This window comes from Pseudomonas putida, assembly GCF_025905425.1.
GTDB classification, from domain to species: Bacteria; Pseudomonadota; Gammaproteobacteria; order Pseudomonadales; family Pseudomonadaceae; genus Aquipseudomonas; species Aquipseudomonas putida_AF.
This window is the reverse complement of sequence record NZ_CP109603.1, coordinates 2,759,799-2,871,395: the sequence shown is the minus strand read 5'-3', so window position 1 is coordinate 2,871,395 and position 111,597 is coordinate 2,759,799. Positions and strand designations below refer to the sequence as shown.

Below are 111,597 nucleotides of genomic sequence, written 5' to 3'. Positions count from 1 at the left end.
GTCTTCGAACACGCTGATCAAGTGCTCCGGCTCACCGTTGTCACGGCGCTGCAGCGACGTACGTGCCCGCACCCAGATGTACTCGCCGTCCTTGCGCCGTACCCGTTTTTCCACCTCGTAACGCTCGGTCTCACCCTCCAGCATGCGCGCCAGCAGCTCCAGGTTCAGCGCCAGGTCATCGGCATGGGTAATCTGCTGGAAGGTCATGCCGTAGAGCTCTTCGGCACAATAGCCAAGCATCTCGCAGAGGCTGTTGTTGACCCGCTGCCAGGTGCCGTCCGGGTCGATGTAGGCGAGGGCGCCCCAGGCCAGCTCGAAGATCGCGCGAAAACGTTCTTCGCTGTTGCGCAGCGCCTGCTGGGCAACCTGGCGTTCGGTGTTGTCCATGCTGATGCCGACCATCTTCACCGAGCGCCCGGCGCTGTCACGTACCACGGTGGCGCGCGAAGAAATCCAGCGCACTTCGCCATCGGGGCGGGTGATACGGAAATCACACTCGCAGCCGCTGCCGTCAGCAACGGCCTGGGCGTACATCGCCTGCATGTGCGCCACGTCCTCATCCGGCAAGTGGCGCCAGAAGTCTTCGTTGCGATGCACCGGCCAGCCGTAGACCTGCTCGACGTTGGGCGAGTAGGTGACCTCGTCGCTGATCAGGTTCCATTCCCAGGTCACGATGCGCGCGCCTTCCTGGGCCAGTTTCATGCGCGTCTCGCTTTCCATGATCTCGGCGGTGTAGCGCCTGCGCAGGTCGGTCATCGGCAACTCGACCACCTGCGGCTGTTGGATGTTCTGCAGGGCTTCGTCGCCGTAGCGCAGCCAGATCCAGTTGACCTTGAGAAAGTCGGCCAGCTTGCGCAGGTTTTCGTAGTCGATCTCACCGCCGCGGGTCCATTTGTGCACCGCTGTCCGTGAAATACCCAGGGCCGTGCCCACAGCTTGCAGGGTCAGCTTGTGATGCTCGAGCAGTTCCTTGAGGCGGAAGGCAAAGCTGTTTTCCAACATCGGCAGGGTGTCCTGATCTGGGCCAAGAGCCTGCCAGTATACTCAAGCTGTCAACTTTTGGTTGACGGTGAAACCCTTGGGGCCGCGCCGCAGCCCCGGTCGGTGTTACAAGTCCAGCACCAACCGCGCCGAGCGTGCCCGCGAGACGCACAGCATGATGCTCTGCTGAGCGGCTTTTTCGTCATCGCTCAGGTATTGGTCGAAGTGTTCGGCTTCGCCTTCAAGAATGGCGGTTTCGCAGGTGCCGCAAACGCCTTCGCGGCACAGGCACTCGACCTTGGCAGCTTTGGACTTTTCGATGGCCTGAAGGATGGTCATGCCTTCTTCTACCTGCAGTTCGATACCCGACTGCGCCAGCACCACGGTGAACGCCGAGCCGGTCACCGGTGCTGCGGCAAACTGCTCCCAATGCACGCGGTGTTCGGCAATGCCTGCCTTGGCCGCACAGGCGATGACCGCGTCGATCAGCGGCTTGGGGCCGCACACGTACAGGTGCGCGGATGCGTCCAGGCCCGCGCACAGGGCGGCCAGGTCGAGCTTGCGATCGAGGCTGTCGATATAGAAGTGGCTGTTGCCGGCATGCGGGCCGCTGGCCAGTTGATCTTGGAACGCGCCATGTTCCGGGGCGCGGAAGGCGTAATGCAGTTCGTAGTCGGTGGCGCCGCCTTCGAGTTCATGCAGTTGCGCCAGGAAGGGAGTAATGCCGATACCGCCGGCGATCAGCACATGGCGGCCAGCGGCAGGGTCCAAGGCGAACAGGTTGTTGGGCGAAGAGATGGTCAGGCGGGTGCCGACCTGCACCTGCTGGTGCATGAAGGCCGAGCCGCCTTTGGACTGCTCTTCAAGGCGCACGCCAATCTGGTAGCTGCGGGTATCGCGCGGGTCGCTCATCAACGAGTAGGCATTGCTGAACTGGCTGCCATCGGCACCCTGCATCTGCACGATGACATGGCTGCCACCGGTGAAATCAGGCATTGGCGCGCCGTCTTCGCGGGCCAGGGTAAAGCGCTTGATCAGCGGCGTGGCGTGTTCCACTTCGGTCACGCACACGCTGAACATTTCGTATTTGTTGGCCATGGTTCACCTCGACTGCCAGGGCGCGCGGCAGGCCTTGCCGCGCACCGGAACGTGCAAAAAACTAAAAGCGCTAGCGATCAATCGTCGAGGTGGGCCACGGCGATCAGGTTATGGAAGTGGGCAATGCCATGCTCGCTCATGCCGCTGCGCTCGCGGTCGGCCATGATCCGGCCCTGGCCACGGTAGCCGCGGGATTTCAGGCCTTTTTGCACGCTTTCCACCAGGCGCAGGTCTTCTGGGCGGAACACTTCGCGGTACCAGTCGATGAGCTTCTGCTGCTCCTCGGTGATTTCCTTGTTGAGGAAGTAGATGTCGTAGTGCTGCAGGGTGGTTTCTGCATCGACCGGGAACTCGTAGATCACGGTCATGAAGTTAGCCCCTGGCGGTACGTTGAACATGGTGCACGGCCATGCCCAGAAGCCAGCAAAGGAGGGGTCTTTGACGCTTTCATCGAACGTGAACGACTGCTCCGACGGTTTTGCCAGGCCGTATTGCAGGGTCCAGTTGCCATGCAGGGTGTGGCTGTACTGGCCGACGTCCACCGAGTCGGAGAAGCCGGGGTGGGCCGGGGCGCAGTGGTAGCACTCCAGGTAGTTGTCGACGATCGACTTCCAGTTGGCTGGGGTGTCACTGACAAAGCGTGCGGCCAGGTGCAGGTCGTCGATCACGGCGCAGGCTTGGCGCATGCGCGCTTGCATGCCGGGCAGTTGGTCTTCGACGGAGCCGGCGTCCATGTCCATGTTGATGAAGATGAAGCCTGCGTATTCTTCGACGCGCAGTTGCACCAGCGTGGAGTTTTCTTTGTCGAAGTTCACCACGTTGTCACAGTTACGGGCGTGGGCAAGCTCGCCGTCGAGCTTGAAGGTCCAGGCGTGGTACGGGCAGGTGATGACGTTCTTGGCCTTGCCGCTGCCGCTGAGCAACTGGTGGCCACGGTGCGGGCAGACGTTGTAGAACGCGCGCAGCACGCTGTCGCGGCCGCGGACCACGATGATGCTCTCGCCAATCACTTCGCGGGTGATGTAGGCGTTGTTGTCTGCCACTTCGCTGCGGTGGCCGACACAGATCCAGCTGCGTGCGAAAATGCTTTCTTTCTCGTGTTCGAACACCGCAGCCTGGGTGTAGAAACTGGCGGGGATAGTGAACGCCTCTTCGGCGTTCGCGCAGAAATCGGCGGGCAGGCGTTTGAAGTCATTCATGACAGGGTCTCACAAGCTCGGTTTATAGTTGTTGGTTAACGCTTATCTATTGGTTAACAAGCCAGGCAAAAAAATTTGCCGTGGTGGGGCGGGCCGCCCCACGCTGGCGTCGCTCGGTTTACGTCATCTCAATGCACGGCGGCTGCGCTGCGTGGCGCTTGCTCGCCCGGTTCTTCACCGGCCATGCGCGCCGCTTCTTCCTCGATGCGGTAGGCCGAGACCTGGCCATAGTCTTCGAACATCCACTTGAAGAAGCCGTAGATCTTCACCAGCAGAATCACCATGAACGGGATCGCGGTCAGCACCACGGCGGTTTTCATGGTCGACAGCGAGGCCTTGGCGAACAGCATGGCCAGCGGCACCAGGGTCAGTACCACGCACCAGAACAGGCGATGGGTCGGTGTCGGGTCGTCGCCTTCGCGCAGGTTGCGGGTACTGGTGGCTGCTACCGCATAGGCGGCGGCGTCCATGTGCGAGGCACAGAAGATCGCCATGATGAACAGGTATACGCCAAGGAACACCTGGCCCCACGGCAACGCCAGCAACAGGTGCGTCACGGCCGATTCGCCGCCTTGCTCAGCAAGCATTTTCGGCACGTCCACGGCACCGGTGATGAACTGGTGCATGCTGTAGCTTTCCAGCGCGCCGAAGAAGAACCAGCACCCGAAGCTGCCACCCAGCAGCAGGGCCATGACCACTTCCTTGATTTGCCGGCCGCGCGATACGCGGGTCACGAACATGGCCACGCCCGGTGCGTAGGACACCCACCAGAGCCAGTAGAACACCGTCCAGTTGCGGGTGAAGGCGCCGTCGCCGGCCGGGTCGGTGAACAGGCTCATGTGCACGTAGTTCTGGATCATCAGGCCAATCGAGTTGGCGGTGTTGTTGATGGTGAACTGGGTGGGGCCGACCAGCAGGATCACGGCGGCAAATACCAGCGCGCCGATACATACCATCTTGCTCAGGCGCTGCAGGCCGCCATCGATGCCGATGTAGGAACTGAGCGAGAACATCACGGCGACGGCGCCGATCACCATCAATTGCACGGTGAAGGTGTCCGGGGTGCCGGTGAGGTCATGCAGGCCGCGGGTCAGGGTCGAGGCGGTGAGTGCCAGCGACACCGTCAGGGCGCCCATCATGGTCAGCAGGAAGATCAGGTCGACGCTGCGGCCAACGGGCCCGGTGGCCTTGAAGCCGGTCACTGCTTCGACGATCGAGGCCAGGTTCAGGCCGCTTTTCTTGCGCACGTGGAAGTGGTAGGCCATGGCCAGGGAGGCCAAGGCGTAGATCGACCAGGCGCTGACGCCCCAATGGAAGAACGAATACCCAATGCTGTATTCGAGCGCCTTGGGGGTGGCTGCAGCGATGTTCAGGCCAGGGGTCTGGTAGTAGTAGGCCCATTCCATCACACCCCAGTAAAGGGTCGAAGACCCCATGCCAGCGCAGATGAACATGAACACCCAGGTCGCGGTGGCGTACTCGGGTTTACCACTGCCCAGGCGGATATTGCCGTACTTGCTGAAGGCCAGGTACAGCACGGCCAGGGTGCTGCCGAACACCAGCACCTGGACACTGGTGCCAAAGGTACGGGTGGACAGTTCGAACAACTGGTTGGCAGCGTGCTCGGCTTCGGCGGGGAACATGGCCAGGCCAATCACCGTAAGCAGCACGGCGATCAGGCTCATGGTTATCAGGAACACATCAATCTTTTTATTCTTGTGCGACATCATCGTCTCCTGGACGTTGGCGTACTTTTTATACCCGGCAGGCATCCGGGGTGTTGCGTACCACTCCTTCCTTGGCTGTTAACTAAAAGTTAACGTACATCTAATGGTTAACAGATTTTGCATCTAATCCACGCCGCTCGCAAGAGGGAGAGGGCCGGTTGTCAGACACTTCTGATAATCGGCCCTGCGTCGTCAGGCTTCGATCAGCGCTGTGATAGCCCGGCCTACGTCCTGGGTGGACTTTTGCCCGCCCATGTCGCGGGTGGTGTCGCCCGCGGCAATCACCTGCTCGATGGCCTTGAGGATGTCATCGTGGGCGGCGCGGTAGCGCGGGTCGGCACCGTCGTTGCCGAGGAACTCAAGCATCAGCGCACCGGACCAGATCATCGCGATCGGGTTGGCGATGTTCTTGCCAAAGATGTCCGGCGCCGAGCCGTGTACCGGTTCGAACAAGGACGGGAACTTGCGCTCGGGGTTGAGGTTGGCCGAAGGGGCGATGCCGATGGTGCCCGCGCAGGCCGGGCCAAGGTCGGAGAGGATGTCGCCGAACAGGTTCGAGGCCACAACCACGTCGAAGCGGTCCGGTTGCAGCACGAAGCGGGCGCAGAGGATATCAATGTGCTGCTTGTCCCAGCTGATTTCCGGATAATTGGCAGCCATGGCCGCCGTGCGTTCGTCCCAGTACGGCATGCTCACGGCCATGCCGTTGGACTTGGTGGCCGAGGTAACGTGCTTGCGCTCGCGGGTTTGCGCCACGTCGAAGGCGTATTTGAGAATGCGGTCAACGCCACGACGGGTGAACACCGACTCCTGCAGCACGAACTCGTTCTCGGTGCCTTCGAACATGCGCCCGCCTAGGGACGAGTATTCGCCTTCGGTATTCTCGCGGATCACCACAAAGTCGATGTCGCCTGGCTCGCGGCCGGCCAGCGGGCAGGGCACGCCTGGGAACAGGCGCACCGGGCGAATGTTCACGTACTGGTCGAAATCGCGGCGGAACTTGAGCAGCGAACCCCACAGCGAGATGTGGTCCGGGACCTTGTCGGGCCAGCCGACCGCGCCGAAGTACAGGGCGTCGAAGTCTTTGAGCTGCTCGAACCAGTCGTCCGGCATCATCTTGCCGTGGGCCAGGTAGTAATCGCAGCTGGCCCACTCGAAGAATTCGAAGCTGATGTCCAGGCCGTGCTTGCGAGCGGCAGCCTCGACTACGCGGATACCTTCGGGGAGTACTTCGATGCCGATGCCGTCACCGGGGATGGCTGCGATTCTGAATGTTTTGGTCATGGGGCGCACTCGTTGTCTAGGGAACAGGTGCGAGCCATGCTATAAGGCCTTCAATCGGAGATAATCCAGCCTTTCATGGATTCTTGGAACACGAAGCGTGAATAATCTGCCCAACCTCGACGACCTCAATATCTTTCTTCAGGTGGCCAAGCGCGCCAGCTTTGCCGCCGTGGCCGACGAGCTGGGCATGTCGGCGGCGTACATCAGCAAACGCATTCGTATGCTTGAGCAAACCCTTGAAGTGCGCTTGTTGCACCGCACCACTCGGCGGGTGACGGTCAGCGAGGAGGGCGAGCGGGTGTACCAATGGGCGCTGCAAATCTTCGACGCGGTGCAGCGCATGGGCGATGACATCAGTGCCCAGCACCGCGAGCCGGCAGGCCAGCTGCGCATCGCCAGCAGCCTGGGCCTGGGGCGGCGGTTCGTAGCCCCGGCCTTGTCGGAGCTGGCTGAGCGTTACCCGCGCCTGGATATCCGGCTGGATGTGCACGACCGCCTGGTGGACCTGATCGAGGAGGGGGTCGATTTGGACATTCGCGTGGGCAATACCATCGCGCCCAACCTGATCGCCAAGCTTCTAGCCAAAAACCGCCGGGTGCTCTGTGCCGCGCCCAGCTATGTGGCGCGGCATGGCATGCCGAAAGTGCTAGCCGACCTGGGCAGCCATGACTGTTTGGTAATCAAGGAGCGCGACCACCCGTTTGGGGTCTGGCAGCTCGAAGGCCCTGATGGCGAAGAGAGCGTGCGGGTGACCGGGGGTTTATCGAGCAACCACGGCGAGGTGGCCCACCAGTGGTGCCTGGACGGGCGTGGGATATTGCTGCGCTCCTGGTGGGATGTGCACGACAGCCTGCAGGATGGGCGCCTGGTTCAGGTACTGAGTGACTATCACCAGCCTGCGGATATCTGGGCCGTTTACACCTCGCCGCTGGCAAGCTCGGCCAAGGTGCGGGTGGCGGTGGATTTCTTTCGGCAGTATTTTGCCGAGCGGTACAGCTTGCCGGATTGAGTTTGGCTTTAAAGGTAGCGACATTTCTGTGGGAGCGGGCTTGCCCGCGAAGATGGCGACTCGGTGTATGGCACAGGCTTCGCCGGTGTTCGCGGGCAAGCCCGCTCCCACAGGGTGGGGTGGTTGTTTCTATGCGGCTACCTCACCGGTATCCGGCTAACCGCCTTGATTTCGCGCAAGGCCAGGCTCGACTGGATCGAAGCAATACCAGGTTGCCGACGCAACACGTCTTCGACGAAACGGCCATAGCTCTCCAGGTCTGTCGCCAGCACCGTCAGCACATAATCCGCCTCACCCGTGACCTTGTGGCAGGACAAGACCTGCGGCAGCTTCAGAATGACTTGCTCGAAGTCATCAGGCGCTTCGGCCGAATGGTTGCCGAAGCGCACCTGGGCAAAGGCCATGACGTCGTAACCCAGTTTCTTGCGGTCCAGGTTGGCCTGGTAGTCCTTGATCAGGCCCAGCTCCTCCAGGCGTTTGCGCCTGCGCCAGCAGGGCGTCACGGTCATCGACAGGCGCTCGCCCAGGGCGGCGCTGGACAAGGTGCCGTCCTCCTGCAGCAGGCGCAGCAGTTCGCGGTCTACTTCGTCGAGTTCTTCGTAAGCAAAAGCTTTGCTCATTAGGGCGCTACCGGGTGGATGTTTTGCTGAAGCATCCGGTTTGGCTGAGCATAAAGCAAAGCATTTTCACCGGTCTGTCGCGAAAATTGGTTATCCGATAACACCTTGAAAAAGGACATTCGCGTGCTGACAGTCTTTAGCAACAAACACCGCTTGCACCATGGCTCCGAGCTCAAGGACGGGGCCATCACGCCGTCCTTCGAGAACCCCCAGCGTGCCGACACCGTGCTGGCGCGGGTGCAATCCACGGGCCTGGGCGATGTCATCGCCGAGCAGGCGTTCGAGCGTGCCTGCTATGTCGCGGCGCACAGCGAGCGCTATGTAAGCTTTCTGGAAAAGGCCTGGGCAGAATGGACCGCCACCGGCAAGACCCATGATGCGCTGCCGCTGGTATGGCCGGTGCGCGACCTGGCCATTGACCGTGAGCCGGGCTTCATCGATGGCAAGCTGGGCTTCTACGCCATGGACGCCGGCGCGCCGATCACCGGCGGCACCTGGGAAGCCGTGCGCAGCAGCGCCAACGTGGCCTTGACCGGCATGCAGCGCGTCATCGACGGTGCATCCAGCGCCTTCGCCTTGTGCCGCCCACCTGGGCACCATGCGGCCCGCGAGTACATGGGCGGTTACTGCTACCTCAACAATGCCGCGATTGCCGCCGAACGCTGCCTGAGCCAGGGCGCACGGCGCGTGGCCGTGCTGGACGTAGATTTTCACCACGGCAACGGCACGCAGAACATCTTCTACGACCGCCCCGACGTGTTTTTCGCCTCGATCCACGGTGACCCGCATGTGTCCTACCCGTACTTCTCCGGCTATGCCCACGAGCAGGGGGCGGGGGCGGGCGAGGGCTTCACGGCCAACTACCCGCTGGGCAAGGGCACCGTCTGGGCGCAGTACCAACAGGCCTTGCAGGACGCGCTCAAGCGCGTTGTCGCGCACACGCCGGACTTTCTCATCGTGTCGCTCGGCGTCGATACCTTCGAGGACGACCCGATCAGTCACTTCAAGCTCACCAGCGAAGACTTCCTGCGCTTGGGCGCCGAGATTGCCCGCGCAGGCATCCCGACGCTGTTCGTGATGGAGGGCGGCTACATGGTCGACGAAATCGGCATCAATGCCGTCAACACCTTGCAAGGCTTCGAAGGCGCGGCTTGATCGCACGCCTTGAACGCACCGTGACAAGGCCCTGTGCGGGCCTTGTTCGATGGCCATGATTCCAACAATAAAAAGAGGTCGCTCATGCAAGACATGCCCGCAAGCCTTGATCAAAGCAATCCCACAGATTTAGCCCAAGACGGGCACCTGAAACGCACGCTGGAAAACCGGCATATACAGCTGATCTCAATCGGTGGCGCCATCGGCACCGGCCTGTTCATGGGCTCGGGCAAGGTCATTGCGTTGTCCGGCACCTCCATTTTGCTGGTCTACGCGATCCTCGGTTTCTTCGTGTTTTTCGTCATGCGTGCCATGGGGGAGTTGCTGCTGTCTGACCTGCGCTTCAAATCCTTCGCCGACATCGTCGCCCATTACCTGGGCCCGCGCGCCGGCTTCGTGCTGAGCTGGTCCTATTGGCTGAGCTGGAGCGTGGCGGTGGTCGGTGACGTGGTGGTCGTGGCGGGGTTCTTCCAGTACTGGTATGCCGATGTGCCCGCCTGGATACCGGCGTTCTTCACGTTGTTCGTGCTGCTCGGGCTGAACATGCTGGCGGTGCGGATTTTCGGCGAAGTGGAGTTCTGGTTCGGGATCATCAAGATCGTGGCCATCGTCATGCTGATCATCACTGCGGCAGTGATGATCGCCACGTCCTATGTGTCGCCCAATGGTGTGGTCGCCTCGCTCTCCAACGTGGTGGCGCCAGGCGCGGTGCTGCCCCATGGCATCAGCGGCTTTTTTGCCGGGTTCCAGATCGCCGTGTTTTCCTTCGCTGGTACCGAGCTGATCGGTACCACGGCAGCCGAGGCGAAAAACCCGCACCGCTCGCTGCCCAAGGCCATCAACACCATTCCTTTGCGCATCCTGCTGTTCTACATCCTGGCGCTGGTGTGCATCATCAGCGTGGTTTCGTGGGCACAAGTGCCGGCCAACCGCAGCCCATTCGTCGAACTGTTCCTGCTTGCCGGCTTTCCCGCCGCTGCCGGCATGCTCAATTTCGTGGTGCTGACATCGGCGGCGTCCTCTGCCAACAGTGGTGTTTACTCGGGGTGCCGGATGCTCTTCGGCCTCGCCGAGCGGCGTAACGCACCCGCCATCTTTGCCAAGCTCTCGGTACTCAGCGTGCCGGTGCACAGCCTGCTGTTCTCCGGGGTGTGCATGCTGACCGGGTTGGCCCTGCTGTTCATCATCCCTGAGGTGATGACGGTGTTCACGCTGATCTCGACCATCTCGGCGATCCTGGTGATCTTTACCTGGTCGATGATCCTTGCCGCGTACCTTGCCTACCGCAAGCACAACCCCGCCGCGCACCAGGCGTCGGTGTTCAAGGTGCCGGGCGGGGTGCCCATGGCCATCACGACGCTGGGGTTCCTCGGCTTCGTGCTGGTGCTGCTGGCCCTTGAGCCGGACACGCGGATGGCGTTGTGCGTGATGCCGTTGTGGTTTGTCTTTCTGCTTGTGGCCTATCGCCGTCGTCAGGCCTAGTGCGAAGCTCAGGGCTCTCTTTGTGGGTGTCGCAATAATGCTCAATCGAATAATCGATCCTCTTCTGCAAAGAAAAGCGTGCAGTTCTGTAGTGTTAAGGCGATTAATGGCTTTGTTATTACTGCTGTATAAATAGGAGTTTTCCTACGTATCTTTCCTTGAATTTTGTAGGCAGTTTTGCATGTTGGTGGTGGCAAAGTTACGGGTGATTGTCTTGAGTAACATGCAGAAACAAGATGGGCGCGCAGAGTCTGGAGATTCACTCTAGTTTTTTTGTGTGTGCACTCTCATCCGGTGAGCGAAAGGACTTTGATCACTGGCCTATTAACTGTTCGAGGAGAATCATTATGACTTTCGAAAAAGCCTCTTCTGCTGGCGACTCTCAGATCGGCTGAGTTGACCAACGAAAGCCAGGGCCTTCGGGTCCTGGCGCCCACAATGTTTATTTGATGAGTGTGAGGCAGGAACATGAAACTTTGCCTGAAGCCGACAATTATTCCGTTCAAGCTCGAAGGTCAGGTTGTTCTGAGGTTCAATGGGCAATACGCGAAAATTCCCGACCCCCATGGTGCTATCTGGGAATTGGCCACTGCATTGAATGGCAGTGTATCCGTTGAGGCCTTGATTACCCAAGTGGCTGATCGTTTTCCCGCAGTCAGTCAGGGCGATATTCGAGCGGTGGTGCAAGACTTGATCAAGTATCGACTGGTCGAGAGCCCGGATGCGTTTGAAATTACTTCACTCTCAGATCATGATCGAATGCGGTTCTCCCGCAATATCGACTTTTTCGGGTCGATGTCGGCTGTGACTGAGAACAAGTTTATGCCTCAGGAGAAATTGCGCGCGGCCAAGGTTTGCGTACTCGGCTGTGGTGGTCTTGGCACCCATATCCTGTTCGACCTGGTGGCGCTGGGCGTGCATCAACTGACCATCCTTGATTTTGACACGATTGAGTTGAGCAATCTCAATCGGCAAATTCTCTATAAGGAGACTGACATAGGGATGTCAAAGGTCGTCACTGCCAAGCGTCGGCTGCTCGAATTCAATAGCCATCTCGATATCACCACCCACGAACGTCGACTCGAATCTACACGTGATGTGGCCAACGTCGTGAGGGGCCACGATATTGTTATTTGCGTCGCCGATAAACCCGCGAACTACATGGCCGACTGGCTGAATGAAGCGTGCGTTGAACAAGGCGTGCCCTTTATCTCAGGCGGGCTGGATGTCCGGCGTTCGGTTTTCTACTCTGTGGTGCCCGGCATTTCTGGCTGCGGTGCTTGTTGGCTTACTTCGGCACGCAATAAAAGCAGTCTGGTGAACAGCATCTCGAACATGGCCAAGCAGCACGACATAACCTACCAGCATCCCGGCCCGGCCTTGGTCACCCTCGTGGCTGTCACCGCGGGCATGATGGTGAGCGAAACGGTCAAAATCCTCACCGGTTGCCAGCCACCCCAGTTAACCAACAAGCTCAAGGAATTCACGTTCGATGATCTGGATGTGGGCATTGCCGAAGTCTGGCAGTTGAACCCGACCTGTACGGTGTGTGGCCATCTTGCCAGGTCGCAGCAGTCGACCGTGCAGGCGGAGACAGTCTAGATGTTCAAGCTGCTGGCGTCCTATGCCATCACGTCCGTCTGCTCATGGGCTATTGCATTTCTCATTCCGCTTTACATCTATGAGCAGACAGGCTCCCCAGTCTGGACCTCGCTAGCATTTTTCGCAGCAATGGCACCCTACATACTGGTTACGCCGTTTGCCGGTGTATGGAGCGATCGCTATAGCAAGCGAAGACTCTTGATTGGCGGTGATCTGACCAATATCGTCATCGGCTGCCTGATTTATGCCGTCGTAGGCACAGGGGGCGGCGCCACGTTGAGCCCCCTGTTGTTATTGCTGAGTTTTATGTTGGCGAGCGTCGGCGCAACCCATCATCCGGTATTTCAGAGCATCGCACCTGCGCTGATCGAGAAAGAGAAACTCTATCGCTTTAATGCGATCGTCAATGCCAGTGACAACACAATTCGCATCGTTGCGCCGATGGGTGTTTCAGCCCTGTTGGTCTTCAGCTCTAAAGAGCAGATTCTACTAGGCGGTATCGTGGGGTTTACGCTTTCCTTGCCGCTTTGTTATTGGCTGAAAGAGCAGGATAAACCTCATCCCGCTACGACGCATGTCTTCACTGAAATCAAAGCAGGTCTGCTTTATGTCATTCGCCATCGAGAGCTGTGTTCGTTCGTTTTGCTGTTCTTTTTCTGTAACTTCGGTTTTGCCCTGGTCGGTGCCAGCCTTATCTACGTTTACACCTCGCTCCTCGCGGTACCGTTGAGTGACGTGGGCTATTACTACGGGCTTGTTGGCGCAGGTGCGGTCGCCGGATCAGTGGCAGGCGCAAGTTTGGTAAAACGCTATGCGACTGGCGTTCTCATCCGACGCAGTTGCTTGCTGGCAGGGCTTTTCACGTTGAGCGCAGCGCTGGCCAGCGAACCTTGGACACTGTCGGCGCTCTGGGCGCTGTCTACCTGCTGTCAATCGGTTGTGGTCATTGCGTTTTTCACGTATCGCCAGCAGTTGGTGCCGCAGGCGATTCTGGGGCGAACGGTCGGTGTTACACGGCTTATTGCCTATCTCGCAATTCCACCCGCGAGCGTGCTCAGTGGATGGTTACTACTCCATTTTTCCAGCAGTGGTCTGATTCTCACATCAGGGGGGATGTGCATTGTCTTCGCCTCTTTGTGCGCTTACTGGCTAACCCAATCGGATCGTTATGTTCTTCGTCGTGGTAAACGCTAAATAGTGAGCGGCTTGCAGCGCATCCTTTGGGATGGATGGTTTTGCTCGTTTAATTCTTAAGCAAGATGAAGGGAACTCAAAATTGAAGAATGGCATTGAACCGCAGAGCGGAAATAGAGTCGAGATCATTCAGGCGATCACCGGCGGCTCGGTATGGGACAAATGGCTGAGCGCCGAAGCATTGAACAGATTGGTGAGCCATGAGCTATTGATCGCAATGGCCGATGGCCGTGTTTCCTTGAGTGCCATGCGTTTCTTTTTGGTGCAGCACCACTACTACGCTCGAAATTTTACCCGCTTCATCTGCTCGATCATCAGCCACCTTGAATCCCTCGGCGACATCCAGCTGTTAATGGAGAATATGCAGGAGGAAATGGGTGTTGATGATGACGACAAGGTGACGCATGCAGACTTGTTTCAACGCTCGCTCCAGCGACTGGGCACTTATGCCATGGCGGCACCACCTTTGCCCCAGACGCTGGATTTTACCCAATCCATCATGACGTTTTGCCGCAACGAAAATCCGGTTGTGGGCATCGCGGCGCTTTGTCTTGGCGCTGAAGCTATCGTGCCGCTGATTTATAAACCGATCCTCACGGCGCTGAAAAAATTAGAGGTGCATGAAGACGGTCTGGAGTTTTTTCGCTTGCACATCGAAGAGGACGAGGGACATGCCATTACCCTGCTGGGGATTCTAGAGCGTTTGACGCGACAAAGTCCTGAAGCAAAGGCCTTGCAGTTCAAACGGGGTATGAGGCAATTACCAAGCGATGTGTCATGTTCGATGCCATCTGGGAGGACATCAGTCAACAACAACATGCCTAGATTTTGTACGAAAAGTATGGTCATCCATCGCCGTGGGAGCGGGCTTGCCCCGCGATCTGCCGCAACGCGGCAGCAAAGCCTGAATTCGCGGCGTCTTTGACACTATTTGATATCAGGTACAGGAGCGCTTCGCACGCCATCGCGGGGCAAGCCCGCTCCCACAAAACTTTTCGTACAGAGCCTAGTGTGGTGCTTCAGATGTACCCCTGAAAAATTGGCGTACGCGTCATCGCATCCCAGCTATCGAAAGCAGATTTCGCCTCAGGCGCTCGTGCAGCACGAGCGATGGGCAAATGATTGTCAGTGGTACTTCTTAACCGCTGTCCAAGGTGATCGCAGCATCCGGGTCTGAGCACTGCCTATACCTCCCGGTATATGGACAGCCCGCTGCCTGCCGAATAGCTTAACCCTCGACGGGGCGCACCTTGCATGCGCGATAAAAACAACTACGCCCCCCGTGACATTCAGTCCTGCCAATCCAACAACTCTTACAAGAATGAGGCGGCAAATGGAAAGCATCGGCACCTATGTCATCTACGTCATCATGGTGTGCGCGGTACTGGGTGCTGTGGCATCCATCTACAACCCGGAAGGTGAGCTGGGCCAGGAGTTCATCGCCGGCCTGCACAGCATCGGCCCCATCTTCATCCCTGTGGCCGGCATCATGGCGGCGATCCCGTACATTTCCGCGGGCATCGGCCAGTTCATCGCACCGCTGTTCCAGGCTATCGGCGCCGACCCCGGGATTGCCGGGCCGATCTTCATCGCCTCGGACATGGGCGGCTATCAGTTGGCCAAGGCCCTGGCGCAAAGCCCCGAGGGCTGGATCCTGGGGCTGATTACCGGCTTTCAGTGCGGCGCAACGATCATTTTCGTGATCCCGGTGGGGCTGGCCATGCTGCGCAAGGTCGACCACAAGTACATGGCCTTAGGGATCATGGCCGGCCTGTTGACCATTCCCGTCAGCATCATGGTGATCGCCATGACCATGCAACTGCTCGGCCTGGAGGTTCGCCCGGACATCGCAACCACCGGCGCGGCCACCCAGGCGCTGCACTTCACCTGGCCAATGCTGGTGCGCAACCTGATGCCGTTGATTCTGTTCTGCATCGCGCTGGCGGCGGCGCTGCGCTACTTCCCGACGCTGATGGTGTACCTGTTCCTCAAGCTCGGCCAGTTCATGTACATCGCGGTGGTGCTGGTGCTGGTGGCCTCCATCGTGCAGTACTTCACCGGCTTCTTCAGCGCTGTGTTCGGTAGCTGGGGCTTCGCCCCCATCATTGCCGATGCCGACGACCAGTTCCGTGCCCTGGAAATTGCCGGGTACATAGGCCTGATGCTGTGTGGGGCGTTCCCGATGGTGCACCTGCTCAAACGCTTTCTGGCCAAGCCCATCGAACGGGTCGCCTCGCGCTTTGGCATGTCCGGTGTCGGTGCGGCCGGGGTGCTGGCCGCCTCGGCCAACATACTGGCCATGTTCAGGCTGGTCAGCGAGATGCCGCCCAAAGACAAAGTGTTGGTGATCGCCTTCTCGGTGTGCGCCGCCTTCACGTTCGGCGACCACATGGCGTTCTCCGCCAACTTCCAGCCTTCGCTGATCTTGCCGCTGATCATCGGCAAGCTCAGCGGTGGCCTGATGGCCATGTTGCTGGCCAGTTGGCTGGCCGTGCCCAAGGCCGTGGAGATGGGGCGCCAGGACGAGGCCGCCAGCGCCTTCAAGGTGGCAGCCGAGCCGTCCTGAGCAAAAAACGTCATCGACATGATCCGGAGCGCCCAACGCGCCCCGGATTTTGTGCTTTTTGCGGTTCAGGGCGGTAAGTTGCCCGGGGGCTTCTGTGCACAAGAGCGGGGTGAACAATGACATTGGAAGAAGCGAACAGGCTGGCGGCGGTTATCGATGCAATCGGCACGGACCATTTGGGCACTGCTATCGATGCGCTGTTGCGAGAGAAACTGGCGTTCGAGATGAGCTGTGGTTACCTGTTCCAGTTCAACCACAAAGCGATCCTGGTGCATAACGGCTACAACGAATCGGTGTCCGAGCGCACCCTGAACGCCTACGTGCGGGGCGGTTATCTGCTCGACCCGTTCTATGTCGCCTGCGTCAACGAGCACCCGGCCGGGCTCTGGCGCATGAGCGAACTGGCACCCGACAGCTTCTTCTCATCGGGCTTCTCCATCTCCAAGGACATCCACCCTTGTGTATCGTCCGACTACGGCACCTCGGTGGAGGAGGTGGGGTTCATTATTGCACTGCGCCCCCAGGTGGCCATTGTCTACTCGCTGATGCGCAACCTCAGCAGTGGCAGCTTCAGCGAAGAAGACATGCAGATGCTGGCGGCCATGGCGCCTGTGCTGGCCTCGGTACTCGGCCAGCATTGTCGGCGCAGGTATGCCGATTACCTGCGCGATGCGCCTGCCGAGCGCGTGGTGCTGGAGGATGCGTTCGTCGAGATCTTGCAGGGCCAGTTGACCGAAACCCAGCGCTATATCGCCAAGTTGCTGTTGCAGGGCCACAGCAATGCGTCGATTGCTAGGCAACTGAACATCTCCGATGGCACCGTGAAGGTGCACAAGCACAACATCTACCAGCGGCTTGAAATTTCTACCAACGCCGAACTGTTTCGCCTGTTCATCGACTACCTGGCCAAAGCCTGAACGCCTGGAAAGCACAACGCCCGAGGTGCAGCCCCGGGCGTTGTGCCAAGCCATTGCGGCCTACTTGAACAGCGGGCTCAGGTGCTCGCTCAGGTACACGCCCTGGGGGTCGAGCTGGCGGCGCAGGTTGCGAAAGTCCTGGGCACGGGGGTAGATCGCGCTGACGTCGTCGCCGGTCAGGAAGTGCAGCTTGCCCCAGTGTGGGCGGGCGCCGTATGAACGCAGGATCCGGTCGACCGCACGCAAGTAGTCCCAGTAGTCGGTGCCTGGCTGGCCGGACACCGAAATGGTCACACTGTCCTGCTCGAAGAACGGGCTCATCCAGGCACCGTCGCCTGCAGTGAAACGGTACTCGATGGGGTAGATCGCCTCGGGGAAGTCCTTGAGCATCAGCGTGCGTACCGCCCGCAAGGCTTCCTTGCTGTGCCTGAGGGGCACGGCATATTCCAGTTCATGGAAGTTGGGCAGGTACTCGATCGGGTAGACGTCCGAACTGTAGGCCACTTTCTCGAATTCACTTTCCCAGGCCGGGCGGTCGGTGATGTCCATGACTTTCACCTCACAGACGTCGGTGGTACGCCCGCTGGTGGAGGTCGCCGCCGTGTCGGGCAGGCAGTAGCAGTGCCGGCTCTGCTCGTAGGGGCACCAGAAGAAGCTGAAATGGCGGTGCGTGCGCGCCAATTCGTCGTGCTTGTCCATCACGCTTTCGAAATCTTCTCGCCAGATACGCTCGTGCAGGTTGAAGCTGTCGGTCACCTGCAAGGTCAGCTCTGAAACGATACCCAACACCCCCAGCGAAACCCGGCCAGCCTGGAGCAGGTCGGGGGTGCTTTCGTCCACCACGATGATCTCGCCGTTGGGTTGAACCAGCTTCAAGCCGACGATGGAGGATGCCAGGTTGCCCAGGGTCAGGCCGGTGCCGTGGGTGCCTGTGGTCAGGGCGCCGGCGATCGACTGGCTGTCGATGTCGCCTTGGTTGACCATGGACAGCCCCGCAGCCCGCAGCGCCTTGCCGAAGGCGTTGATGGTTGTCCCGGCCGCCGCGGTGACGCGTTTTTTCTCGTGGTCAATGTGGCGCACACCGCTCATGTTGCCCAGCGACAGGTGCAGGCCGTTGGTTAGCGCCACCGGGGTGAACGAATGCCCGGAACCCGCCACGCGCACGTTCATGCCATTGGCGCTTGCCTGGCTGACCATCGAGCACAGTTCGTCTTCGCTGGCGGGGGCGCCACGTGCCGCGCGGATACACGACTGGTTGCCCGCCCAGTTGCGCCAGTGCGCCTGATCAAGCCCGAACTCGTTGATGTGCATGTTGTTCGATGAGGTGGTCACGTTGGTCTCCTGCCAATTATTGTTGTGATCAGATGGCGGTGTAGCCGTTGTCGGCAAACAAGTGGGCGCCGTTGACGAAACTGGCGTCGTCGCTGGCCAGGAACAAGGCCGCAGTGGCCACTTCCGAAGGTTGGCACAAGCGACCCTGGGCGGCGGCGATGGCGTGTTCGCTGACATCCACGCCGTGCTTGCGCAGCATGTCGATTTCGCGCAGGCCATGGGCGGTGGCGATAAAGCCCGGGCAGATCGCGTTGGCGCGGATGCCGCGGTCGCGGAATTCCACGGCGATGGCCCTGGCGAACATGTGCGTGGCGCCTTTGCTGGTGCAATACAACACCTCCATCGGCGTGCCCACCACCGCCGAGATCGACGAGGTGCAGACGATGCTGCCGCCGCCCGCCGAGAGCATGCCCGGCAACACCGCCTTGGTGACCAGGAACATGCTTTTCACGTTCACGGCCATGATCCGGTCCCACTCTTCTTCGCTGGTTTCCAGGAAGGGCACAGCGGCCAGAATGCCGGCGTGGTTCATCAATACGGTGATGGGCCCGAACGCCTGTTCCACGGCCGCGACGGCAGACTTGACCTGTTGCGCGTCGGACACATCGGCGGGGGCGAACACCACATCATGGCCGGCTTCGCGCAACTGCCGTGCCACCTCGGCGCCTTTGCTGCCCGGCAAGTCGACGATACCGACCCGCGCCCCCTCTGCCGCGAACAGTTGCGATGCGGCCAAGCCGCACCCACCCGCGCCGCCTGTAATCAGCGCGACCTTGCCCTTGAGACGTCCCGTCATGTTCGACTCCGCGCCGCGCCGGTTGCCGGCGCAGCATTGGTTTTTATTGAATGTGTGTGATGCCTCGGCGTTTTGCGATCGCGTGTCGGAGCATGAAACAGTTCAACGGGAACATCCATATACCGATGGGTATACGGGGGAGGGCAGGTCAGGTCGCTTGTTGAGCGATCAACGCCAGGCACCGCTGCACGATGGGGCTCACATCGCCCTTGCGGCGGCTGAGAATTATCGGGCTGACGGCACTGGTGTCCAGCAAGCCGACATACGCGATATCGGTGCGGTGCTGCTGTTGCACCGAAGCCGGTACCAGCGTTACGCCGAGCCCGACCGCCACCAGGCCGATGGCCGTTTGCAGCTCGTTGGCCCACTGGCTGATCTTCAGGGTCATGCCGTGGTGGGCAAACAGGGCCAGCACATGGTCGGCATAGCTGGGCCTGGGGTTGGCCGGGTAGAGGATGAACGGCTCCTTTGCCAACTGGGCGAGGGTCAGCGGGGTGCCCGCCAGCGGATGGCCTTTGGGTAATACTGCGACCAGCGGGTCTTCGCACAGTACCTGCTGGAGGATGGCCGGGTCATCGATACGAATACGGCCGAAGGCGATGTCGATGCGGCCGCTCTTGAGTGCCTCGACCTGCTGCAGCGTGGTCATCTCGCTCAACCCCAGTTCCAGCTCGCTGTCCTGGCGCAGCTCGCGGATCAGCTCTGGCAGCACGGTGTACAAGGTCGAGGGGGCAAAGCCGATGCCCAGCCACTGGCGTTGCCCCTGGCCGATGCGGCGAGTGTTGTCGCTGATGTTCTCCAGTTGCTGGAGCAGGGTGCAGGTCTGTTCATAAAAGAACCGCCCGGCTTCGGTCAGGCGCAGCGGGCGCTCACGCAGCACCAGCAGCGTGCCGAGCTGCTCTTCAAGCTGGCTGATCTGCCGGCTCAGCGGCGGCTGGGCGATATGCAGCAGCTCGGCGGCACGGGTGAAGTTCAGCGTTTCGGCCAGCACCTTGAAGTAACGAAGGTGGCGCAGTTCCATCAGACCTCCAGGGTATGGTGGGAGATTCATTTGATATTGGACGGGTATCAGGGTCTCGCGCAATGCTTGAACAATCAAGTAAGTGCAACTATCGGGTCTGCCATCTGCGGTCCGATCTGACGGGACCTGGCAACAATGACAAACACCCTGATTGAACGTATAGACGCCATTATCGTCGACCTGCCGACCATTCGCCCGCACAAGCTGGCCATGCACACCATGCAGCAGCAAACCCTGGTGGTATTGCGCGTGCGCTGCAGCGACGGCGTCGAAGGTATCGGCGAGGCCACCACCATCGGTGGCCTGGCCTACGGTTACGAAAGCCCCGAGGGCATCAAGGCCAACATCGACGCGCACCTGGCGCCGGCGCTGATCGGCCTGCCGGCAGACAACATCAACGCCGCCATGCTCAAGCTGGACAAGCTGGCCAAGGGCAACACGTTTGCCAAGTCGGGTCTCGAAAGCGCCTTGCTCGATGCCCAGGGCAAGCGCCTGGGCCTGCCGGTCAGCGAGCTGCTGGGCGGCCGAGTGCGCGACAGCCTGGAAGTGGCCTGGACCCTGGCCAGCGGCGATACCGCCCGCGATATCGCCGAAGCTCAGCACATGCTTGAGATCCGTCGCCACCGCGTGTTCAAACTGAAGATCGGCGCCAACCCGGTGGACCAGGACCTCAAGCACGTGGTGGCGATCAAGCGCGAACTGGGCGACAGCGCCAGCGTGCGGGTCGACGTCAACCAGTACTGGGACGAGTCCCAGGCGCTGCGCGCCTGCCAGGTGCTCGGCGACAACGGTATCGACCTGATCGAACAGCCGATTTCGCGGATCAACCGTGGCGGCCAGGTGCGCCTCAACCAGCGCAGCCCGGCGCCGATCATGGCTGACGAATCGATCGAAAGCGTCGAGGACGCCTTCAGCCTGGCCGCCGACGGCGCGGCCAGCATCTTCGCCCTGAAAATCGCCAAGAACGGCGGCCCGCGTGCGGTACTGCGCACGGCGCAGATCGCCGAAGCGGCCGGTATCGCCCTGTACGGCGGGACCATGCTCGAAGGCTCGATCGGTACGCTGGCCTCGGCCCACGCGTTCCTGACCTTGCGCCAGCTGACCTGGGGCACCGAGCTGTTCGGGCCGCTGCTGCTGACCGAAGAGATCGTCAACGAGCCGCCGCAGTACCACGACTTCCAACTGCACATTCCACGCACACCAGGCCTTGGCCTGACTTTGGACGAGCAGCGCCTGGCGCGCTTCGCCCGCCGCTGAACTGTACATTCAACGTCTTAAGGAGAATCCGCATGCTGTTCCACGTGAAGATGACCGTGAAACTGCCGGTCGACATGGACCCGGCCAAGGCCACCAAGCTCAAGGCCGATGAAAAGGAACTGGCCCAGCGGCTGCAGCGCGAAGGCACCTGGCGCCACCTGTGGCGCATTGCCGGGCACTACGCCAACTACAGCGTGTTCGATGTGGAAAGCGTCGAGGCCCTGCACGACACCCTGATGCAACTGCCGCTGTTCCCGTACATGGAGATCGAAGTGGACGGCCTGTGCCGCCACCCTTCGTCGATCCACAGCGACGACCGCTGAGTCGCCCCTGACTACCTGACAAGAACAATACGAGGTAAGCAACATGACCGTGAAAATTTCCCACACTGCCGAAGTCCAGTCGTTCTTCGAGAGAGCTGCAGGCCTCGGGCACGCCGAGGGCAACCCGCGCTTCAAGCAGATCATCCTGCGCGTGCTGCAGGACACTGCCCGTCTGATCGAAGACCTGGACGTCAACGAGGATGAGTTCTGGCATGCCGTCGACTACCTCAACCGCCTTGGCGGGCGTAATGAGGCAGGCCTGCTGGCGGCGGGCCTGGGTATCGAGCACTTCATCGACCTGCTGCAAGATGCCAAAGATGCCGAGGCAGGTCTGACCGGTGGCACCCCGCGTACCATTGAAGGCCCGCTGTATGTCGCCGGTGCACCGCTTAGCCAAGGCGAAGCACGCATGGACGATGGCACCGACCCTGGCGTGGTGATGTTCCTCCAGGGCCAAGTTTTCGACACCGAGGGCAAGCCGTTGGCTGGCGCTACCGTTGACCTGTGGCACGCCAACACCCAGGGTACCTATTCGTACTTCGACTCGAGCCAGTCCGAGTACAACCTGCGCCGGCGCATCATCACCGACGCCGAAGGCCGCTACCGCGCCCGTTCCATCGTGCCGTCCGGCTATGGCTGCGACCCGCAGGGGCCGACCCAGGAGTGCCTGAACCTGCTCGGCCGCCACGGCCAGCGCCCAGCGCACGTGCACTTCTTCATCTCGGCGCCGGGGCATCGTCACCTGACCACGCAGATCAACTTCGCAGGCGACCAGTACCTGTGGGATGACTTTGCCTATGCCACCCGTGACGGGCTGATCGGTGATCTGCGCTTTGTCGAGGATGCAGCGGCGGCGCGGGATCGCGGTGTGCAAGGGGACCGCTTTGCCGAACTGGCCTTTGACTTCCAGCTGCAGACTGCCAAGGCGCCTGAGGCTGAAACCCGCAGCCATCGCCCGCGTGCGTTGCAAGACGGCTGAGCTTAGGGCGATGCGTGCGCTTGCGTGATCACAGCAAGCGCGTTTTCACAGGATTTACCGTTTGTGCCTGGGCCTTTCCGTGCGGGGAGGGCCCGGGCTTTTTTTGGTTCTTCGGAATGTTGGGGAAGAAGGGCTGCGATTAGCTTGTCGGCAGATGGGGTGAAGGCGGCTAGGTGCTTGTCTTGGGCTTGGAGGTGGGGCGGATATCGAGCGCCGCCCGCGCGGCGCTTCGCGGGGCAAGTCGGACCGCCGCACCGCCGCTCCCACATTTGTTTCGGGCCAGTCTCGCCTGTAATAGAGGCGCGCGACCCCCTTGTTGGTACGACGCGATATTGAGGCGGGCGCGAAAAGGGGCGCGCGCCAATGCTTCAGATGGGGTGAAGGCGGCTAGGTGCTTGTCTTGGGCTTGGAGGTGGGGCGGATATCGAGCGCCGCCCGCGCGGCGCTTCGCGGGGCAAGTCGGACCGCCGCACCGCCGCTCCCACATTTGTTTCGGGCCAGTCTCGCCTGTAATAGAGGCGCGCGACCCCTTGTTGGTACGACGCGATATTGAGGCTGGCGCGAAAAGGGGCGCGCGCCAATGCTTCAGGAATAACTGGCCCGGAACAAATGTGGGAGCGGCGGTGCGGCGGTCCGACTTGCCCCGCGAAGCGCCGCGCGGGCGGCGCTCGATCTTCGCCCCCCTGAAAAACTCAAGCCAGGCGCCTGGCAGTATTCAACGCTTCAAGGCTTGAGGCCCAAGCCTCAGGCCCCGACGGGGTGCTCACGTTGCATGCTGTGCCGGAAGCACTTGCAGCCTTTGGCCAGCAACACGATGGCCAGCAACGATGCGACGAAGCTGACGATCGACATCGAAGAACCAACCGCTGCCGGTACGCCAAAGTAGCGGTCGGTGATCAGCGCCACCAGCGTAGTCCCCAACCCCAGCCCTAGCAGGTTGCTGATCAGCAGGAACACCGCCGATACCTGCGCACGCACCTGGTTCGGCGAGAGGATCTGCATGGCCGCAGTGGACGCTGGCATGGGGAACGAGGCGAAGAACATGGCCGGCACCAGCAAGGTCACCGACAGCCACAACTGATCCACCTGCGAATACAGCACGGCGGGCACGATCATGCCCAGCGCGCCGATCACCCCGGTGCGCATGGCCGCATCGCTGCGCCCACGCTTGGCCAGGTGGTCGGTCAGCCAGCCGCCGAATACCACGCCGGTGGTGTTGGCCAGCAGCAGGATGGTGCCGAGCATGAAGCCGGCCTGTTCCGGGCTCATGCCGAACTTGCGGATGTACAGCGCCGGTGTCCAGCTCATCATGCAGAACAGCGCCATGGCGTAGAACGAAAAGCCCAGGTAGTGGCAGCTGAAGGTCGCCCGGTGACGGCCGATGAAGCGCAGGCCATCGGTGAGCTTCACCTTGCGCACGTTACCGTCGGCATCCAGCTGCGCGCCCTTGCGCTGCGGGTTGCGCACGGTCAGCCAGATCAGCAGGCCAACGATCACACCAGGCAGGCCGACGATGAAGAATGCCAGCTGCCAGGCCTTCATGGCGCCAAGGAAGGCCACCTCGATGGTTTGCGCGTCCTTGAGCAAGGTGATCACGTAGCCACCAACCAGAAAGGCGATGCCGCCACCGACGAACGAGCCGATGGAGTAGATGCCCACTGCGCGGCCGAGCTTCTCCTTGGGGAACAGGTCGCTGAACATCGAGTAGGCTGAAGGTGACAAGGCCGCTTCGCCGACTCCCACGCCGATACGGGCGAGGAACATCTGCGTGAAGTTCTTGCTCAGGCCGCAGGCGGCGGTGGCAAAGCTCCAGAAAATCACCCCGACTGCGATGATGCGTGGCCGCGAGAAGCGGTCGGCCAGGTAGGCGATGGGCATGCCCATGAAGGCGTAGAACAGCGAGAACGCCAGGCCGTGCAGCAGGCTGAACTGGGTGTCGCTCAGTTGCAGGTCGGCTTTGATCGGCTCGATCATCAGCGCCAGGATCTGCCGGTCAACGAACGAGAAGATATAGGCCACCATGCACAAGATGACCACATACCATTCGTAGACGTAACGTTTTTGGGTGTGCTTGAGGTGTTGCGCTTCGGTCAGGGTATTCATGTTCGTGACTTCCTGATTGGACAGCCCTGATGTGGACAGCCTGATGGCCCCTTCGCAGCCCAAGGCCGCTCCTGCGAAGGGGCTACCCACTGGGTCAGTTATTTTCTGCAGCGGCCTGTGGCTTGATGGAAATCACCGCCAGGGTGGTGATCGCGCCCATCACCATGAGCATCACCGACACTGGCCAGGCATCCTTGTAAATACTGAACAGTGCCGTTGCCGCCAGTGGCGCCAGGCCGCCCGAGAAGATCGAGGCAATCTCGTGCCCCATGGCTAGCCCCGAATAGCGCACCTTGGCCGGGAACAGCTCACCCATCAGCGCTGGCTGGGTGCCGATCATTGCCCCGTGACAGAAGGCCATGCCCAGCAACGCCGCCAGGTACACCCACACCGGTGAATGGGTATCGAGCATCCAGAAGAACGGGAACGCCAGCACCATCAAACCGACCGAGCCGATGGCATACACCACCCGCCGGCCAATGATGTCCGACAGCCAACCCCAGAACACGATGGTGCCGGCCTCGACGATCATCGCTACCATCACGCTGGCCAGCACCAGCTGCGTATCCAGCCCGGTAAACTTGGCGTAGGCGATGGTGAAGGCCAGGAACAGGTAGGCACTGCCGTTTTCGGCGATGCGGATACCCATGGCCTGCAGCACCGCCTTGGGGTGGTTGCGCAGCACTTCCATGGCCGGCATGTGCTCGGGCTTGTCCGGCTGGGCCTGCTCCTCGACGAAGGCTTTGCTCTCTGGCAGGCGACGGCGGATGTACACCCCCACGCCAAAGATCAGGATGCTGGCCAGAAACGGCACTCGCCAACCCCAGCTCATCATGTCTTCGACGGGCAGCATCTGCACCAGGTAGAACGCTGCAGCAGACAACACGAACCCGCCGGAAACCCCCAGCTGGCTCCAGGCCGCATAGAACCCGACGCGGTCCTTGGGCGCGTTCTCGCTCAGCAGCAGCACGCCGCCACCCCATTCGCCGCCTGAGGCAACGCCTTGCAGCACGCGCAGGATCACCAGGCAGGCGGGGGCGAGGTAGCCGACCTGTTCGAAAGTTGGCAGCAGGCCCATGGCAAAGGTTGCCGCGCCCATGATCGCCAGGGTCATCACCAGGGCCTTCTTGCGCCCGGCCTTGTCGCCGATGTGGCCGAAGATCAGGCCACCCAGCGGGCGTGCTAAAAAGCCCACGGCAAAGCCTGCGAACGAGGCCATGGTGCCGAGCACCGGGTCGGTGCCGGCGGGGAAGAACAGCGGGGCGAAAATCAGCGCCGCCGCCGTGCCATAAAGGAAGAAGTCATACCATTCCAGGGCATTGCCCAGGACCGAAGCGATGACGATGCGGCGCATGGTGCGCGGGTCGGTATCGCGGGTGATGCTGGTGTTCAGGTTACTCATGAGCCATCTCCATGCGGGCCGGTCACCAGAACTTCCAGGTGTAGGAAGTGATCAGGCGATACTCGTTGTAGTCGTTGCCGTAGGTTTGCTGGGTACGCATGTTTTTCAGGTCGAAGGCCAGGTCCTTGAGCGGGCCGCTCTGGACCACGTAGCTGAGCATGATGTCGCGCTCGCTCTCCTGATCCCGTGCAAGGCCCGGGCCGCGGTCGATGTCGGTGCCTTTGATGTAGCGGGTGAACAGCTTGAGCCCGGGCAGGCCCATGGCGGCGAAGTTGTAGCCATAGCGCACCGACCAGCTGCGTTCGTCCGGGCGAATGAAGGGCAGGCCCGCCCAGTTCGGCAGCCACAGCTGTGGCACGTAGCCGTTCAATGTCGGGAACACGGTGTCGCCGGTCATGCGCTGGTAGCTCACCCCCAGCATGTGCCCGCTTTTTTCCAGGGTGATCAGGCCGAAGTAGGCGCGGTTGTCCACGGCGCCACTGCGTGCGGCACCGTCTTCACGGTTGTTGAAGTAACCCACGTCGGTTTTCAACTGGTAGCCGTCGGCGAACTTCAGGGCATGCTTGATGCCGCCGTAGTCCTGCTTGTAGATGTCGTTGAGCACGCCATGGAAGTAGCTGGCTTGCAGGTCTGGGGTCAGGGCGTAGGTGGCGCCGGCGAAGTCCAGGCCATCGCTGTCCAGGTCGTCGCGCGTGCCAAAGCGGTACAGGCGCTCGTGGTTGGATGACTCGCGGGTGACGATGGACCAGAAGCGCCCGCCGACCAGGGTCAGGTTGTCGATGTCGCGTGATTCGATCACAGCACCTTGGTAGATGGTGTCGAGCTGGCGGCTGGGGTCGTTGGAGGCGACCGGGTAGAAGGGCTTCTGGTCGCCGATCAACACCTTGGTCTTGGCGTACTTGAGCTTCAGGGTCGCGCCGCCGCGGCTATAGTCGTCGGCGGCCTGTTGGCGGTGTTTGCTGAAGGGCAACGAGCCATCGTTGCCGGTAGAGTCCAGGCGCACGGCGTACTGGCCATTGAGGTCGAGGCCCACTGCCAGCGGGGTGTCGGTGTAGCCGGACTCGAATTGCAGGTCGAAGCCCTGCGACCAGTTGCCGACCTTGGACACCGGGGCACTGGGGTTGGTGAAATTACGGTTCAGGTAAAGGTTTCTGAAATTGAGCGAGAGGTGGCTGTCATCCACCACATCGGCCAGGCACGTCAGGGGTAATACGGCGCCCACACACAAGCAAAACGGTTTCGCACGCAACGGCCATTTGAGTTCCATGGGGTAATCCTGGAAGTGTGATCAGTACAAGTCCTGGGCAGTCGTGCAACTGGGCAGAAGGGCTGCAGGTCTTGCGCCCGCTTGTCTGTCACGTATTGTTTTTGTTTTTGTTTTTCAGATATCCAGCACCAGGCGCTTGCCGCGCGCCCGGGAACAGCACAGTACGATCTGTTCGTTGGTGAGTTTTTCCTCTTCGGTCAGGTAGTGGTCACGGTGGTCGGGTTCGCCTTCGAGCACGTCGCACAGGCAGGTGCCGCACACGCCTTGCTCGCACGACACCTCGACCTTGATCCCGACGCTGCGCAGGGCAGCGGTCAGCGGCTGGCCTTCCTGCACCTGCACGGTCTTGCCGCTGCGTGCGGCGACCACCTCGAAGCTGCCGCCCGAGGTGTCGACCTCGGCCTGGAAGTACTCGTGGTGGATGTGCGTGTCGTCGTAGCCTTGCTGGCGTGCGCCTTCGATCACCCAGTCCATGAAGCCCGTCGGACCGCAGGTATACAGGTGCACGCCAGGCGTGGCGGGGCCCAGCACCTGGGTCAGGTCCAGCTGCTGCTCAGGGCTTTCATCGCTGAAATGGGTGAAGACGCTGGCTGCAAACGGCGCGGCTAGCAATTCGTCGACGAAGGCGCAGCGGCTGCGCGAGCGGCCACGGTAATGCAGTTCGAACGGCTGGCCTTGGGCATGCAGGGCGTGGGCCATGGCGATCATCGGGGTGATCCCGATGCCACCGCCCAGCAGGATCGATCGTGTGGCATCGCCAGCCAGCGGGAACAGGTTGCGCGGCGCGCTGATGCGCATCGGTGTGCCGGGCTGCAACTGCTGGTGCACGGCCACCGAGCCGCCGCGGGACTGCGTGTCCTTGAGCACGCCAAGGCGGTAGACATTGGCCTGCGCGGGGTCGCCGCACAGCGAATACTGCCGCACCAGGTCGGGCGCCAGGTGCAGGTCCACGTGGGCACCTGCCGCAAAACGCGGCAGGACCTGGCCATCGACTGCGGCGAGCTCCAGCACCACCACGTCGCCGCCTTGCACCTCGCGGGCTTGCACGATCACATCGAGCAGTTGTTCGCTCATGGTCGAGGCCCTAGAGGATGTAGCCGATACCGGCGAGGGTATCGTCACTGTTGATCAGGCTGATCACCTTGCGGTGGATCTTGAAACCGCCCGCCGCCCGCACCAGGGTGTAGGTCAGGTCGGCGCTGTAGTGCTTGAGGCTTTCCTTGCGGAACTCGCGCACGTTCTGCGCGCAGCGCACGGTGACGTTGACGCCGTCGTCGCCCAGCACCCTGAAGCGCGAAATCGTGCGCACGGTGCGCGGTTGCGGGCTGGTGGAAATCGACTCGCCGCCGATCAGCCGCTGTACCCGCAGGCCACGCATGTGGTGGTCGTCGTAGGCGTAGTTGAGGGTGTTCTCGTGGTCGCTCTCCTTCGGGTCGATGGGGATGATGTACGTGCCTTTTTCGGTCCACTGGCCCAGCCAGGTGTCGTACTCGCCGTGGTCGAGCATGTCGCCTTCCTGCCAGATGAAGGCGGTAACTTCGTTCAGTAGGTTCAGATCCATCACTTGCGCTCCGCCGTCATCATCTTCTTCCACTGCTGGTACGCCGCGCGCATGCCGGTTTCGGCGCTCACGTCAGAGACCAGGCCGTCTGCGCTGGGCTTCTCACCGGGCAGGCCGCGGTTGAGCATGATCCACAGGTCTTCACCGGCACGGGCGCCTTTCTGCACCCGCTCCCAGGCTTCGGAATCGTCCGGGGTGCCGAAGCCCATCGGGCCCTGGAAGTGCTCGTGCAGGCGCAGGCGGTAGCGGTTGGCCGCAGCCGGGCCGCCGTCCATGGTGATCACCGAGTGGTGGATTTCGGTCTCGGTCACCGAGATCGGCTGCAGCACGCGGAAGAACGCCATCGAGCAAGCGACGTTGGGGAACAGGTTGAGGTTGAAGCCCGAGCCACCGACGGCGCGGACGATACGGCGCACTTGCTGCTCGTCGATGCCTTCGTCGCGCAGCTCGGCGGCGAGGGATTCGAAGCGCTCGGGGATCGGTTTGTCGAGGTTGGCTTCCAGGTCCACCAGCTCCGGGATCATCACCATCACGCTGTGGCCGTTGCCCAGATCCTCGACGTAGCCGGGGCCTTTGACGAAGTCGAACAGCTCCAGGGTCTGCTCATCGACCGAGGACAGGAAGCTTTTGTGCACCAACGGGAAGTGGTAGGCGTCGGTGGTGTTTTCCAGCTGGATCTTCCAGTTGCCGGGGAAGCGGAAGCGGTGCTCGCCGGGGACCTTGATGCCGTAGCCGGCGCCTTGCTTCATGAACAGGTCAATCCACTTCTTGGCCGCACCGAGGAAGTCTTCGAGCGGTTCGATGTCGTCCTTGAAGGTGGCGAAGACCATGCCGGCGTAGCTTTCGGTGCGCAGGCTTACCAATGGCAGCTCGGCTTTGTCCAGGCAGTCGCCGTAGCTTTCCGGGTGGGGGATGCCGCGCAGCGAGCCGTCCAGGGCGTAGCCCCAGCCGTGGTAGGGGCAGACGAAGCTGTTGGTCTTGCCCTTCTTGTGCTCGCAGACGGTGGCGCCGCGATGGCGGCAGCGGTTGAGCAGCACGTTGATGGCCTTTTTGCGGTCACGCACGACGATCACCGGCTGCTTGCCGATGAAGGTGGTCTTGTAGCTGCCGGGCTCGGGCACTTCGCTCTCGTGGGCGACCCAGACCCAGGTGCTGTGAAAGATCTTCTGCAGTTCGGCGTCGAACAGGGCCGGGTCGGTGTAGAGGGAGGTGTGGACGCGGTCGGGCTGGACCAGCTCGGCCGGGTCGACCGTCAGGTTGACGGCGGGGATCAGGTTGCTCACGGGGGTCACCTATGGGGCGTTTTCTTATGGGAGCAACGCTAAAGGGCAGGGGGGTGGGGCTCAATGACAGGGGGGGGCAATGTTGTTGCGTTTTTTGCAACGGGGGGCGATGCGTTCGGCGTTGTTTTTTTGTGGGGGCGGAAATCGAGCGCCGCCCGCGCGGCGCTTCGCGGGGCAAGCCCGCTCCCACATTTGTTTCGGGCCAATCATTCCTGGGGCATTGGCGCGCGGCCCCTTGGCGCCTACCTCAATATCGAGTCGGGCCAACAAGGCGGTCGCGCGCCGCCTTCACAGGCATGACTGGCCCGAAACAAATGTGGGAGCAACTGTCTTCTTGTGGAAGCTGGCCTTGCCGGCGATGGGGCGCGTAGCGCCCCAGGCCCGGCTGTGCCGGGCATCGCCAGCAAGGCTTGCTCCTACGAATGAGCTATTTGCTCCTTCCAGGGCGTTCCGGTCTTGAGCATCGCATTTAGCCTCACTATCAATACTCGCATACACGCCACCACCGATACTTTCGCGCACTTCCCCTGGGCTCGCAGTGCTTTGTAGCGCTCGCAGAAGTCCTTGTTGTGCCGTATCACCACCCAGCAGGCCATATAGAGCGCCCGCCTGACTTGTGAGCGTCCCCCCCAGATTGAACGCTTGCCCGACTGCTTGCCGCTGTCCTGGTTGAACGGCGCAACACCGACCAAGGCGGCAATTTCCTTCTTATCCACCTGGCCCAGCTCTGGCAGCAAGGCCATCAGCTTTCCGGCAGTAATCAGACCAATTCCTTTGACTTGAGTGAGCTGTTTAACCCGATCATCAGGCAAAGCTGCTGCCTGCTGTGCGATCTCTTGTTCCAGCGCTCGAATTTCACCCTTCAGATAGGCGATGTGTTGTTCCAACCGCAAACAAACACTGGGAGCCCGCGCCTGCTTCAGGCGCCGCTTGTCATCGTCGCGCTGTTGGACGAAGCGATCCCGCTGCATAAGCAGTTCGCGCAGCAAAGCCCGCTCGGGTGTCATCACCTGGCAAGGCCGTGGGGGCATAACTTCAGCCAGGTGAGCCAAAACAGCTGCGTCAATGGGATCGGTCTTGGCGCGTTTACCCATCGACTTGGCAAAGTCCCGGGCACGACTGGGATTGATCCGGCAAACCGGAAAATCGGCATCCTGCAGCGCTTTGAGGACATTGCACTCGTAGCCACCGGTAGCTTCGAGCAAGACCATTGAAATTGCATACTCGCCAAGCTTTTCGACGAGCAGTTGGAATCCCTTCAAGTCATTGGAAACACTGAAGTTCACCCCCTCAGGACGGATGTGAACAGCAAGTGTGGCACTGGAAACATCGATGCCGACAGAGGAAGACATGGCCAAACCCTCTTAAACTCAAGGAGTGAGAGCGCTTTGGCTTGGCCCACGCTTGTGATTCGAGATTACGCCCCTCATCCAACTGTTCGGGCTCTCGCCAAAGTGGAACGGTGAATGGCAGCTTTTGCTCCCACACGTGCTCTGGGCACCTCGGGCTATCAGCTTGCCATTCACCGCTCTCACTTCAGATTCTATTCCCTCTCCAAGACACAAGCGGGCTTGCCCCGCGAAGCGCCGCGCGGGCGGCGCTCGATATCCGCCGCACCACAAAAACCAAGGCAACCCCCAAGGCAACCCTCACAACGCCATCCGCACCGCCTTGGCCATCTCGGTCGCCAACTCCCGGCTCATCCCATCCAGGGTTCGCCCACGGCGCGTGACGATCTGGATATCGGTCGCATTCATTGCCTCGCAATCAATGGCCAGGGCCTTGAAAGTACCGCTCTTGAGCTCGTCGATGATCGGCAGTTCGGCCAGCAAGGTCGCGCCCAAACCCGAGCGGACGAAGTCGAGAATCACCGCCAGGGAGTTGGAGGTGAGGGTAGGCACGATGTCGAACGGCTGGTCCTTGCAGGCGGCATCTGCCAGCTCCCGCACGCGGAAGTTGGCGCCGGGCAGCACCAGTGATTCGCGGGCCACCTCGGCCAAGCTGACCGTGGAGCGCTCGGCCATTCGGCTGTCACGGTGAACAATCATCCGCAATGGCTGCGCCAGGCTGAACAGGCGCGTCAAGCGGGCTGAAGCGTTAGGCGCAAAGACCACGCCGAGGTGCGCCTCGTCGTTCATCACCATGCGCTGCACCTCCAATGACGGGGCGCTGATGATTTCGGCCTTGTGCGCATTGTGTGCGTGCAAAAAGCCCTGCAGCGAATTGATCGCCCTGGCACCCAGCAGGCCTTCGCCGATGGCGATTACCGTCGAGGCTTGCTGGCGGGCGCGCAATGCGTCCAGGCGGTCGACCAGCAGCGCGTGCTGGCGAATGCGCTCGATGTAGTAGTCCACGGCGGCCTCGCCAGCGGTGGTCAGGCTGATGCGGTGGGTGCCGGGGCGTACCAGTTCGATGCCCAGTTCTTCTTCCAGCCGGGCAATTTGCCGGCTGACCGATGAGGTGGCGACGCCGAGCACTTCGGCAGCGGCGCGCATGGAGCCCTTGTCATGGCTCAGGTGCAGGTAACGCAGGCGATGGTCCTGCAGATCGATATGGCGGGTAGGCATAACCTCGACCTCGGGGGTAATCACGGCAGGCATTGGCGTGTCCCCATCGATCCTGGTGGGGCGCTGGCTTGGTGTTTTTTTTGTGTGTTCGGCGCGGGTGGCCGGCGTTGTCGCGCTCCATGCCAGGCCATCCTACACGCGTTTTTTTCTGTCCGAAATCATGTGAAAAAGGCGCTATAAATTTTTCGTGATATTAGCGCGAGTCTTTAGTTTTTTTAGCGGCGTCGAAACCTGCTTTTGAAGGCCTTTAAATTCATTTAAATCATGAAGATAGGCAATTAATTTGCGACTTATCTGTTCGCTTCGTGCAATTTTTTCTCCTGTTTTAGCGTGAAAATTCAATTGACAATTCACGTAAATCGCCGCAAATATTTGTCACCGGCACCTAAAACAAGAGAGACAGACCATGCCGCCCGAACCTGCCTTCGCCCCTCTGTATGGCCAGTGCTTGCCTTCCCCAAGCCCAGCCAACGCCTCCTACAAGCATCAGTACAAAAACCGCGCCTGAGACGGAGAATGTCCATGGATTCGCTTTGCCTGCGTGCCGCGCCTGTGTCGGCGCTCGCCTCTGGCCCTGCCTTCGAGGCCTTGCTTGACGGTGTTCGTGATCGTGCTCGCCTCGGTGAGTTCGATCGCCAGCGCTACATATCCCGCGATGTGATCGACGCGTTCAAGGCCCATGGCGTGTACCGCGCCCTGGTGCCAAAGCGCTTCGGTGGGCTTGAGTGCTCGCCGGGCGCCTTCTGTGAAATGATCGAACGTATCTCCCATGCAGACGGCTCTGCCGGCTGGGTGGCCAGCTTCGGCATGAGCCCCGTGTACCTGGCGGCGCTGCCGCTGGAGACCATCGCCGAGATCTACGGCAACAGCCCCGACACGGTGTTCGCCGGTGGGATCTTCCCGCCGCAACCGGCCGAGATCGTGCCTGGCGGCTTCAAGGTCAACGGCCGCTGGAAGTACTCCAGCGGGTCCATGGGCGCGGACATCGTGGGTGTCGGTATTGCCCCGCGCAATGGCGACAAGCTCGACCTGCCGCGCCTGGCCGTGATGCCGCGCCAGCAGGCGCGCATCGAAGAAACCTGGGACACCGTTGGCCTGCTCGGCACCGGCAGCCACGACCTGGTGGTCGAGGACGTGGTGGTGGGCGAGCAGTGGACCTTCGTGCGGGGCGGCAAGCCCAACCTGGACGAGCCGTTCTTCCGCTATCCGTCGCTGTCGTTCGCCACCCAGGTGCTCTCGGTGGTCGGCTTAGGCATCGCCCGCGCCGCGCTCGACGAACTGTCGGGCATGGCCAGTGGGCGCATCTCGGTCACCGGCGCCCCAGCCCTGGCCGACCGGCCGCTGGCCCAGGTCGATGTGGCCAAGGCCGAAGCGGCACTGCGCTCGGCGCGCGCGTTCTTCTACGAATCCATCGAACGTGCCTGGGAGCACGTGCTGGCGGGCGACCCGGTACCGGTCGAGGTCACCAACCTGTTGCGCCTGTCCTCCACCCATGCCGCCCGTGTGGCGGCCGAAGTGGCGCGCAGCGCGCAGATGCTCTCGGGCATGACCGGCATCTACAACGAAAGCCCGCTGGCCCGCTGCGTCAACGATGCGCAGGTGGTGACCCAGCACGCCTTCATGGGCGACGTCACCTACCAGAACGCCGGTGCGATGTTCTTCGGTAAACAGCCCCTTCCGGGCTACCTGTAACTTTCGGGAAATTTGTCATGAACGATAAGAAAGCGTTGCGTGTGCTGTTCTGCATGGGCATCAACCAGAACTTCTTCGATGCCCCCCGCGAGGAGCAGCTCCAGGTATGGGCCGCCTTCAGCGCGATGTGGAATGGCATCCACGACCTGGCCGGGGTGAACGTGCTGGGCAACATGGACGATGACCAAGGCATGGTCGGCCCGTCCGACGGCTTCCCCTGGACCACCTACCTGCTGGCCGACGTACCGGACATCGAGACCGTGCACGCCGCCTGCAACCTGTTCCGCACCACGGCCGTGGGCGAGGGGCCGTACAAGCTGTGGCGCTACGCCAAGGTCGAGGCCCGTGTCGGCCGTGAACTGATCATCCAGCGCGCCTGAGTAGAGGAGCCTACCGTGAGCAACCTGATCCCCGCCGTCAACCTGACGGTCGACCCGGCCGAGCTGGTCCAGCCCGACCGCGTCCACACCTCCCTCTACACCGACCCGGCCCTGTTCGACGCAGAACTGCAGAAGATCTTCCACAGCACCTGGGTCTGGGTCGCCCACGAGAGCGAAGTGCCCGAGCCCGGCAGCTACAAGACCACCTTCATCGGCAAGCAGCCGGTGATCGTCGTGCGTGACCGCAAAAAGGCCATCAACGTGCTGCTCAACCGCTGCCGCCATCGCGGCGCCACCGTCTGCGAGCACAAGAAGGGCAAGACCAACAGCTTCGTCTGCCCCTACCACGGCTGGGGCTACGCCCTGGACGGCTCGCTGCGCGGCATCCCCCACCCGGAAAGCTACGGCGACTGCCTGGACAAAGCCGAGCTGCCATTGGTAAGCCTGCGCACCGAAAGCTACGCCGGCATGGTCTTCGCCACCTTCAAGGACGACATCGAACCGCTCGAAGACTTCCTCGGTGCGGCCAAGAAGTGGATTGACCTGTTCATGAAGCAAGGCGCCGGCTACGGCATCAAGGTCCCCGGCGAGCACCGCTTCCGCTTCCCCGGCAACTGGAAGATCCAGCTGGAAAACACCACCGACGCCTACCACTTCCCGTTGGTGCACAAAAGCTTCCTGTCCTCGGTCGATGAGCAGACCCTGGAGCTGTTCGACTTCGTCAAAGGCCCCGGCTACGTCGAGGATCTGGGCAACGGCCACAGCGTGATGGTGATGATCCCGGAGCTGGTGGACCTGGAAGCCAACCTCGACAAACCGATCCCCGAGCGCTTCGAATCCCTCGCCGCCGAGCTGCGCGACGAAGGCATCGACGAGCAGCAAGTGCGCCGTATCGTCCGCGCCGTCGGCGGCTCGGGCTTCAACCTCAACCTGTTTCCCAACGTCGCTTGCTCGATGGCGTTTTTCCGCGTGCTGCAGCCGATCTCGGTGACCGAGACCGAAATCCACCACTCGGTGATCACCATGGACGGCGGCCCCGCTGCGGCCAACCGCTACCGCCTGCGCCTGCACGAGCACTTCCAGGGCCCGATGGGCTTCGGCACCCCGGACGATTCCGAAGCCTGGGAGCGGGTGCAGAAAGGCGCCCGTGCCGGTGAAGACCTGTGGATCATGCTCAACCGTGGCCTGCCCGGTGAGAAGCACAGCGCAGACGGCCTGGTCTCTGACGTGAGCGCCGAAACCGGCATGCGCGCGGCGTACCAGCAGTGGAAGAAGATGATGACGGCGGAGCGCAAGTGATGGATCTGAACCTACTGAACGAAGTTACAGCCTACATCTGGCAGGAAGGCGACATGCTCGACCACGGCGAGTACGACACCTGGCTGGGCCAGTGGACCGAAAAAGGCACGTACATCATCCCCATCGACCCGAAGGAGAGCGACCACGAGAACACCCTCAACTACGCCTACGACGACCACCACATGCGTGGCCTGCGGGTACAGCGGTTGATCGGCGGCGAGTCGATTTCCACCAGCCCGCAACCACGCACCGTGCGCACGCTCTCGCGCTTCAGGGTACTGGGCGACGACGGCGTCAACGTCACCGTGCGCTGTGCGCAAAACGTGCGCGAGTTCCGCAAGGAAAGCCTCAAGCACTACAGCGCCGACCTGACCTACACCCTGGTGCGGGCCGATGGCGGTTTCAAGATCCACCGCAAGGTGATCAGCCTGATCAACAGTGACGATACCCTCGCCGGTATCGGCTACATCCTGTGAGGAACCGGCCATGAACCAAGTTGCATTGGTAACCGGCGCCGGCCAGGGCCTGGGCCAGCGCTTCTGCGCGCAACTGCTTGCCGCAGGCTTTGACGTGGTGGTCTCGGACCGAGACCTGGCACTTGCCCAGGCCAGCGCCGAACACCTGCTGCACGGGCAACCAGGGCAGGGCGGCCGCACCCTGGCGGTCAAGCTCGATGTCGCCAGCAAGGCCGATTTCGAGCAGGCCCTGGCCCAGGTGCTGGAGCATTTCGGTGCCCTGCACGTGGTGGTCAACAACGCCGCCGTGACCAAGACCACGCCGCTGATGCAGATCAGCCCGGAAGAGTTCGACGCGGTAGTCGGGCTGAACCTGCGCAGTGTGTTCCTCGGTTGCCAGGTGTTCGGCGCGCACCTGGCCGAGGCCGGCTACGGGCGGATCATCAACATGGCTTCGCTGGCCGGGCAGAACGGTGGCACCGCGACCGGCGCCCACTACGCGGCGAGCAAGGGCGCGATCGTCACCCTGACCAAGATCTTCGCCAAGGAATTCGCGGCCCGTGGCGTCACGGTCAACGCCATCGCCCCCGGCCCGATCGATTCGCCGGCGGTGCATGCCGCGGTGCCTGCCGAACGCCTGCCAGGGTTGCTGGCGAACATCCCGGTCCAGCGCCTGGGGGACGCCGGTTTCCTGGGCGACCTGATCGTGCAGTTGGCGCGGCCCGAGGCCTACTTCACCACCGGGGCGACCTGGGATGTGAACGGCGGCCTGTTCATGCGTTGAATTTTTCGGGGGCGCAGCGCGCCTCCTGTCGTCACACGGGACACCGGCCATGAATGAACAATTGTTGAACGTAGTCGTGCGCAAGCGCGAGATCCAAGGGGCCGACGTGGTCGTCCTCGACCTGGGGCGTGCCGACGGCGCAGCGTTGCCGGCCTTCGAGGCGGGCGCGCATGTCGATATCCATGTCGCGCCCGGCGTGGTGCGCCAGTACTCGCTGTGCAGTGACCCGGCCGATGCCACGGTGTATCGCCTGGGCGTGCTGAAAGACCCTGCGTCACGCGGCGGCTCGGTGGGCGTGCACGAGACGTTGCTGGAAGGGCGCGAGCTGCAGATCAGCGCGCCACGCAACCTGTTCCCGCTGGCGCCGCAGGCCAGCCGCTCGATCCTGCTGGGGGGCGGTATCGGCATTACGCCGATGATCGCCATGGCCCACGCCCTGTACCAAAAGGGCGCGAATTTCGAACTGCATTATTGCGGGCGCTCGCGTAGTCGCAGTGCGTTTCTCGATGCGTTGGCGGCGGCGCCGTTCGCCGCGCGGGTGGTGACCCACTTCGATGATGAAGCGCCGGCACAGCGCCTGAACCTGGAGGGCGTGCTGGGCGCTCCCAGCCAAGGCACCCACCTGTATACCTGTGGCCCGTCCGGTTTCATGGACTGGGTGATCGAAGGGGCGCGTCGGCAGGGTTATGCCGAAGAGCAGATCCACAAGGAGTACTTCCAGGTCGAGGTCGATGGCAGCGGCCAAGGTTTCGAAGTGGTGGCGGCGCGCAGTAACAAGACCGTGCAGGTGGCCGAGGGGCAGACCATCCTCGAAGCCCTCGCCCAGGTCGGCATCAAGATCGATATTTCCTGCGAGCAGGGTGTTTGCGGGACGTGCATGTGCGAGGTGCTCGAAGGCGAACCCGACCACCGCGATGTGTACCTGACCGATGAAGAGAAAGCCGCGAACGACCAGATTCTGGTGTGCTGCTCGCGGGCCAAGTCCAACAAGCTGGTGCTGGATATCTGAGGAGCATGACCATGGTAGACGTAAACCAGTTTCGCAATGCAATGGCACTGCTCGGTGGCGCCGTATCGGTCATCACTACCGACGGCCCCGCAGGGCGTTTCGGCTTTACCGCCTCGGCGGTGTGCAGCGTGACCGACGCGCCGCCCACCTTGCTGGTGTGCATGAACCGCGCTTCGTATTCCAACGAGCAATTCAAGGCCAACGGCGCGCTGTGCGTGAACGTGCTGGCCGGCACTCACCAGGAGCTGTCGGGGGCGTTTGCCAACCGCAACTTGAGCACCGAAGAGCGCTTTGCGACCACCCACTGGACCGTGCTGGAAAGCGGTGCGCCGGTGATGCAGGAGGCGTTGGTGAACTTCGACTGCCGCATTGCCCAGGTGCATGAGGTGGGCTCGCACAGCATTTTCTACTGCGAGATCCAGGATATCCGCCATGGCGGCGCGGACGATGGGCTGGTGTATTTCAACCGGGCCTATCACCGGGTGTGCGAGGCTTCGAAGGCTTGCTGAACACGGGGCCGTAAAGCGGCCCCAGGTTTCACGGCGTTTCGAGGTTATGAAACACCACTTCCAGCATCCGGTTCAGCCGCTGCACCTGCGCCTCGGTCAGCCCTTTGAAACTGCGCTGGAACAAATCCCGTGTCACGTCCTGCATGCGCTCGATGTTCTGCAGGCCGACCTCGGTGATCCGCACCTGGGTCACGCGCCCGTCCTCCGGGCTTGGCGCGGTATCGACCAGCCCGTCGTCCTTCATGCGGTAGACGATCTTGGTGATGGTCGACAGCTTGGCGATGGCATGGGTGGAAATCTCGGAAATGCTCGACTCACCGTTCTCATTGAGGATCCACAGCACGCGCCAGCGCGGCACGTCGAGGTCGATCTTCTTGAGTAGACGTTCCATGTTCTGGGTGTAGCGGCCATGCACGCGCGCCAGCCAGTAGAAGGGGAAATCTTCCTTGCGAAATTCATCGCTGGCCGGGTCGTGATGGCTGTGGCCTTTGTTTTTCGAGTTGCTCATCGATTCACTACTTGTGCGGAAATAGTCGCGACATCATAGACGTTTCCGCGCATTTGGCTACCGTAAAGCGGGCGCATAATGCTGGAATATTCAGTTGACATTTCAAGTAATTGGCCCGCATTTTGTCGGCTGGGCCAAGGCCCGGCATCCATTCTTAAAGAGGGCTGCACAACAATGACAATCATAGTAGAACCCCTTGATCTGGGCGGCACCGGCCCCCGGGTCGTGGTCAAGGACACCATCGATGTCGCCGGTACCGCGACCCGCGCCAGCAGCCAGGCGTTGGAGGACGCGCCGCTGGCCGAGCGCCATGCCGACGTCGTCAGCCAGTTGCTGGCCGCCGGGGCCCGGCTGACCGGCAAGGTCAGCCTGCACGAACTGGCTTTCGGCACCACCGGGATCAACCGCTATACCGGCACCGCAGCCAACCCGCGCTTTCCGGGGCGCATACCCGGTGGCTCGTCGAGCGGCTCGGCGGCTGCGGTGGCCGCAGGCCTGGCGGATTTCAGCCTGGGCACGGACACCGGCGGCTCGGTGCGTGTCCCGGCCTGTTGCTGTGGTGTGTTCGGGCTTAAGCCAACGTTTGGCCGGGTAAGCCGTAACGGCGTGATGCCGGCCCGCACCAGCCTCGATTGCGTCGGCCCGTTCGCGGCGAGCTTACCGATGCTGGTACGCGCCATGAGCATGATCGACCCCAGCTTCGTCCCCGCCCAGGTACCGGCCAAAGCGCGCATTGGGGTGTTGCGGGTAACCGCCGAGGCCGCCATCCACAAGGTGGTGCACGGGGCGCTGAGCGCCAGCGGCCTGCCTTTGGGCAATGTCGAACTCAAGCACTTTGGCGCCGCCTACGACGCCGGCATGGTGGTGATCAACCGCGAGACATTCGAAGGCTGTGGCCATCTGCTGCAAACCGGCAGGGTCGGCAGCGATATCGCCGGGCGCCTGGCGGCAGCCGGGGAGACCACGGATACGGCGTTGGCTGAGGCTGAGCAGGTGCGTCAGCGGTTTACCGAGGAAGTCGACCAGGCCCTGGCCAACTTCGATGTTTTGGCCCTGCCGACCATGCCGGACTTTCCGCTGCGCCTGGAAGATGCCGCTGATACCCGCGCCGTGCTGGGCATGACCTCGCTGGTGCGGCCGTTCAACCTGTCGGGGCACCCGGCGTTGAGCATTCCGCTGGGCAGCGAGGCGGGTTTGCCGGTTGGCCTGCAACTGGTGGCGGCCAAAGGCGCCGACGAAAAACTGTTGGCGGTGGCCGAACGCCTGCTGCTGAACCTGTATGCCGGCAACGATCACTGAGGCCACGATTGCGATGACCGATATCCTCGAGCTCCAGGCCCGCCTGCTCAGCTTTGAACACCAGCAGGCCATCCGCGTCTGCATCAACCGCTACATGGAGCTGTGCGACCAACTCGATGCCAGTTCCCCGCTCAATGAACTGGCGCAGCTGTTTTGCCGTGACGCGGTATGGGAAGGCAAGGGCGCCAAGTACGCCGAGAGCTTTGGCGGCTACCGCGGGCGCGAAGCGATCCGGGCGATGTTCGCCACCTACATGAAAACCCCGGCGCACTTTGCCTTGAATGTGCACTTTTTGACCAGTGAGGTCATCGAGGTGGTGGGTGAGGAAGGGCTCGGGCGCTGGGTGATGTTGCAGACCAGCACCTTTGCCGACGGCGCTTCGCACCTCAATGCAGCCCGGCTGACCGTGCGCTTTGCGTTGGAAGAGGGCCAGTGGCGCATGGCGCATTTCCAGACCGAGAACCTGTTCAGCCGGCCGGTATCGGCGTGGAACAGTGAGGCGCCGTTGCCGGTGCCTGAGCGGTAGTCACTGTTGCTGGGGCTGCAAAGCAGCCCCAGTGCCTGCAGCTCAAAAGGTACTGACGAACACCACCTGGCCATACAGGTTGTCGTGGTTATTGCCCAACTGCGTCCCCCCTTGCGCCACGCTGCGATCCGGCTGGTACAACCCCACCAACGGCACGATCATCAGATGCTCATTGATCGTCCACTCGGCATAGAGATCCACCTCACGCCCATCCACATTGCCCAGGCTGCGGTCGATAGTGTCGAAATGAAACCCCATCACCCCAAGGTTCAGCGTCGGCGTCGGGCTGACCACCAGGCCGACCTTCTGCACCCGCGCATTGCTGTTGAACGGCCCGGCGTAGTTGCCTGCCACTTCACCCTGGAACCACGTACCCAAGCCACGGCCGAGGCCATAGAACAGCGTGTCGTACTGCTCTGAAAAGCGGCTGTAGCGGTAGCTCAGGTTCGGCTGCCAAGGCAGGTCGACGAAGGTCCAGCCGGCTTCCAGGTACCAGGCATCCTCGGTGGCGGTATGGGGCTTGTCCTGCTTGGCGTATTCCCCGGACAGGAACAGGTTGTCTACCCCGGCATTGCCCTGGCCACGAAGGCTGTAGGTCTTCATGCCATCGCGTTCCAGTTGCAGCGGTGAGGCGTACTGCTCGTCGACATGGGTGGTGCCGATATAGGTCAGGCCGACGGTGCCGGCGTCCGCCACGTGCTCAAGGGTGGCCACGTGCAGTTCGGTGTTGGCCTGGGCGCGGTTGTCCGACTGCAGCCACATCAGGTCGCCGCGCCAGCCGCTGCTGCCGCCCAGGCGCAGTACGGCGGTCTTGTCGAAGCTCTTGCGCGCCGCCAGGTAGTAGGCGCCGCCCCGGTTGAACTGCCCATCGGCAAGGCCATGGCCAACGTTCAGCGAGTCACCCTGAAGCAAAAAACCATCGCCCACGGCGATCATCTGTTTGCCGAACGACAGGTCGATACCGTCCTCGCCCAGCATCGGAACCAGGTTGCCGGACTTCCAGCCCAGGTAGGCATCCTCGATCTTGCTGGTGCGCTCACTGCCATCGCTGAAGCCGGCAGCGTCACCGTCGCCCCAGGTCGCCGAGCTGAGCATGGCAAAGGCGCCATACAACGAACCGACGCTGCCCAGGGCCTGGTCGGCGCTCAGACCGTATTTGATGTAGCCCTCCCGCCACGAGGTGGAGCCGGGTTGGTCGCGGGCGATGGCGTAGCTGCGCTCGCTGTGGAATGCACCGAACACGGCTTCCACATTGGCGTTCAGATGGCGTTCGGCATCGCTGTACAGTTCGTGCGCGGACGCACCCATCGAAGCCCCGGCCAGGAGTGCGGCCAAGGTTAGACGGAATGGGCGGTGGTGCATGGTCTGGCTTCCTTTGTCATGGTTTTGGCAGAAGTTCCGAAGACGTGCCAGTGATCATGAAGCAAGCCCAGACCCGGGCTTTTGCCCTGGCTGCCAGTTGACTTTGGCGTTGTGCCAAGCTGATTGGGCGGGTGATAGAAACGCAGAAGGCCCCATTGCGGGGCCTTCTTGGGGGAGGGTCGTTACTTGAGACCGGCGAGGAAACACGTCACCGACTGGCGCTCACCAGCGTCCGGCAACCCTGCATAAGGCATGTAGGTGCCGGGTACCTCGGCTTGTGGCTGCGCGATGAAGGCGCCGATGGTTTGCGCCGTCCAGGCCGCCTGGCGGGTTTTCATGGCCTGAGAGTAATTGGCCCCTGGTACGGTGCCGGGGGTACGGCCCAGCACATCGTGCAGGTTGGGGCCCATCATCACCGGGCCATCCTTTTGCGCCGAGTGGCACGCCGCGCAGTCGCGCGCGAAGACCTGTTCGCCCTGCTGGCGTTGCGGGGCTGCACAATCTTCGGCCTGGGCCAGCGGGCTGGCCAGCACGGCGAGCAGAAAGGGCATTACGAACTTGCTGGATACGACGGTCGACATCACGCACGGTTCCTGGGTAGGGCAGCGCCGGGCTGCTTCTTGTTGGTGTTCGCCTCGATTGTGTGCGAGTGCGGGCGGGCAGGTTTTGTTGTGCCTGCCAGGCTGTTTGCTGGGCTTGTCAGTTGGCGTGACGCTTGCGGTACTCGCCTGGGGTCATGCCGAAGCGGCCTTTGAACGCGGTGCTGAAGTAACTGGAGTCGGAAAACCCCCAGGCATACCCGAGCGACGACACCTTTTGATCCATCGACGGATTGCGCAGGCTTTCGGCGCAGAAGTCCAGGCGGCGGTTGCGGATGTACTGGGCGATGACCAGGTCGTGTTTGGCGAAGATGCGGTACAGGCTGCGCATAGAGATGCCTACTTCGCGGGCAATGAACTCAGGCGTCAGGCGCTCGCAGGTGATGCGCTGATCGATCACCGCCAGGGCCTTGCGGAACATCCGTTCGTGGCTGCCGGGCACCGAATCGTGGGTGATGGCTGGGCGCAGCAGGGCGATCAGCGCCTCCAGCACGGCCTGGCTTTCGTTGTTGGCCATGTGCCGGGTGCGGCCGGCTTCGAGCATCATTTGCCGGGCCATGCTGGCCAAGGGGGTCTGCGCTTCGATGCGTTTGGCACACGCCACGCTGACGCCACGGGTGCCGCTCTCGACCTGAGTGCGCGGCAAAATCAGCGACAACTGGCGCGAACGCTGGTGGAAGTGCATGTCCAGCGGGGCACTGGCGTCGATCAGGGTCAGGTCGCCGGGCCGCAGTTCGATGCGGGCGTCCTGGTGTTCGATATGCGAGGTGCCGGCCATCTGCAATACGGCGTAGTAGTTGTCGGCGCCACTGGCGCGAATCTCCCGCGCGCTGCGGAACAGGTTGACGTGGGTCATGTCGACGATGCTCATGGAAATCTGGCCTACCTGGCACTTTTCGAGCTGGCCGACGAAGGCTGCGTCGAGCTTGCGGGCGTTGAAGTGGCCGCAGGCATCGTTGACCTGGCTCAGCCAGGCCTGGAAGTGATCGTCGCTAACACGGGTCGCGGGTGTCATGGGGGGCCTCGCACGGTAAGACGTGGAACGGTTCGCTTGGGCGAACTCTTGGATGGGTGCTTTAAAGCATTAAAATTCACTTGAATATTCAAGCAAAAAGCGAGCCTGAGAGGTGGGGGTGTGGCAGGGGGTGTTTGCTAGTTCGTTGTTTTAAATAGAATTAATTTTTGTAGTCGATGAGTGTATTGGCAGTGGCAGTGGTGGAATGAGCGCGCGGAAATGCGCCACGATGTAGCCAATTGACACAGGGTTGTTTCCAGATGTTGCACTTAGGTAGGTCGGGTTAGGGCGACGAAGTACCTGTCTTGGGCTTTGAGGTGGGGCGTAGATCGAGCGCCGCCCGCGCGACGCAAGGCCGCTCCCACATTTGTTTCGGGCCAGTGAGACCTGTGAAATCTGCGCGCGACCGCCTTGTTTGTCTGACTCGATATCAAGGTGGGCACCAAAGGGCCGCGCGCCCATGTCACAGGAATAATTGGCCCGAAACAAATGTGGGAGCGGCCTTGCGTCGCGATGCGCCGCGCGGGCGGCGCTCGATCTCACAGGCGCTGAAAATGCTACGGCGAACACCCAGAACCCTAACACGATGAACAAAAAAAGCCCGCTGACAGAGCGGGCTGAAGGCACAACGCTTGCGTGATTCAGTGGCCAAGCCCATCGCTGATGGCAATGCCTTCGGCCTGCATCGCTTCGATCAACCCGGCCCGCACATGCGGCAGGTTGAGCATGCTGCTCTGGCGCACCCGGTGCACCTCCTCGCCGCTGTACGGCGGCCATTGCTCGGGTGCGCTGTTACCGGCCATCCCATCCCGCGCCAGCAGCCAGTTCAGCAAATCGGCAATCTGCTGATCGTTGAGCGCCGACTGGGAAATCCCCGGCACCCGCACCAGAAACTCGCGCCCGCCCGGCACCCGCAGAAAGTTACCGACAAACCCCTGCATGCGCGGTGTGTCGTTGGCCGCCGAGCCTTCGCCGTGGTCCCGGTGGCAGCCGGCGCACTGCAGCTGGTAATTCACCGGTACCGAGTACCCGGCCTGGGCAATCGGCACCGGTGGCACCTCGTTGCCAGGCGCCGGGCGCTGGTTGGGGTTGGGCAGGGTCCTGGCCTGGGCGACAGGCACCAGCAAGCACAGGATCAACAGCGCCGTCAGACCCTTCACGGCGCTATACCGCCACGCCGCGGATGATGGTGACGGTGCAGTTGTAGATTTTCGACTCCGCCCCCAGGCACCAGTTGATGTCGTTGTTGTTGAACGGACGATACAACGGCTGTTCATCGTCGTTGCGCGAGCAGGCGCACTGCCCGCAGGCGTGCTTACCGCAGCAGTCGTTGTACGAGATGATGTAGTTCTTGCCGTCGGCCGGGTTGCGGCAGGTGCCGATCCAGGTCACCAGCGAGGCATCGGTGCCGGGCGGGCAGGAGGTGATCGACCCGCCGCAGCAGGAGCATAAAAAACCGTCGATCGAGCAGTTGCGCCAGTAGTCGCAGCTGGTCGGGTCGCCAGGGTCTCCCATCTTCGGTTGCTCGGCGGCCAGCGCCTTGGCGGTGCGGTCGATCGGCAGCAGCACCGGCAGGGCAGCGCCCGCGACGATCAGCGAGCCCAGGCGCGCCAGCACTTTGCGCCGCGAGGTGGTGTCGGCGACATGACGGCTGGAGCGTTCAAACAGTTTGTCGAGAAAACTCATGGTGTGCTCCGCGATCAGTGCTGCGCGCTGTGTGGGTGGGCGTGGTCATGGCTATGGGCATGGCCCTGCGCGGGGTTGCCGTGCAGGTACTGCTGCAGGCTGGCGCTGCCCAGGTGCACCGTCTCGAACAGGCTGTCCAGGTGCTCGCGGGAGTTGACCAGGCCCTTGGCGCGCAGGGTGCCGGCCTGGTCGATCAATACGGCGTAGGGCAGCTTGCCGATCTGGTAGGTCATGCCGATCTCGGGGCCGACCACGTAGGTGGCCTGCTGCAGGTCGTTGGCTTCGATCAGGGCCTGCTGTTCGGCAAAATCACCGTCGCTGACATAGATCACGTCCAGCGCGCCGCGGTTGTCCTTGGCGATCGACTTGACTGCCGGCAGCAGCGATTTGCACACCGGGCAGCCGGGGGCAAGGAAGAACAGCAACTGCGAGCGTTCGCCCTGGTAGCCGATGTTCACCGGGCGGCCGTGGCGGTCGGCGGCGGTGACTTGCGGGGCGGGGTCGTTGACCGTCACGCCTTTGTCCACCATCAGCGCCCCGGCAGGGGCGATACGGCCATGCAGCACGCCGATCTGGCGTACCAGAGCCATGACCGTGAACGCCACCGCAATCAGCAGCAGCCAGAGCAGAATGTTCGATGCGATAAGCAGTTGCATGGGTTATCTCCCAGTCAATTTGGCAAGACGCGGCTGGTTGGCCAGCAGGCCATCCACCGCCACATGAATCAACAGCGCCACGGCACTGGCCGCGATCACCACAAAAATATCCAGGGCACCGAGTGCACGCTCGGCCATCGGCAGCGCCGCCAGGCCGGCCAGCAGGGCGATCACCAGGTTGCGCAACAGCAGCACCGGGCGCAGTGGCTGGGCAGCGCCAGGGCCTGAACAGCCGCAATCGATGTCGCGGCGGCCGCGCCAGAGGTTGATGCCGATGGCGCTGGCATACAGCGCCATCAACAGGGCCACCCCCAACGCTGCGCTGGCGCGCCCGCCGGGCAGCAGCAGGGCCAGCGCGAGGGCCAGTTCGGCCAGCGCAAGGCTTGCCGTGGCGGCGGGGGCCAGGGGCGCCGGCAGCAGCTGGTAGGCGCGCACGATGCTGCTGAAGGCGCGCAGGTCGCGCAGCTTGTGGCTGGCGGCACTGGCCAGCAGTGTCGCCAGGGCGGTGCTGCTGGCAATCACAAGGACAGGATCGAGCATGATGAGGTCTCCCACTTACCAAGGGGCCAAGGTGAGCACGGGCGTGTCGGCGATCTGGTCCATGGCACCGCTGTGCTTGCCAGTGGCCAGGTCGAAGAACTGCACGCCGCCTTCCAGGTCGGTGGCCACCAGGATGGGCGCCTTGTCATGGCTGGCCTGCAGGCTCCAGACCGGCTTGGGCGAGTCGAGGGTGCCGAGCTTCTTGCCGGTCTTCAGGTCGAACGCCCAGATGGTGGTGCTTGGGTCTTCCCATTTGCCATCGGTGTGCTGGTCATGCATCAGCGCATACAGCCGGTTCAGGCCGGGCGCCAGGGCCAGGGCCTGCCAGCCACCCGGCGCCCAGCCTTGCTTACGCTCTTCGTCGCTGACCAGTGACCAGGTAGGCTGCGGCTTGGCCTTGCCACCCTCGAAACTCACCGGGTACACCTCGCCGTGGGTGGTAGTGAAATAGTAGGTGTCGCCGTTGGCGATGGCGCGCTCGTTGAGGCGGACCTTGTTCGGGTCGAAGAAGGGCGTCTGGGTGCGCGAGACCTCCTTGCCTTCATCATCCAGGGTCACTACCAGCAACTGACCGTCACCGCACAGTGATGCGAAGCTGCGCTTGCCGACCGGGTAGTTGAGCACGCAGCCGCTGATGGCGACTTCGCTGGCGACCTTGTGTGTCTGGGTATTGACCACGGTCACCGACGTCGACGGCGTGAGGTTGAAGACATACGCCAGCTTGCTGTCGGCGCTGACACCCATGGCGTACTTTTCGGTAAGCGTGGATGCGCGTTTGGCAGGCAATACCACTTCCCATTGCGGGCGCAGGGTCTGGGTGTCCCAGGCCACCAGCACGTCGCTGCGTTCGCCATAGGTGCCACGCGAGTAGAACAGGTTGGCCGAATACAAGGTGCGGTTGTCCGGGCTCAGCGCCGTTGGGGCGACGAAGGCGTTGGTGGTCATGCCGAGCATGCGTTTGGCCTTGGGGTCGACCACCACCACCTTGCCGGCGATGGGGTTTTTGAAGTCCACATCGAGGATGTAGACACGGTGTGGGTCCGGCGGGAACGGCAGGCTGTTCTGGCCGATCTCTTCGGCGGGCAGGTCGGCCCGCACCGCGCTTGTGCTCGCGGCCAAGGCCAAGGCCAGGGCTGCCGAGATGCTAAGCCTGTCTACGCGACGCATTGGCTATCTCCGATGTTGTTATGGGTTATGCAGAAATCGCAGTGATCGCAGTGTGCCGCCTGGGCCAGCGTGGTGATTTGGCCAGCGTGACATTCTCTTGAGGCTCCCTGACAAAACGCCCGTCGGGGCTGGCAGGCGGGTGGGCGGGGGCCTGAAGATCGGCCCGCACACCCTTTTGCGCTGCCTTCCAGGAGTCATGTCATGAGCGATATCCAGCTGTTACCTGCCGTGGTCGAGTTCCTCGCCAGGCCCCATGGCCATTTCATCGATGGCCAGTACCTGGCGGCTGAGACGGGGCCGTCGATCGACATCCACGACCCGTCGAGTGGCGCAGTCATCAGCCGCATCGCCGAGGCCAGTGAGGCGGAAGTGGCGCGCGCAGTGGTCAGTGCACGGCAGGCGTTCAAAGGCAGTTGGGCCGAGGTTTCGCCTTATCAGAAAGGCGTGGTGCTCAACCGCCTGGCGGACCTGATCGAGGCCAATGCCGAGGAGTTGGCACAGCTCGAGACCCTGTGCTCGGGCAAGTCGATCAACCTCTCGCGTGGGCTGGAGATCGCCCAAAGTGTAGTCTTCCTGCGTTACTTCGCGGGTTGGGCGACCAAGATCACTGGGCAGACCATGACCCCGTCACTGCCTTCATTCGCTGGCGAGCGCTACACCGCCTTTACCCTGCGCGAGCCGGTGGGCGTGGTGGCGGGGATCGTGCCGTGGAATTTCTCGGTGATGATCGGTATCTGGAAAATCGCCTCGGCGCTGGTGACCGGTTGCACCATTGTGGTCAAACCCAGCGAGTTCACGCCGCTGACGCTGTTGCGCATCGCCGAACTTGCGGTCGAGGCAGGGGTGCCGGCGGGTGCCTTCAACGTGGTCAACGGGCGAGGGCAGGCGGGCCAGCGGTTGATCGAGCACCCGCAGGTGGCCAAGGTGGCGTTCACCGGGTCTGTGCCGACCGGTATTGCCGTTGGCAAGGCCGCGATGGCGGCCAACCTGACCCGCGCCACGTTGGAGTTGGGTGGCAAGAACCCAGCGGCCTTGCTGGCCGATGTGGATGTGGACAGCGCGGTGGCGGGCATCCTGCAGACCGCCTTCGTGCACCAGGGGCAGGTGTGCGCGTCACCGGAGCGGGTATATGTGCACCGCAGCAAGGTCGAGGCATTCACGCGCAAACTGGGTGAAGCGCTGGGGCAGTTGAAGATCGGCTCGGCACTGGACCCCGAGGCCCAGTTCGGCCCGTTGGCCAATGCCGCGCACCTGCAGAAGATTCTCGGCTTCTTCGAGCGGGCCCGTGCCAGCAACACGGTGATCTGTGGGGCCAGGGCGCTCGATCGGCCGGGGTATTTCGTCGAACCTACGGTGGTGCTGGCCAATGACGCCAGCGACCCGTTGCTGCACGAGGAAACCTTTGGCCCGATCGTCTGCGTGCTGCCGTTCGATGACGAAGCGCAGCTGCTGGCGCTGATGAACGACAGCCCTTATGGCCTGACTGCTAGCCTGTGGACCAATGACCTGTCCAAGGCGCTGCGGCTGATCCCGCAGATCGAGGCGGGCACGGTGTGGGTCAACATGCACACCTTCCTCGACCCGGCGGTGCCGTTTGGTGGGTCCAAGGCATCGGGGGTAGGGCGTGAGTTTGGCAGTGCGTTCATCGAGGATTACACCGAGCTCAAGTCGGTGATGATCAGGTATTGATGACGGGTGAGGGGCCTGCGTTGAAGTGCCTGGCGTGGTTTTGAGGGGGCGCTCGATCTTCGCCCCACCATCAAACCCACGCCAGGCACATCCCCGCCTTCACCCCTTGGTACGGCAAAGAACAGTGCAGCAAATTTTTGTGAACCACTTCACAAAAATCAGGTGAGCGGCATAATGCCACTACCTCTGTACAAGACCCGGCCGCGCAGTGTCGGGGTTCCTTTTCGTGCCCGTCGAAGGTTCAGGTTAATTTCATGTCGCTAGTCGCAAGCCCCGACATCATGTACCGGCTGTTGATCCAGAGTGTGGTGGACTATGCCATCTACCTGCTTACCCCCGAAGGCGTCGTCGCCAACTGGAACCCCGGCGCCCAGCGGGCCAAGGGGTACCATGCCGACGAGATCGTCGGCCAGCATTACTCGGTGTTCTACAGCGATGCCGAACGTGCGGCCGGGCTGCCCGACTACAACCTTGAGCAGGCGCGTAGCACGGGGCGCTTCGAAGAGGTGGGCTCGCGCCTGCGCAAGGATGGCTCGGCCTTCCATGCGCATGTGGTGATCGACGCGGTGCGCGACGATTCCGGCCGCCTCGTAGGGTTCGCCAAGGTCACCCGCGACATCTCCGAACGCCATCATCAGGAGCTTGAGCTGCTCAAGGCCAAGGAATTGGCCGAACAGTACAGCCAGGAGATGGCCAAGCTGTCGCAGTTTCTCGACTCGGTAATTGCCAACATCCCCGCCAGTGTCATCGTCCAGGACCTGGAGAGCCAGCGCATCCTGCTGGCCAACCAACAGGCAGAGCGCCTGTTCGGTGGGCCAGGCACGAGCATGATCGGGCAACTGCCCGCCGACAGCCTGGCGCCGCCCGCTGCCCAGTACCTGGAGCAACAGCTCGCCCGTGGCGCGCGCAGCACCAAAGGCTACGCCGACGAGACCCGAGTCGACACCGTGTGTGGCCCACGCACCTTGCGGAGCCGTACGCTGCTCAGCCAGAACCGCAAGGGCCAGGCCGACTACGTGTTGTTCGTGGCCGAAGATGCCACCGAAGAGTTGGCCGCCCATGCGCAGATCCACCATATGGCGCACCACGATGCCCTGACCGGGCTGCCCAACCGCACGCTGTTCCATGAGCGCCTGCGCCAAGCCCTGGTGCGCGGTGATGAGCACGCCAAGCTGACTGCTGCCCTGTGCCTGGACCTGGACAATTTCAAGAACATCAACGATTCGCTCGGCCATGCCTTCGGCGACAAACTACTGCGTGCCCTGGGCAAGCGCCTGCGCCGCGAACTGCGCGAGCACGACACCCTGGCCCGCCTGGGCGGTGACGAGTTTGCCGTGGTGCTCACTGGCCTGGATGGCCGTGATGCCGCGTGCAACACCGCCCAGCGTCTGATCAATGCGATCTGCCCGCCGTTTCAGATCGAGGGGCACCAGTTCAGCGTGGGTGTGAGTATCGGCGTGGCCATTGCCCCGGACGACAACGACCAAGCCGAGCAACTGCTGGGCTACGCCGACATGGCCCTGTACGAAGCCAAGCGCAATGGGCGCAACCGTTACGAGTGCTTCAACGTCGAACTGGATGTGGCCGCCCGCCAGCGCCGCCTGGTCGAAACCGACCTGCGCACGGCGTTGCACCTGGGCCAGCTGCAGTTGCACTATCAGCCGGTGGTCGACCAGCAGACCAGCAGCGTGACGGGTTACGAAGCGTTGATGCGCTGGGAACACCCGAGCCGCGGCATGGTCATGCCCATGGACTTCATCCCCATCGCTGAAGAGACCGGGTTGATCCATGAACTCGGCATCCGCGCATTGAACCTGGCCTGCCAAGAGGCGGCCAGCTGGGACAGCGAGCAGACGGTGTCGGTCAACCTGTCCCCGGTGCAGTTCAAGCATGCCAACCTGGTCCACATCGTGGCCCTGGCCTTGGCTGACTCGGGCCTGCCGGCGCGACGCCTTGAGCTGGAGATCACCGAGTCGGTGTTGCTGGGCAACAGTGAAGAGAACGTGCGCACCCTGAGAGCGCTGAAGGACCTTGGGGTGTCCATTTCACTGGACGATTTCGGCACCGGGTATTCGTCGCTGGGGTATCTGCGCTCGTTCCCGTTCGACCGCATCAAGATCGACAAGTCGTTCGTGCATGACATGTGCGACAGCCGCGAAGCGATGTCGATCATTCGTGCCATTACCGAGCTGTCCAACAGCCTGATGATCAAGACCACCGCCGAGGGCGTGGAATCAGAAGAGCAGATGCGGCGGCTGGCGGCGGAAGGGTGCTCGCACTTCCAGGGTTATCTGTACGGCCGGCCGGCGCCGGCGAGTGAGCGTTTGAAGCAGGTGGTTTTGTTGGCGGATTAGGTGATAGCCAGGCCCGTGGGAGCGGGCTTGCCCCGCGAACACCGGCGAAGCCGGTGCCAGGCATCGCGTGTGCCCTTTCGCGGGCAAGCCCGCTCCCACAGGATTGGAGGCTGGCCTGCCGGCGATGGGGCGCGTAGCGGCCCCGCTCACGCTCAGCTTTTCCAGTCAGGCGCGAACTCAGGGCTGACCACGCGCCGATCCTTCGGCAAACCTGCAATCAACGCCCGGTCTTCATCATCCAGCCGCACATCCTGAGCCGCCAGGTTCGCCAGCTGGTTTTCGCGGCTGCTGGCCTTTGGGATCACCGCCACGCCATCCTGGTCGAGCAACCACTTCAGCGCCACCTGGCTCGGCAGTACGCCATGCTTGCGGGCAATCGACTGGATCACCGGTTGCTGCGCGGCCTGCCCGCGTGCCAGCGGGGTATAAGCCGTGAGCAAAAGGTCGTGGCGGCGCGCATAGTCGAGCAGCGGTTGTTGATCGAGCAGCACGTGGTACTCCACCTGGATGGCTGACAACGGTGCGCCCAGGGTCTCGACCACTTGGCGCAGCAGCCCCAGTGGGAAATTGGCCACGCCAAGGCTGCGCGCCTTGCCCTCGTCACGCAGGGCCACCAGGGTTTCGATGCTGCGGGCCAGGTCCCAGTCCTTGCCGGGCCAGTGGATGTGGAACAGGTCTACCTGCTCGGTGCCCAGCGCGCGCAGGCTGGCTTCCAGCGACTGACGCATGGCGTTGGGTTCCAGGCGATCCCACCAGACCTTGGTGGTCAGGTGGATCTGCTCGCGTGGCACGTCGCTTTCGCGCAGGGCTTGGCCCACAGCCGCTTCATTGTTGTAGGCGGTGGCGGTGTCGATGTGTCGGTAGCCCAGGTCCAGGGCCTGGCGCACGGCCTGGGTGCACTCGGTGCCGGTCATCGGCCAGGTGCCCAAACCAATGCAGGGCAGGTCCAGGCCGTTGTGGGTGGTGAGCCTTCGCATGACAATTCCTTGTAGTGGTTGCAGAGTCCGTAGCGGATGGTCTTCGATCAGCGCGGTGCGGACCATGCGCGGCAGGCCGAAAGTGGTCGATCAGCGAACAGAAACTGCTTCAGGCCTGGACAGGCGGCATTTGAACTTCCTTATTCTCTTGCATCTCTTCTAGAATTCGAGCTGTTGCATCCGCCAGGCCTGCCCTGCGCGGCTTTCCCTGGGCACAGCATCCAGCCGCGCCGCCGTCGAGAACGCCATGAGTTCCAGCACACCGCTGTCCGGAGTCAACCAACCACTGCGTGGCATCGCCCTGGTGGTGATGGCGACGTTCCTGTTTGCCAGTCACGATGCCCTGTCCAAGTTCCTCGGTGGCCTGTACCCGATCATCATGGTGGTGTGGGCCCGCTATGTGGTGCACACCCTGCTGATGGCCGGGATTTTCCTGCCAAAGTCTGGCCTCAACGTACTGCGCACCCGTCGCCCGCTGTTGCAGACCCTGCGTGCCTTGAGCCTGCTCAGCACCAGCCTGCTGTTTACCACCGGCCTGCAGTACCTGCCGCTGGCCGAGGCCACGGCGGTCAACTTCCTTGCGCCTGTGCTGGTCACCGCCTTGTCGGCGCCGCTGCTCAAAGAGCGGGTGACGGTGGGGCAGTGGGTGGCGGTAGTGATGGGCTTTATCGGGGTGGTGGTGGTGGTGGTGCACCCCGGTGGCGCGATGTTTACGCCGGCGATCCTGTACCCCTTCGGCTCGGCGCTGGGCTTCTGCTTCTATCAGTTGCTGACACGAATTCTGGCTGCCCATGACAGCCCGACCACCAGTAACTTCTATGCAGGGCTGTGCAACACCCTGGCAATGAGTGCATTGGTGCCGTTCTTCTGGGAAGTGCCGCGCTGGGACCACGCGCTGTTGATGCTGGCGCTGGGTGGTTTCGGCATGACTGCCCACTTGCTGCTGACCCAGGCGTTTCGCCATGCAGCCCCTGCGTTGCTGGCACCGTTCAGTTACTGCCAGATCGTGTTTGCCGGGCTGCTCGGGCTGTTGATCTTTGGCCAGGTGCCGGACAGCCTGAGCCTGGTGGGCATCTCGATCATTTGCCTCAGTGGGCTTGGGGCGGCGTGGATGCAGCGGCGCAAGTGAAACGGCCGGTTCGTTGTCCTGGGCACCATTGCACAAGTACTGCACAAGATTCGAGGCCCGTGCGAAACCTGTGGGAGCGGGCTTGCCCCGCGAAGAGGCCGGCACGGAAAAGCGCTGACAGAGCCAGCCTATTACCCCCGAATACGCGCTCTATTAGAAGTCTGCCCAAGCTCGACTAGTCTTTCCCCTGGCCTTGCGAATTCCGCCTGCGGGTCGCGTCTGAGCACCTGTGTTCAAGACCGTGCCACCCCGCCATGACAGCATCGCGCGCCCCGCGTCGGCAAAAGACCGACCCGACCTGATGAGGGGTAGGCATGAGCCCAAGTGCTCGGCTGATAGAACACCTGGCATAGACCGGAAATCTGGATAACCGACCCAGAGGTACCCACAGATGTCGAACGAATCGAAATGCCCGTTCCATCAAACCGCAGGTGGCGGCACCACCAACCGTGACTGGTGGCCTGACCAGCTCAACCTGAGGATTCTCCACCAACATTCGTCCAAGTCCGATCCGATGGACCCGGATTTCGACTACGCCAAAGCCTTCAAAAGCCTCGATTTCCAGGCCCTCAAGCAAGACCTGAAGGCCCTGATGACCGACTCCCAGGCGTGGTGGCCCGCCGACTTCGGCCACTATGGCCCGCTGTTCATCCGCATGGCCTGGCACAGCGCTGGGACTTACCGTATTGGTGATGGCCGAGGTGGCGCAGGCTCGGGTCAGCAACGCTTCGCGCCGCTCAACAGCTGGCCGGACAACGTTAGCCTGGACAAGGCCCGGCGCCTCCTGTGGCCGATCAAGCAGAAGTACGGCAACAAGATTTCCTGGGCCGACCTGATCGTCCTCACCGGCAACGTTGCGCTGGAGTCCATGGGCTTCAAGACCTTTGGTTTCTCTGGCGGGCGCGCCGATGTGTGGGAGCCGGATGAGGACGTGTACTGGGGCTCGGAAAAGGTCTGGCTGGGCGGCGATACCCGCTACGGCAAGGAGCAGGTCAAGGCCCAGCCACCCGGTGAAGGTGACTTGGTGGCCGAACCTGCCAAGCACGGCGAAGAACAGAACCGCGACCTGTCCGCCGAGCGCAACCTGGAAAACCCGCTGGCCGCCGTGCAGATGGGCCTGATCTACGTCAACCCGGAAGGCCCTGAAGGCAACCCCGACCCGGTCGCGTCGGGCAAGGACATCCGTGAGACGTTCGGCCGCATGGCCATGAACGATGAGGAAACCGTAGCCCTGATCGCGGGTGGCCATGCGTTCGGCAAGACTCATGGCGCCGGCCCGGCCGATAACGTCGGCCCCGAACCGGAAGCCGCAGGCCTGGAGCAGCAAGGCCTGGGCTGGGCCAACACGTTCGGCACCGGCAAGGGAGGCGACACCATCACCAGCGGCCTGGAGGTGACCTGGACGTCTACTCCAACCCAATGGAGCAACGAGTACCTCAACAACCTGTTCAACTTCGACTGGGAGCTGACCAAGAGCCCGGCCGGCGCGCACCAGTGGCGGCCTAAGGAAGGCAAGGGCGCAGGCACCGTGCCGGATGCCCATGACCCGAGCAAAAAACATGCGCCATCCATGCTCACCTCCGACCTGGCGCTGCGTTTCGACCCGATCTACGAGCCGATCGCCCGGCGCTTCAAGGACAACCCCGAGCAGTTGGCGGATGCGTTCGCCCGTGCTTGGTACAAACTGATCCATCGCGACATGGGCCCGCTTGCGCGCTACCTCGGGCCGGAAATGCCCAACGAAGAGCTGCTGTGGCAAGACCCGCTGCCCAAAGCCGACCCGTCGTCGCTGAGTGAGCAGGATATCGCTGCGCTCAAAACCAAGGTCCTGGCTTCGGGTTTGAGCGTGGGCGAGCTGGTTTCTGCTGCCTGGGCATCCGCTTCGACCTTCCGTGGTTCCGACAAGCGCGGTGGCGCCAATGGTGCACGCTTGCGCCTGGCGCCGCAGAAAGACTGGGCCGCAAACCAGGGCGTGGGCAAGGTGCTGGCGGCGCTGGAGAGGATCCAGAGCGAGTTCAACAACGGCGGCAAGAAGGTCTCCCTGGCCGACCTGATTGTGCTGGCGGGTACCGCAGCGGTGGAAAAGGCAGCCAAGGATGCGGGTTACAGCGCCAGCGTCGCGTTCCGCCCCGGTCGCGTCGATGCTTCGCAGGAACAGACCGATGTCGAGTCGTTCGCGGTGCTGGAACCGTTGGCAGATGGCTTCCGCAATTTCACCAAGGACCGTTACAGCGTCAAGGCCGAGAAACTGCTGCTGGACAAGGCCCAACTGCTGACGCTGACTGCGCCCGAGCTGACCGCGCTGATCGGTGGCCTGCGCGTGCTGGGCGCCAACCACGGTGGCAGCAAGGATGGGGTGTTTACTGACAAACCCGGTACCTTGAGCAACGACTTCTTCCGCAACCTGCTGGACATGGGCGTGGAGTGGAAGCCGACGTCGGCTGACAACGAGCGGTTTGAGGGCCGTGACCGAAATACCGGGCAGGTGAAATGGACGGGTAGCCGCGTTGACCTGGTGTTCGGCTCCCATGCCCAGTTGCGCGCTCTGAGCGAGGTGTATGGCAGCAGCGATGGCCAGGACACGTTCGTGAAGGCCTTTATCGCAGCGTGGGAAAAAGTGATGGAGCTGGACCGTTTTGATTTGAAGTAAGCATGTAAATGGGGGCGCTTTGCGCCCCATTCGCGGCACAAGGCCGCTCCCACAGGTATCGCGCCGCAGCTGATAGCAGCGGGTACCTGTGGGAGCGGCCTTGTGCCGCGAATGGGCTGCAAAGCAGCCCACGGCCATCCCGCCCATGCACATGCCAAAGACCCATCTGGTTGATCCAGGTGACCGGCCGCCAGCTTGGCCATGCGCAGCGACTCCACCGCCGGCGCCAGGCCGATGGTGGTGAAGTTGGGCGGGATCAGAAAACCGAAGGTCTGGGTGGGCGAAGGCGTTACGATTGCAGAAACGGGGTGGACCATTGCGATCTTCCTGTGCAAGCTGAGGCGTGATTCGTCGGGGGCATTGAGAAACACAGGCCTCGCATGATTCTTGTTGTTATAGGTCGTTACCCGGTCGATCTACACCCCGGGCTGGCGGCCAGGAATGGACCTGATTGCAAACAGAAGGTGAACCAACGTGAACCCCGAATCCATGCTGGCGGCGCTGCCAGGTTTCGCCATCGCGCCTGAGGCGATCCAGGTAGTGCCCGATGCAGCGGCCTACCGCAGGTGCCTGCTTGAGCGCATCGCGGCGGCGACCCGGCGCATCGTCATCGTCGCCTTGTACTTGCAGGAAGACGAGGCCGGGCAGGAAGTGCTGGATGCCCTGTACCAGGCCAAGGCCGCGCGGCCAGGCCTGGAAATCGTCATTGTGGTTGATTGGTTCCGTGCCCGTCGTGGCTTGCTGGGGGGCGGGCGCCAGCCTGGCAATGCCGCCTGGTACCAGGCCCAGCGCCAGCTGCGTGGGCTGGACGTGGTGATCCATGGCGTGCCGGTGCAGACCCGTGAGCTGTTTGGCGTATTGCACCTCAAAGGCAGCATCATTGACGACTGTGTGATCTACACCGGTGCCAGCCTCAACAACGTGTACCTGCACCGTTTTGACCGCTACCGGTTGGACCGCTATCACGTGTTCGAGTCGCCCGCGCTGGCCGATGCCATGGTCGATCTGGTGCGTCGTTTGCTGCACCACACGGCTACGCCGCGCCTCGACCTGCCGGCGCCGCCCGCCACCCGCAGCTTGCGCGGTGACATCCGGCGGCTGCGTGCGCGGCTGCGGCGCATGGTCTATGACGTGCCGACTGGCGAAGCGGGACAGGGCTTGCGGGTCATCCCTTTGCTTGGCGTCGGGCGGGGCAATCCGCTCAACAAAGCACTTTGCGCACTGCTGGCCGGTGCGCGCGCGCAGATCATCATCAGCACACCCTATTTCAATCCGCCTCGGGTATTGATGCGCGAAATCGACCACGCGCTAGACCGTGGCGTGCGGATGGAGCTGATCGTCGGCGATCGCACTGCCAATGACTTCTATATCGCCCCTGGCGAGCCGTTCAGTGCCAGCGGCGCATTGCCTTACCTTTATGAGGATAACCTGCGCGCCTTTACCCGTCGTCGCCAGGCCGCGCTTGCCAGTGGCCAGCTCGAAGTGCGGATCTGGAACGATCCCGGGCACACCTTTCATGCCAAGGGGCTGTGGATTGACCAGCGTTTTTCGCTGCTGACCGGTAACAACCTCAATCCGCGTGGGTTCAACCTGGACCTTGAGAATGGCCTGCTGATCGATGACCCCGAAGGGCAGTGGCTGGTGCCGCGGGAGGCGGAGTTGGCGGGGATACGCCGGCATGCACGGAAAATCGACTCAGCGGCCGAGCTGGGGGTCAAGGCCGAGCACCCCAAGGAGGTACGCAAGTTGCTCCGGCGGTTGCGCTACAGCCGGCTGGAACCGTTGATCAAACGGGTGCTTTGACGGTGAGCGAGCGGGGCTGGCTTCTTGATTGTTTTTTTGGTGTTGGTTTTGATGGCTGGGGTTGATCCAGTGGCGGCGCTGACGCTTAGTCACCTCGGCCTTGCTCCCGGGAGGACCGCGCTGTAGGGCCCATCCTGGGCCCCAGCGCTTGACGGGCATCCTTGCCCGTCACCTCCCTTCGCAAGTCCTGCCCTCGGCCTCCTGAGTCGCTGAAGGTCAAAAGCCAGATCAAGATCAAAAGCAGATCAAGATCAAGATCAAGCGCTAGGCCATTGTTTTCAGGTCACTACCTGGTAGCACGGCACATACGCGGCACCGCCCGGCAACTTCATCCGGTGCTGGTCGACGAACGCTTGTAACAACCGGCCCAGTGGCTCCAGTACCGCACTGTCGCCGCGGATCTGGTACGGCCCGTGTTCTTCGATCAGGCGGATGCCTTTGTCCTTGACGTTACCTGCAACGATGCCGGAAAACGCTCGGCGCAGGTTGGCGGCCAGTTCATGCGGCGGCAGCTCGTGGCGCAGGGCCAGCTCGGCCATGTTGGCGTGGGTCGGGTCGAACGGGTGCTGGAAGCCTTCGTCGATCTTCAGCAGCCAGTTGAAGTGGAAGGCGTCATTGCGCTCGCGACGGAACTGCTTGACCTCTTTGAGCCCCTCGACCATGTGCCGCGCCACTTCGGCCGGGTCATCGATGATGATCTGGTAGTGGCCTTGGGCGGCTTTACCGAGGGTGGCGCCGACGAAGGCGTGCAGTTGCAGCAGGAACGGCTCGGCACTGCGCGGGCCGGTGATGACGACCGGGAAGGGCAGGCCTTGGTTGTCCGGGTGCATGAGAATGCCGAGCAGGTAGAGGAACTCCTCGGCAGTACCGGCGCCGCCCGGGAAGATGATGATCCCGTGACCGACACGCACGAAGGCTTCAAGGCGCTTCTCGATGTCTGGCAGGATCACCAGCTCGTTGACGATCGGGTTGGGCGCCTCGGCGGCGATGATGCCCGGCTCGGTCAACCCCAGGTAGCGGCTGCCGTGCATGCGTTGCTTGGCGTGGGCGATGGTGGCGCCCTTCATCGGGCCCTTCATCACGCCAGGGCCGCAACCGGTGCAGACGTCCAGCTTGCGCAGGCCCAGCTCGTGGCCGACCTTTTTGGTGTACTGATATTCCTCGCTGCTGATTGAGTGGCCGCCCCAGCACACCACCATCTTCGGTTCTACGCCGGGGCGCAGGGTGCGGGCGTTGCGCAGCAGGTGGAACACGTAATCGGTGATGCCCTGGGAGCTTTCCAGGTCGATGCGCTGGCTGGCCAGCTCACTTTCGGTGTAGACGATGTCGCGCAGGGCGCTGAACAGCATTTCACGGGTGCTGGCGATCATCTCGCCATCGACGAAGGCATCGGCCGGGGCGTTCAACAGCTCAAGGCGTACGCCGCGGTCCTGCTGGTGGATACGCACCTCGAAGTCCTTGTAGGCCTCGAGGATGGTCTTGGCATTGTCGACATGCGCGCCGGTATTGAGAATGGCCAGGGCGCACTGGCGGAACAGGGTGTAAAGGCTACCGGTACCGACTTCACTCAGTTGCTGCACTTCACGTTGCGACAGCGTCTCCAGGCTGCCTTTGGGGCTGACGGATGCATTTATGACATGGCGTTGAGGCATCTAAGTCTTTCCTGTGCGGGTAAAACATCCTTCTTTGACACCACCATACCGAGAAATGTGGGCGGCAACGAGGGGGGCGCTGAAAAACCTTGAGACCGCGTCGCTTTATTCGCGGGCAAGCCCGCTCCCACAGGTTTGGCGCAGGCTCTGGAAGCAGGCAACGCGGTCTCAGATCACCCGAGCAGCTTCTGCACCCCGAGGGTAATCGCCAGCCCACCCCCCACCAGCCACAGGTTCAGGATCGCCCCGGTAACCAGCGCCCGTGGCCCTGCCTGGCGGATCTGGCTGAAGCGCGTTTCCATCCCCAGTGCCGTCATGGCCATGGTCAAGGCAAAGGTGTCGAGGCTGTTGATTGCCTGGGTCACATTGCCGGGCAGCACCTGCAGCGAGTTCACCAGCACCAGGGCCAGGAAGCCGAACGCGAACCAGGGCATGGCGATGCGCCCGTTGCCTTGCCCTTGACCTGCTTTGCGCGAACGGCTGATCCACAGCCCCACCACCAGCAGCACCGGTACCAGCAACATCACCCGGGTCATCTTCACGATGGTGGCGATATGCGTTACCTCGGGGCTGACGTTGCTCGCTGCGCCTACCACCTGGGCCACTTCGTGGAGTGTGCCGCCCAGGAACAGGCCGGCGCCCAGGGTATCCAAGTGCAGCCAGCCGGCATTGATGGCCAGCGGGTAAAGGAACATCGACAGGGTCCCGAACAGCACCACGCTGCCGACTGCCATGGCACTTTTATGCGGGGCGCTGCGCAGCGCCGATTCGAAGGCCAGCACCGCAGCGGCGCCGCAGATGGCACTGCCGGCAGCGGTGAGCAGCGCGGTGTCGCGGTCCAGCTTGAGCAGCTTCATGCCACACCACAGGCCGATCAACAGGGTGCTGACCACCACCAGCAACGAAACCGTCAGCCCCGACCAGCCGACTTCGGCGATTTCCTGCAGGCTAACCCGCAGGCCGAAAAATGCCACCGCGATGCGCAACAGCCCGCGGGCCGAGAAGTTGATACCAGCGGCCCAACTGGCCGGCACACCATCGCGCAGCGCGTTGCCGTACAAGGCACCGGCGACGATACCGACAATCAATGGGCTGATACCCAGATTGGCGATGGCAGGCAACGCCGCAAGCTGAGTGACGGCAAGCGCGAACAGGGCGACGAACAGAATGCCATTGAGCCGCCCTCGGGTAGAGAGGGTAGGCGTGTAGGCGGGGTGGGACGGAACCGTGGCCATGTGAGTCCTCCGGGAAAAGTATTTCGACAAGGCCTACGTTAATCTGGTTATAAGCTTATAAAAAATCGTAATTTAGGATGTGAAGTATCCGTTTAGCTGATATTTTGAATTCATGACCCCAGAACAGCTGATAACATTCGCCACCGTCGCCGAGCATGGCAACATCAGCCATGCGGCCCAGGCTTTGCACCTGTCGCAGCCTGCGGTGTCCGGGCAGCTCAAGTTGCTGCAGGAGGCGTTCGGCGAACCTCTCTACCAACGCGCCGGCCGCGGCGTGCGGCTCACGGCTGCGGGGGAGCAGTTGCTGGCCCATGCCGAGCGCCTGCGCGATACCTTTCGCCAGGCTCAGGCCCTGCGCGAGGCGATGCGCGGCCTGGAGCGCGGCAGCTTGCGGATCGGCGCCAGTACCACGCCGGCCAGCTATCTGCTGCCTTATCTGATCGCCGACTTCCATGCCCGCTACCCCGACGTGTCGGTGAGCACCTCTAATGGCAACACAGCTGAAATTGTCGCCGCGCTGGGCAGTGTCGATATCGCCTTGATCGAGGGGCCTCCCGGGCAGGAGCTGCCCCTGGGCACCGGGGTAACGCCGTGGCGTGAGGACGAGATCGTCGCAATCGTGCCCAGTGGTCATCCGCTGGCAGGTGAAGAACAGCAGACCCTGGAGGCGCTAGGTGCCTACCCACTGGTGCTGCGCGAGAGTGGCTCGGGGGTGAGGCAGATTGTAGAGCGGGCGTTTGCCCGCAATGGCGTGGCAATGCGCGTCGCGCTGGAGATTGCCGGGGTAGAGGGGGTAAAGGAGGCGGTGCGGGCGGGGATGGGGATTGGCTTTGTGTCGGCCATGTCGATTCGGCATGAGGATGGCGTGTTACGGCGGTTGCGGATTGCACCGCAGCCGTTGGTGAGGCGCTTTTCTATCTTGATGCCCCATGCGGCCACGCCCTCGCGGGCGGCGGCGCGGTTCATGGCGTTGTGTGTGGGGCCCCAGGAAATGGGCTGACGTTAAACACATGCTTGAGAGGCCGCGAGGTTCTCATCGCGGCAGCGAAACTAGCCGCATCGCAGCGCATTGAGCAGGCGGGTGCCCTTGAGCCCGGCGACGAGCTCAGGGCGATGCCTGGCTCAGTAGTTTATGCCGCCGCCAGTTTGGCACTGGTCTGCCGACGACGATACGCACTGTCGCGGCTAGCCAGCCACCAGTACAACGGCGAGGTAATTGCCAGCCCCACCAGCCACGACAAGTCTGCGCCGTTGATGTGCTCGGAAATCGGCCCGACGTACAGCGGCGTATTCATGAACGGGATCTGCACCACGATACCCACTGCGTAGGCAATCAGTGCCTGCGGGTTGTAACGCCCGTAGATGCCACCATCGACCTTGAAGATCGACTGGATGTCGTAGTCACCCTTGTGGATCACATAGAAGTCGATCAGGTTGATCGCGGTCCAGGGCACCAATACCACCAGCAGTACCAGCACCATGTCGACGAAGTGGCCGATGAAGTCCTTCGAGGCGAACACGGCCACCACGCTGCAGGCTGCCAGCACGATCAACGACAGCACCGCGCGGCTTTTGGCGGTGGGGATCCAGCGGTAGGCGAACGTCTGGATCAGGGTGATGATCGACAGCACCGCGCCGTACAGGTTGAGGGCGTTGTGGCTGATCACGCTGAGCAAGAACAGCACCAGCATGATCGGGCCGAGGGTGCCGGTGGCCAGTTTGACCGCGTCCATGGTGTCCATGCCGGCCGGGATCGCCAGCACCGCCACGGCGCCGAAGATGAACGACAGGCTCGAACCCAGGGCCGAACCCAGGTAGGTGGTCCAGAAGGTCGAACTGACCTTGACGTCGGCCGGCAGGTAGCGCGAATAGTCCGACACATATGGGGCAAAGGCGATCTGCCACAGCGCCGCCAGCGACACCGTAGCCAGCCAGCCGGCCAGGTTGAAGCCGCCGCGGGTGAGGAAGTCGTCGCTCTGCACGTGGGTGAAGATATAGCCGAAGCCGACCACGATGCCAATGCCCAGCACCCAGGTGCCGATGCGGTTGAGCACGTGGATGAAGCGGTAGCCGATGATGCCGATGATGCCCGACCCCAGCGCACCGATGACGATACCTACCGGAATGGGCACGGCCTCGACCACGCCATGCAGCGACTTACCGGCCAGGACGATGTTGGAGGCGAAGAAGCCGATGTACATGACCCCGGCGATCACCACTACCAGCAGTGCGCCGAGCGAGCCGAACTGGGCGCGGCTTTGGATCATCTGTGGGATGCCCATCTGTGGGCCCTGGGCCGAGTGCAGCGCCATCAGCACCCCGCCGACCAAGTGGCCGACCAGGATGGCGACGACGCCCCACACCAGGTTCAGGTGAAACAACTGCACGCCGAGCGCGCCGGTGACGATGGGCAGCGGCGCGATGTTGCCGCCGAACCACAGTGTGAACAGATCCCTTACCTTTCCGTGGCGGTCTTGCGGGGGCACGTAGCCGATCGTGTGTTTTTCTATGAGGGGTGCCGAGTTGGCTGCACTGGTCATGACTGACTCCAAGGCAAGGTAGGGCATCGGGTACTGCCCGGGTGCGTGCCGGCGAAGGGCGACGCGTTCTTGTTGGAGGGATGATGCGGGGTGTGGGGATAACGAGAAATTAGTAAATATGTGCCCATCAACCTTAAAAAACCTAAGGCTGACAAAAGCTTAAGGGACGAGTGGAAGCAAGGACCGGGCCACCAGGCTGGAAGGCCTGGGCCTCGGGGGTTGGCGTCATCCGGGGTACTGGCGGGGGGAGCCGGGATGGTGCGGAGTGTGCGTTTTCAGTGCAGATAAATAGTTCACCTGTGCCGGCCCTTTCGCGCCGGACCGCCGCGAAAGGGCCAGTACAGGCGAGCAGCTACATCGGCAACAGCCGGTCTTGAATCACCTCTTTCATCACCAAAGTCGAACTCAACCGTTTCACATTGGGAACGCTGGTCAGGTGTTCGTCATACAGCTTCTGAAACGCCGGCAGGTCCTTCGCCACCACGTGCAGCAGGTAGTCCGGGTCGCCGAACAGCCGCTGCGCTTCGACGATCTGGGGGATCTCGGCCAGCGCCGCTTCGAAGTCCGCCACCGGCTGGCGCGTCACCTCGCGCAGGGTGACGAACACCAGGGCGGCGAAGTTCAGCCCCAGTGCGGCAGGCGCCAAGCGTGCGTGGTAGCCGAGAATGGCGCCGGACTCTTCCAACGCCTTTAGCCGGCGATGGCAGGGCGACAAACTCAACCCCACGCGATCCGCCAACTCGGTCACCGAAAGGCGCCCATCTTTTTGCAGCTCGGCAAGCATTTTGCGATCAGTTCTGTCCACTGAGAAGAATCTTCCAGTATTTGTGCGATAGCAGGGAATATACGAAAGAAAATGCCCCGAAGGAATCCGTAATCTTTCTGCATCCCAAGCCAAGATAAAAGGAAGATTCAAGTGGCAATCAGTGTGCTGACGGCGTTCTGGGCCGTGTCGTTGCTGTTCGTGATTACCCCGGGTGCCGACTGGGCCTACGCCATCTCGGCGGGTATGCGCGGCCGCTGGGTGATGCCGGCGGTGGCCGGCATGTTGTCCGGGCATTTTCTCGCGACCCTGGTGGTGGCGGCAGGCGTGGGCAGCTTGCTGGCAGGGCACCCGCTGGCGTTGATGTTGCTGACCCTGGCGGGCTGTACCTACCTGCTGTGGCTGGGCGGTAACCTGCTGTTGAGCCCCGGCGTGCCGCAAGCGGGGCAGGATGGCGTGGGGGAGTCGGGTTCGCGCTGGGCATTGAAGGGCTTTTGCGTGAGTGGGCTGAACCCCAAGGTGTTCCTGTTGTTTCTTGCCTTGCTGCCGCAATTTACCGACCCGCAATCGAGCTGGCCCGTGCCGTTGCAGATCCTGCTGCTGGGGTTGGTCCACCTGTGCAGCTCGCTGGTGATCTATTCGCTGGTGGGCTATGGCGCCAAGGCCGTACTGAGTACTCGACCTGGGGCGGCAAAGATGGTCGGGCGGGTATCAGGCATGGCGATGATCGCAGTGGCCCTGGGGTTGATTGCCGGGCAGTTGCGCTGAAGCTACCGGCGCTGGCGCCGCTCGGATACACTCCTCGCTACTTTTCGCACAACCAGGACGTGCCCCATGCCCGAAATCACCCAACTGCTAACGTTCGCGCTGATCTGCCTGGGCATGGTGCTGACGCCAGGCCCGAACATGATCTACCTGATTTCCCGTTCGATTTGCCAGGGTCGCAATGCCGGGTTGATATCCCTCGGCGGCGTGGCCCTGGGCTTCGTCATCTATATGCTCTGCGCTGCACTGGGCATCAGCGCGCTGGTAATGGCCGTGCCGTTTGCCTACGACGTGCTGCGCATCGGTGGCGCCTTGTACCTGCTGTACCTGGCGTGGCAGGCCGTGCGGCCCGGCGGTAACTCGCCATTCCAGGTCCGCGATCTGCCCGCGGACAGCCCGCGGCGGCTGTTCACCATGGGTTTTGCCACCAGCTTGCTGAACCCCAAGATCGCCGTCATGTACCTGTCGCTGATGCCGCAGTTCATCGAGCCCGGTCACGGCAGTGTGCTGGTGCAGTCGTTGGTGCTGGGCTGTACTCAAATTGCCATCAGTGTATCGGTCAATGCGGTGATCGCCGTGATGGCCGGGTCCATCGCCGTGTTCCTCGGTGGGCGGCCGCTGTGGCAGCACGTTCAGCGCTGGTTGATGGGCACCGTGCTGGCCGGCCTGGCCGTGCGGATGCTGGCCGAAGGGCGCCGTTGAAAAAGGCGGAAAAACTGCGGATAAGGCGCTGGTCCGGATCCTTGAACGGCAGCCGTTTTTAACGGCAGCCGTTATTCAGCGTATGAAATGCACCTTGCCGGTGTCGTCATTGCCCATGTAGATCCCGTACACCCCGGCTTGGCGCTCGAGGATGTAACGTTCGAGAATCTGCCGTATCGCCGGGTAGTAGATCTCTTCCCAAGGGATTTCATTTGGCTCGAAGAACTTGTAGGCCAAGGTCTCCGGCCCGAACTGCCCGGTCTCTTGCGTGGCGATGGCGCGGAAGATGATGTACACCTCGCTGATCTTGGCCACGCTGAAGATCGAGTAGGGCGAGACGATTTCGGCATGCACGCCGCTTTCTTCCCAGACCTCGCGCAACGCCGCCTGTTCGGTGGTTTCGCCCGCTTCCATGAAGCCTGCGGGCAAGGTCCAGGTGCCGGGGCGCGGCGGGATGGCGCGCTGGCACAGCAGGTACTTGCCATCACGCTCGATGATGCAGCCGGCGATGATCTTCGGGTTGATGTAGTGGATGTAGCCGCAGCCGGTGCAGTGCAGGCGTTCGTGGGTGTCGCCTGTGGGAACGCCCCGGGCCAGTTCTGTGGTGCAGTGCGGGCAATAGCGCGGGGCGTTGGGCATGGTCAGCGGCCTATGCGGGGTTCTATACGTGGCTCTTTGAGGGCCAGGGGCTCGACCATGTCGCGCACCTTGGGGTTGTCATCTTGCTTCTGACGCAGGTAGTCCAGGGCTACCTTGGCGGCGGCGCGGACGTGATCGACCGAGGCCTGGTGAGCGACCAGCGGATCGCCGCCCTTGATCGCTTCGACGATCTTTTCCATTTCTCGGTTGCTGGCGCCGCGGCGGTTCTCCTGCGACACCGAGGTGGCGCGCAGGTAGCTGATGCGGGCCTGCAACTGGCGCAGCTGCTGGGCGGCAACCTGGTTGCCGGAGCCTTCCAGAAGCACATCGTAGAAGCCTTGCACCGAGTCGAGCACCTGTTGCAGTTCGCCTTCTTCAAGGGCTTCGCGGTTGACTTCCAGGGCGCGTTCCAGGGCACGAATGTCCTTGGCCTTTGCATTGAGGGTGAACAGCTGCACGATCAGGCCTTCGAGCACGCAGCGCAGCTCGTAGATATCGCGGGCGTCTTCCAGGGTGATGATGGCCACGCGCGGCCCTTTGGCGTCGGCGAACTCGACCAGGCCTTCGGACTCCAGGTGGCGCAGGGCTTCACGCACCGAGGTGCGGCTGACCCCGAGGCGATCGCAGAGATCGCGCTCTACCAGGCGGTCACCTGGCAGCAGGTGGAAGTTCATGATCGCGGCGCGCAGCTTGTCGAGCACGATTTCGCGCAGGGTAACGGGGTTGCGGTTGACCTTGAAGCTGTCGTCGAGTGGCTGGCGTTTCATCAGGTGCGCTCTTTATGAGGCTGTTGCGCCAACCCGCGGAGCACCCCGAACCGGGTGCTGCTCCTTGCGGTGGTTCGAACAGCCCGTTGTTAACGGGTTGACTCCGCATCGGCTTCGGCGAACGCTTCGCGGGCCAGGCGGAAACTGTCCACCGCCGCGGGTACGCCGCAATAAATGCCGACCTGGAGCAGGATCTCGCGAATCTGTTCTCGGCTCAGGCCATTACGCAATGCGCCGCGGATATGCAGCTTGAGTTCGTGGGGCCGGTTGAGCGCGGAAATCATGGCCAAGTTTATCATGCTGCGCTCTTTGAGCGACAAGCCATCGCGGCCCCAGACATGGCCCCAGCAGTACTCGGTGACCAGTTCTTGCAGCGGTTTGGTGAACTCGTCGGCGTTTTGGATGGAACGGTTGACGTAGTCCTCGCCCAGCACTTGGGTGCGTATCTGCAGGCCTTTATCGTACTTTTCGTTGCTCATTGCCTTGCTCCGAATCAAAACAGGGGCCGCAACCGAGGGTGAGTGGGTAGCGCGGCCCCTAAAAAGGGGTATTGGGGCCGCTTTGCGGCCCCAGCCATTTCAAATTCAGCCTAGCGGTGGCAGGGCGCCCAGCTTGCCTTTGTGATAGACCATCGGGGTGACCGGATTGGCCGGCAACACCAGGTTCTTCACCGCGCCGACGATGATCGCGTGGTCACCGCCGTCGTACTCGCGCCACAGTTCGCACTCGATGATCGCCGTGGCCTTGGCCAGCAGTGGGTTGCCCAGCTCGCTCAGGTGCCAATCGATACCTTTGGCCTTTTCCTTGCCCTTGCCGGCGAAGGCATAAGCCTCGGCAGTTTGGTCGGCGGACAGCAGGTGAATGGCGAACTGCTTGCTGTCGCGCAGGATCGGGTAGGTGTCGGAGGCGTAGTTGGGGCAGAACAACACCAGCGCCGGCTCGATCGACAGCGCGCTGAACGCGCTGGCGGTGATACCGACGATGCCGCCGTCGGCGTCCAGGGTGGTAACCACCGTGACGCCGGACGGGAAGGAGCCCATCACGTCTTTGTAGATGCCTGGTTCGATCATCTCGTGCTACCTCTTAACGCATCACAAACGGGTCGGGCATGGGCGCGGTGGACAGGTTGATCCACACGGTCTTCAGCTCGGTATAGGCCAGCACCGAATCGATGCCGCTTTCACGGCCGTAGCCGCTGTTCTTGAAGCCGCCGATCGGCGCCATGGCCGAGACCGCGCGATAGGTATTGACCCAGATGATCCCCGAGCGCACGTCGCGGGCCAGGCGGTGGGCGCGGCCCAGGTCGCGGGTCCAGATGCCGGCGGCCAGGCCGAACTGCGAGTCGTTGGCAATTTCCAGGGCTTCTTCCTCGGTCTTGAAGCGAATGACCGCAGCCACAGGGCCGAATACCTCTTCCTGCATGATGGTCATCGAGTTGCTGTCGCACTCGAACAGGGTGGGCTCGTAGAACCAGCCGTCACCCTCGACCTCGGCACGCTTGCCCCCCAGGTGCAGCTTGGCGCCTTCGGCCTTGGCCGCAGCGACAAGGCCTTCGACCACGGCCAGTTGCTGGGCGGTGGCCATCGGCCCCATTTCACTGGCGTCGTCCTGCGGGTTGCCGATGCGGATACGCTTGGCACGCTCGACCAGGCGGCTGACGAATTCGTCGAAGATCTCGTCCTGCACCAGCAGGCGCGAACCCGCCACGCAGCTTTGCCCGGAGGCGGCATAGATACCGGCCACGGCGCCGTTGATGGCGCTGTCCAGGTCGGCGTCGGCAAAGATGATGTTCGGCGACTTGCCGCCCAGCTCCAGCGACAGCTTGGCGAAGTTCTCGGCGCTGCTGCGCACCACATGGCGGGCGGTGGCGGCGCCGCCGGTGAAGGCGATCTTGCGTACCAGCGGGTGGCGGGTCAGCGCTGCACCCGTGCTTGGGCCGTAGCCGGTGACCACGTTGACCACGCCAGGCGGGAAGCCGGCCTCATGGGCCAGGCGGGCCAGTTCGAGGATGGTCGCCGAGGCATGTTCGGAGGGCTTGAGCACGATGGTGTTGCCGGCGGCCAGGGCCGGGGCCAGCTTGATCGCGGTCAGGTACAGCGGGCTGTTCCACGGGATGATCCCGGCGACCACACCGATCGGTTCGTGCACGGTGTAGGCGAACAGGTCCGGCTTGTCCAGCGGCAGGGTGCCACCTTCGAGCTTGTCGGCCAGGCCTGCGGTGTAGTGGAAGAACTCCGGCAGGTAGCCGACCTGGCCGCGGGTTTCGCGGATCAGCTTGCCGTTGTCACGGCTCTCCAGCTGGGCCAGGTGCTCCTTGTTCTCGGCGATCAGGTCACCCAGCCGGCGCAGCAGCTTGCCGCGCGCGGTGGCGGTGATGCTGCGCCAGGCTTTGCTTTCGAAAGCACGCTGGGCGGCCTGCACGGCCAGCTCCACATCGGCTTCGTCGGCGTCGGGCAGTTGCGCCCAGGCCTGGGCGGTGGCCGGGTTGAGGCTGTCGAAGGTCTTGCCGCTCTGGGCATCGAGCCACTGGCCGTCGATGCACATCTGGAAACGTACGAGGGTCATGCAACAATCCCCTTGGCGGATTCGGTGAGGGTGCGGGCTTGCTTGAGGAAGTCCAGCAGCATCTTGTTGACTTCACGCGGTGCTTCCACCGGCATCATATGCCGTTGCTCGGCGAGGACCACGCAGTGGGCGCCAGGAATACTGGCGGCGAGCTGGCGGGTCATGGCCGGGGTGGAGCCCGAATCGAGTTCGCCGGTGGCGATCAGCGTTGGCACCTGGATGCTGCCCAGGTCGCTGGCGCGGTACATGTCCTGGGTGGCGAACAGCGAATAAGTGGTGTGGTAGCCGTGCGGGTCGTTGCTTGCCAGTACCTGGCGAATGGCGGCGACCTGGGCCGGGTTGGCGGCCTTGTATTCGCGGCTGAACCAGCGGTCGAGGGCGGCGTCGACGTTGGCGTCAGGGCCCAGTTCTGCAGCCTGCGCGGCGCGGGCGATCACCCCGGCACTCTGCTCGGGGGTGCGGTTGAACACGCTGTTGAGCACCACCAGCGCAGACAGCCGCTGCGGGTAGTTGAGAGCAAATGCGCGTGCCACCAAGCCGCCCATGGAGAAGCCGATCACGGTTGCCTGGGCAATCTGCAGGTGGTCGAGCAGCTCGGCGAGCTGGGCAGCGTAGCCTTCCAGACGGGTGTCGGCGGCCGGCAGCGCGCTTTGGCCGTGGCCGAGCATGTCATAGGCGATGACGCGATAGTCGTTGGCCAGGCCAACGAACTGCCCGCCCCACATTTCCTTGTTCAGGCCCACGCCGTGGATCAGCACCACGGGTTGGCCCTGGCCTTGAACCAGGTAACTGGTCCCGGCCGGTGTACGTTCAGCGACAGGCTGAATCATGGAGGGCGCTCCTTGAAGGTCGGGCGCGGCGGGTAAGCACGCCACGCCCCGGCCCGTCTTGGTTGTTGTTATTGAGCGTTGGCTTTTTCGGCAGCCAGTTCTTCCAGGTCGATGTAGCGGTTACCGATGCGCGGGTGCAGACGGCCGCCGTCGGCAGCGCCCAGGACCACGACGATTTCGTCGGCACGCGGGGCGTCTTCGATCTGCATTTCCAGGGTGATGTAGTGCGAACGCAGGCCTTCGTCGTCCTTCTGCATCATCGGGATCTGGATCGAGGTGCCTGGGCCGCCGCGTTTGTTGGTGAAGCTCAGGTAGCTCTTGGCCTGTACCGCTTCGCGGTAGTGGTTGCCGAAGCGCAGGGTGTGGATCACGGCAGAGGCGTGTTCGATTTCGCCGTCGGCGCCGACGACGGCGGCTTTACCGTAGGCTTCGATCTTGTCGGCACCGCCGATGGCGGCGGTCAGGCGCTCGACCATCAGTGCGCCCAGCTCGGAGCAGTTGGCGCGGATTTCCGGCTTCAGATCTTCTACAAAACCGCGACCGGCCCATGGGTTCTTGATCACCACGGCCAGGCCGACCATGGTCACCGGCTTGTCGGTGGCCTTGCCGCCTTCGATGCGGGTCTCTTCGGAGTAGGTGACGATCTTGCGGATTTCGAAACTCATGGGTGGCTCCTGGTGAGGGTTATCAGCTCTTGTTGTCTGATGGTATACCATAATATTTGTTGCGCAAGAGGGGGCTTGAAAAATCTCATCCTGAGGGACGAAAGGTTGCTTGATCCCTTGATTTGCGCGGCTTCTGTACTGGCCTCTTCGCGGGGCAAGCCCGCCCCCACAAGTACCCCACAGCCATTAATACCTGTGCTGTACCTGTGGGAGCGGGCTTGCCCCGCGAAGAGGCCGCCGCAAAACTCAAAAAAATGCCCGCTCGCGAGAGCCACTAGGCCCCCAGGAGCGGGCTGATCCCGCAACTACTTCAGGTAAAGGGAATTCAGGCGAACGCCGGCACCACTTCGTTGATGAACAGCTCGAGCGACTTCTTCTTCTCGGCGTGGGGCAGGCTGTTGTCGCACCAGAAGCTGAACTCGTCGACACCGAGCTCCTGGTAGTACTTGATGCGCGCGATGATTTCTTCGGGCGTGCCGATCATGGTGTTCTTGCGGATGTTCTCCAGCTGGAACGCCGGTACTTCGGCAAACTTCGACTCGGGGCTAGGCTCCAGGAAACCATTGACCGGCACGGTCTTGTTGCCGAACCAGGCATCGAAGGTGCGGTAGAAACGCGAAATGGCCTGGGCGCCGACCTTCCAGCCTTCAGGCTCGGACGGGCTGTGCACGTGGGTGTGGCGCAGCACCATCAATTGCGGGCGCGGCACATCCGGGTTGTTGTCCAGCGCAGCCTGGAACTTGTTTTTCAGGTCCAGCACTTCTTCGTCACCCTTCATCAGTGGGGTGACCATGACGTTGCAGCCGTTGGCCACGGCGAAGTTGTGCGAGTCCGGGTCGCGCGCGGCGATCCACATCGGCGGTACGGCGTTGAAGGGTTTCGGCACGCTGGTGGAGGTGGGGAACTTGTACACCTCACCGTCGTGGGCGTAGTCGCCTTCCCACAGCTTGCGCACCACCGGCACCATCTCGCGCAGGGCCTTGCCACCGTCGGTGGCGGGCATGCCATTGGCCATGCGGTCGAACTCGAACTGGTAGGCGCCGCGGGCCAGGCCCACTTCCATGCGGCCGTTGCTGATCACGTCGAGCAGGGCGCATTCGCCGGCCACGCGGATCGGGTTCCAGAACGGCGCGATGATGGTGCCGGCGCCCAGGCGGATTTTCTCGGTGCGTGCGGCGAGGTAGGCCAGCAGCGGCATCGGGCTTGGCGAGATGGTGTATTCCATGGCGTGGTGTTCACCGATCCACACGGTGCTGAAACCGCCGTGCTCGGCCATCAGGGTCAGTTCGGTCAGGTCTTCGAACAGCTGGCGGTGGCTGACCTGTTCATCCCAACGTTCCATGTGTACGAACAACGAAAATTTCATGGGGCTTTCCTCGGAGCTTGAAAGGCTCGCCTGGCGCGCCAGGCGTCAGTAATAAGGCTAGGTGCTTCAGGCGAAGGCGGGCAGGCTGGCCATCTTGCCGCGGCAATAGATCATCGGCTGCGGGGCCTGCTCGGGGACGATCAGGTTGTGCACCTTGCCGACCATGATGGCGTGGTCGCCACCTTCATATTCGCGCCACAGTTCGCATTCGATGATAGCGGTGGCATTGGCCAGCAAGGGGTTGCCCAGCGCGCTCAGGGTCCACTCGATGCCGGTGGCCTTGTCCTTGCCCTTTTTCGCGAAGGCATAGGCTTCGGCTTGCTGTTCACCGGAAAGCAGGTGAATCGCGAAGCGCTTTTGCTTGATCAGCACAGGGTAGGAATCGGAGCTGTAGTTGGGGCAGAACAGCACCAGCGGCGGGTCCATCGACAAGGAAGAGAAGGCGCTGGCGGTGAGGCCGACGACCGAGCCGTCGTCGTCCAGGGTGGTGATGACGGTAACGCCGGACGGGAAGGAGCCCAGGACGTTCTTGTAGACGGTTGCGTCGATCATCTCGTGTACCTCAGAAGGGCTGCGGTGGTCCGCGTTTTTTATCGTTGATGTGTCTGATGGTATACCGTAATACTCGATTTGCAAGCGGAATTTTCCCCGGCAGCAAAATCACGATGAATGGCGCAAAGCCGCATGAATAGGGGGCTTGAAGAAACATCAGCGCCCCGCAGTCGGCTGCTGAACCGGATCAGTTACAGTTTTTTAAGCCGAATCAGTGTTGTCAAAAGTTTGGAATACCATAATATGGTCCGCAGCTTAGAGGCCGCCTAGATGCGGTTTCCTTACAAAGATAAAAACGACCTTTCGAGCTGAAAACCATGTCCCAACCGTCATCGCAACACCAGTTTGTCGAGAATCACACGGTCGATTACGTTCCACCTGCCGAGCGCCATGGGAAGGCGCGCGACCTGTTCACCCTCTGGTTCAGCACCAACATTGCGCCACTGCCCATCGTTACCGGCGCCATGGTGGTCCAGGTGTTTCACCTCAACCTGCTGTGGGGGCTGATCGCCATTGTGTTGGGCCATCTTGCCGGGGGCGTGGTCATTGCCCTGGCCTCTGCGCAGGGACCGCAGTTGGGCATTCCGCAGATGGTCCAGAGCCGTGGCCAGTTTGGCCGTTATGGCGCCTTGTTGATCGTGTTCTTCACGGCGCTGATCTATGTCGGCTTCTTCATTTCCAACATCGTGCTGGCGGGCAAGACCATTCATGGCATTGCCCCGAGCGTGCCGATGCCCGGGGCCATCGTCATCGGCGCCCTCAGCGCGACGGCCATTGGCGTGATTGGCTATCGCTTTATCCATATCCTCAACCGCATCGGCACCTGGGTCATGGGCTCGGCGCTGCTGGCCGGCTTCATCATGATGTTCGTCCAGGAGTTGCCGGCTGACTTCTTCAGCCGTGGCGCGTTCAACCTGTCGGGCTTCATCGCCACCGTGTCGCTGGGCACCATCTGGCAGATCAGCTTTTCGCCGTATACCTCCGACTACTCACGTTATCTGCCTAAAGAGGTCGGCATTGCCAGGCCGTTCTGGGCCACCTATTTCGGCGCTACCCTGGGCACCATCCTGTGCTTCAGCTTTGGTGCGGTCGCGGTGTTGTGCGTGCCGGAAGGCACCGACGCGATGGACGCGGTCAAGCAAGCCACTGGCTGGTTGGGCCCGATCCTGATGGTGTTGTTCCTGCTCAACATCATCAGCCACAACGCGCTCAACCTGTATGGCGCGGTGCTGTCGATCGTCACGGCGATCCAGACCTTCTTCGCCAAATGGACGCCGAGCATCAAGGTGCGGGTGATCCTGGCTTCGTTGATTTTGCTGGGCTGTGGGCTGGTGGCGCTGAATGCCTCGGCGGATTTCATCGGCCAGTTCATTGGTTTGATCCTGGCGCTGCTGCTGGTGTTGGTGCCGTGGGCTTCAATCAACCTGATCGACTTCTACTTGATCAAGAAAGGCCAGTACGACATTGCGTCGATCTTCAGTGCCGATGGCGGCATTTATGGCCGCTTCAACCACCACGCGATCATCGCCTATGCCTGTGGGATTGCGGTGCAGCTGCCGTTTGCCAATACGGCGCTGTATGTGGGGCCGTATTCGAACATCGTCGAAGGGGCTGATTTGTCCTGGTTGATCGGGTTGCTGGTGACGGTGCCGCTGTATTACTGCCTGGCGACGCGGGGGCAGAGTGTTACGAATGCGCGGGCTGTCAGCGTGAACGACTGACAGTTGCAATTGGGGCCGCTTTGCGGCCCATCGCGGGCAAGCCCGCTCCCACAGGGACCACGCGAACCTGTAGGAGCGGGCTTGCCCGCGATGGGCTGCAAAGCAGCCCCAGCTATCTTGAGTCAAACCTTGAACTGGGCAACCATGCCATTCAGGTCCACCGCCAACCGCGACAGGTCCTGCGCCGCCGCACTGGTCTGGTTCGCTCCCGCCGACGTCTGCATTGCCAGGTCGCGGATATTCACCAGGTTGCGGTCCACCTCCCGCGCCACCTGCGCCTGTTCCTCAGAGGCGCTGGCGATCACCAGGTTGCGCTGGTTGATGGAAGCGATTGCTTCAGCAATCACCTCAAGCGCCTGGCCCGCGGCCTGGGCCACTTCCAACGTACCCGTGGCGCGCCCTTGGCTGCTGTGCATGGCCGTCACTGCACGCTCGGTACCGGTCTGAATGCCCACGATCATTTGCTCGATCTCCGCCGTGGACTGCTGAGTACGGTGAGCCAGGGCGCGCACCTCGTCGGCCACCACCGCAAAGCCACGGCCTGCCTCGCCGGCGCGTGCTGCCTCGATGGCGGCGTTGAGCGCCAGCAGGTTGGTCTGGCCGGCGATCGCGCCGATCACATCGAGTACGCGGCTGATTTCGTTGGCGTTGTTGGCCAGTTGTTCGATCTCGGCCGAAGTGCCGGTGACGTCTTCGACCAGGTGCTGGATGGACGCCAGCGCCTGGTTGACCTGGTCGCGACCGTCGCGGGTGGTGCGGTCGGCGCCTTTGGAGGCGTCTGCGGTACTCACCGCGTTGTTCGCCACTTCTTCCACGGCGGCGGTCATCTGGTTGACGGCGGTGGCGGCCTGGTCGATCTCCGCACTTTGTTGGTGCAGGCCACGGCTGGTGTCTTCGGTGACGGTGTGCAGCTCTTCCGACGCTGAGGCCAGTTGATCGGACGATGCAGCGATCTTGCGCAGGGTGTCGCGCAGGCTCTCTTGCATGCGCCCCAAGGCGCGCAGCAGCAGGGCCGGCTCGTCGCGGCCGGTGACTTTGATGTCCTGGGTCAGGTCGCCGGTGGCCACGCGCTCGGCCACGGCCAGGGCATCGGCCAGGGGCACGACGATGCTGCGGGTGAGCGCAGTGGCGATGCCAGCCAATGCCAGCATGATTACCAGCAGGGCACCAATGATGGCGGTGAATGCCTCGTCAGCCACATCGCTGCTGCGCAGCGAAGCCGTTTCAGCACCTTTGCCGTTGTAGGCGATCAGCGCCGCCATGGCCTTCATCATGGTGTCGGCGTGCAGGGTCAGTGGGCCGTTGATCTGCTGCCTGGCCTGGTCGATGTGCCCGGCGGAAATGGCATCGACTACCTGTGTCTGCAGATCGAGGTATTGCTGGTGGGCGTCGTTGAAGGTGTTGAAAAGGGCGCGGTCGTCGGCGGCAATGATGGTGTCGTGGTAGTCCTTGAGGCCATCGGTGAGCTGCGCGTTGATGCCTTTGAGCAGGTCGAGGTTGCGTTCGCGTTCGCTGTCATTGTCGTCCAGCGCCGCTCGCAGCGTTACTGCGCGGGCCCGGCCAAGGTTACTGCTGATTTCACTGAGTGCGACCACGGCGGGCATCCAGGTGACCCGGATTTCGTCTGTGGCCTTGTCCATTTGCCGGGTCTCGTAGAGGGCGATCAGGCCCATGCCCAGCACCAGTGCGCCCAACAGGGCGAATACGCTGGCTGCGCGAATGCCGATCTTCATATTCCGTAACTGCATGGAATGCTCCTTGACGGTGGCGTGCAGGCGTCAAGAGCATGGACGCAAGGCCGGGTCACCGGGGGGGTGCCAGCTCTCGATGCGCTGCGGATTTAGTGTGTGTGCTTAACCCTCGGAATTGTTTTATTTAAATGATGGCATATCGACATCATTATTGACCAGTCATTCAATGTAACGACATGTGCGGACAAAACCGTCGTTTTTTGACAGGTTTGTCCGCTTTCAGTATCAAACGATCGCGATCATTGGGTCGGCAGCGGCCAGTGCCTGCGCACGGTCTGCGGCAGGTGGGTAGATCCACACCGAGTTGATCTGGCGTTTGAGGGCCTTGCCTTCTTGGCCGTGCAGCTTCAGCTCACGCTCCCAGCCCTCGCTGTAGGCCGCACCCCAATCACCCAGGTCAAGGCAGGTGACGTACTTGGGCTGGCGGTAGATGACCGGGTCCACACCCAGCAAATCGGCGGCGGCATTGTTGCCGGAGTGGCGGCCCATAGGGATGGCGTGCTGGCAGGTCATCAGGGCGTGGTTGCCCAGCTCGTCGACGGCGGCCCATGCGGTGTCGCCGGTGGCATAGATGTGCGCCTGGCCGATCACTTTCAGGTGGTCGTCGACTCGCAGACGGCCGGCACCGTCTCGTTCGCCAGCAACCTGTGCGGTCAAGGGGCTGGCCTTGACGCCTGCGGTCCAGATCACCGTGTTGCTGGCGATGTACTCGCCATTGCCCAGGGTCACGCCGCCGGCATCGACCGCCACCACTGACGTGCCGGTCAGCCACTCGACACCGGCCTGTGCAGAGGCGGCCTGAATCGAGGGCGTGATGCCGGCGCCCAGTGCGGCACCGACGCTGGCGCCACGGTCGACCACCAGCACACGCACCGCGCTGTCGTCACCGAGCAGGGCACGCAAGCGTGCTGGCATTTCGGTTGCCGTCTCGATCCCGGTGAACCCGCCACCACAGACCACGACCGTGTTGCGCGCCGGGGAGGCGGGCAGGGCGGCCAGCCCCAGCAGGTGCTGTTCAAGCCGTATGGCCGACTCCATCTGGTCGACATCGAAGCTGTGCTCGGCAAGGCCTGGTACGGCCGGGCGTGCCACGTGGCTGCCGGCGGCAAGGATGAGGCGGTCGTAACCGATCTGCTGGGGCTGCCCTTGGGCATCGGTGTAGCTCACGCGGCGCCCGTCGGCGTCGATGCTGTCGGCGTTGCCAGAGATGAAATGCACCCCCACGGCCTCGAACAGCTCGCCCAACGGCGCCTTCATGCCATGCACATCGGCTTCGTAGAAGCGTGGGCGAATGCGTAGCTCGGGCTGCGGGGCGAGCACGCTGATACGGACGTCTTCACGTTGAGCCTGGTCCAGCAGGCGAGCAGCGCTCAGGGCGCTCCAGACACCGGCAAAGCCGGCACCGATGATCAGAATGTTGGATTTCATGCAGGTGCTCCGCAAAGGTCGTAGAGGGAAAAAGGTGGCTTCGATCACACGATAGGTGCCTCTCGAATAACTGCGACTGTATTGATCGGAGTTTGTGTTTGCAAGTTTTTTCTTCGCGGCCTTGGGGCAGCTCACCGGTGGGCGCGTAGAAAGGTCTCTTCTGCGGTGGCTCGCGGGCGGTAGGGCCGCAAACCTTGATATCCCTACCCCCATCCGTTATAGATAAAAAAGAAACCATAAAGAAAAGAGGCCATTGCAGCCCCCATGTACGAGATCACACGTATCTTGCGCCCTTCAGGCCCCCATCTCGCACCCTGTGCCGATGGATACGGGCCCACCCCCACGACGCCCTCTGCGCTTTCGAGCCTGTTCCACGTGTTGTCGATTCCGCCCGTCAACATCCTGCTCCGACAGATGCGCAAACGCCCCGTCCCTCCACCTGCACCGTAACGCCTGAATTCCACCACCCCCGGCTTTCTGCCGTTCGGGGTTGGGAAGCCTTTGCATTTTTTTCAGCGTTCAACTGTTCAGGAATCACTATGACTCTTCGTGTAGCTATCATCGGCGCCGGCCCGTCCGGCCTTGCGCAACTGCGTGCGTTCCAGTCCGCCCATGCCCAGGGCGCTCCCATGCCCGAAATCGTCTGCTTCGAAAAGCAGGCCGACTGGGGCGGTATGTGGAACTACACCTGGCGCACTGGCCTCGACCAACATGGCGAGCCCGTGCACGGCAGCATGTACCGCTACCTGTGGTCCAACGGCCCCAAGGAATGCCTGGAATTCGCCGACTACAGCTTCGATGAACACTTTGGCCGGCCGATCTCCTCGTACCCGCCGCGCGAGGTGCTGTGGGACTACATTCAGGGCCGCGTGAAAAAGGCCGGGGTGCGCGACTACATCCGCTTCAATACTGTGGTCAAGCACGTCAGCTTCGATGACAACACCCGCGAGTTCACCGTCAGCGCCCACGATTACTGCGCGGGGCTTGGTATCGAGCAGGTATTCGACTATGTGGTGGTGGCCAGCGGGCACTTCTCCACCCCGCACGTGCCGGAGTTCGAAGGTTTCGAACGTTTCACCGGGCGTATCCTGCACGCCCACGATTTTCGCGAAGCGATGGAGTTCAATGGCCAGGACCTGCTCATTGTCGGCAGCAGCTACTCCGCTGAAGACATCGGCTCGCAGTGCTACAAGTACGGCGCGCGCTCGATCACCACGGCCTACCGCACGCAACCGATGGGCTACACATGGCCCAAGGGGTGGGAAGAGCGTCCGCAGCTGGTGCGGGTCGAAAACGACCTGGCGTTCTTCGCCGATGGCTCGAGCAAGCGCGTGGATGCGATCATCCTGTGCACGGGCTATCAGCATCACTTCCCGTTCCTGCCGGATGAGCTAACCCTCAAGACCAACAACCGCCTGTGGCCTGCGGGGCTCTACCAAGGCGTGGTGTGGGAGCAAAACCCGCAGTTGATGTACCTGGGCATGCAGGACCTTTGGTACAGCTTCAACCTGTTCGACGCACAGGCATGGTTTGCACGCGACTACATGCTGGGGCGCATCAAGCTGCCGCCCAAGGCGAGCATGCAAGCCGACAGCGAGCGCTGGCGCGAGGAGGAGGAGCGCCTGCAAACCACGGCCTCGATGTATGAATTCCAAGGCCGCTACATCAAGCACCTGATCGAGCAGACCGATTACCCGCGCTTCGATATCGATGCGGTGAACCGCATCTTCCTGCAATGGAAGTGTGACAAGAAGCACGACATCATGGGGTACCGTGACAAATCGTACCGCTCGGTGATTACGGGCACGAAAGCGGTGCCCCACCATACCCGCTGGATGAAGGCGATGGACGACTCGCTGCAGGAGTACTTGCGCGAAACGGACGGCAACAAAGGTGTGGTGAAGGTGCTGCGCGTGTAGGGCCCCCACGCTGATTGCTTTGCGCTGCGGGCACCACGCGGGTATTATTTGCGACAAAGTTGGTCGGAGATTGATATGTCGCTTTACAGTGCAGGCGTCGAATACGGCATCCATTGCCTGCTGTACCTGGTGGATGAGCGCGGTGACACGCGTGAGTCCAGCGTGCGCGACCTCGCGGCGCTGCAAGGCGTACCTCAGGAATACCTGGCCAAGGTGTTCACCAAGCTGGCCCGCGCGGGCCTGGTGGCTGCCACCGAAGGTGTGCGCGGTGGTTTCCGCCTGGCGCGGCCGTCGGATGAGATCACCGTGCTGGATATTGTCACTGCCATCGACGGGCCGAAGAAGATCTTCGATTGCCGTGAGATTCGTGAGCGTTGCACGTTGTTCGACGGCTCACCTCCCGGTTGGGCGACAGAAGGCACCTGTGCGATTCATGCGGTGATGTTGAGTGCGCAGAAGCGTATGGAGGACGCACTGGCGCAGCAGACCATCCTCGACCTGGCGCGGCGCTTCGGGCGCAAGGCGCCTGCCGAGTTCGGTCAGCAGGTCAATGACTGGATGGGCGAGCGGCGGGATGGCAAGGGTGGCGGTGATATCCCGGTGAGTCAGGTCTAGGTCTACCTGCTCAGGCCTCTTCGCGGGCAAGCCCGCTCCCACAAGAATTGCACAGAACCTGAGGACAGTGCCGTCCCTGTGGGAGCGGGCTTGCCCGCGAAGAGGCCCGACCAGGCAAACGCAAATCAGCGCCCCTCATGCTGCCTGCGATACGCCCCCGGTTGCACCCCCACAGCTTTGGCAAACGCCCGGGTAAACGCGGCCACCGACTGATACCCCACCTGCGCGCCCACTTGTTCCACGGTGTTCCCCGCTTGCAGCAGCTGGGACGCATGGCGCATGCGCAACGCCAGCAGCACCTGCCCCGGTGACTGCCCGGCCAGTTCGTTGAAACGCTTGAAAAACGCCGACCGCGACAACCCCGTGCACGCTGCCATGCTTTCCAGTGTCCAGGCCAACCCTGGCTGTTCGATCAGTTGCACCAGCAATTCGGCAAACGCCGGCTGCCGGGCCAGGGCCACCAGCCCGCCGAGGGCCTGCCCGGCATGCACCTGCTGGCGCAAAACGTACAGGAAGAGCAAGTGCGTGAGCCGCTCCAGCAAGGGCTGCGACGGTGCCGGCAGGCGCTCGCATTCTTCCAGGATCAGCCCGAACAGCGCCCGCGCCGCCTGCCCGGCGGGCTCGTCGGCGCGCAGCAGAATCCAGTCGGCCAGGCCCTCCACGATCAGTGACGAAAGCCCCGGGCGAAAGTGAAAGAACCCGCACACCAGCCCCACGCCATCGCCGGCATTGCCATCCAGTGGCTGCATGGCCTGGCGCGGTTGGGCGCAGGCGCTCACGGGGTTCTCGTCACTGGACAACCGGTAAGCCAAATCGCGCAGCAGGAACACCGCGTCACCGGCCTCCAGCCGCACCGGCTCGGCATTGCCATCGATGTGTAGCCAGCAATGGCCCTGCACCACCAGGTGGAAACTGGCCCGGCCCATGCCTTGGGTGCTGGCATGCCAGCCGCCGCAATAACGGCCGACATGAAACAGGCTGGCATCGAGCTCCAGGCCTTCTAATAACCAATCGACAAGGTGGCTGGACGAAATCATCTAATGCAAAGACTCAGGAGCAAGGAAAGGCGACTGATGAATATGGAGGGTATTTCTTATAACCAACAGACTGTAAGGACACCCACCACAGGAGACCCCTCCATGTCCTCGCGCATTACTTTACACACTCTGCAGAGTGCCCCGGAAGCGGCCCGTCCATTCCTTGAGAATGCCCAGAAGAACTCCGGCTTCATCCCCAACCTGCTCGGCGTGCTGGCCAATGCTCCAGCCGCCCTGGAAACCTACGTGACCGTGTCGGCGCTCAACGGCAAGTCCGAGCTGACCCTGGCCGAGCGAGAAGTGGTGCAGCTGATTGCCGCGACCCAGCATGGCTGCGACTTCTGCGTCGCCGGCCACACCGCTGTTGCCCTGAACAAGGCCAAGCTACCGCAGGCAGTGGTCGATGCGCTGCGGGCCCGCGGTGAACTGCCCGATGCCCGTTACGAGACCCTGGCCGCGTTCGCCCGCGAAGTGATTGCCACCCGTGGCAACGTCAGCGAGGCCACCTACCAGGCATTTCGTGAGGCCGGCTTCAGCGAAGGTAACGCCCTGGAAGTGATTCTTGGCGTGAGCCTCGCAACCCTGTGCAACTTTGCTAATGTTTTCGCCCAGACGCCGCTCAACGACGAACTGAGCAAGTACCGCTGGCAGCCTTCTGCGTAATCCGCGTGTGGTGCCGGCCCCGCCGGCGTTTTCAAAGGAGTACAGACATGCATGATTGTGCATTTCGGCAATGGCTGGACGCCAACGCCGAGGCCATTGACCAGGGCCTGTGCGAACCGCACCTGGTCCTGGCGCAGATCGCCGAGGCGCAGGTGCTGCGCATCGGCGTCGATCCGGCCCAGGGTGGCACGGGCGGGCAGGTGACCGATGCGGTCGAAGCCATCGCCGCCATTGCCAGCCGTTCGTTGGCCGCGGCGTTCGTCTGCTGGGGCCAACGCGCCTTCATCGAATACCTGCTGCAAAGCCCCAACCAGACGCTGCGCGAGCGCTTGTTGCCGAGCCTGCTGACAGGCGAGCTGGCAGGCGCGACCGGGCTATCCAACGCCATGAAGTTTCTCTCGGGCATCGAGAGCCTGCAGGTGCGTGGGCGCGAGAGCCGCGCGGGGTGGAGCCTGGAGGGCCGCTTGCATTGGGTGACCAATCTGCGCAAGAGCGGTTTCGTGGTGGCCGCGGCCATCGAGTGCGATGCCGAGGGCGCGCCGTTCGTGTTGGCCATTCCGTCCGATGCGCAAGGGCTGGAGCGCTCGGACGATCTGCAGTTGATGGGGCTGCAATCGAGCAATACCGCCGCGCTGGCGTTTCACCAGGTCGAGCTGGGCCGCGAGTGGTTGTTGCATGAGAATGCCCGTGAGTTCCTGCCCAAGGTGCGTCCGGCCTTCCTGGCGCTGCAATGCGGTATGGCCATTGGTTTGGCCCGTCGCGCGTTGGATGAAGTGGCGGAGCACCTGCAAGGCCGTGGCGCGTTCCTCGAAGAGGCTCGCCAGGTGCTCAAAGCGCGCCTGGAAAACACCGTGAGTGAACTCAAGCAGGGCTTGCTCGACGAGCGCTTCCAGCAGCAACCGGCAGCGCTGTTCAAACTGCGTATCACCCTTGCCGAAAGTGCTGCCGACGCCGTGCAGTTGGAGCTGCAGGCCAGTGGCGGCAAGGCCTATCTGAGCGAGTATGGCCAAGGTTTCGCCCGCCGTTGGCGCGAGTCGGCGTTTGTGCCGATCGTCACGCCAAGCCTGGTGCAATTGCGTGCCGAGCTGCAACGCCAGGCGGGCGCCGCATGAGTGAGGTCTTGCTCGAAGCGCGCGCCATCAGCCTGGGCTACCCCCGCGAGGGCGGCTGGCAAGAGGTACTGGCGCAGTTCGACCTGCAGTTGGCACCGGGCGAGGTGGTGACCATCCTTGGCCCCAGCGGTGTCGGCAAGTCCAGCCTGTTGCGGGTGCTGGCGGGTTTGCAGGCGCCGCGTGGCGGTAGCGTGACGCTGCGCGGTGAGCCGCTGCAAGGGCCGCATCCGCGCCTGGCGGTGGCCTTTCAGGACCCCAGCCTGTTGCCTTGGTTGAGCCTGGAAAAGAACGTCGCCTTCGGCCTGGACTTCGCCCGGCAGCCCAAATTGGCCGCCAGCGAGCGACGCGCGCGCATCGACCATGCCATTACTGCGGTGGGCCTGGCCCATGCGCGCAATCACTACCCGGCGCAACTGTCCGGCGGCATGGCCCAACGCACCGCGCTGGCGCGCTGCCTGGCGCGCCAGCCTGAAGTGCTGTTGCTCGACGAGCCGTTTGGCGCCCTCGACGAGGTGACCCGGGCCGACATGCAGCAACTGCTGCTGCAACTGATCGCCGCCCACAATACCGCAGCGGTGCTGATCACCCACGATATCGACGAAGCCCTGCTGCTGTCCGACCGGGTCCTGCTACTGGGCAACCACCCAGCGCACATCCTCGGCCAGTGGCGTATCGACCTGCCGCAACCGCGCACGCAACGGGTCGAGGAGCTGGGCGCGTTGCGCATCGAGATTGTCAAAACCCTTCGGCGGGCAAGCCGCACAGTCGAACCTTCCCCAACCCCCTTGCCCTCGGAGGCTGTCCATGTGCATGGATGACTGCTGTTCCGCTTCTTCGCGCCGTGACTTCCTCAAGCTTGGCGCCATGCTCACTGCGGCCGGTGCGTTGCCGCTGCTGTCGAGCCTGCAGGCCCGCGCGGCGTCCGAGCCGGACGCGCCGGTGCGCATCGGCTATCTGCCGATCACCGACGCCACGCCGTTGCTGGTGGCGCACAACAATGGCCTGTTCGAGGCCGAAGGTATCAAGGCCGAGCGCCCGGTGCTGCTGCGCAGTTGGGCGCAGGTGATCGAGGCGTTCATTTCGGGCCAGGTCAACGTCATCCACTTGCTCTCGCCAATGACCGTGTGGGCACGCTACGCCAGCAAGGTGCCGGCCAAGGTCGTGGCCTGGAACCATGTCGGCGGTTCGGGTCTGACCGTGGCGCCGGACATCACCGACATGAAGCAATTGGGCGGCAAGACAGTGGCCATCCCGTTCTGGTATTCGATCCACAACGTGGTGCTTCAACAGATGCTCAACGACAACGGCCTTACCCCGGTGTCGAGGCCTGCCAATGGGCAGCTTGCGGCCAACGAGGTCAACCTGCTGGTGCTGCCACCGTCCGACATGCCGCCGGCGTTGGCCAGCAAGCGTATCGCCGGCTATATCGTCGCCGAGCCTTTCAACGCCTTGGCCGAGAACCTCAAGGTTGGTCGCGTGCAGCGGTTTACGGGCGATGTGTGGCGCAACCACGCCTGCTGCGTGGTGTTCATGCACGAGCACGACCTCAACAACCGCCCGGAGTGGTCGCAGAAGGTGGTCAACGCCATCGTCAAGGCTCAGCAGTGGACGCGCGACCACCGCGCCGAAGCCGCCGCGCTGCTGTCCAAGGCCGGCCCCAACAAGTACACCCCGCACGAACCTGCGGTGCTGAGCAAAGTCCTGGCCCCGGCTGCCGAGGACCGCGCCGGCTATATCGCCAGTGGCGCGATCCAGCATCAGCAGTGGGACGAAAAGCGTATCGATTTCCAGCCATACCCGTTCCCCAGTTATACCGAGGAACTGATCAAGCGCCTGCAGCGCACCCTGATCGAGGGCGACAGTGGTTTTCTGGCTGGCCTGGACCCGGCGCACACCGCCCGCGACCTGGTCGACGACCGCTTTGTGCGCAACGCCATCGCCGCCGTTGGCGGGCCGTCAGTGTTCGGCATTGCCGACAGCTTCGAGCGTAGCGAGGAGTTCGCGGTCTGATGCGCAAGCATGTCATTCATACCGGCCTGGGCTTGGTCGGGCTGTTGGGGTTGCTGCTGGTGTGGTGGGCAGGCGTGGCGCTGTTTGGCGAGGCCGATGGCCTGTCGGCACGCTTCTCGCCCGAGGCCACCCTGGCCAGCCTGGTCGAGTTGCTGGGGCAGGGCGAGGTGTACGGCCACGTATGGGTCAGCCTCAAACGTATCCTGATCGGGCTGTTGCTGGCGCTGTTGATCGGCGTACCCCTCGGCTTGCTGGTCGGCAGCTACCGGCACCTGGAGGCGGCGACCACGCCGGCATTCCAGTTTTTGCGGATGATCTCGCCGCTGTCATGGATGCCGGTGGTGGTGATGCTGATGGGCGTGGGCGACCAGCCGATCTATTTCCTCCTGGCGTTTGCCGCGCTGTGGCCGATTCTACTCAACACTGCGGCAGGCGTGCGCCAGCTCGACCCGCGTTGGTTGCAACTGAGCCGCAGCTTGAGTGCCACCCGCTGGGAGACCTTGTGCAAGGTGATCGTGCCGGGGGTGATTGGCCATGTGCTGACGGGCGTGCGCCTGGCCATCGGCATCCTCTGGATCGTGCTGGTGCCGTGCGAGATGCTGGGGGTGAGTGCGGGGTTGGGGTATTTCATCCTCGACACCCGTGACCGGCTGGCGTATTCGGAACTGATGGCGATGGTGCTGCTGATCGGGGTGTTGGGGTTCATGCTCGATGCCCTGGCGCGCGGTTTGCATCGGCGTTGGGTGCATGGCTGAGCGGCCAGTACTGTTGTTTCACGGGCTAGCACCACCGGCACTGCACAAGACTTGAGGCAGTGCAGTACCGGTGGGGCTTGCCCGCGAAGAGGCTGCTGGATCAGTGCACGGTCTTGCGCTGCCGTACACATTCCTGCGCCTGTATCGCCAGTTCGTCCAGCCGCTCGTCGCGCATCTGCTCGGCCTCGATCATCGCGTCCTCGCCCTGCTGGTTGAGCAGGTAGGTATGGATCTGGTGCACTTCGGTGGTCTGGTAGATCGGCCCGATATCCAGCCGGCCAATCAACGCGCCGCTGGCCTGCCCGGTGCTGCTCATCAGCACCTGTGGCCCATTGGCCGCCACCACCTGCATGCCCATCGCTTCAAACCACGGCACCTGGCCGGCAAAGGTGTTCAATTCGACGCAGGCATGGCGCGCCTGCAGGTCGCCTAACAAGGCGCGGGCGATCCCTTGGCGGCGGTGGCTGGCGCGCACCGCGAGAAAAGCCAGCGCGCAGGTGTGCTGATCGTCATCGGCCGGCAACGCCAGGGCGAAGCCGAGCAACTGGTCAGGGGCATCGGCATCCAGCGCCAAGGTCAGCGTCACCGACAGGCCGCGCGTACCGTCCATGGCCTGCAGGTACTGATGCACCTCCATGCCGACGCCGTACTGGTACAGCGGATACAGCGGGTTGTCGGCCAGAATGGCGACGCTGCTCAACTCGCCGACGTGGTTGATCACCAGCTCACGGATCTGGTTTTGGAAAGACTCGGGCGGCACGCTGTCGAGGCGGCTCAGGATGAACATCGGGGGGTGGGCTCCGGCGGGTAGGGATACAACCCGCGCCTTGCTGACGCGGGACGTACAGTCTAACCGGTTTTGCCGAATCAGCCTTGCGCCTGTAGCGCAGCAAGCATCAGGTCGAGGTTTTGCACCGCCGCCCCGGAGGCGCCTTTGCCAAGGTTGTCGAAGACGGCGGTCAGCAGCACCTGGCCATGCTCCGGGTTGGCGTACAGCGCCAGGCGCAGGTCGTTGCTGTCGTTCAAGGCCTCGGGGTCGAGCGCAGCGGCCGGGCCGTGCTGGTGCAAGGGCATCAGTTGCACGTGGCGTGCCCCTTGGTAGTGCTGTTGCAGGCAGGCGTGCAGTTGCTCGGCGCTGACCTGGCCGGGCAGCAGGCGCAACTGCAGCGGGATGCTGAGGACGATGCCCTGGCGATAGGCGCCGTAACCGGGCATGAACACCGGCCGTGCCGACAGCCCGGCGTGCTGCTGAATCTCCGGTACATGCTTGTGTGCCAGCTCCAGGCCATACAACTGCAGGGTCGGGGTTTTCTCGGCAGTCGGCTGCTCATGGCGTTCGACTGCAGCGCGGCCGCCGCCGGAGTACCCCGAGATGGCATGAATGCTCAGTGGGTAATCCGCCGGCAGCAGCCCGGCGCTGATCAGCGGGCGCAGCAGGGCAATCGCGCCGGTTGGGTAGCAGCCGGGGTTACTGACGCGTTTGCTATGGGCGATACGCGCGGCTTGCTGCTCGTCCAGCTCCGGCAGGCCATAGACCCAGCCTGGGCTGGTGCGGTGGGCGGAGCTGGCATCGATGACCCGTACCTGCGGGTTGTGGATCGCTGCTACGGCCTCGCGTGCGGCGTCATCGGGCAGGCAGAGCACGGCGATGTCGGCGCTGTTGATCGCTTCGGCGCGGCGTTGCGGGTTTTTCCGCTCGGCCTCGGGCAGGGTCAGCAGGCGCAAGTCGTTACGCCCGTGCAGGCGGGCGTGAATCTGCAGGCCAGTGGTGCCTTGGTCACCGTCGATGAAGACAACAGGGGTGTGCATGGTCAGGGTCCGGTCAGGGGAGGGTGGCCTATGCTCGCCTGCGGCTGGACTAAAGGAAATTTGAATATCATGATGCTGATATTCATTATTTCTGAAGCTCGTCATGCGCGAAATCAGCCTCGATCGCCTCCGCACGCTGGTCGAAATCACCGACCTGGGCTCTTTTGCCGAGGCCGCCCGCCGTCTCAACCTGGCCCCGCCCACCATCAGCCTGCATGTGGCCGAACTGGAGGCGCGGGTTGGCGCGCCCTTGCTCACTCGCAACCGTGGGCAGGTTCGCCCCACGGCCATCGGTGAAACCCTGTTGGCCCGAGCCCGGCGCCTGCTGGCCGATGCCGATCTGGCCCTGGATGAGGTGCGCCGTCAGGTCGAGGGCCTGACCGGCCGCGTACGCCTGGGCGCCTCGACCGGCGCCATCGCCCATTTGCTGCCCAAGGCACTGGAGCACTTGCGTGTGGCGCATCCGGGGATCGACGTGCAGGTGCAGGTGCTGACCTCCCAGGCTTCGCTGGCGCAGTTGCGCGAGGGGGCGCTGGACATTGGCCTGGTGGCCTTGCCGCAAGTCGCGGGCAAAGGGCTCAAGATCACACCGTGGCGACGGGACCCAATATTGGCCTATGTGCCGGCCGACTGGCAGCCACCGGCCAAGGTCACGCCGGCATGGCTGGCGCAGCGGGCGCTGATTCTCAATGACAGCAGCACGCAGTTGTCGCGGGTGACGGGGGAATGGTTCGCCGCAGCGGGGTTGTTCCCCGAACCACGCATCGAGCTGAACTACAACGATGCGATCAAGAGCCTGGTTGGGGCCGGCTACGGCGCGACGTTGCTGCCGCAGGAGGGCGACGCGCCCGAGCTGGACCCACGCATCGCCCGCCGGCCGTTGCGTCCGGGGTTGTGGCGGCAACTGGGGGTCGCCTGCCGCGAAGGGCAGGCCGAGCGTGCCACGGCGTATGTGCTGGAGGCTCTGGAACGGTTGTTGTAGAGGCGTGCAGGCTATCTGTGCTCGCGCCTGCGCCGCGCAGTCACCGTCTCGCCCCCCACCCCCCAGTTATCGGTCGGCACCTCCTCGATCACCACGAAGGTACTGGCCGGCGGCTTGCCCAGTACCTGCTCCAGCATCCGGGTAGTGCCCTCGATCAGCTGGCGTTTGTGTTCGGCGGTCACCCCTTCGTCGGTCACGCGGATATGTACGTAAGGCATGGCGTCTTGCTCCTCTTTTCAGTGCCAGGTGCCAGCGGTGCTACCGCCATCCACGGGCAGAATCACACCGCTGACGAAGCGCGCGTCGGTCAGGTAGAGCACCGCGTCCACTACATCCTGGGGGGTACCGGTTCGGCCGCTTGGGGACAGCGCGCCCAACCCCTGGGCATTGCCGCCGTGCAAGGGGGTGTCGATGATCCCGGGGGCCACTGCGTTGACCTGTACGCCGCTGGCTGCCAACTCCAGCGCCAGGCCTTTGACCGCCTGGTTCAGGCCGCCTTTGACCAGCACCGGCAGCAACGCCGGCACGCGGGTGTCTGGCTGCAGCGCGATGGAGGCTGTAATGGCGATGATATGCCCGTGCCCTTGTTCGGCCATGATCCGCGCCGCCGCTTGAGCGGGGTAGAAGAAGCCTTTGAGGTTGGTGCCGACCAGTGCCTCTACGTCTGCTTCGGTGTACTCGGTAAACGGCTTGGGAATGAAGACCCCGGCGTTGTTGATCAGAATGTCCACCCCACCAAATGCCTGCAAGGCGGCGGCAAACAGCCGTTTCGCGGTGTCGGCTTCGGCAATGTCGCCCACCACGCCGATGAAGCGCTGTGGGTTGCCGAGGCGGGCGGCCGCTTGTGCCAGGCGAGGCTCACTTCGGGCGTTGCCGACTACGTTGTCGCCACGCTCGAGAAAGGCCTCGGCGAGGGCGAAGCCCAGGCCGCTGGAAGCCCCGGTAATAATGACGGTTCTTGGGCTGCTCATGTACGTGATCTCCAGTAAGCGAGCCGGTGGCTCGGTGTGCAGCCACTGTAGGCTGCACTCAGCACTTGAAAAATGAGGCACAAGGCATTTCAATCGATACATCATGTAATTAATCGAGCTGCCATGACCCGCCATTTCGATGATCTGCAATTGGGCAGTCTGGAATTGTTCTGCCTAGCCGCCGACAGCGGCAGTTTTACCGCGGCCGCTACCGAGGCGGGGGTCACACCGGCGGCTGTGAGCCGCAGCGTGGCGCGTCTTGAAGAGCGGTTGGGTGTGCGATTGTTTGTGCGTACCACCCGGCAGATGCGCCTGTCCGAGGCCGGTCAGGCCTATTACCAGCAATGCCGGCAGGCGCTGGGGCAACTGGTCGAAGCCGAGCGCCAGGTGGCGGGTGGGCAGGTCGAGCCGAGCGGGCGCCTGCGCATCAGCGCACCCACGCCGTATGCCCATCATCGGTTGTTGCCGTTGCTGCCGCGTTTTCGCGAGCGCTACCCGAAGGTGCAGGTGGATGTGCATGTCAGCAACCGCAACGTCGATTTTGCCGACGAGCACTACGACCTTGCCATCCGTGGCCGTGAACCAGCCGATTCGCGCCTGGTGGCCCGCCGCCTGGAGGATGCCGAGCTGGTGGTGGTGGCTACGCCGGCGTACCTGGCCCAGGCTGGCACGCCGCAAGCCCCGGAAGACTTGCAGTACCACGAGTGCATCCAGTTCGAACTCCCCAGCAGTGGCCGTCGCCCGCCATGGAGCTTTCGTCAGGAAGGCCGCCTGGTGGAAATCGAAACGCTGGGCGGGCTCACCTGCCTGGGCGACTTTCTTGCCACTACCACGCTGGTGCGCCACGGTGGCGGGTTGATGCAGGCCTATCGCTTTACCGTGCAGGACGCATTGGCCAGCGGCGAATTGGTAGAAGTGCTGGGCGCGTTCGGCGGTACTTCGCGGCCGTTCATGCTGATCTACCCCCAGGCACGGCACATGCCGTTGCGGGTACGGGTGTTCATTGACTATCTGTTTGAAGCCAGCTTACCGCTGGGCTGAAGCAGGTCGTTGCGGGGCTATCAGGATCTATTCTTTTTGCTGCATCGAGCCGGTGTTTTCTCGATGCCCATTCCGATTTCCCAGGAGACTGCTCCATGAGATCAATGACACTGCTGATAATCGCCTCTGTGCTGAGCTTTGTTGTCCATGCAGACCCTGCCAGTAACTGTGCTGCCAAGATCAGCGAGTTGGAAGACATCCACAAGACCGATGGCCAGGCGCTGCATGGCGGCATGGCGCATGACTACAAGGTGTTGCTGGAACAGGCCAAGAAAGCTCAGCAAGACGGTGACATGACAACGTGCCAGGCTTCGGCTGACCGTGCCAAGACCATCTACAACAAGGCGCGTGGTAAATAGGCTGGGGGTGTGATGGCTACCGGGCGCATGCCTGTGTTTTTTTAGCGCCTGTGAGACCGAGCGGCGCTCGGTCTCACAGGCGCTAAAAAACCAAAGGCATGCACCGCACATGCATCCCCGATCAGAACCAGCGGTCGTTCTTCTTCCGCCCACGCGTCAGCGCCGGCAATATCAACCCCACCAGCAGACCCGCGCCAGCAATACTGCCGCCGTACACCATGTAGCGCATCATCACCTGTTTGTTCTCATCCCCAAGGCGGGCCTGGGTATCGCGCAGGGTCGACTGGCTCTGGTCGAGCTGTTCGTTCAGCGCCTGGTTGCGTGCTTGCAGTTCGTCGATCAGTTGCTTGCGCGAATCCAGTGTTTCCTGCATGCCCTGCACACGGGTTTTCCAGCTGTCATCGATGCTCTTGAGCTGCCCGGACAGGTCCGCTACCTGGGCATCGAGCTGCGGCAGGCGTTCGCCCTGGCCCGGCACCGCCTGCAAGTCGCTGCTCAGGATCCACACCAGGTCGCCATTCTGCCCACGCACCTGGCTGTAGTTGCCCTGGCTGGTGACCAGGGTCAGTTTCTGCCCGGACTTGAGGGTGCCGACGATTCGATGGCCATCGGTCGGGCCGCTGCGCACGTAGGTGCTCAGGCTGTCGCTGACCCAGCGCGCATCGCTGGCGGGCTCTTCGGCATGCACAGGGGCGGCGAGGGCCACCAAGGCTGCGATCAGGCCGCCGCGCAGGGCTGGGAGGACGGAGAATGTGGGGCGGGAATCGGGCATGTTGAGTCTTCGCTGAAACAGGACAAAAGTAGGCCCGCTGACTGGGCCGGTGAACCGGTCGGTGAGTTGACCGTCAGCGAAAGACCGTTTTTATGTCAGCAGGTTCACTACCTGACGTCGGAAATGTCTGCAGGATGTTGCAAAGACAGAGCGCCTTGAAGGTGTGCACAGGGCTCCCGGTGGCGGGGCCGTGAACTAGACTAAAAGGTCCTCACTCATTCATGGAGCAATGCCATGACTGCCAAGAACACGATCTGCCTCTGGTACGACAATGACGCCGAGGAGGCGGCCAACTTCTACGCCAGCATCTTCCCCGACAGCAAGGTAGTGGCGGTGCACAACGCCCCCAGCGACTATCCGTCGGGCAAGGAAGGCGATGTGATTACCGTCGAATTCACGGTCATGGGCATCCCCTGTGTTGGGCTCAACGGGGGTAAGGCGTTCACCCATAGCGAAGCCTTCTCGTTTCAGGTCAGTACCGAGGACCAGGCCGAGACTGACCGGCTATGGGATGCCATCGTCAGCCATGGCGGCGAGGCCAGCGTTTGTGGCTGGTGCAAGGACAAATGGGGGCTGTCGTGGCAAATCTGCCCACGTATTCTGATCGAAGCCATCGCCAATCCCGATCGGGCTGCCGCCAAGCGGGCGTTCGAGGCCATGATGGAAATGGGCAAGATCGATGTCGCCAAGATCGAGGCGGCATTGAAGGGGTGACCCGCTTACCCGCTAGGAGCAGCACAAGGCTGCTCCTAGCGTCCATGTACCCTGGCAAGCTCAGGGCTTCGGCATACCATAAATTGACGCTTGCGTTCTATTCCATGCCGTTCGCCAGGGCTACAGTTCAGCCAGTCCTCCACAAAAGCCCGATGCCCCGAGGCTTTACCCGCGTGCCCGGCACCGTGGGCTCAACCATAAGATCATCACAGTCCTGATTCGCTCATTGCTATTTGAGCACCCTGCCAATCGCAGGTCTGCAGCTGTTTCCGCCCATGGAAAGGATGCCGATCATTTATTGGTCATAACAAAAAGAAAGAGGGTCGTATGAGCCATGCCGATGAGATTCTTTCGGTAAACCATATCTTCAAAGTGTTCGGCCCCAACCCGAACATGGCCATGGAGATGCTCCGCAAGGGCGCCGACAAGAACGAAATCTTCAGCAAGACCGGCCACGTCGTCGGCGTGTTCGATGCAAGCTTTTCCGTCAAACGTGGCGAGATCTTCGTCATCATGGGCCTGTCGGGCTCGGGCAAGTCGACCATGGTGCGGCTGTTCAACCGCCTGATCGAGCCCACCTCCGGCAGCATCCACCTCAACGGCCGCGAAATCACCGGCCTGTCCGATAAAGCCCTGCTCGATGTGCGCCGCAAGGAAATGGGCATGGTATTCCAGTCCTTTGCCCTGATGCCGCACATGAGCGTGCTGCAGAACACCGCCTTCGGCCTGGAAATCGCCGGCGTCGCCGAAGCCGAGCGCCATAGCCGTGCCCGCGAGGCGTTGAGCCAGGTTGGCCTGGCCGGCCACGAGCACAGCTACCCGCACCAGCTGTCCGGTGGCATGCAGCAGCGCGTGGGCCTGGCCCGGGCGCTGGCCAACGACCCAACCATCCTGTTGATGGACGAAGCCTTCTCGGCCCTCGACCCGCTGATCCGCAACGAAATGCAGGGCGAACTGATGCGCCTGCAGGCCGAACAGCAGCGCACCATCATTTTCATTTCCCACGACATCGAGGAAGCCATCCGCATCGGCCATCGCATTGCGATCATGGAGGGCGGCCGGGTGGTGCAGATCGGCACCCCGCAAGAGCTGATCAACCAGCCGGCCAACGACTACGTGCGCGCGTTCTTCAAGACCTTCAACAGCCGCTGCCAGTGTTCCAGCCTGGCCACCAGCGCGCCCTTGCAGTCCCTGAGCCGCCACTGAACCCACGCGAGGTTTGCCCCATGTCCGAATTCAGTCTGCTTGACCCGTTCCAGGCGGCCACCATCCCCCTGGGCGACTGGGTCACCGCGACGCTCAACTTCCTCGTGCATAACTTCCGCGAGGTGTTCCGCGCCATCCGCTGGCCGATCGACCAGGTGCTCAACGGCATCGAGTTCACCCTGCAGAGCATTCCACCGACCATCGGCATCCTGCTGTCTTCGTTGCTTGGCTGGCAGCTGGCGGGCAAGCGCATGGCGCTGCTGTGCTTCGTCACCCTGACCCTGCTGGGCTTGATCGGCGTGTGGTCGGAGTCGATGACCACCCTGGCGCTGGTGCTCACCTCAGTGTTCTTCTGCGCGGTGATCGGCATCCCGCTGGGCATCGTCTGCGCCCGCAGCAACCGCCTGGAAAGCATCATCCGCCCGGTGCTCGACGCGATGCAGACGCTGCCGGCGTTCGTCTACCTGGTGCCGGTGGTGATGCTGTTCGGCATCGGCAACGTGCCGGGCGTGCTGGTGACCATCGTGTTTGCCCTGCCGCCGCTGGTGCGCCTGACCAACCTGGGGATCCGCCAGGTGCCGGAAGACAAGATCGAAGCGGCGCGCGCCTTTGGCTGCACGCCGCGGCAGATGCTGACCCGTGTGCAACTGCCGCTGGCCACCTCGACCATCATGGCCGGGCTCAACCAGACCCTGATGCTGTCGCTGTCGATGGTGGTGATCGCCTCGATGATCTCGGTGGGTGGCCTGGGCCAGATGGTGCTGCGCGGCATCGGCCGGCTGGACATGGGCCTGGCCACGGTCGGCGGGGTGGGGCTGGTGCTGCTGGCGATTTTCCTCGACCGCCTGACCCAGGCTATGGGCGCGCGCACCAGCGCCGACCCGAGCCTGCGCTGGTACCACACTGGGCCCGTGGGCGTGGTACTGCGCCTGTTTGGCGCGGCGCAGCCACAAGGGCGGCGCAAGGCTGCCTGAGCCGCTGCGTTCTATCTGCCGCAACCCTAGACAACAACCCGAAAAGGTACGCGAAGATGTGCAAGTCCCCGTTCGCCCGTCGTTTGCTTCAGTCCACCTGCGCCCTGGCGCTTAGCGTAATGTGCCTGGGTGCCAGTGCATCCACCGACAAGCCGGGGGAGGGGGTGAAGATAACCCCGTCGTTCCCATCGGTCGATGAAGAGCGTTTCCGTGGCGAAATCGCCATGCAGGGCCTGCGAGAGTTGGGCTACAACGTGCAAAAGCCCAAGGAGACCGAATACGCCACGATGATACTGGCGGTCGGCTACGGCGATGCCGACTTCAGCGTCAACCTGTGGGACAAACTGCACGCCAGCTTCTACGAGAAGGCCGGTGGCGACCAGAACATGGTCAAGGCTGGCGACATCATGCCCGGCGTGCTGCAAGGCTACTTGATCGACAAGAAGACCGCCGATCAATACCACATCAAATACATCACCGACCTGAAAAAGCCCGAGCTTGCCAAGCTGTTCGACACCGATGGCGACGGCAAGGCCGACCTCACCGGTTGCAACCCCGGCTGGGGCTGCGAACTGGTCATTGCCCACCACATGAAGGCCTATGACCTGGACGACAGCGTGCACGTCAACCAAGGGTCTTACTTCGCCTTGATGGCCGACACCATCACCCGCTTCAAGGAAAGTAAACCCGTGCTCTATTACACCTGGGTACCCCAGTGGGTGGCCGGTGTGATGGTGGAGGGGCGCGACGTGGTGTGGCTGCAGGTGCCCCAGACGGACCTGCCGGGCGGTAACAACAGCGTTGATACCACGTTCGACGGCAAGAACCTGGGCTTTGCGGTGGACAAGGTGGAGGCGGTGCTAAACCGTGAGTTTGCCGAGAAGAACCCGGCGGCGCTGAAGTTCTTGTCGCAGGTGCAGATCAGCGCGGCGGACGAGAGTGCGCAGAACCTCAAGATGCAAAACGGCGAGAAGAACCTGAGCGACATCCAACGCCACGCCCAGCAATGGATTGCGGCGCACCGCCAGCAGTTCGATCAGTGGTTGCAGGCGGCGCGGGCAACAGCGGTGCAAGCCAGCAACTAGCGGCGGCCCCTTGCTGATGGGTGAATCTTCCAACAACAAAACCAAGGAAGCCCTCCAACCATGATGACTTCGCCGTTCTCGATCCCCGCCCAGTCCCGTCGTATCGACCCTTCCCGCCAGCGCGCCGCTTTACTGAAGGCCGACGGCTCGGTCGATGACAACGACCGCAGCGAAATCGGCCCGACCCCGCTGGCCTTCGCCGAGTGGGCCGCGCTTGGCCTTCAGGTGCCGCAGTTGGCGACGCTGCGTGAGTACCGCTTGCAACGCATCCGTGAGCAGCTCGTGGCCCGTGACCTCGGCGGCATTCTGCTGTTCGACCCGTTGAACATCCGCTACGCCACCGACAGCACCAACATGCAGCTGTGGACCACCCACAACCCCGCCCGTGCCTGCTTCGTCGCCGCCAGCGGCCATGTGGTGCTGTGGGATTTTCACGGCTGCGACCACCTCTCGGCACACCTGCCGCTGGTGAGCGAGCTGCGCAGTGGCGCCTCGTTCTTCTATTTTGAAACGGGCGAGCGTACCGACGAACACGCCCGGCGGTTCTGTGCCCAGGTCGATGAACTGCTGCGCACCCACGCCGGCAGCAACCGCCGCCTGGCCGTGGACCGTATCGAGGTGGCTGGCCTGCGAGCCCTGGATGCCCTGGGCGTGCAGGTGCACAACGGTCAGGAGGTGACCGAGTTCGCCCGGCTAATCAAGGGCCCCGACGAGATCCTGGCCATGCGCTGCGCCGTCGCCTCCTGTGAAGCGGCTATCGCCGAAATGCGCCAGGCCATGCGCGCTGGCGCAACCGAGAACGATGTCTGGGCCGCGTTGCACAGCGGCAATATCCGCCGTGGCGGCGAGTGGATCGAAACCCGCATCTTAAGCTCCGGCCCGCGCACCAACCCGTGGTACCAGGAGTCCGGCCCACGGGTGCTGAGCGACGGCGACCTGCTGTCGTTCGATACCGACCTCATCGGCGTGTACGGCTTTTGCGTCGACATGTCGCGCAGCTGGATCTGCGGCGGCTTGGAGCCCACCGCCGAGCAGAAGCGGCTGTACCGCATCGCCCACGAACACATCCATGTCAACGCCGACATGGTCAAGCCTGGCGTGCACTTCTCCGCGCTCACCCGAAATGGCCATCGCCTGCCGGAAAGCTGCCGTGCCCAGCGTTATGGGGTGATGTTCCATGGGGTGGGGCTGTGCGACGAGTACCCCTGCATTCGTTACCCAGAGGACTTCGAAGCCTACGGCTATGAAGGCGAACTGCAGCCGGGCATGGCGCTGTGTGTGGAGGCCTATGTGGGGGAGGTAGGGGGGAGCGACGGGATAAAACTGGAGAACCAGTTGCTGGTGACAGAGACGGGTTACGAACTGCTGACCCATTACCCGTTCGAGGACAGTTTTCTGGGCAGGTAGCTGAAGAGAAAAGGGACCGCTTGGCGGTCCCTTTTCTTTGCGCAGTGGGGCTTATCCGTTCAACTCTGCGTCGGCCTGGGGTTGAGTTTGCTTGGTTGCAGATTTCTTTTCCTGCACCACGATGTAGAACTCTTCGCCGTGCTTCACCGCGCCATACAGCACGGCCTTCTCGATCAGCTCGGTGCCACGCAAATGGCGCAGCATCATCGGGTCCTTGCGCAGGTCGCGGTACAGCGCCAGGCACAGCAGCACCATCACCACGACAAAGGGCAACGCCACCACGATCGTCAGGTTCTGCAGCCCCGTAAGCGCCTCGCCGGGGTTGCGTGGGTCGCCGATGGCCAACATGATTGCTGCCACCGTGCCAGTCAGCGCCCCCCAGAAAATCACGGTACGCCGTGAGGGTGTCGTGGTGCCGTGTTCCGACAGGGTGCCCATGACCAGCGAGGCAGCATCGGCGCCGGAGACGAAGAAGATGCCCACCAGAATCATCACCAGTACCGAGGTCAACGAGGCCAGCGGGTAACTGTCCAGCAACTGATAAAGCGCGTGGTTGCTGTTGACGGCACCATCGACCAACGCAAAGCTGCCCTCGCGCAGGGCATCAATCGCGGCACCGCCGAAGACAGTGAACCACACCAGGCTGACCAGGCTCGGTACCAGCAGCACACCGGTGACGAACTGGCGAATAGTGCGGCCGCGGCTGATGCGGGCAATGAACATGCCGACGAAGGGCGTCCAGGAAATCCACCAGGCCCAGTAGAACACCGTCCAGCCGGCCAGCCAGCTGTTCATCTGCTCACCGCCGCTGGCGTTGGTGCGTGCCATCATCTCTGGCAGCAGCTTGATATAGATACCGATCGACGTGGGCAGCAGGTTGAGCATCAGCAGCGTCGGGCCGACCAGGAAGACGAAAATCGCCAGCACCAGCGCCAGCACCATGTTGGTGTTGGACAGCCACTGAATGCCCTTGCCGATCCCGGAGACCGCTGAGGTGACGAAGGCGATGGTCAGCAGGGTGATGATCGAGATGTAGAACAGTTTGCCGGGGCTCTCGATCCAGCCGTTGTATTCCAGGCCACCTGCGATCTGCAGGGCGCCCAGGCCGAGCGAGGCGGCAGAGCCAAACAAGGTGGCGAAAATCGCCATCATGTCGATCACGCGGCCAACGGGGCCGTTGGCGTGCTTGCCGATCAGGGGCCGGAAGGCCGCAGAAATCAGCTGAGAACGGCCGCGACGGAACGTGCCGTATGCAATCACCAGGCCGACGATGGCGTACATCGCCCAGGGGTGCAGGGTCCAGTGGAACAGCGTAGTGGCCATGGCCACCTGCATCGCCTCGCTAGATTGCCCGGTCGTTGTCCCGGGAGGCGGCGACACGTAGTGCGACAAGGGTTCGGCTACACCGAAGAACATCAGGCCGATGCCCATGCCGGCGCTGAACATCATGGCCACCCAGGAAACCGTGCGAAATTCTGGCGCTTCGCCATCACGCCCCAGTGGGATCCTGCCGTAGCGGCTGGCCGCTAGCCAGAGCACGAAGATGACGAATACGGTGGAGGTGAGTACGAAGAACCAGCCAAAGTTGAGAATGACCCAGGACTGTGCCGAGGAAGCGCTGGCGGCAAGGCTGGCCTGGCTGATGAAGCCCCAGATGACGAAGGCAATGGCCAGGATGCTGGTGATGCCGAAGACGATCCAGTCGATCTTGCCCTCCAAATGCCGATCCTGACGGGCTTCGGCGGTTTTGGAGGGGTCCGTCACGCCAAGGTCGAGCGTTTCGGTGATGTGTTCCTTTGCCATGAATGGTGATGCCCCTTTGTGGCTTACCTGCTCGCGCAGGCTTGTTGTTGTGGGCTGCCGGGTCGATGAGGGTCTCGGCGGGGAGTCTTGCCGGGCGATTATCCTGCGTGGGTAACACTGCCTCCTGTCCCGATTGCGCCGTGGGGCATCCCTTGAACGACCTGTTTAATACTTTTAGTTCCGGGGGCGATGGCCCTATTTGTCGCGCGTTCTGGTAACCTGATGAGCATTAACCTGGCCTGCATTCCCGAGCACCGTAGAAGCGGCGTTGCCTGCGGGCCTGGCCTTACCAGGAAACGGAGATTCGTCAATGGCCACTGACCGTGTGAGCCTGATTCATTTCGATAAATTGAGCATGAGCCCTGCTGCTGCCGATCGGTTCCAGACTGCCCTCGATGCGCTGGAAACACTCAAGCTGCAGGACCGGTACGTGTACCTCGTTGCTCCTTATCTGGGTGATATCGCCGACGCCTCCGACCGCCAGCAACTGGCCACGGCCATGGAGCAGGGCATCCGCGTTGTGCATGACCTGCTGGCAGCCAAGTCGATCACCAAGGTGAAGTCCGAAGAGCTGTGCAAAGTCTTTGAAAACGCCGCCGAACGTGTGCGCGCTGAAATGCCGGCCTGAAGGTGCAATGGCCAAGGACATAGATAACCCCTGCGTTTCGCTCTGCCAGCTCAACAGCGAGCTGTGCGTGAGCTGTGGCCGGACCCGTGAAGAAATCCGCAAATGGCGTGGCATGAAGCGCCCGGAGAAGATGGCCACCGTGCAGCGCGCGGCCACGCGGATGAAGGCCATCGTCAAGAAGAGCGCGAAGCGGCAGAATACCGGCTGACCTTTGCCTGCTGTTTTAACCTGCGTTCTGCGAACCTTTATCGAGTCTGAAAAATGGATGCTAACTCGCTTCTTGCCTTTACCCTGGTCGCCGCGATAGCCATCGCCAGCCCCGGCCCTGCAACGCTGATGGCGATCAACAACAGCCTGGCCCATGGGCAACGCAGCGCCGTCTGGTCTTCCCTGGGCAACGGCTCGGGCCTGTTCTGCCTGTCGGCGGCGGCCATGCTCGGGCTGGGCGCCTTGCTGGCAAGCTCGGAAGTACTCTTCAACGCAGTCAAGATCATTGGTGCCGGTTACCTGTTCTACCTTGGCGCACGGCAGTTGCTGAAAAAAAGCCCGATGCTGGAAGAGGGGGCTGACACAGGTGTTGCCAAGGAACGCCCAACACCGCTCAAGCTTTACAAATCGGCATTCCTGACCGCGGTGACCAACCCCAAGGCGACCATGTTCTTCACGGCGCTGTTCCCGCAGTTCATCGACCAGGGGGCGGCGTTGCTGCCGCAGTTCCTGATCCTTACCGGGATCTTCGTCGCCTTGTCGCTCGTTTCACTGAGCCTGTATGCCGCGCTGGCCTCGCGGGCCAAGGGCGTGTTGACCCGGCCCGGGCTTTCGCGCTGGGTAAGCCGGGTGGTGGGGACGACCTTCATCGGCTTTGGTGCGGCCATTCTGACGATACGTCGGCAAACGGCTTAATGCGTTCGGGGGCTTGCTGACGGCGCGGCCGTGGCCCCAGCAAGCCCCCTCGAACGATGAAACCCCTGGCGGCTGGCCATTCATGGTCCAGACTGTCTACACCGTGCGCAGCCATAGGCTGCAGTGTTCCAGGGGATGTGGCAGCCTTCGGCGACCACACCAGGTCGCCAGGCCACATGTGCCGAGGGTTGTTGATGATCGAGCGTTGCTTTCGCCACGCCTTGTTGTTGCTGTGCGTGTTCCTGCTGCCTGCGGTCGTGCTTGCGCAGGAGGCATGCCAGCGCTTTACGGCTACCGGTAACCCCGAATATCCCCCTTACCTGTGGCGCGACCCGCAAAACCCTCAGCAGTTGATCGGTGCCAATGCCGACCTGCTCAAGTACCTGGGCAAGCAACTGGGGCTGGAGATCGAGGTGGTCTACGGTGGGCCCTGGTCACGTGCCCAGGAGCAAGTGCGCACTGGCCGTATCGACCTGCTTGCCGGGTACTTTCTGACCGAGGCGCGGCAGCAACTGATGGACTTCATAAGCCCGGCCTTTCTGCACACCCCGAGCGTGGTCTGGGTGCGCCAGCAAGGGGCTTTTGCCTACCATCAATGGGCGGACCTGCAAGGTCGCAAAGGCGGGACCTTGGTCAACAACAGCCACGGTCAGCAGTTTGACGACTATGCCAAAGCCAACCTTACCCTCGAAGCGGTGCCCAGTGCCAAGCAGGCCTTTGAGAAGCTGTTACGGGGGCGTAGCGACTACGTGATCTTCGAGCAGTTCCCAGGCATGGCGTTAGCGCAGACGCTGGGCATGCAGGACCGCTTGCAGGTGCTGGACCCTCCGGTCTCCAGCGAAGGGTTGTACCTGGCGCTGTCGCATCACTCGCCCTGCAACCAGCCTAAGTTGCGCGAAGACTTTGCGCGGGAGATGAACCAGATCGTATCCGGCGCATTGCCGGCGCAATTACTGCGGCAGAACCTGGAACGCTGGCATCAACAGCACGCAGCAGTGCTCGTTCAATGACCCTTGGGTAAACCCAGGGCCTGAGGCACATCCACGTCCAGCACCACGCCGGCATCGTCCACCGCGACCGTGACGCATGCCTGTGGGTTGTCCTGAATGATCTGCCTGCCGCCCTGATCGCCTTGCAACTGCACCAGTGCCGGCCAGAAGGCGCGGCCGAAAATCACCGGATGCCCGCGCTGCCCTTGGTACAGCGGCAACACGATGCGCGCTGCGCTGGCCTGCCTGCACAGCGCTTGCAGGGTGCCGGGCGCGACCCATGGCATATCCGCCAACAGCACCGCCACCGCCTGGGCCTGCGTGTGCAGCAGGGCCGTGACCCCGGCCGCGAGGCTGGCGCCCATGCCCCGTTCTGCCTGTTCGGCCCAGACCAGATGGGCACGGGTGTCGATGCCCAGTAGCTGGGCATCGTCGCCGGGCCGCAGCACGACGCTCACGTCTGCGAAATGGTCGAGTGCGCGGGCCAAGGTTGTTGCCAGGAGCGATTGCCCAGAGGGCAGCCGTGCCAGGCGTTTGTCGCTGCCAAAACGCTGCGCGCGGCCAGCCGCCAGCACCAGCGCGGCGCAGGTCATGGGGTTTGCAGGCACGCCTCGGCCTCCCGGGCAAGCTTGGCCTTGGTCACGTTGACCGCGCCAGGCAGGTTCACGTCGTTCTTCGCCGCGAGGATCTCGGCCATGACGCTGACGGCGATTTCGGCCGGGGTCTTGCTGCCGATGTAGATGCCAATAGGGCCGTGCAGGCGCTTGAGGGTGGTTTCGCTTTCACCGAAGTGTTCGATCAGGCGCTCGCGGCGTAGCTGGCTGTTGCGCCTGGAGCCGATCGCGCCGATGTAGAACGCCGGGCTGTGCAGGGCTTCGAGCAACGCCAGGTCGTCGAGCTTGGGGTCGTGGCTGAGGGCGACGACAGCGCTGCGCAGATCGGGGGCGAAGGCGCGGACCACGTCGTCCGGCATGCCGGCCATTTTCACCACGCCCGCGACGCTCCAGCCGCCCATGTACTCAGGCCGAGGGTCACAGACCGACACGTTGAAGCCATTGAACAGGGCCATGGTTGCCAGGTATTCGGCCAGCGCGCCAGCGCCGATCAGCAGCACGCGGTAGCCAGGGCCGAGGGTGCTGAGCATGCGCTGGCCATCGAAGCTGAACTGATCGGGCGTGGTGCTGGGCGCAAGCGTGACTTCGCCGCTGTGTACATCCAGCTCGCGGCGCACCAGGTGGCCGTTGTCCAGGCCTGCCAGCAGTTGCTCCAGATGCTCTGCCGACGGCTCGAATTCAAGGATCAGTTGCAAGGTCCCGCCACAGGGCAAGCCAAACCGGTGGGCGTCCTCGGCGCTGACGCCGTAGCGGACCACCTCGGGTCGCCCGGTCTGCATGCCGGGGCCACCGTAGGCGGTGGTGTAGCGGTGGATCAGGTCATCCTCGATGCAGCCACCGGACACGCTGCCAACCACGCGCCCGTCGCTGCGCAGGGCCATCATCGAGCCGACCGGGCGAGGGGACGAGCCCCAGGTGCGGGCTACGGTGGCGAGCAGGACGCGTTCGCCGGCTGCAAGCCAGTCTCGGGCGGTGCGCAGCACCAGCAGGTCGATGCTTTCCATACCTGTTCTCCAAAGGGTTAAACCTGTGCCGCCCTTCTAGTCTTTAGCAGGCGTGGGAGCGGGCTTGCCCGCGAACACCGGCGAAGCCGGTGCCATACACCGAGTCGCCTTCTTCGCGGGGCAAGCCCGCTCCCACAGGGTCGGCAACTCGCTTGCGATCTTTGTCCTTGCCGCCTTTCCATACCTGTTCTCCAAAGGGTTATACCTGTGCCGCCCTTCTAGTCTTTAGCAGGGGCGTGTGGGAGCGGGCTTGCCCGCGAACACCGGCGAAGCCGGTGCCATACACCGAGTCGCCTTCTTCGCGGGGCAAGCCCGCTCCCACAAGGTCGGCACTTCATCGCATGTGCAACACAATCGGGCTGCTGCTGGCCGGGTCGGTGTGCCCGCGCAACGTGCCTACTGCCTGCGCATCCACTGCGCTGCCGTGGTTGCCCCAGGCACTGCGCACGAAGCTCAGCACCTCGGCAATCTCTTGGTCCGACAGCTGCTCGCGGAAGGCCGGCATGCGGTAGGCATCGGGCAGGCCCGCCGCAACGATCCGTTGCGAGCCATTGAGGGTGATGTTGATCGCCGAGGCGTTCTCGTTGGCCAATGCCGACGTTGCACCCGCCAGCGGCGGCATCCATTCGGCCTGGCCCTTGCCGTCCAGCCCATGGCAAGACGCGCAGCGCGTGACGTAGGTGTGGGCGCCTGGGCGGTCCAGCGTCGTCTCCGCCGATACCGCCTGGTACTGCCAGGGCGTGCCGTCACGCTGCGGATCGCCAGGCAGCGATTTCAGATAGCGGGCAATCGCCGCCAGGTCATTGTCGCTCATGAACTGCGTGGAGTTGTTGAAAGCCTCGGTCATCGAGCCATAGACCACAGCATGCCGGTTGCGCCCGGTCTTGAGGAACTGGGCGATCTCGGCTTCGCTCCAGCGCCCAAGGCCGGTGTTGTGATCGGCGCGCAGGCTCGGTGCGTACCAGCCATCGAGCAACGCACCGGCCAGGAAAGGTTTGCCGTCTTCATCCAGGGCCTTCTCGTTGAAGGCCAGGCCACGCGGGGTATGGCAGCTGCCGCAGTGCCCAGGGCCCTGGACGATATAGGCGCCACGATTCCACAGGGCGTCCTGGCCGGCCTTGGTCGCATAGGGCGTGGTGGGGGCAAACAGCCCGTTCCATAACGCGATGGGCCAGCGCATGTTCAACGGCCAGGGGATCTCGCCTGGGATGTTCGGCTGTTGGGCAGGTTGTACGCCCTGCATGAAAAACGCATACAAGGCACGCACATCGTCATCGCTGAGCTTGGCGTAGGAGGGGTAGGGCATCGCAGGGTACAGCCGCCGGCCACCGGGGGCGACGCCGTGGCGCACGGCGCGGTCGAATTCGGCGAGGCTGTAGCGGCCGATGCCGCTGTCCTGGTCGGGCGTGATGTTGGTGGCATGAATGGCGCCCAGCGGCGTGGCCATTTCCAGGCCTCCGGCGAAGGGTTTGCCGTCGGGCAGACTGTGGCAAGCCACGCAGTCGCTGAGCCGGGCCACGTACTCGCCGCGGCTGAGCAGCGCAGGGTCGGCGCTGGCGTTCTGCTCTGCCATGAACGGCGAGGTGGGCTCTCGGCTGACATACCAGGCCAGCAGGCCTGCCGCGACCAGGCACGGCAAGGCCAGCCAGCCGGCGGTTCTTGCGAATCGGCTGTGGGTCATGGGCGCTCCTGGTCCGCTCAGGTAAAGGTGTATCGGCTCAAGGGGATGCTGCGGATGCGTTGGCCGGTCAGCCGTGCTACCGCATTGGCCACCGCTGGCGCGACCGCAGGTAGCGGTGGCTCACCGATGCCGCCCATTTTCGCGCCGCTTTCGACGATGCGCACATGCACCCTTGCCATGCGCGAAGGCGGCAGGATCGGGTACAGGTCGTAGTTGCGCGCGCGGGGCTTGCCGTCGATGTACACCGCCTCTTCGAGCAGCGTCTGCGACAGGCCCAGGGCCACGGCGCCGTTGACCTGGGCTTCAATGATCGCCGGGTTGACGATGCTGCCTGGGTCGATCGCTTGCCAGATGTCGTGCACCTTGACCTGACCGTTGTCGATCGACACCTCGGCGATCACCGCCGCCTCCGAGCCGAACGGCGAGGCCATGGCCACGCCGCGCGCCCGTTTGCTGCCGTCCTCGGCCGTGAACGGCCCGCGCTTCCAGCCACCGGACAGTTCGCCCACCGCCTGCAGCAGGTGCGTCAGGCGCGGGTTGTCGCGCAACAGATGCAGGCGTAATTCATAGGGGTCCTTGCCGCCCTTGTCCGCCAGTTCGTCGAGGAATGCTTCGTAGAAGAAGTCGTTCAGCGAATTGCCCACCGAACGCCAGTAGCCAAGCATGGGCGGGCCTTTGACATAGATCTGGGCGATGCGTTTATTGGCGATGGCGTACGCTTTGCCCGACAGCCCCTCAAGGGCGGTGGGGTCGATCTTGTCACCTTGCTTGCCGGCCAGTGCCTCGGTCGGGCCTTCGGTGGCGCTCACGGCTTCAATGGCCACGGGCAGGCCATCGGCATCCAGCGCGGCGCGGAACTTGACCACGGCCAGTGGGCGCAACACGTCACGCAGGAACTCTTCCTCGCGGCTCCAGATCAGTTTGACCGGGCGGCCGACAGCCTTGGCCAGGGCGATGGCCTGCGGGTAGGGGTTGGCCGAGTCGTACAGAAAGTGCCGGCCAAAGAAGCCGCCCAGCAGGGGCGAGTGCAGGGTGATGCGGGCGGGGTCGAGGCCGGTGCGTTTGGCGATGTCGTCGCGGAACATGTCCGGGGCCTGGTTGGGCAGCCACACCTCCAGTGAGCCGTCGGGGTTGAAACGGGCCAGGGCCGAGGGCGGTTCAAGCTGGGCGTGGTTGAGGTACTGGTTGTGGTAGGTCGCCTCGACCTTGGTCTTGGCACTGGCCAGCGCACCGGCCACATCGCCTTCCTGTTCTTCATCGCGCGCTGGGCCTTGCTCGGCCGCCAGACGGTCACGGTGGGCGTCACTGGAAAAGTCCGCCGGCATCGTGCGCACCGGGCTGTCCGCGCCTGCTTCTTGCCAATCCACCTGGATGGCCTCGACCGCACGCTTGGCATGCCACCAACGTTCGGCGACCACCGCCACCGCGCCGGGCAATTGATGCACCGAGTGCACGCCTTTCATGGCTTTTACCTGTGCTTCGTTGCGCAGGCTGCCCACTGTCATGCCCAGGCGCGGAGCATGCTGCACGGCGGCGTGCAGCATGCCGTCAACTTTGATGTCGATGGTGTACAGCGCTTTGCCGGTGGATTTGTCATAGGCGTCGACCCGGCGCACCGGTTTGCCGATCCAGCGGAACTGGCTGGGGTCGCGCAGTTTCACGCTGGCCGGGTCTGGCACGGGCAGGTCGAGGGCGCGCTCGGCCAATTCACCGTAGGGCACCGAGCGGCCGGATGCGGCGTGGACGACCTTGCCAGGTTCGGTGGAGAGTTCGCCAACCGGCACGCCCAACTGTTCGGCACCTGCCTGCAGCAACATGGCCCGGGCCAGGGCGCCGAGGCGGCGCATGGTCGGGTAGCTCATGCGCACCGACATGCTGCCGCCGGTGATACGCATGCCGTTTTCCATCACCACGTAAGCCTCGCCAGGTGGCGCGCTGTCGACCAGGAAGGTGGCCGGGTCGGCGTCCAGCTCTTCGCCGACGATCTGCGCCATGGCGGTGTAGGTGCCCTGGCCGCCCTCCATGAACGGGCAGAGCAGGCGCACGGTGCTGTCCGGGCGAATTTCGAGGAATGCCGGCACGTGTGTCCCGCGTTCCTGGGCCGCAGCAGTAGCGGCCTGGGCCCGTGCTGAGCCCAGCGGCAGCCCAAAGCCGAGTACCAGTGCGCCTGCGGCGGCGCCCGCCGAGGCTAACAGGAAGCGACGGCGCGACAGGTTCACCGGCTCTCCCAATGGCAGCGCCAAATGCTCTGTGGGGGTATCGATGCGCGTGCTCATCATGCCTCCTTCCGCTGGGCCGCAAGGTCGTGCACGGCAGCATGGATAGCGTTGTAGGTGCCGCAGCGGCACAGGTTGACCATGGCCGCGTCGATCTGTTCAGCGCTGGGCTGTGGTGTGTGCTTGAGCAGCGCCGTGGCGGCCATCACCTGGCCTGACTGGCAGTAGCCGCACTGAGCCACCTGGTGTTCGACCCAGGCCGCGACTACGCGCTTGCCGACGGCGTCATCCTCGATCGCCTCGATGGTGGTCACCTCTCGCCCGACCACGCCCGCCACTGGGGTCACGCAGGCGCGCACCACACTGCCGTCCACCAGCACCGAGCAGGCGCCGCATTGCGCCAGACCGCAGCCGTACTTGGTGCCGGTCAGCCCGAGGTCGTCACGGATCACCCACAGCAGGGGCGTGTCGGCGTCGGCCTCGACCTGATAGGTCTTCTGGTTGATGCGTAGTTCCATGGTTCACCTGCCCATCATCGGTTGCTGTCGCGTCGTTGTCTTGAGTGGGGGATACGTTGCCCCCCAGTCCAGAAACGCTAGCACAGCACTTTGACCGGTGAGCTGGCGCCGCCGGCAGGTCAGGAGGATCAGGCAAGTAATCCGGTGGAATGCGCAAGGCAGGCGCTGTGGCAGGCAAACAGGACTTCCAGGTGAAAAACCCGGATAATGCCGGCCAATTTCGTTTTGCACGCTTAAATCACGGTAATCCCGCATGGAAATCAAGGTCAATTTTCTCGACAATCTCCGTCTCGAAGCCAAGTTCGACGACTTCACGGTGATCGCCGACCAACCGATCCGTTACAAAGGCGACGGTTCGGCCCCAGGGCCGTTCGACTATTTCCTGGCGTCTTCGGCGTTGTGCGCGGCTTACTTCGTGAAGCTGTACTGCCAGACCCGCGACATCCCCACCGAAAACATTCGCCTGTCGCAAAACAACATCGTCGACCCGGAAAACCGCTACAACCAGATTTTCAAGATCCAGGTCGAGCTGCCCGAAGACATCTCCGAGAAGGACCGCCAGGGCATCCTGCGCTCCATCGACCGCTGCACGGTGAAGAAGGTCGTGCAGACCGGGCCTGAGTTCGTCATCGAGGTGGTGGACAACCTCGATGCCGATGCCCAAGGCTTGCTGATGCCGGTGTCGGACGCCACCACCTACATCCCCGGCAAGGACCTGCCGCTGGAGCAGACCATCGCCAACATGTCGGCGATCCTCGCCGGGCTCGGGATGAAGATCGAGATCGCCTCGTGGCGCAATATCGTGCCCAACGTGTGGTCGCTGCATGTGCGTGACGCGCAGTCGCCGATGTGCTTCACCAACGGCAAGGGCTCGACCAAGGAGGCTGCACTGGCCTCGGCACTGGGTGAATTCATCGAGCGCCTGAACTGCAACTTCTTCTATAACGACCAGTTCTGGGGCGAGGACATCGCCAACGCGGCGTTCGTGCATTACCCGAACGAGCAGTGGTTCAAGCCAGGGCCCAAGGACGCGCTGCCCAGCGAGATCCTCGACGAGAATTGCCTGGAGATCTACAACCCCGACGGCGAACTACGCGGCTCGCACCTGTACGACACCAATTCGGGCAATACCGCGCGGGGCATCTGCTCGTTGCCGTTCGTGCGCCAGTCGGACCAGGAGGTGGTGTACTTCCCGTCCAACCTGATCGAGAACCTGTTCCTCAGCAATGGCATGAGCGCTGGCAACACCCTGGCCGAAGCGCAGGTGCAGTGCCTGTCGGAAATCTTCGAGCGGGCGGTGAAGCGCGAGATCCTCGAAGGCGAGCTGTGCCTGCCGGACGTACCGCAGGCGGTATTGGCCAAGTACCCAGGTATCGTCGCCGGCATCCAGGGCCTCGAAGAGCAGGGCTTCCCGGTGCTGGTCAAGGATGCGTCGCTGGGCGGTGAGTTCCCGGTGATGTGCGTCACCTTGATGAACCCGCGCACCGGTGGTGTGTTCGCCTCGTTCGGCGCGCACCCGAGCCTTGAAGTGGCGCTGGAGCGCAGCCTCACCGAGTTGCTGCAGGGCCGCAGCTTTGAAGGCCTGAATGACCTGCCGCAACCCACTTTCGAAAGCCACGCGCTGACCGAGCCGAACAACTTCGTCGAACACTTCATCGACTCCAGCGGCGTGGTGTCGTGGCGCTTCTTCAGTGCCAAGGCCGATTTCGAATTCGTCGAGTGGGACTTCTCCGGCCACGGCGAAGACTCCAACGTCCAGGAAGCCGCGACCCTGTTCGGCATCCTCGAAGACCTGGGCAAAGAGGCGTACATGGCGGTGTACGATAACCTGGGCGCCACCGCGTGCCGCATCCTGGTGCCGGGCTACTCGGAGATCTACCCGGTCGAGGACTTGATCTGGGACAACACCAACCGGGCCTTGTCGTTCCGCGCCGACATCCTCAACCTGCACAGCCTGGACAACCGCTCGCTGAAGTTGCTGCTCAAGCGCCTGGACAACTGCGATGTGGATGATTACACCACCATCACCACGCTGATCGGGGTCGAGTTCGACGACAACACCGTGTGGGGCCAGTTGACCATTCTTGAGCTCAAGCTGCTGATCTGCCTGGCGGTACAGCGCTTCGAGGATGCCAAGGAGCTGGTCGAGGCGTTCCTCCAGTTCAACGACAACACTGTCGAGCGTGGCCTGTTCTACCAGGCGCTGAACGTGGTGCTGGAAGTGGTGCTGGATGATGAGCTGGAGATGGAAGACTACGAGACCAACTTCCGCCGCATGTTCGGCAACCCGCGGATGGACGCGGTGCTGGGTTCGGTGGACGGCAGCGTGCGGTTCCATGGTTTGACGCCGACCAGCATGAAGCTGGAAGGGCTGGATCGTCATTTGCGCTTGATCGAGAGCTACAAGAAGCTGCATGCGGCTCGGGCCAAGTTTGCCTGACACAGGCCGCTAAAGGTCCAGCTGCAGGTATATAGCTGCTGGACCTTTTTGCTATTTCCAATCCGTCTTGCCTCTCGCGCCTTATCGCTTGCCGCTTCCCCCCTCAGGCGCATAATTTTTTGTTGCCCCGTTTGGGCTCTACACCTCACCTATCCATGGCGCGTTGACCGCCAGAAGGACCTCGGCCGCGCACAACAAGAAGGCGCAGACCATGAGCACCCCTTTGGATACCAATGCCTTGAAAGCCCGCCAGCAAGCGGCGTGGGCCAGCGGTGACTACGCCGTTATCGGCACCACCTTGCAGCTGGTCGGCGAACGCCTGGCCGAAGCCTGTGACCTGCGTTGGGACGAGCAGGTGCTGGATGTTGCCGCCGGCAATGGCAATGCCACCCTGGCCGCAGCGCGGCGCGGCAGCCGTGTCACCTCCACCGATTATGTGGCCGAGCTGCTCAAGCGCGGCGAAGCGCGCGCGCAGGCCGAGCACCTGAACGTGGTGTTTCAGGTGGCCGATGCCGAAGCGCTGCCGTTTGCCGATGGCGCATTCGATGCCGTTCTCTCGACCTTTGGTGTGATGTTCGCGCCGGACCAGGCGCAGGCTGCGCGAGAATTGGGCCGC

The 111,597-nt window shown here is 62.7% G+C and carries 104 protein-coding genes and 1 pseudogene (2 of these 105 running past the window's edge); 50 read left to right on the top strand and 55 right to left on the bottom strand.

Annotated features, from left to right (window positions below; translation table 11 throughout):
• From OGV19_RS12820 to OGV19_RS12800, 5 genes are all read right to left on the bottom strand, one after another.
• Positions 1-1,002, bottom strand: the 5' portion of a protein-coding gene (locus OGV19_RS12820; RefSeq protein ID WP_264313718.1) for a PAS domain S-box protein. It extends 78 nt beyond the left edge of the window; only the first 1,002 of its 1,080 coding nucleotides appear in the window; it begins with the start codon at positions 1,000-1,002; its stop codon lies off the left edge, out of view.
• A 105-nt stretch (positions 1,003-1,107) separates the two neighbouring features.
• Positions 1,108-2,079, bottom strand: coding sequence for a PDR/VanB family oxidoreductase (locus OGV19_RS12815; RefSeq protein ID WP_264313717.1), 972 nt, complete (start codon positions 2,077-2,079; stop codon positions 1,108-1,110).
• A gap of 77 nt (positions 2,080-2,156) precedes the next feature.
• Positions 2,157-3,278 carry an aromatic ring-hydroxylating oxygenase subunit alpha gene (locus OGV19_RS12810; RefSeq protein WP_264313716.1) on the bottom strand — a complete coding sequence of 374 codons (1,122 nt, stop codon included), beginning with the start codon at positions 3,276-3,278 and terminating at the stop codon, positions 2,157-2,159.
• Between the two features lie 128 nt (positions 3,279-3,406).
• A complete protein-coding gene (locus tag OGV19_RS12805; RefSeq protein ID WP_319026072.1) occupies positions 3,407-5,005 on the bottom strand; it encodes a BCCT family transporter in 1,599 nt (532 codons plus the stop codon).
• A 192-nt stretch (positions 5,006-5,197) separates the two neighbouring features.
• Entirely contained in the window at positions 5,198-6,289 is a 1,092-nt protein-coding gene (locus tag OGV19_RS12800; RefSeq protein ID WP_264313714.1) for a tartrate dehydrogenase, read from the bottom strand.
• A gap of 97 nt (positions 6,290-6,386) precedes the next feature.
• Between OGV19_RS12800 and OGV19_RS12795 the strand changes: the two genes are divergently transcribed.
• Complete coding sequence (locus tag OGV19_RS12795; RefSeq protein WP_264313713.1) at positions 6,387-7,298, top strand: LysR substrate-binding domain-containing protein; 912 nt, start codon at positions 6,387-6,389, stop codon at positions 7,296-7,298.
• A gap of 137 nt (positions 7,299-7,435) precedes the next feature.
• Here the strand turns inward: OGV19_RS12795 and OGV19_RS12790 are convergent, their stop codons facing one another.
• Entirely contained in the window at positions 7,436-7,918 is a 483-nt protein-coding gene (locus tag OGV19_RS12790) for an Lrp/AsnC family transcriptional regulator (protein WP_027593659.1), read from the bottom strand.
• Between the two features lie 123 nt (positions 7,919-8,041).
• On the opposite strand from OGV19_RS12790, the gene OGV19_RS12785 reads away from it, so the two are divergent.
• The 7 genes from OGV19_RS12785 to OGV19_RS12755 all read left to right on the top strand — a co-directional run bounded on the left by OGV19_RS12785 (position 8,042) and on the right by OGV19_RS12755 (position 16,834).
• Positions 8,042-9,073 (top strand): histone deacetylase family protein, encoded by a 1,032-nt coding sequence (locus tag OGV19_RS12785; RefSeq protein WP_264313712.1) that lies wholly within the window; start codon positions 8,042-8,044, stop codon positions 9,071-9,073.
• An 84-nt stretch (positions 9,074-9,157) separates the two neighbouring features.
• Positions 9,158-10,555 carry an amino acid permease gene (locus tag OGV19_RS12780; protein ID WP_264313711.1) on the top strand — a complete coding sequence of 466 codons (1,398 nt, stop codon included), beginning with the start codon at positions 9,158-9,160 and terminating at the stop codon, positions 10,553-10,555.
• A gap of 468 nt (positions 10,556-11,023) precedes the next feature.
• The gene (locus OGV19_RS12775) at positions 11,024-12,157 is read left to right on the top strand and encodes a ThiF family adenylyltransferase (RefSeq protein ID WP_264313710.1); all 1,134 of its coding nucleotides are present in this window, start codon (positions 11,024-11,026) and stop codon (positions 12,155-12,157) included.
• A complete protein-coding gene (locus tag OGV19_RS12770; protein WP_264313709.1) occupies positions 12,158-13,351 on the top strand; it encodes an MFS transporter in 1,194 nt (397 codons plus the stop codon). It begins immediately after the preceding gene.
• Between the two features lie 31 nt (positions 13,352-13,382).
• The gene (locus OGV19_RS12765) at positions 13,383-14,276 is read left to right on the top strand and encodes an iron-containing redox enzyme family protein (protein WP_264313708.1); all 894 of its coding nucleotides are present in this window, start codon (positions 13,383-13,385) and stop codon (positions 14,274-14,276) included.
• A 408-nt stretch (positions 14,277-14,684) separates the two neighbouring features.
• Complete coding sequence (gene eutH, locus OGV19_RS12760) at positions 14,685-15,917, top strand: ethanolamine utilization protein EutH (protein WP_264313707.1); 1,233 nt, start codon at positions 14,685-14,687, stop codon at positions 15,915-15,917.
• Between the two features lie 116 nt (positions 15,918-16,033).
• Positions 16,034-16,834, top strand: coding sequence for a helix-turn-helix domain-containing protein (locus OGV19_RS12755; protein ID WP_264313706.1), 801 nt, complete (start codon positions 16,034-16,036; stop codon positions 16,832-16,834).
• Positions 16,835-16,894: 60 nt separating this feature from the next.
• Here OGV19_RS12755 and OGV19_RS12750 read toward each other — a convergent pair whose 3' ends face one another.
• The 3 genes from OGV19_RS12750 to OGV19_RS12740 all read right to left on the bottom strand — a co-directional run bounded on the left by OGV19_RS12750 (position 16,895) and on the right by OGV19_RS12740 (position 19,983).
• Positions 16,895-18,166, bottom strand: a complete 1,272-nt coding sequence (locus tag OGV19_RS12750) for a D-arabinono-1,4-lactone oxidase (RefSeq protein ID WP_264313705.1) — start codon at positions 18,164-18,166, stop codon at positions 16,895-16,897.
• A gap of 28 nt (positions 18,167-18,194) precedes the next feature.
• A complete protein-coding gene (locus tag OGV19_RS12745) occupies positions 18,195-18,962 on the bottom strand; it encodes an SDR family NAD(P)-dependent oxidoreductase (protein ID WP_264313704.1) in 768 nt (255 codons plus the stop codon).
• A 148-nt stretch (positions 18,963-19,110) separates the two neighbouring features.
• Complete coding sequence (locus OGV19_RS12740) at positions 19,111-19,983, bottom strand: LysR family transcriptional regulator (protein WP_264313703.1); 873 nt, start codon at positions 19,981-19,983, stop codon at positions 19,111-19,113.
• 135 nt (positions 19,984-20,118) lie between these two features.
• Here OGV19_RS12740 and OGV19_RS12735 point away from each other — a divergent pair, with 135 nt between their 5' ends.
• Genes OGV19_RS12735 through catA form a run of 3 tightly spaced genes read left to right on the top strand, consistent with a single transcriptional unit; the run spans position 20,119 to position 22,542 of the window.
• Positions 20,119-21,240 (top strand): muconate cycloisomerase family protein, encoded by a 1,122-nt coding sequence (locus OGV19_RS12735; protein ID WP_264313702.1) that lies wholly within the window; start codon positions 20,119-20,121, stop codon positions 21,238-21,240.
• 32 nt (positions 21,241-21,272) lie between these two features.
• Positions 21,273-21,563 (top strand): muconolactone Delta-isomerase, encoded by a 291-nt coding sequence (gene catC, locus OGV19_RS12730; protein WP_264313701.1) that lies wholly within the window; start codon positions 21,273-21,275, stop codon positions 21,561-21,563.
• 43 nt (positions 21,564-21,606) lie between these two features.
• On the top strand, positions 21,607-22,542 hold the full coding sequence (gene catA, locus OGV19_RS12725) for a catechol 1,2-dioxygenase (protein ID WP_264313700.1): 936 nt from the start codon (positions 21,607-21,609) through the stop codon (positions 22,540-22,542).
• A gap of 744 nt (positions 22,543-23,286) precedes the next feature.
• On the opposite strand, the gene OGV19_RS12720 is transcribed toward catA, so the two are convergent.
• From OGV19_RS12720 to OGV19_RS12685, 8 genes are all read right to left on the bottom strand, one after another.
• On the bottom strand, positions 23,287-24,645 hold the full coding sequence (locus tag OGV19_RS12720) for a spinster family MFS transporter (RefSeq protein ID WP_264313699.1): 1,359 nt from the start codon (positions 24,643-24,645) through the stop codon (positions 23,287-23,289).
• A 94-nt stretch (positions 24,646-24,739) separates the two neighbouring features.
• Entirely contained in the window at positions 24,740-26,047 is a 1,308-nt protein-coding gene (locus tag OGV19_RS12715) for an MFS transporter (protein WP_264313698.1), read from the bottom strand.
• A gap of 22 nt (positions 26,048-26,069) precedes the next feature.
• Positions 26,070-27,314, bottom strand: a complete 1,245-nt coding sequence (locus tag OGV19_RS12710; RefSeq protein ID WP_264313697.1) for an OprD family outer membrane porin — start codon at positions 27,312-27,314, stop codon at positions 26,070-26,072.
• Positions 27,315-27,428: 114 nt separating this feature from the next.
• A complete protein-coding gene (locus tag OGV19_RS12705; protein WP_264313696.1) occupies positions 27,429-28,388 on the bottom strand; it encodes a PDR/VanB family oxidoreductase in 960 nt (319 codons plus the stop codon).
• Between the two features lie 10 nt (positions 28,389-28,398).
• Positions 28,399-28,875 carry an aromatic-ring-hydroxylating dioxygenase subunit beta gene (locus tag OGV19_RS12700; protein ID WP_264313695.1) on the bottom strand — a complete coding sequence of 159 codons (477 nt, stop codon included), beginning with the start codon at positions 28,873-28,875 and terminating at the stop codon, positions 28,399-28,401.
• Complete coding sequence (locus OGV19_RS12695) at positions 28,875-30,158, bottom strand: aromatic ring-hydroxylating oxygenase subunit alpha (protein ID WP_264313694.1); 1,284 nt, start codon at positions 30,156-30,158, stop codon at positions 28,875-28,877. Before OGV19_RS12695 ends, OGV19_RS12700 begins: the two co-directional genes overlap by 1 nt.
• Before the next feature lie 416 nt (positions 30,159-30,574).
• Positions 30,575-31,510: an IS110 family transposase gene (locus tag OGV19_RS12690; RefSeq protein WP_264309880.1), complete on the bottom strand. Its 936-nt coding sequence runs from the start codon at positions 31,508-31,510 to the stop codon at positions 30,575-30,577.
• A gap of 297 nt (positions 31,511-31,807) precedes the next feature.
• Positions 31,808-32,758: a LysR family transcriptional regulator gene (locus tag OGV19_RS12685; protein WP_264313693.1), complete on the bottom strand. Its 951-nt coding sequence runs from the start codon at positions 32,756-32,758 to the stop codon at positions 31,808-31,810.
• Between the two features lie 489 nt (positions 32,759-33,247).
• Between OGV19_RS12685 and iacA the strand changes: the two genes are divergently transcribed.
• Genes iacA through OGV19_RS12650 form a run of 7 tightly spaced genes read left to right on the top strand, consistent with a single transcriptional unit; the run spans position 33,248 to position 38,853 of the window.
• Complete coding sequence (gene iacA / locus OGV19_RS12680) at positions 33,248-34,417, top strand: indole-3-acetate monooxygenase (RefSeq protein WP_264313692.1); 1,170 nt, start codon at positions 33,248-33,250, stop codon at positions 34,415-34,417.
• Between the two features lie 17 nt (positions 34,418-34,434).
• Positions 34,435-34,797 (top strand): hypothetical protein, encoded by a 363-nt coding sequence (locus tag OGV19_RS12675; protein ID WP_060393216.1) that lies wholly within the window; start codon positions 34,435-34,437, stop codon positions 34,795-34,797.
• A gap of 15 nt (positions 34,798-34,812) precedes the next feature.
• Entirely contained in the window at positions 34,813-36,096 is a 1,284-nt protein-coding gene (locus tag OGV19_RS12670) for an aromatic ring-hydroxylating oxygenase subunit alpha (RefSeq protein WP_264313691.1), read from the top strand.
• Positions 36,096-36,572, top strand: a complete 477-nt coding sequence (locus tag OGV19_RS12665) for an aromatic-ring-hydroxylating dioxygenase subunit beta (RefSeq protein WP_264313690.1) — start codon at positions 36,096-36,098, stop codon at positions 36,570-36,572. The genes OGV19_RS12670 and OGV19_RS12665 overlap by 1 nt, the downstream gene beginning before the upstream one ends.
• A 10-nt stretch (positions 36,573-36,582) precedes the next feature.
• The gene (locus OGV19_RS12660; protein ID WP_264313689.1) at positions 36,583-37,335 is read left to right on the top strand and encodes an SDR family NAD(P)-dependent oxidoreductase; all 753 of its coding nucleotides are present in this window, start codon (positions 36,583-36,585) and stop codon (positions 37,333-37,335) included.
• A 49-nt stretch (positions 37,336-37,384) separates the two neighbouring features.
• On the top strand, positions 37,385-38,344 hold the full coding sequence (locus tag OGV19_RS12655) for a PDR/VanB family oxidoreductase (protein WP_264313688.1): 960 nt from the start codon (positions 37,385-37,387) through the stop codon (positions 38,342-38,344).
• Between the two features lie 11 nt (positions 38,345-38,355).
• The gene (locus OGV19_RS12650; RefSeq protein WP_264313687.1) at positions 38,356-38,853 is read left to right on the top strand and encodes a flavin reductase; all 498 of its coding nucleotides are present in this window, start codon (positions 38,356-38,358) and stop codon (positions 38,851-38,853) included.
• 28 nt (positions 38,854-38,881) lie between these two features.
• Here the strand turns inward: OGV19_RS12650 and OGV19_RS12645 are convergent, their stop codons facing one another.
• Positions 38,882-39,361, bottom strand: a complete 480-nt coding sequence (locus OGV19_RS12645; RefSeq protein WP_264313686.1) for a MarR family winged helix-turn-helix transcriptional regulator — start codon at positions 39,359-39,361, stop codon at positions 38,882-38,884.
• 174 nt (positions 39,362-39,535) lie between these two features.
• Here OGV19_RS12645 and OGV19_RS12640 point away from each other — a divergent pair, with 174 nt between their 5' ends.
• Together OGV19_RS12640 and OGV19_RS12635 are read left to right on the top strand one after the other, a co-directional pair.
• Entirely contained in the window at positions 39,536-40,660 is a 1,125-nt protein-coding gene (locus OGV19_RS12640) for an amidase (protein WP_264313685.1), read from the top strand.
• Positions 40,661-40,673: 13 nt separating this feature from the next.
• A complete protein-coding gene (locus OGV19_RS12635) occupies positions 40,674-41,186 on the top strand; it encodes a nuclear transport factor 2 family protein (RefSeq protein WP_264313684.1) in 513 nt (170 codons plus the stop codon).
• Between the two features lie 42 nt (positions 41,187-41,228).
• Here OGV19_RS12635 and OGV19_RS12630 read toward each other — a convergent pair whose 3' ends face one another.
• The 8 genes from OGV19_RS12630 to OGV19_RS12595 form a co-directional block, all read right to left on the bottom strand.
• The gene (locus OGV19_RS12630; protein ID WP_264313683.1) at positions 41,229-42,548 is read right to left on the bottom strand and encodes an alginate export family protein; all 1,320 of its coding nucleotides are present in this window, start codon (positions 42,546-42,548) and stop codon (positions 41,229-41,231) included.
• A gap of 182 nt (positions 42,549-42,730) precedes the next feature.
• On the bottom strand, positions 42,731-43,129 hold the full coding sequence (locus OGV19_RS12625) for a c-type cytochrome (RefSeq protein ID WP_264313682.1): 399 nt from the start codon (positions 43,127-43,129) through the stop codon (positions 42,731-42,733).
• 118 nt (positions 43,130-43,247) lie between these two features.
• The gene (feaR, locus tag OGV19_RS12620; protein ID WP_264313681.1) at positions 43,248-44,162 is read right to left on the bottom strand and encodes a transcriptional regulator FeaR; all 915 of its coding nucleotides are present in this window, start codon (positions 44,160-44,162) and stop codon (positions 43,248-43,250) included.
• 641 nt (positions 44,163-44,803) lie between these two features.
• On the bottom strand, positions 44,804-45,322 hold the full coding sequence (locus OGV19_RS12615) for a cytochrome c family protein (RefSeq protein ID WP_264313680.1): 519 nt from the start codon (positions 45,320-45,322) through the stop codon (positions 44,804-44,806).
• A 4-nt stretch (positions 45,323-45,326) separates the two neighbouring features.
• On the bottom strand, positions 45,327-45,848 hold the full coding sequence (locus OGV19_RS12610; protein WP_027595339.1) for a methylamine dehydrogenase light chain: 522 nt from the start codon (positions 45,846-45,848) through the stop codon (positions 45,327-45,329).
• Positions 45,849-45,862: 14 nt separating this feature from the next.
• Complete coding sequence (gene mauD, locus OGV19_RS12605; protein ID WP_264313679.1) at positions 45,863-46,504, bottom strand: methylamine dehydrogenase accessory protein MauD; 642 nt, start codon at positions 46,502-46,504, stop codon at positions 45,863-45,865.
• Between the two features lie 3 nt (positions 46,505-46,507).
• A complete protein-coding gene (locus tag OGV19_RS12600; protein ID WP_264313678.1) occupies positions 46,508-47,044 on the bottom strand; it encodes a MauE/DoxX family redox-associated membrane protein in 537 nt (178 codons plus the stop codon).
• Positions 47,045-47,059: 15 nt separating this feature from the next.
• A complete protein-coding gene (locus tag OGV19_RS12595) occupies positions 47,060-48,211 on the bottom strand; it encodes an amine dehydrogenase large subunit (protein ID WP_264313677.1) in 1,152 nt (383 codons plus the stop codon).
• A 201-nt stretch (positions 48,212-48,412) separates the two neighbouring features.
• Between OGV19_RS12595 and OGV19_RS12590 the strand changes: the two genes are divergently transcribed.
• Positions 48,413-49,900: an aldehyde dehydrogenase family protein gene (locus OGV19_RS12590; protein ID WP_264313676.1), complete on the top strand. Its 1,488-nt coding sequence runs from the start codon at positions 48,413-48,415 to the stop codon at positions 49,898-49,900.
• A gap of 254 nt (positions 49,901-50,154) precedes the next feature.
• Positions 50,155-52,254, top strand: a complete 2,100-nt coding sequence (locus OGV19_RS12585) for a putative bifunctional diguanylate cyclase/phosphodiesterase (protein ID WP_264313675.1) — start codon at positions 50,155-50,157, stop codon at positions 52,252-52,254.
• Positions 52,255-52,406: 152 nt separating this feature from the next.
• On the opposite strand, the gene OGV19_RS12580 is transcribed toward OGV19_RS12585, so the two are convergent.
• On the bottom strand, positions 52,407-53,231 hold the full coding sequence (locus OGV19_RS12580) for an aldo/keto reductase (RefSeq protein ID WP_264313674.1): 825 nt from the start codon (positions 53,229-53,231) through the stop codon (positions 52,407-52,409).
• 247 nt (positions 53,232-53,478) lie between these two features.
• Here OGV19_RS12580 and OGV19_RS12575 point away from each other — a divergent pair, with 247 nt between their 5' ends.
• Complete coding sequence (locus tag OGV19_RS12575; RefSeq protein WP_264313673.1) at positions 53,479-54,360, top strand: DMT family transporter; 882 nt, start codon at positions 53,479-53,481, stop codon at positions 54,358-54,360.
• A gap of 391 nt (positions 54,361-54,751) precedes the next feature.
• Entirely contained in the window at positions 54,752-57,010 is a 2,259-nt protein-coding gene (gene katG / locus OGV19_RS12570) for a catalase/peroxidase HPI (protein ID WP_264313672.1), read from the top strand.
• A gap of 185 nt (positions 57,011-57,195) precedes the next feature.
• Here katG and OGV19_RS27670 read toward each other — a convergent pair.
• Positions 57,196-57,327 (bottom strand): annotated as a pseudogene (locus OGV19_RS27670) (GlxA family transcriptional regulator); the annotation flags it as partial.
• 157 nt (positions 57,328-57,484) lie between these two features.
• Between OGV19_RS27670 and pssA the strand changes: the two are divergent.
• The gene (gene pssA, locus OGV19_RS12565; protein WP_264313671.1) at positions 57,485-58,813 is read left to right on the top strand and encodes a CDP-diacylglycerol--serine O-phosphatidyltransferase; all 1,329 of its coding nucleotides are present in this window, start codon (positions 57,485-57,487) and stop codon (positions 58,811-58,813) included.
• 278 nt (positions 58,814-59,091) lie between these two features.
• Here the strand turns inward: pssA and ppnN are convergent, their stop codons facing one another.
• The gene (gene ppnN, locus OGV19_RS12560; RefSeq protein WP_264313670.1) at positions 59,092-60,465 is read right to left on the bottom strand and encodes a nucleotide 5'-monophosphate nucleosidase PpnN; all 1,374 of its coding nucleotides are present in this window, start codon (positions 60,463-60,465) and stop codon (positions 59,092-59,094) included.
• Positions 60,466-60,638: 173 nt separating this feature from the next.
• On the bottom strand, positions 60,639-61,700 hold the full coding sequence (locus tag OGV19_RS12555) for a YeiH family protein (protein WP_264313669.1): 1,062 nt from the start codon (positions 61,698-61,700) through the stop codon (positions 60,639-60,641).
• Positions 61,701-61,812: 112 nt separating this feature from the next.
• On the opposite strand from OGV19_RS12555, the gene OGV19_RS12550 reads away from it, so the two are divergent.
• On the top strand, positions 61,813-62,700 hold the full coding sequence (locus OGV19_RS12550) for a LysR family transcriptional regulator (protein WP_264313668.1): 888 nt from the start codon (positions 61,813-61,815) through the stop codon (positions 62,698-62,700).
• A gap of 130 nt (positions 62,701-62,830) precedes the next feature.
• Here OGV19_RS12550 and OGV19_RS12545 read toward each other — a convergent pair whose 3' ends face one another.
• On the bottom strand, positions 62,831-64,240 hold the full coding sequence (locus OGV19_RS12545) for a purine-cytosine permease family protein (protein ID WP_264313667.1): 1,410 nt from the start codon (positions 64,238-64,240) through the stop codon (positions 62,831-62,833).
• Between the two features lie 352 nt (positions 64,241-64,592).
• Positions 64,593-65,045 (bottom strand): Lrp/AsnC family transcriptional regulator, encoded by a 453-nt coding sequence (locus OGV19_RS12540; RefSeq protein ID WP_264313666.1) that lies wholly within the window; start codon positions 65,043-65,045, stop codon positions 64,593-64,595.
• A 111-nt stretch (positions 65,046-65,156) separates the two neighbouring features.
• Here OGV19_RS12540 and OGV19_RS12535 point away from each other — a divergent pair, with 111 nt between their 5' ends.
• Both OGV19_RS12535 and OGV19_RS12530 read left to right on the top strand, forming a co-directional pair.
• Complete coding sequence (locus tag OGV19_RS12535; RefSeq protein WP_264313665.1) at positions 65,157-65,771, top strand: LysE family translocator; 615 nt, start codon at positions 65,157-65,159, stop codon at positions 65,769-65,771.
• 66 nt (positions 65,772-65,837) lie between these two features.
• Complete coding sequence (locus OGV19_RS12530) at positions 65,838-66,470, top strand: LysE family translocator (protein WP_264313664.1); 633 nt, start codon at positions 65,838-65,840, stop codon at positions 66,468-66,470.
• A gap of 75 nt (positions 66,471-66,545) precedes the next feature.
• On the opposite strand, the gene OGV19_RS12525 is transcribed toward OGV19_RS12530, so the two are convergent.
• The 9 genes from OGV19_RS12525 to OGV19_RS12485 all read right to left on the bottom strand — a co-directional run bounded on the left by OGV19_RS12525 (position 66,546) and on the right by OGV19_RS12485 (position 73,854).
• The gene (locus OGV19_RS12525; RefSeq protein WP_264313663.1) at positions 66,546-67,109 is read right to left on the bottom strand and encodes an NUDIX hydrolase; all 564 of its coding nucleotides are present in this window, start codon (positions 67,107-67,109) and stop codon (positions 66,546-66,548) included.
• 2 nt (positions 67,110-67,111) lie between these two features.
• Positions 67,112-67,876 (bottom strand): GntR family transcriptional regulator, encoded by a 765-nt coding sequence (locus tag OGV19_RS12520; RefSeq protein WP_264313662.1) that lies wholly within the window; start codon positions 67,874-67,876, stop codon positions 67,112-67,114.
• 89 nt (positions 67,877-67,965) lie between these two features.
• A complete protein-coding gene (locus OGV19_RS12515; RefSeq protein WP_232884454.1) occupies positions 67,966-68,355 on the bottom strand; it encodes a carboxymuconolactone decarboxylase family protein in 390 nt (129 codons plus the stop codon).
• 105 nt (positions 68,356-68,460) lie between these two features.
• Positions 68,461-68,946 (bottom strand): flavin reductase family protein, encoded by a 486-nt coding sequence (locus OGV19_RS12510; RefSeq protein WP_264313661.1) that lies wholly within the window; start codon positions 68,944-68,946, stop codon positions 68,461-68,463.
• A gap of 13 nt (positions 68,947-68,959) precedes the next feature.
• Positions 68,960-70,441, bottom strand: a complete 1,482-nt coding sequence (locus tag OGV19_RS12505) for an aldehyde dehydrogenase (RefSeq protein ID WP_264313660.1) — start codon at positions 70,439-70,441, stop codon at positions 68,960-68,962.
• Entirely contained in the window at positions 70,438-71,271 is an 834-nt protein-coding gene (locus OGV19_RS12500) for an alpha/beta fold hydrolase (RefSeq protein WP_264313659.1), read from the bottom strand. The genes OGV19_RS12505 and OGV19_RS12500 overlap by 4 nt, the downstream gene beginning before the upstream one ends.
• A gap of 68 nt (positions 71,272-71,339) precedes the next feature.
• Positions 71,340-71,936: an amino acid synthesis family protein gene (locus OGV19_RS12495; protein WP_003256068.1), complete on the bottom strand. Its 597-nt coding sequence runs from the start codon at positions 71,934-71,936 to the stop codon at positions 71,340-71,342.
• Positions 71,937-72,261: 325 nt separating this feature from the next.
• Positions 72,262-73,302, bottom strand: coding sequence for an LLM class flavin-dependent oxidoreductase (locus OGV19_RS12490; RefSeq protein ID WP_264313658.1), 1,041 nt, complete (start codon positions 73,300-73,302; stop codon positions 72,262-72,264).
• Between the two features lie 66 nt (positions 73,303-73,368).
• Positions 73,369-73,854 (bottom strand): flavin reductase family protein, encoded by a 486-nt coding sequence (locus OGV19_RS12485; RefSeq protein WP_264313657.1) that lies wholly within the window; start codon positions 73,852-73,854, stop codon positions 73,369-73,371.
• 317 nt (positions 73,855-74,171) lie between these two features.
• Between OGV19_RS12485 and OGV19_RS12480 the strand changes: the two genes are divergently transcribed.
• On the top strand, positions 74,172-75,575 hold the full coding sequence (locus tag OGV19_RS12480) for a purine-cytosine permease family protein (protein WP_264313656.1): 1,404 nt from the start codon (positions 74,172-74,174) through the stop codon (positions 75,573-75,575).
• 122 nt (positions 75,576-75,697) lie between these two features.
• On the opposite strand, the gene OGV19_RS12475 is transcribed toward OGV19_RS12480, so the two are convergent.
• The gene (locus OGV19_RS12475; RefSeq protein WP_413470134.1) at positions 75,698-77,308 is read right to left on the bottom strand and encodes a methyl-accepting chemotaxis protein; all 1,611 of its coding nucleotides are present in this window, start codon (positions 77,306-77,308) and stop codon (positions 75,698-75,700) included.
• Between the two features lie 243 nt (positions 77,309-77,551).
• Positions 77,552-78,754 (bottom strand): NAD(P)/FAD-dependent oxidoreductase, encoded by a 1,203-nt coding sequence (locus OGV19_RS12470; protein WP_264313654.1) that lies wholly within the window; start codon positions 78,752-78,754, stop codon positions 77,552-77,554.
• 539 nt (positions 78,755-79,293) lie between these two features.
• Here OGV19_RS12470 and OGV19_RS12465 point away from each other — a divergent pair.
• Together OGV19_RS12465 and OGV19_RS12460 are read left to right on the top strand one after the other, a co-directional pair.
• Positions 79,294-80,673 (top strand): trimethylamine monooxygenase, encoded by a 1,380-nt coding sequence (locus tag OGV19_RS12465; RefSeq protein WP_264313653.1) that lies wholly within the window; start codon positions 79,294-79,296, stop codon positions 80,671-80,673.
• A gap of 75 nt (positions 80,674-80,748) precedes the next feature.
• Positions 80,749-81,288 (top strand): RrF2 family transcriptional regulator, encoded by a 540-nt coding sequence (locus OGV19_RS12460; RefSeq protein ID WP_264313652.1) that lies wholly within the window; start codon positions 80,749-80,751, stop codon positions 81,286-81,288.
• Positions 81,289-81,413: 125 nt separating this feature from the next.
• On the opposite strand, the gene OGV19_RS12455 is transcribed toward OGV19_RS12460, so the two are convergent.
• Positions 81,414-82,325, bottom strand: coding sequence for an AraC family transcriptional regulator (locus tag OGV19_RS12455; RefSeq protein WP_264313651.1), 912 nt, complete (start codon positions 82,323-82,325; stop codon positions 81,414-81,416).
• A gap of 102 nt (positions 82,326-82,427) precedes the next feature.
• Here OGV19_RS12455 and OGV19_RS12450 point away from each other — a divergent pair, with 102 nt between their 5' ends.
• From OGV19_RS12450 to OGV19_RS12430, 5 genes are read left to right on the top strand one after another with little or no spacing between them, the layout of a single operon-like run.
• On the top strand, positions 82,428-82,988 hold the full coding sequence (locus OGV19_RS12450) for a carboxymuconolactone decarboxylase family protein (protein WP_099454458.1): 561 nt from the start codon (positions 82,428-82,430) through the stop codon (positions 82,986-82,988).
• A gap of 47 nt (positions 82,989-83,035) precedes the next feature.
• Positions 83,036-84,100, top strand: a complete 1,065-nt coding sequence (locus OGV19_RS12445) for an acyl-CoA dehydrogenase family protein (protein WP_264313650.1) — start codon at positions 83,036-83,038, stop codon at positions 84,098-84,100.
• Positions 84,097-84,918, top strand: coding sequence for an ABC transporter ATP-binding protein (locus OGV19_RS12440; protein WP_264313649.1), 822 nt, complete (start codon positions 84,097-84,099; stop codon positions 84,916-84,918). Before OGV19_RS12445 ends, OGV19_RS12440 begins: the two co-directional genes overlap by 4 nt.
• Complete coding sequence (locus OGV19_RS12435; RefSeq protein ID WP_264313648.1) at positions 84,905-86,110, top strand: ABC transporter substrate-binding protein; 1,206 nt, start codon at positions 84,905-84,907, stop codon at positions 86,108-86,110. Before OGV19_RS12440 ends, OGV19_RS12435 begins: the two co-directional genes overlap by 14 nt.
• Positions 86,110-86,865, top strand: a complete 756-nt coding sequence (locus tag OGV19_RS12430) for an ABC transporter permease (RefSeq protein WP_264313647.1) — start codon at positions 86,110-86,112, stop codon at positions 86,863-86,865. The genes OGV19_RS12435 and OGV19_RS12430 overlap by 1 nt, the downstream gene beginning before the upstream one ends.
• 100 nt (positions 86,866-86,965) lie before the next feature.
• On the opposite strand, the gene OGV19_RS12425 is transcribed toward OGV19_RS12430, so the two are convergent.
• Positions 86,966-87,652 carry a GNAT family N-acetyltransferase gene (locus tag OGV19_RS12425; protein WP_264313646.1) on the bottom strand — a complete coding sequence of 229 codons (687 nt, stop codon included), beginning with the start codon at positions 87,650-87,652 and terminating at the stop codon, positions 86,966-86,968.
• 80 nt (positions 87,653-87,732) lie between these two features.
• Positions 87,733-88,674 carry an N-acetyl-gamma-glutamyl-phosphate reductase gene (argC, locus tag OGV19_RS12420; RefSeq protein WP_264313645.1) on the bottom strand — a complete coding sequence of 314 codons (942 nt, stop codon included), beginning with the start codon at positions 88,672-88,674 and terminating at the stop codon, positions 87,733-87,735.
• A 103-nt stretch (positions 88,675-88,777) separates the two neighbouring features.
• On the opposite strand from argC, the gene OGV19_RS12415 reads away from it, so the two are divergent.
• Positions 88,778-89,656: a LysR family transcriptional regulator gene (locus OGV19_RS12415; protein ID WP_264313644.1), complete on the top strand. Its 879-nt coding sequence runs from the start codon at positions 88,778-88,780 to the stop codon at positions 89,654-89,656.
• Between the two features lie 11 nt (positions 89,657-89,667).
• Here OGV19_RS12415 and OGV19_RS12410 read toward each other — a convergent pair whose 3' ends face one another.
• Together OGV19_RS12410 and OGV19_RS12405 are read right to left on the bottom strand one after the other, a co-directional pair.
• A complete protein-coding gene (locus tag OGV19_RS12410; protein WP_264313643.1) occupies positions 89,668-89,874 on the bottom strand; it encodes a tautomerase family protein in 207 nt (68 codons plus the stop codon).
• Positions 89,875-89,892: 18 nt separating this feature from the next.
• A complete protein-coding gene (locus OGV19_RS12405) occupies positions 89,893-90,627 on the bottom strand; it encodes an SDR family NAD(P)-dependent oxidoreductase (RefSeq protein ID WP_264313642.1) in 735 nt (244 codons plus the stop codon).
• Between the two features lie 123 nt (positions 90,628-90,750).
• Between OGV19_RS12405 and OGV19_RS12400 the strand changes: the two genes are divergently transcribed.
• Both OGV19_RS12400 and OGV19_RS12395 read left to right on the top strand, forming a co-directional pair.
• Positions 90,751-91,668, top strand: a complete 918-nt coding sequence (locus OGV19_RS12400) for a LysR family transcriptional regulator (RefSeq protein WP_264313641.1) — start codon at positions 90,751-90,753, stop codon at positions 91,666-91,668.
• Positions 91,669-91,763: 95 nt separating this feature from the next.
• Complete coding sequence (locus OGV19_RS12395; RefSeq protein ID WP_264313640.1) at positions 91,764-92,027, top strand: PA2433 domain-containing protein; 264 nt, start codon at positions 91,764-91,766, stop codon at positions 92,025-92,027.
• Between the two features lie 121 nt (positions 92,028-92,148).
• Here the strand turns inward: OGV19_RS12395 and OGV19_RS12390 are convergent, their stop codons facing one another.
• On the bottom strand, positions 92,149-92,799 hold the full coding sequence (locus tag OGV19_RS12390; protein WP_264313639.1) for a TIGR04211 family SH3 domain-containing protein: 651 nt from the start codon (positions 92,797-92,799) through the stop codon (positions 92,149-92,151).
• A gap of 234 nt (positions 92,800-93,033) precedes the next feature.
• Between OGV19_RS12390 and OGV19_RS12385 the strand changes: the two genes are divergently transcribed.
• The 5 genes from OGV19_RS12385 (at position 93,034) to dddP (ending at position 98,185) form a co-directional block, all read left to right on the top strand.
• Positions 93,034-93,513: a VOC family protein gene (locus OGV19_RS12385; protein WP_264313638.1), complete on the top strand. Its 480-nt coding sequence runs from the start codon at positions 93,034-93,036 to the stop codon at positions 93,511-93,513.
• Between the two features lie 327 nt (positions 93,514-93,840).
• Positions 93,841-94,719, top strand: coding sequence for a quaternary amine ABC transporter ATP-binding protein (locus OGV19_RS12380; RefSeq protein WP_319026068.1), 879 nt, complete (start codon positions 93,841-93,843; stop codon positions 94,717-94,719).
• Between the two features lie 20 nt (positions 94,720-94,739).
• Positions 94,740-95,693, top strand: coding sequence for a glycine betaine/L-proline ABC transporter permease ProW (gene proW, locus OGV19_RS12375; protein WP_264313637.1), 954 nt, complete (start codon positions 94,740-94,742; stop codon positions 95,691-95,693).
• Between the two features lie 56 nt (positions 95,694-95,749).
• The gene (proX, locus tag OGV19_RS12370; protein WP_264313636.1) at positions 95,750-96,778 is read left to right on the top strand and encodes a glycine betaine/L-proline ABC transporter substrate-binding protein ProX; all 1,029 of its coding nucleotides are present in this window, start codon (positions 95,750-95,752) and stop codon (positions 96,776-96,778) included.
• Between the two features lie 60 nt (positions 96,779-96,838).
• On the top strand, positions 96,839-98,185 hold the full coding sequence (dddP, locus tag OGV19_RS12365) for a dimethylsulfonioproprionate lyase DddP (protein WP_264313635.1): 1,347 nt from the start codon (positions 96,839-96,841) through the stop codon (positions 98,183-98,185).
• A 51-nt stretch (positions 98,186-98,236) separates the two neighbouring features.
• Here the strand turns inward: dddP and OGV19_RS12360 are convergent, their stop codons facing one another.
• A complete protein-coding gene (locus tag OGV19_RS12360; protein WP_264313634.1) occupies positions 98,237-99,988 on the bottom strand; it encodes a BCCT family transporter in 1,752 nt (583 codons plus the stop codon).
• Positions 99,989-100,298: 310 nt separating this feature from the next.
• Here OGV19_RS12360 and OGV19_RS12355 point away from each other — a divergent pair, with 310 nt between their 5' ends.
• The 4 genes from OGV19_RS12355 to OGV19_RS12340 all read left to right on the top strand — a co-directional run bounded on the left by OGV19_RS12355 (position 100,299) and on the right by OGV19_RS12340 (position 102,529).
• Positions 100,299-100,616: a hypothetical protein gene (locus OGV19_RS12355; protein ID WP_264313633.1), complete on the top strand. Its 318-nt coding sequence runs from the start codon at positions 100,299-100,301 to the stop codon at positions 100,614-100,616.
• Positions 100,617-100,623: 7 nt separating this feature from the next.
• Entirely contained in the window at positions 100,624-100,824 is a 201-nt protein-coding gene (locus tag OGV19_RS12350; RefSeq protein WP_264313632.1) for a DUF1289 domain-containing protein, read from the top strand.
• A 53-nt stretch (positions 100,825-100,877) separates the two neighbouring features.
• On the top strand, positions 100,878-101,519 hold the full coding sequence (locus OGV19_RS12345) for a LysE family translocator (RefSeq protein WP_264313631.1): 642 nt from the start codon (positions 100,878-100,880) through the stop codon (positions 101,517-101,519).
• Positions 101,520-101,713: 194 nt separating this feature from the next.
• Positions 101,714-102,529, top strand: a complete 816-nt coding sequence (locus OGV19_RS12340) for a substrate-binding periplasmic protein (RefSeq protein ID WP_264313630.1) — start codon at positions 101,714-101,716, stop codon at positions 102,527-102,529.
• Here the strand turns inward: OGV19_RS12340 and OGV19_RS12335 are convergent.
• From OGV19_RS12335 to OGV19_RS12315, 5 genes are all read right to left on the bottom strand, one after another.
• On the bottom strand, positions 102,523-103,101 hold the full coding sequence (locus tag OGV19_RS12335) for a nucleotidyltransferase family protein (protein WP_264313935.1): 579 nt from the start codon (positions 103,099-103,101) through the stop codon (positions 102,523-102,525). The two genes, OGV19_RS12340 and OGV19_RS12335, sit on opposite strands and share 7 nt — an antisense overlap.
• A complete protein-coding gene (locus tag OGV19_RS12330) occupies positions 103,098-104,126 on the bottom strand; it encodes an XdhC family protein (protein WP_264313629.1) in 1,029 nt (342 codons plus the stop codon). Before OGV19_RS12330 ends, OGV19_RS12335 begins: the two co-directional genes overlap by 4 nt.
• 334 nt (positions 104,127-104,460) lie before the next feature.
• On the bottom strand, positions 104,461-105,807 hold the full coding sequence (locus tag OGV19_RS12325) for a c-type cytochrome (protein WP_264313628.1): 1,347 nt from the start codon (positions 105,805-105,807) through the stop codon (positions 104,461-104,463).
• A gap of 17 nt (positions 105,808-105,824) precedes the next feature.
• Positions 105,825-108,083: a xanthine dehydrogenase family protein molybdopterin-binding subunit gene (locus OGV19_RS12320; RefSeq protein ID WP_264313627.1), complete on the bottom strand. Its 2,259-nt coding sequence runs from the start codon at positions 108,081-108,083 to the stop codon at positions 105,825-105,827.
• Entirely contained in the window at positions 108,083-108,541 is a 459-nt protein-coding gene (locus OGV19_RS12315; protein WP_264313626.1) for a (2Fe-2S)-binding protein, read from the bottom strand. Before OGV19_RS12315 ends, OGV19_RS12320 begins: the two co-directional genes overlap by 1 nt.
• Positions 108,542-108,794: 253 nt before the next feature.
• Here OGV19_RS12315 and OGV19_RS12310 point away from each other — a divergent pair, with 253 nt between their 5' ends.
• Both OGV19_RS12310 and OGV19_RS12305 read left to right on the top strand, forming a co-directional pair.
• The gene (locus OGV19_RS12310; protein ID WP_264313625.1) at positions 108,795-110,981 is read left to right on the top strand and encodes an OsmC domain/YcaO domain-containing protein; all 2,187 of its coding nucleotides are present in this window, start codon (positions 108,795-108,797) and stop codon (positions 110,979-110,981) included.
• A gap of 211 nt (positions 110,982-111,192) precedes the next feature.
• Positions 111,193-111,597, top strand: partial view of a class I SAM-dependent methyltransferase gene (locus OGV19_RS12305; protein ID WP_264313624.1) — the 5' end (the start) only. Its footprint extends 408 nt past the window's final position; the window shows 405 of its 813 coding nt (coding positions 1-405); the start codon lies at positions 111,193-111,195; the stop codon falls past the right edge of the window.

What these genes read in the sequence shown, in the direction of transcription:
- OGV19_RS12815 (WP_264313717.1), bottom strand. Translation starts at nt 2,079, where the DNA reads ATGGCCAACAAATACGAAATGTTCAGCGTGTGCGTGACCGAAGTGGAA.
- OGV19_RS12810 (WP_264313716.1), bottom strand. Translation starts at nt 3,278, where the DNA reads ATGAATGACTTCAAACGCCTGCCCGCCGATTTCTGCGCGAACGCCGAA.
- OGV19_RS12805 (WP_319026072.1), bottom strand. Translation starts at nt 5,005, where the DNA reads ATGTCGCACAAGAATAAAAAGATTGATGTGTTCCTGATAACCATGAGC.
- OGV19_RS12800 (WP_264313714.1), bottom strand. Translation starts at nt 6,289, where the DNA reads ATGACCAAAACATTCAGAATCGCAGCCATCCCCGGTGACGGCATCGGC.
- OGV19_RS12790 (WP_027593659.1), bottom strand. Translation starts at nt 7,918, where the DNA reads ATGAGCAAAGCTTTTGCTTACGAAGAACTCGACGAAGTAGACCGCGAA.
- OGV19_RS12780 (WP_264313711.1), top strand. Translation starts at nt 9,158, where the DNA reads ATGCAAGACATGCCCGCAAGCCTTGATCAAAGCAATCCCACAGATTTA.
- OGV19_RS12775 (WP_264313710.1), top strand. Translation starts at nt 11,024, where the DNA reads ATGAAACTTTGCCTGAAGCCGACAATTATTCCGTTCAAGCTCGAAGGT.
- OGV19_RS12770 (WP_264313709.1), top strand. Translation starts at nt 12,158, where the DNA reads ATGTTCAAGCTGCTGGCGTCCTATGCCATCACGTCCGTCTGCTCATGG.
- OGV19_RS12765 (WP_264313708.1), top strand. Translation starts at nt 13,383, where the DNA reads ATGGATGGTTTTGCTCGTTTAATTCTTAAGCAAGATGAAGGGAACTCA.
- eutH (WP_264313707.1), top strand. Translation starts at nt 14,685, where the DNA reads ATGGAAAGCATCGGCACCTATGTCATCTACGTCATCATGGTGTGCGCG.
- OGV19_RS12755 (WP_264313706.1), top strand. Translation starts at nt 16,034, where the DNA reads ATGACATTGGAAGAAGCGAACAGGCTGGCGGCGGTTATCGATGCAATC.
- OGV19_RS12745 (WP_264313704.1), bottom strand. Translation starts at nt 18,962, where the DNA reads ATGACGGGACGTCTCAAGGGCAAGGTCGCGCTGATTACAGGCGGCGCG.
- OGV19_RS12740 (WP_264313703.1), bottom strand. Translation starts at nt 19,983, where the DNA reads ATGGAACTGCGCCACCTTCGTTACTTCAAGGTGCTGGCCGAAACGCTG.
- OGV19_RS12735 (WP_264313702.1), top strand. Translation starts at nt 20,119, where the DNA reads ATGACAAACACCCTGATTGAACGTATAGACGCCATTATCGTCGACCTG.
- catC (WP_264313701.1), top strand. Translation starts at nt 21,273, where the DNA reads ATGCTGTTCCACGTGAAGATGACCGTGAAACTGCCGGTCGACATGGAC.
- catA (WP_264313700.1), top strand. Translation starts at nt 21,607, where the DNA reads ATGACCGTGAAAATTTCCCACACTGCCGAAGTCCAGTCGTTCTTCGAG.
- OGV19_RS12720 (WP_264313699.1), bottom strand. Translation starts at nt 24,645, where the DNA reads ATGAATACCCTGACCGAAGCGCAACACCTCAAGCACACCCAAAAACGT.
- OGV19_RS12715 (WP_264313698.1), bottom strand. Translation starts at nt 26,047, where the DNA reads ATGAGTAACCTGAACACCAGCATCACCCGCGATACCGACCCGCGCACC.
- OGV19_RS12710 (WP_264313697.1), bottom strand. Translation starts at nt 27,314, where the DNA reads ATGGAACTCAAATGGCCGTTGCGTGCGAAACCGTTTTGCTTGTGTGTG.
- OGV19_RS12705 (WP_264313696.1), bottom strand. Translation starts at nt 28,388, where the DNA reads ATGAGCGAACAACTGCTCGATGTGATCGTGCAAGCCCGCGAGGTGCAA.
- OGV19_RS12700 (WP_264313695.1), bottom strand. Translation starts at nt 28,875, where the DNA reads ATGGATCTGAACCTACTGAACGAAGTTACCGCCTTCATCTGGCAGGAA.
- OGV19_RS12690 (WP_264309880.1), bottom strand. Translation starts at nt 31,510, where the DNA reads ATGTCTTCCTCTGTCGGCATCGATGTTTCCAGTGCCACACTTGCTGTT.
- OGV19_RS12685 (WP_264313693.1), bottom strand. Translation starts at nt 32,758, where the DNA reads ATGCCTGCCGTGATTACCCCCGAGGTCGAGGTTATGCCTACCCGCCAT.
- iacA (WP_264313692.1), top strand. Translation starts at nt 33,248, where the DNA reads ATGGATTCGCTTTGCCTGCGTGCCGCGCCTGTGTCGGCGCTCGCCTCT.
- OGV19_RS12675 (WP_060393216.1), top strand. Translation starts at nt 34,435, where the DNA reads ATGAACGATAAGAAAGCGTTGCGTGTGCTGTTCTGCATGGGCATCAAC.
- OGV19_RS12665 (WP_264313690.1), top strand. Translation starts at nt 36,096, where the DNA reads ATGGATCTGAACCTACTGAACGAAGTTACAGCCTACATCTGGCAGGAA.
- OGV19_RS12660 (WP_264313689.1), top strand. Translation starts at nt 36,583, where the DNA reads ATGAACCAAGTTGCATTGGTAACCGGCGCCGGCCAGGGCCTGGGCCAG.
- OGV19_RS12655 (WP_264313688.1), top strand. Translation starts at nt 37,385, where the DNA reads ATGAATGAACAATTGTTGAACGTAGTCGTGCGCAAGCGCGAGATCCAA.
- OGV19_RS12650 (WP_264313687.1), top strand. Translation starts at nt 38,356, where the DNA reads ATGGTAGACGTAAACCAGTTTCGCAATGCAATGGCACTGCTCGGTGGC.
- OGV19_RS12645 (WP_264313686.1), bottom strand. Translation starts at nt 39,361, where the DNA reads ATGAGCAACTCGAAAAACAAAGGCCACAGCCATCACGACCCGGCCAGC.
- OGV19_RS12640 (WP_264313685.1), top strand. Translation starts at nt 39,536, where the DNA reads ATGACAATCATAGTAGAACCCCTTGATCTGGGCGGCACCGGCCCCCGG.
- OGV19_RS12635 (WP_264313684.1), top strand. Translation starts at nt 40,674, where the DNA reads ATGACCGATATCCTCGAGCTCCAGGCCCGCCTGCTCAGCTTTGAACAC.
- OGV19_RS12630 (WP_264313683.1), bottom strand. Translation starts at nt 42,548, where the DNA reads ATGCACCACCGCCCATTCCGTCTAACCTTGGCCGCACTCCTGGCCGGG.
- OGV19_RS12625 (WP_264313682.1), bottom strand. Translation starts at nt 43,129, where the DNA reads ATGTCGACCGTCGTATCCAGCAAGTTCGTAATGCCCTTTCTGCTCGCC.
- feaR (WP_264313681.1), bottom strand. Translation starts at nt 44,162, where the DNA reads ATGACACCCGCGACCCGTGTTAGCGACGATCACTTCCAGGCCTGGCTG.
- OGV19_RS12610 (WP_027595339.1), bottom strand. Translation starts at nt 45,848, where the DNA reads ATGAGTTTTCTCGACAAACTGTTTGAACGCTCCAGCCGTCATGTCGCC.
- mauD (WP_264313679.1), bottom strand. Translation starts at nt 46,504, where the DNA reads ATGCAACTGCTTATCGCATCGAACATTCTGCTCTGGCTGCTGCTGATT.
- OGV19_RS12600 (WP_264313678.1), bottom strand. Translation starts at nt 47,044, where the DNA reads ATGCTCGATCCTGTCCTTGTGATTGCCAGCAGCACCGCCCTGGCGACA.
- OGV19_RS12595 (WP_264313677.1), bottom strand. Translation starts at nt 48,211, where the DNA reads ATGCGTCGCGTAGACAGGCTTAGCATCTCGGCAGCCCTGGCCTTGGCC.
- OGV19_RS12590 (WP_264313676.1), top strand. Translation starts at nt 48,413, where the DNA reads ATGAGCGATATCCAGCTGTTACCTGCCGTGGTCGAGTTCCTCGCCAGG.
- OGV19_RS12585 (WP_264313675.1), top strand. Translation starts at nt 50,155, where the DNA reads ATGTCGCTAGTCGCAAGCCCCGACATCATGTACCGGCTGTTGATCCAG.
- OGV19_RS12580 (WP_264313674.1), bottom strand. Translation starts at nt 53,231, where the DNA reads ATGCGAAGGCTCACCACCCACAACGGCCTGGACCTGCCCTGCATTGGT.
- OGV19_RS12575 (WP_264313673.1), top strand. Translation starts at nt 53,479, where the DNA reads ATGAGTTCCAGCACACCGCTGTCCGGAGTCAACCAACCACTGCGTGGC.
- katG (WP_264313672.1), top strand. Translation starts at nt 54,752, where the DNA reads ATGTCGAACGAATCGAAATGCCCGTTCCATCAAACCGCAGGTGGCGGC.
- ppnN (WP_264313670.1), bottom strand. Translation starts at nt 60,465, where the DNA reads ATGCCTCAACGCCATGTCATAAATGCATCCGTCAGCCCCAAAGGCAGC.
- OGV19_RS12555 (WP_264313669.1), bottom strand. Translation starts at nt 61,700, where the DNA reads ATGGCCACGGTTCCGTCCCACCCCGCCTACACGCCTACCCTCTCTACC.
- OGV19_RS12550 (WP_264313668.1), top strand. Translation starts at nt 61,813, where the DNA reads ATGACCCCAGAACAGCTGATAACATTCGCCACCGTCGCCGAGCATGGC.
- OGV19_RS12545 (WP_264313667.1), bottom strand. Translation starts at nt 64,240, where the DNA reads ATGACCAGTGCAGCCAACTCGGCACCCCTCATAGAAAAACACACGATC.
- OGV19_RS12530 (WP_264313664.1), top strand. Translation starts at nt 65,838, where the DNA reads ATGCCCGAAATCACCCAACTGCTAACGTTCGCGCTGATCTGCCTGGGC.
- OGV19_RS12525 (WP_264313663.1), bottom strand. Translation starts at nt 67,109, where the DNA reads ATGCCCAACGCCCCGCGCTATTGCCCGCACTGCACCACAGAACTGGCC.
- OGV19_RS12520 (WP_264313662.1), bottom strand. Translation starts at nt 67,876, where the DNA reads ATGAAACGCCAGCCACTCGACGACAGCTTCAAGGTCAACCGCAACCCC.
- OGV19_RS12515 (WP_232884454.1), bottom strand. Translation starts at nt 68,355, where the DNA reads ATGAGCAACGAAAAGTACGATAAAGGCCTGCAGATACGCACCCAAGTG.
- OGV19_RS12510 (WP_264313661.1), bottom strand. Translation starts at nt 68,946, where the DNA reads ATGATCGAACCAGGCATCTACAAAGACGTGATGGGCTCCTTCCCGTCC.
- OGV19_RS12505 (WP_264313660.1), bottom strand. Translation starts at nt 70,441, where the DNA reads ATGACCCTCGTACGTTTCCAGATGTGCATCGACGGCCAGTGGCTCGAT.
- OGV19_RS12500 (WP_264313659.1), bottom strand. Translation starts at nt 71,271, where the DNA reads ATGATTCAGCCTGTCGCTGAACGTACACCGGCCGGGACCAGTTACCTG.
- OGV19_RS12495 (WP_003256068.1), bottom strand. Translation starts at nt 71,936, where the DNA reads ATGAGTTTCGAAATCCGCAAGATCGTCACCTACTCCGAAGAGACCCGC.
- OGV19_RS12490 (WP_264313658.1), bottom strand. Translation starts at nt 73,302, where the DNA reads ATGAAATTTTCGTTGTTCGTACACATGGAACGTTGGGATGAACAGGTC.
- OGV19_RS12485 (WP_264313657.1), bottom strand. Translation starts at nt 73,854, where the DNA reads ATGATCGACGCAACCGTCTACAAGAACGTCCTGGGCTCCTTCCCGTCC.
- OGV19_RS12480 (WP_264313656.1), top strand. Translation starts at nt 74,172, where the DNA reads ATGTCCCAACCGTCATCGCAACACCAGTTTGTCGAGAATCACACGGTC.
- OGV19_RS12475 (WP_413470134.1), bottom strand. Translation starts at nt 77,308, where the DNA reads ATGAAGATCGGCATTCGCGCAGCCAGCGTATTCGCCCTGTTGGGCGCA.
- OGV19_RS12470 (WP_264313654.1), bottom strand. Translation starts at nt 78,754, where the DNA reads ATGAAATCCAACATTCTGATCATCGGTGCCGGCTTTGCCGGTGTCTGG.
- OGV19_RS12465 (WP_264313653.1), top strand. Translation starts at nt 79,294, where the DNA reads ATGACTCTTCGTGTAGCTATCATCGGCGCCGGCCCGTCCGGCCTTGCG.
- OGV19_RS12460 (WP_264313652.1), top strand. Translation starts at nt 80,749, where the DNA reads ATGTCGCTTTACAGTGCAGGCGTCGAATACGGCATCCATTGCCTGCTG.
- OGV19_RS12455 (WP_264313651.1), bottom strand. Translation starts at nt 82,325, where the DNA reads ATGATTTCGTCCAGCCACCTTGTCGATTGGTTATTAGAAGGCCTGGAG.
- OGV19_RS12450 (WP_099454458.1), top strand. Translation starts at nt 82,428, where the DNA reads ATGTCCTCGCGCATTACTTTACACACTCTGCAGAGTGCCCCGGAAGCG.
- OGV19_RS12445 (WP_264313650.1), top strand. Translation starts at nt 83,036, where the DNA reads ATGCATGATTGTGCATTTCGGCAATGGCTGGACGCCAACGCCGAGGCC.
- OGV19_RS12440 (WP_264313649.1), top strand. Translation starts at nt 84,097, where the DNA reads ATGAGTGAGGTCTTGCTCGAAGCGCGCGCCATCAGCCTGGGCTACCCC.
- OGV19_RS12435 (WP_264313648.1), top strand. Translation starts at nt 84,905, where the DNA reads ATGTGCATGGATGACTGCTGTTCCGCTTCTTCGCGCCGTGACTTCCTC.
- OGV19_RS12430 (WP_264313647.1), top strand. Translation starts at nt 86,110, where the DNA reads ATGCGCAAGCATGTCATTCATACCGGCCTGGGCTTGGTCGGGCTGTTG.
- OGV19_RS12425 (WP_264313646.1), bottom strand. Translation starts at nt 87,652, where the DNA reads ATGTTCATCCTGAGCCGCCTCGACAGCGTGCCGCCCGAGTCTTTCCAA.
- argC (WP_264313645.1), bottom strand. Translation starts at nt 88,674, where the DNA reads ATGCACACCCCTGTTGTCTTCATCGACGGTGACCAAGGCACCACTGGC.
- OGV19_RS12415 (WP_264313644.1), top strand. Translation starts at nt 88,778, where the DNA reads ATGCGCGAAATCAGCCTCGATCGCCTCCGCACGCTGGTCGAAATCACC.
- OGV19_RS12410 (WP_264313643.1), bottom strand. Translation starts at nt 89,874, where the DNA reads ATGCCTTACGTACATATCCGCGTGACCGACGAAGGGGTGACCGCCGAA.
- OGV19_RS12405 (WP_264313642.1), bottom strand. Translation starts at nt 90,627, where the DNA reads ATGAGCAGCCCAAGAACCGTCATTATTACCGGGGCTTCCAGCGGCCTG.
- OGV19_RS12400 (WP_264313641.1), top strand. Translation starts at nt 90,751, where the DNA reads ATGACCCGCCATTTCGATGATCTGCAATTGGGCAGTCTGGAATTGTTC.
- OGV19_RS12395 (WP_264313640.1), top strand. Translation starts at nt 91,764, where the DNA reads ATGAGATCAATGACACTGCTGATAATCGCCTCTGTGCTGAGCTTTGTT.
- OGV19_RS12390 (WP_264313639.1), bottom strand. Translation starts at nt 92,799, where the DNA reads ATGCCCGATTCCCGCCCCACATTCTCCGTCCTCCCAGCCCTGCGCGGC.
- OGV19_RS12385 (WP_264313638.1), top strand. Translation starts at nt 93,034, where the DNA reads ATGACTGCCAAGAACACGATCTGCCTCTGGTACGACAATGACGCCGAG.
- OGV19_RS12380 (WP_319026068.1), top strand. Translation starts at nt 93,841, where the DNA reads ATGAGCCATGCCGATGAGATTCTTTCGGTAAACCATATCTTCAAAGTG.
- proW (WP_264313637.1), top strand. Translation starts at nt 94,740, where the DNA reads ATGTCCGAATTCAGTCTGCTTGACCCGTTCCAGGCGGCCACCATCCCC.
- proX (WP_264313636.1), top strand. Translation starts at nt 95,750, where the DNA reads ATGTGCAAGTCCCCGTTCGCCCGTCGTTTGCTTCAGTCCACCTGCGCC.
- dddP (WP_264313635.1), top strand. Translation starts at nt 96,839, where the DNA reads ATGATGACTTCGCCGTTCTCGATCCCCGCCCAGTCCCGTCGTATCGAC.
- OGV19_RS12360 (WP_264313634.1), bottom strand. Translation starts at nt 99,988, where the DNA reads ATGGCAAAGGAACACATCACCGAAACGCTCGACCTTGGCGTGACGGAC.
- OGV19_RS12355 (WP_264313633.1), top strand. Translation starts at nt 100,299, where the DNA reads ATGGCCACTGACCGTGTGAGCCTGATTCATTTCGATAAATTGAGCATG.
- OGV19_RS12350 (WP_264313632.1), top strand. Translation starts at nt 100,624, where the DNA reads ATGGCCAAGGACATAGATAACCCCTGCGTTTCGCTCTGCCAGCTCAAC.
- OGV19_RS12345 (WP_264313631.1), top strand. Translation starts at nt 100,878, where the DNA reads ATGGATGCTAACTCGCTTCTTGCCTTTACCCTGGTCGCCGCGATAGCC.
- OGV19_RS12340 (WP_264313630.1), top strand. Translation starts at nt 101,714, where the DNA reads ATGATCGAGCGTTGCTTTCGCCACGCCTTGTTGTTGCTGTGCGTGTTC.
- OGV19_RS12335 (WP_264313935.1), bottom strand. Translation starts at nt 103,101, where the DNA reads ATGACCTGCGCCGCGCTGGTGCTGGCGGCTGGCCGCGCGCAGCGTTTT.
- OGV19_RS12330 (WP_264313629.1), bottom strand. Translation starts at nt 104,126, where the DNA reads ATGGAAAGCATCGACCTGCTGGTGCTGCGCACCGCCCGAGACTGGCTT.
- OGV19_RS12325 (WP_264313628.1), bottom strand. Translation starts at nt 105,807, where the DNA reads ATGACCCACAGCCGATTCGCAAGAACCGCCGGCTGGCTGGCCTTGCCG.
- OGV19_RS12320 (WP_264313627.1), bottom strand. Translation starts at nt 108,083, where the DNA reads ATGAGCACGCGCATCGATACCCCCACAGAGCATTTGGCGCTGCCATTG.
- OGV19_RS12315 (WP_264313626.1), bottom strand. Translation starts at nt 108,541, where the DNA reads ATGGAACTACGCATCAACCAGAAGACCTATCAGGTCGAGGCCGACGCC.
- OGV19_RS12310 (WP_264313625.1), top strand. Translation starts at nt 108,795, where the DNA reads ATGGAAATCAAGGTCAATTTTCTCGACAATCTCCGTCTCGAAGCCAAG.